The 115,343-nt window shown below is 44.2% G+C and carries 85 protein-coding genes and 1 rRNA gene (1 of these 86 running past the window's edge); 37 read left to right on the forward strand and 49 right to left on the reverse strand.

The features are described from left to right. Both rrf and trhA read left to right on the forward strand, forming a co-directional pair. A 5S ribosomal RNA gene (gene rrf / locus E7Z59_RS06555) occupies positions 1–90 on the forward strand; the annotation flags it as partial. An 807-nt stretch (positions 91–897) separates the two neighbouring features. Further along, complete coding sequence (gene trhA / locus E7Z59_RS06560) at positions 898–1,524, forward strand: PAQR family membrane homeostasis protein TrhA (RefSeq protein ID WP_136335528.1); 627 nt, start codon at positions 898–900, stop codon at positions 1,522–1,524. Positions 1,525–1,788: 264 nt separating this feature from the next. On the opposite strand, the gene E7Z59_RS06565 is transcribed toward trhA, so the two are convergent. Both E7Z59_RS06565 and rpsO read right to left on the reverse strand, forming a co-directional pair. Then, positions 1,789–4,047, reverse strand: a complete 2,259-nt coding sequence (locus tag E7Z59_RS06565; RefSeq protein WP_136336293.1) for a polyribonucleotide nucleotidyltransferase — start codon at positions 4,045–4,047, stop codon at positions 1,789–1,791. Between the two features lie 229 nt (positions 4,048–4,276). Further along, positions 4,277–4,546: a 30S ribosomal protein S15 gene (rpsO, locus tag E7Z59_RS06570; RefSeq protein WP_136335529.1), complete on the reverse strand. Its 270-nt coding sequence runs from the start codon at positions 4,544–4,546 to the stop codon at positions 4,277–4,279. A 147-nt stretch (positions 4,547–4,693) separates the two neighbouring features. On the opposite strand from rpsO, the gene E7Z59_RS06575 reads away from it, so the two are divergent. After that, positions 4,694–5,542 carry a hypothetical protein gene (locus E7Z59_RS06575; protein ID WP_136335530.1) on the forward strand — a complete coding sequence of 283 codons (849 nt, stop codon included), beginning with the start codon at positions 4,694–4,696 and terminating at the stop codon, positions 5,540–5,542. A 71-nt stretch (positions 5,543–5,613) separates the two neighbouring features. On the opposite strand, the gene accD is transcribed toward E7Z59_RS06575, so the two are convergent. From accD to tamL, 3 genes are all read right to left on the reverse strand, one after another. Next, positions 5,614–6,471 (reverse strand): acetyl-CoA carboxylase, carboxyltransferase subunit beta, encoded by an 858-nt coding sequence (gene accD / locus E7Z59_RS06580; protein ID WP_136335531.1) that lies wholly within the window; start codon positions 6,469–6,471, stop codon positions 5,614–5,616. Between the two features lie 42 nt (positions 6,472–6,513). Further along, a complete protein-coding gene (gene fbaA, locus E7Z59_RS06585) occupies positions 6,514–7,587 on the reverse strand; it encodes a class II fructose-bisphosphate aldolase (protein WP_136335532.1) in 1,074 nt (357 codons plus the stop codon). Positions 7,588–7,650: 63 nt separating this feature from the next. Continuing rightward, positions 7,651–10,188, reverse strand: a complete 2,538-nt coding sequence (tamL, locus tag E7Z59_RS06590) for a translocation and assembly module lipoprotein TamL (RefSeq protein ID WP_136335533.1) — start codon at positions 10,186–10,188, stop codon at positions 7,651–7,653. Between the two features lie 45 nt (positions 10,189–10,233). Between tamL and E7Z59_RS06595 the strand changes: the two genes are divergently transcribed. Then, positions 10,234–10,968, forward strand: coding sequence for a TrmH family RNA methyltransferase (locus tag E7Z59_RS06595; protein ID WP_136335534.1), 735 nt, complete (start codon positions 10,234–10,236; stop codon positions 10,966–10,968). Between the two features lie 2 nt (positions 10,969–10,970). Here E7Z59_RS06595 and porT read toward each other — a convergent pair whose 3' ends face one another. Both porT and ubiE read right to left on the reverse strand, forming a co-directional pair. Continuing rightward, positions 10,971–11,669, reverse strand: a complete 699-nt coding sequence (porT, locus tag E7Z59_RS06600) for a type IX secretion/gliding motility protein PorT/SprT (RefSeq protein ID WP_242015662.1) — start codon at positions 11,667–11,669, stop codon at positions 10,971–10,973. A gap of 71 nt (positions 11,670–11,740) precedes the next feature. Next, positions 11,741–12,475, reverse strand: coding sequence for a bifunctional demethylmenaquinone methyltransferase/2-methoxy-6-polyprenyl-1,4-benzoquinol methylase UbiE (gene ubiE / locus E7Z59_RS06605; RefSeq protein ID WP_136335535.1), 735 nt, complete (start codon positions 12,473–12,475; stop codon positions 11,741–11,743). Positions 12,476–12,600: 125 nt separating this feature from the next. Here ubiE and trkA point away from each other — a divergent pair, with 125 nt between their 5' ends. Further along, positions 12,601–13,950 (forward strand): Trk system potassium transporter TrkA, encoded by a 1,350-nt coding sequence (trkA, locus tag E7Z59_RS06610; RefSeq protein WP_136335536.1) that lies wholly within the window; start codon positions 12,601–12,603, stop codon positions 13,948–13,950. Positions 13,951–13,991: 41 nt separating this feature from the next. Continuing rightward, positions 13,992–15,449, forward strand: a complete 1,458-nt coding sequence (locus tag E7Z59_RS06615; protein ID WP_136336295.1) for a TrkH family potassium uptake protein — start codon at positions 13,992–13,994, stop codon at positions 15,447–15,449. Positions 15,450–15,510: 61 nt separating this feature from the next. On the opposite strand, the gene E7Z59_RS06620 is transcribed toward E7Z59_RS06615, so the two are convergent. Then, positions 15,511–16,698 (reverse strand): pyridoxal phosphate-dependent aminotransferase, encoded by a 1,188-nt coding sequence (locus tag E7Z59_RS06620; protein WP_136335537.1) that lies wholly within the window; start codon positions 16,696–16,698, stop codon positions 15,511–15,513. Positions 16,699–16,713: 15 nt separating this feature from the next. Further along, positions 16,714–17,838: a fatty acid desaturase family protein gene (locus tag E7Z59_RS06625; protein ID WP_242015663.1), complete on the reverse strand. Its 1,125-nt coding sequence runs from the start codon at positions 17,836–17,838 to the stop codon at positions 16,714–16,716. Positions 17,839–17,970: 132 nt separating this feature from the next. Between E7Z59_RS06625 and rsmG the strand changes: the two genes are divergently transcribed. Then, positions 17,971–18,606, forward strand: a complete 636-nt coding sequence (gene rsmG / locus E7Z59_RS06630) for a 16S rRNA (guanine(527)-N(7))-methyltransferase RsmG (RefSeq protein WP_136335539.1) — start codon at positions 17,971–17,973, stop codon at positions 18,604–18,606. Here the strand turns inward: rsmG and E7Z59_RS06635 are convergent, their stop codons facing one another. The 5 genes from E7Z59_RS06635 to E7Z59_RS06655 form a co-directional block, all read right to left on the reverse strand. Further along, on the reverse strand, positions 18,607–18,882 hold the full coding sequence (locus tag E7Z59_RS06635) for a hypothetical protein (protein WP_136335540.1): 276 nt from the start codon (positions 18,880–18,882) through the stop codon (positions 18,607–18,609). It abuts the gene before it with no gap. 298 nt (positions 18,883–19,180) lie between these two features. Continuing rightward, a complete protein-coding gene (locus E7Z59_RS06640) occupies positions 19,181–19,606 on the reverse strand; it encodes a DUF2141 domain-containing protein (RefSeq protein WP_136335541.1) in 426 nt (141 codons plus the stop codon). 88 nt (positions 19,607–19,694) lie between these two features. Continuing rightward, positions 19,695–21,077, reverse strand: a complete 1,383-nt coding sequence (locus E7Z59_RS06645; RefSeq protein ID WP_136335542.1) for a S41 family peptidase — start codon at positions 21,075–21,077, stop codon at positions 19,695–19,697. 125 nt (positions 21,078–21,202) lie between these two features. Continuing rightward, a complete protein-coding gene (ppgK, locus tag E7Z59_RS06650) occupies positions 21,203–21,952 on the reverse strand; it encodes a polyphosphate--glucose phosphotransferase (RefSeq protein ID WP_136335543.1) in 750 nt (249 codons plus the stop codon). A 96-nt stretch (positions 21,953–22,048) separates the two neighbouring features. Beyond that, on the reverse strand, positions 22,049–22,732 hold the full coding sequence (locus E7Z59_RS06655) for a cell division ATP-binding protein FtsE (protein WP_136335544.1): 684 nt from the start codon (positions 22,730–22,732) through the stop codon (positions 22,049–22,051). A 319-nt stretch (positions 22,733–23,051) separates the two neighbouring features. Between E7Z59_RS06655 and E7Z59_RS06660 the strand changes: the two genes are divergently transcribed. Then, positions 23,052–26,075: a tetratricopeptide repeat protein gene (locus E7Z59_RS06660; RefSeq protein ID WP_136335545.1), complete on the forward strand. Its 3,024-nt coding sequence runs from the start codon at positions 23,052–23,054 to the stop codon at positions 26,073–26,075. Between the two features lie 16 nt (positions 26,076–26,091). Then, a complete protein-coding gene (locus tag E7Z59_RS06665; RefSeq protein WP_136335546.1) occupies positions 26,092–27,840 on the forward strand; it encodes a TonB-dependent receptor in 1,749 nt (582 codons plus the stop codon). A gap of 11 nt (positions 27,841–27,851) precedes the next feature. Here E7Z59_RS06665 and E7Z59_RS06670 read toward each other — a convergent pair whose 3' ends face one another. After that, positions 27,852–30,071 (reverse strand): FUSC family protein, encoded by a 2,220-nt coding sequence (locus E7Z59_RS06670; RefSeq protein ID WP_136335547.1) that lies wholly within the window; start codon positions 30,069–30,071, stop codon positions 27,852–27,854. 118 nt (positions 30,072–30,189) lie between these two features. Between E7Z59_RS06670 and E7Z59_RS06675 the strand changes: the two genes are divergently transcribed. Beyond that, the gene (locus E7Z59_RS06675; protein WP_136335548.1) at positions 30,190–31,812 is read left to right on the forward strand and encodes an amidohydrolase; all 1,623 of its coding nucleotides are present in this window, start codon (positions 30,190–30,192) and stop codon (positions 31,810–31,812) included. A gap of 64 nt (positions 31,813–31,876) precedes the next feature. Here E7Z59_RS06675 and E7Z59_RS06680 read toward each other — a convergent pair whose 3' ends face one another. Then, on the reverse strand, positions 31,877–33,199 hold the full coding sequence (locus tag E7Z59_RS06680; protein WP_136335549.1) for a porin family protein: 1,323 nt from the start codon (positions 33,197–33,199) through the stop codon (positions 31,877–31,879). A 268-nt stretch (positions 33,200–33,467) separates the two neighbouring features. On the opposite strand from E7Z59_RS06680, the gene E7Z59_RS06685 reads away from it, so the two are divergent. Both E7Z59_RS06685 and E7Z59_RS06690 read left to right on the forward strand, forming a co-directional pair. Further along, positions 33,468–34,247 (forward strand): universal stress protein, encoded by a 780-nt coding sequence (locus tag E7Z59_RS06685; RefSeq protein ID WP_136335550.1) that lies wholly within the window; start codon positions 33,468–33,470, stop codon positions 34,245–34,247. A gap of 13 nt (positions 34,248–34,260) precedes the next feature. Beyond that, positions 34,261–36,108 carry an SLC13 family permease gene (locus tag E7Z59_RS06690; protein ID WP_242015664.1) on the forward strand — a complete coding sequence of 616 codons (1,848 nt, stop codon included), beginning with the start codon at positions 34,261–34,263 and terminating at the stop codon, positions 36,106–36,108. Positions 36,109–36,208: 100 nt separating this feature from the next. Here the strand turns inward: E7Z59_RS06690 and E7Z59_RS06695 are convergent, their stop codons facing one another. Both E7Z59_RS06695 and E7Z59_RS06700 read right to left on the reverse strand, forming a co-directional pair. Then, a complete protein-coding gene (locus tag E7Z59_RS06695) occupies positions 36,209–37,576 on the reverse strand; it encodes an amidohydrolase family protein (protein ID WP_136335551.1) in 1,368 nt (455 codons plus the stop codon). Between the two features lie 84 nt (positions 37,577–37,660). Then, positions 37,661–38,875, reverse strand: a complete 1,215-nt coding sequence (locus tag E7Z59_RS06700; protein WP_136335552.1) for an MFS transporter — start codon at positions 38,873–38,875, stop codon at positions 37,661–37,663. 199 nt (positions 38,876–39,074) lie between these two features. Here E7Z59_RS06700 and E7Z59_RS06705 point away from each other — a divergent pair, with 199 nt between their 5' ends. After that, positions 39,075–39,725 (forward strand): DUF1684 domain-containing protein, encoded by a 651-nt coding sequence (locus E7Z59_RS06705; RefSeq protein ID WP_136335553.1) that lies wholly within the window; start codon positions 39,075–39,077, stop codon positions 39,723–39,725. A 51-nt stretch (positions 39,726–39,776) separates the two neighbouring features. Here E7Z59_RS06705 and E7Z59_RS06710 read toward each other — a convergent pair whose 3' ends face one another. From E7Z59_RS06710 to E7Z59_RS06725, 4 genes are all read right to left on the reverse strand, one after another. Continuing rightward, positions 39,777–41,030 (reverse strand): ammonium transporter, encoded by a 1,254-nt coding sequence (locus E7Z59_RS06710; RefSeq protein ID WP_136335554.1) that lies wholly within the window; start codon positions 41,028–41,030, stop codon positions 39,777–39,779. A 13-nt stretch (positions 41,031–41,043) separates the two neighbouring features. Beyond that, positions 41,044–41,382: a P-II family nitrogen regulator gene (locus E7Z59_RS06715; RefSeq protein WP_136335555.1), complete on the reverse strand. Its 339-nt coding sequence runs from the start codon at positions 41,380–41,382 to the stop codon at positions 41,044–41,046. Between the two features lie 151 nt (positions 41,383–41,533). Then, positions 41,534–41,917, reverse strand: coding sequence for a fluoride efflux transporter CrcB (crcB, locus tag E7Z59_RS06720; protein WP_136335556.1), 384 nt, complete (start codon positions 41,915–41,917; stop codon positions 41,534–41,536). A 12-nt stretch (positions 41,918–41,929) separates the two neighbouring features. After that, complete coding sequence (locus tag E7Z59_RS06725) at positions 41,930–42,973, reverse strand: SRPBCC family protein (RefSeq protein WP_136335557.1); 1,044 nt, start codon at positions 42,971–42,973, stop codon at positions 41,930–41,932. A gap of 358 nt (positions 42,974–43,331) precedes the next feature. Here E7Z59_RS06725 and E7Z59_RS06735 point away from each other — a divergent pair, with 358 nt between their 5' ends. Beyond that, positions 43,332–43,748: a pyrophosphohydrolase domain-containing protein gene (locus E7Z59_RS06735; RefSeq protein WP_136335559.1), complete on the forward strand. Its 417-nt coding sequence runs from the start codon at positions 43,332–43,334 to the stop codon at positions 43,746–43,748. Between the two features lie 30 nt (positions 43,749–43,778). Here the strand turns inward: E7Z59_RS06735 and E7Z59_RS06740 are convergent, their stop codons facing one another. Further along, positions 43,779–44,846: a branched-chain amino acid aminotransferase gene (locus tag E7Z59_RS06740; RefSeq protein WP_136335560.1), complete on the reverse strand. Its 1,068-nt coding sequence runs from the start codon at positions 44,844–44,846 to the stop codon at positions 43,779–43,781. A 107-nt stretch (positions 44,847–44,953) separates the two neighbouring features. On the opposite strand from E7Z59_RS06740, the gene E7Z59_RS06745 reads away from it, so the two are divergent. From E7Z59_RS06745 to E7Z59_RS06755, 3 genes are all read left to right on the forward strand, one after another. Beyond that, positions 44,954–45,472: a DUF4920 domain-containing protein gene (locus E7Z59_RS06745; RefSeq protein ID WP_136335561.1), complete on the forward strand. Its 519-nt coding sequence runs from the start codon at positions 44,954–44,956 to the stop codon at positions 45,470–45,472. Next, positions 45,473–46,153 (forward strand): tRNA (5-methylaminomethyl-2-thiouridine)(34)-methyltransferase MnmD, encoded by a 681-nt coding sequence (mnmD, locus tag E7Z59_RS06750; RefSeq protein WP_136335562.1) that lies wholly within the window; start codon positions 45,473–45,475, stop codon positions 46,151–46,153. Between the two features lie 99 nt (positions 46,154–46,252). After that, complete coding sequence (locus E7Z59_RS06755; protein WP_136335563.1) at positions 46,253–47,158, forward strand: TIGR01777 family oxidoreductase; 906 nt, start codon at positions 46,253–46,255, stop codon at positions 47,156–47,158. A gap of 55 nt (positions 47,159–47,213) precedes the next feature. Here E7Z59_RS06755 and E7Z59_RS06760 read toward each other — a convergent pair whose 3' ends face one another. Then, entirely contained in the window at positions 47,214–47,888 is a 675-nt protein-coding gene (locus tag E7Z59_RS06760; protein WP_136335564.1) for a YceI family protein, read from the reverse strand. 160 nt (positions 47,889–48,048) lie between these two features. Here E7Z59_RS06760 and E7Z59_RS06765 point away from each other — a divergent pair, with 160 nt between their 5' ends. From E7Z59_RS06765 to E7Z59_RS06790, 6 genes are all read left to right on the forward strand, one after another. Then, the gene (locus tag E7Z59_RS06765) at positions 48,049–48,600 is read left to right on the forward strand and encodes a nucleotide exchange factor GrpE (protein ID WP_136335565.1); all 552 of its coding nucleotides are present in this window, start codon (positions 48,049–48,051) and stop codon (positions 48,598–48,600) included. An 89-nt stretch (positions 48,601–48,689) separates the two neighbouring features. Next, the gene (gene dnaJ, locus E7Z59_RS06770) at positions 48,690–49,814 is read left to right on the forward strand and encodes a molecular chaperone DnaJ (protein ID WP_136335566.1); all 1,125 of its coding nucleotides are present in this window, start codon (positions 48,690–48,692) and stop codon (positions 49,812–49,814) included. Positions 49,815–50,022: 208 nt separating this feature from the next. After that, positions 50,023–50,973 (forward strand): ABC transporter ATP-binding protein, encoded by a 951-nt coding sequence (locus E7Z59_RS06775; protein ID WP_136335567.1) that lies wholly within the window; start codon positions 50,023–50,025, stop codon positions 50,971–50,973. Beyond that, on the forward strand, positions 50,960–52,300 hold the full coding sequence (locus E7Z59_RS06780) for an ABC transporter permease (protein WP_136335568.1): 1,341 nt from the start codon (positions 50,960–50,962) through the stop codon (positions 52,298–52,300). The genes E7Z59_RS06775 and E7Z59_RS06780 overlap by 14 nt, the downstream gene beginning before the upstream one ends. 5 nt (positions 52,301–52,305) lie before the next feature. Beyond that, the gene (locus E7Z59_RS06785; protein ID WP_136335569.1) at positions 52,306–53,169 is read left to right on the forward strand and encodes a mechanosensitive ion channel family protein; all 864 of its coding nucleotides are present in this window, start codon (positions 52,306–52,308) and stop codon (positions 53,167–53,169) included. 79 nt (positions 53,170–53,248) lie between these two features. Next, positions 53,249–54,412, forward strand: coding sequence for a sigma-54-dependent transcriptional regulator (locus E7Z59_RS06790; protein WP_136335570.1), 1,164 nt, complete (start codon positions 53,249–53,251; stop codon positions 54,410–54,412). 61 nt (positions 54,413–54,473) lie between these two features. Here E7Z59_RS06790 and E7Z59_RS06795 read toward each other — a convergent pair whose 3' ends face one another. Then, positions 54,474–55,295 carry a hypothetical protein gene (locus E7Z59_RS06795; protein WP_136335571.1) on the reverse strand — a complete coding sequence of 274 codons (822 nt, stop codon included), beginning with the start codon at positions 55,293–55,295 and terminating at the stop codon, positions 54,474–54,476. A 138-nt stretch (positions 55,296–55,433) separates the two neighbouring features. On the opposite strand from E7Z59_RS06795, the gene E7Z59_RS06800 reads away from it, so the two are divergent. The 4 genes from E7Z59_RS06800 (at position 55,434) to E7Z59_RS06815 (ending at position 61,041) form a co-directional block, all read left to right on the forward strand. Next, a complete protein-coding gene (locus E7Z59_RS06800; protein ID WP_136335572.1) occupies positions 55,434–56,312 on the forward strand; it encodes a PPK2 family polyphosphate kinase in 879 nt (292 codons plus the stop codon). Between the two features lie 69 nt (positions 56,313–56,381). Then, positions 56,382–57,776, forward strand: a complete 1,395-nt coding sequence (locus E7Z59_RS06805; protein ID WP_136335573.1) for a M20/M25/M40 family metallo-hydrolase — start codon at positions 56,382–56,384, stop codon at positions 57,774–57,776. A gap of 626 nt (positions 57,777–58,402) precedes the next feature. Then, positions 58,403–59,557: a vWA domain-containing protein gene (locus E7Z59_RS06810; protein ID WP_136335574.1), complete on the forward strand. Its 1,155-nt coding sequence runs from the start codon at positions 58,403–58,405 to the stop codon at positions 59,555–59,557. Positions 59,558–59,577: 20 nt separating this feature from the next. Then, positions 59,578–61,041, forward strand: a complete 1,464-nt coding sequence (locus E7Z59_RS06815) for a magnesium chelatase (protein WP_136335575.1) — start codon at positions 59,578–59,580, stop codon at positions 61,039–61,041. 66 nt (positions 61,042–61,107) lie between these two features. Here E7Z59_RS06815 and E7Z59_RS06820 read toward each other — a convergent pair whose 3' ends face one another. Then, positions 61,108–61,713, reverse strand: a complete 606-nt coding sequence (locus tag E7Z59_RS06820) for a hypothetical protein (RefSeq protein WP_136335576.1) — start codon at positions 61,711–61,713, stop codon at positions 61,108–61,110. Positions 61,714–61,846: 133 nt separating this feature from the next. Here E7Z59_RS06820 and E7Z59_RS06825 point away from each other — a divergent pair, with 133 nt between their 5' ends. Genes E7Z59_RS06825 through E7Z59_RS06835 form a run of 3 tightly spaced genes read left to right on the forward strand, consistent with a single transcriptional unit; the run spans position 61,847 to position 65,321 of the window. Further along, on the forward strand, positions 61,847–62,332 hold the full coding sequence (locus tag E7Z59_RS06825; protein ID WP_136335577.1) for an acetyl-CoA carboxylase biotin carboxyl carrier protein subunit: 486 nt from the start codon (positions 61,847–61,849) through the stop codon (positions 62,330–62,332). Between the two features lies 1 nt (position 62,333). Beyond that, positions 62,334–63,776: an acetyl-CoA carboxylase biotin carboxylase subunit gene (locus E7Z59_RS06830; RefSeq protein WP_136335578.1), complete on the forward strand. Its 1,443-nt coding sequence runs from the start codon at positions 62,334–62,336 to the stop codon at positions 63,774–63,776. A gap of 3 nt (positions 63,777–63,779) precedes the next feature. Continuing rightward, complete coding sequence (locus tag E7Z59_RS06835; RefSeq protein ID WP_136335579.1) at positions 63,780–65,321, forward strand: acyl-CoA carboxylase subunit beta; 1,542 nt, start codon at positions 63,780–63,782, stop codon at positions 65,319–65,321. Between the two features lie 54 nt (positions 65,322–65,375). On the opposite strand, the gene E7Z59_RS06840 is transcribed toward E7Z59_RS06835, so the two are convergent. From E7Z59_RS06840 to E7Z59_RS06870, 7 genes are all read right to left on the reverse strand, one after another. Further along, positions 65,376–65,972: a superoxide dismutase family protein gene (locus E7Z59_RS06840; protein ID WP_136335580.1), complete on the reverse strand. Its 597-nt coding sequence runs from the start codon at positions 65,970–65,972 to the stop codon at positions 65,376–65,378. 60 nt (positions 65,973–66,032) lie between these two features. Next, complete coding sequence (locus E7Z59_RS06845) at positions 66,033–67,250, reverse strand: bifunctional alpha/beta hydrolase/OsmC family protein (protein WP_136335581.1); 1,218 nt, start codon at positions 67,248–67,250, stop codon at positions 66,033–66,035. A gap of 8 nt (positions 67,251–67,258) precedes the next feature. Next, a complete protein-coding gene (locus E7Z59_RS06850; protein ID WP_242015665.1) occupies positions 67,259–67,891 on the reverse strand; it encodes a DUF2490 domain-containing protein in 633 nt (210 codons plus the stop codon). A gap of 182 nt (positions 67,892–68,073) precedes the next feature. Continuing rightward, complete coding sequence (locus E7Z59_RS06855; protein WP_242015666.1) at positions 68,074–71,277, reverse strand: WD40/YVTN/BNR-like repeat-containing protein; 3,204 nt, start codon at positions 71,275–71,277, stop codon at positions 68,074–68,076. A gap of 93 nt (positions 71,278–71,370) precedes the next feature. Then, positions 71,371–73,008 (reverse strand): M1 family metallopeptidase, encoded by a 1,638-nt coding sequence (locus E7Z59_RS06860; RefSeq protein WP_136335583.1) that lies wholly within the window; start codon positions 73,006–73,008, stop codon positions 71,371–71,373. Positions 73,009–73,293: 285 nt separating this feature from the next. After that, positions 73,294–74,583 carry a M28 family peptidase gene (locus E7Z59_RS06865; protein WP_394346654.1) on the reverse strand — a complete coding sequence of 430 codons (1,290 nt, stop codon included), beginning with the start codon at positions 74,581–74,583 and terminating at the stop codon, positions 73,294–73,296. Positions 74,584–74,701: 118 nt separating this feature from the next. Further along, positions 74,702–76,912 carry a bifunctional alpha,alpha-trehalose-phosphate synthase (UDP-forming)/trehalose-phosphatase gene (locus tag E7Z59_RS06870; protein WP_136336298.1) on the reverse strand — a complete coding sequence of 737 codons (2,211 nt, stop codon included), beginning with the start codon at positions 76,910–76,912 and terminating at the stop codon, positions 74,702–74,704. Between the two features lie 73 nt (positions 76,913–76,985). Here E7Z59_RS06870 and E7Z59_RS06875 point away from each other — a divergent pair, with 73 nt between their 5' ends. Further along, positions 76,986–78,791 (forward strand): glycoside hydrolase family 15 protein, encoded by a 1,806-nt coding sequence (locus E7Z59_RS06875; protein WP_136335585.1) that lies wholly within the window; start codon positions 76,986–76,988, stop codon positions 78,789–78,791. 65 nt (positions 78,792–78,856) lie between these two features. Here E7Z59_RS06875 and E7Z59_RS06880 read toward each other — a convergent pair whose 3' ends face one another. Further along, a complete protein-coding gene (locus E7Z59_RS06880; RefSeq protein ID WP_136335586.1) occupies positions 78,857–79,465 on the reverse strand; it encodes a hypothetical protein in 609 nt (202 codons plus the stop codon). Positions 79,466–80,019: 554 nt separating this feature from the next. Continuing rightward, positions 80,020–81,918 carry a helix-turn-helix domain-containing protein gene (locus E7Z59_RS06885; protein ID WP_136335587.1) on the reverse strand — a complete coding sequence of 633 codons (1,899 nt, stop codon included), beginning with the start codon at positions 81,916–81,918 and terminating at the stop codon, positions 80,020–80,022. A gap of 251 nt (positions 81,919–82,169) precedes the next feature. Between E7Z59_RS06885 and E7Z59_RS06890 the strand changes: the two genes are divergently transcribed. The 3 genes from E7Z59_RS06890 to E7Z59_RS06900 are packed head-to-tail and all read left to right on the forward strand — an operon-like array spanning position 82,170 to position 90,262. Further along, positions 82,170–84,563, forward strand: coding sequence for a TonB-dependent receptor (locus tag E7Z59_RS06890; RefSeq protein WP_136335588.1), 2,394 nt, complete (start codon positions 82,170–82,172; stop codon positions 84,561–84,563). Between the two features lie 3 nt (positions 84,564–84,566). After that, positions 84,567–89,927: a fibronectin type III domain-containing protein gene (locus tag E7Z59_RS06895; protein WP_136335589.1), complete on the forward strand. Its 5,361-nt coding sequence runs from the start codon at positions 84,567–84,569 to the stop codon at positions 89,925–89,927. Beyond that, positions 89,924–90,262 carry a hypothetical protein gene (locus tag E7Z59_RS06900; RefSeq protein ID WP_136335590.1) on the forward strand — a complete coding sequence of 113 codons (339 nt, stop codon included), beginning with the start codon at positions 89,924–89,926 and terminating at the stop codon, positions 90,260–90,262. The genes E7Z59_RS06895 and E7Z59_RS06900 overlap by 4 nt, the downstream gene beginning before the upstream one ends. Before the next feature lie 98 nt (positions 90,263–90,360). On the opposite strand, the gene E7Z59_RS06905 is transcribed toward E7Z59_RS06900, so the two are convergent. Further along, a complete protein-coding gene (locus E7Z59_RS06905; protein ID WP_136335591.1) occupies positions 90,361–92,577 on the reverse strand; it encodes an APC family permease in 2,217 nt (738 codons plus the stop codon). Between the two features lie 459 nt (positions 92,578–93,036). Between E7Z59_RS06905 and E7Z59_RS06910 the strand changes: the two genes are divergently transcribed. Continuing rightward, positions 93,037–95,232, forward strand: coding sequence for a DUF5916 domain-containing protein (locus E7Z59_RS06910; protein WP_136335592.1), 2,196 nt, complete (start codon positions 93,037–93,039; stop codon positions 95,230–95,232). Between the two features lie 234 nt (positions 95,233–95,466). On the opposite strand, the gene E7Z59_RS06915 is transcribed toward E7Z59_RS06910, so the two are convergent. From E7Z59_RS06915 to E7Z59_RS06945, 7 genes are all read right to left on the reverse strand, one after another. After that, positions 95,467–96,450, reverse strand: coding sequence for a DUF6206 family protein (locus E7Z59_RS06915; protein WP_136335593.1), 984 nt, complete (start codon positions 96,448–96,450; stop codon positions 95,467–95,469). A 10-nt stretch (positions 96,451–96,460) separates the two neighbouring features. Beyond that, a complete protein-coding gene (locus E7Z59_RS06920) occupies positions 96,461–97,747 on the reverse strand; it encodes a class-III pyridoxal-phosphate-dependent aminotransferase (RefSeq protein ID WP_136335594.1) in 1,287 nt (428 codons plus the stop codon). Next, positions 97,747–98,976 (reverse strand): Ntn hydrolase family protein, encoded by a 1,230-nt coding sequence (locus E7Z59_RS06925; protein ID WP_136335595.1) that lies wholly within the window; start codon positions 98,974–98,976, stop codon positions 97,747–97,749. The genes E7Z59_RS06920 and E7Z59_RS06925 overlap by 1 nt, the downstream gene beginning before the upstream one ends. Before the next feature lie 550 nt (positions 98,977–99,526). Beyond that, complete coding sequence (locus tag E7Z59_RS06930; RefSeq protein ID WP_136335596.1) at positions 99,527–100,687, reverse strand: 1-acyl-sn-glycerol-3-phosphate acyltransferase; 1,161 nt, start codon at positions 100,685–100,687, stop codon at positions 99,527–99,529. Between the two features lie 10 nt (positions 100,688–100,697). Further along, on the reverse strand, positions 100,698–101,555 hold the full coding sequence (locus tag E7Z59_RS06935) for a bile acid:sodium symporter family protein (RefSeq protein ID WP_168731251.1): 858 nt from the start codon (positions 101,553–101,555) through the stop codon (positions 100,698–100,700). A gap of 162 nt (positions 101,556–101,717) precedes the next feature. Continuing rightward, positions 101,718–102,521: a DUF6090 family protein gene (locus tag E7Z59_RS06940; protein ID WP_136335598.1), complete on the reverse strand. Its 804-nt coding sequence runs from the start codon at positions 102,519–102,521 to the stop codon at positions 101,718–101,720. 252 nt (positions 102,522–102,773) lie between these two features. After that, positions 102,774–104,510, reverse strand: coding sequence for an alpha-amylase family glycosyl hydrolase (locus tag E7Z59_RS06945; protein WP_136335599.1), 1,737 nt, complete (start codon positions 104,508–104,510; stop codon positions 102,774–102,776). A 205-nt stretch (positions 104,511–104,715) separates the two neighbouring features. Between E7Z59_RS06945 and E7Z59_RS06950 the strand changes: the two genes are divergently transcribed. Beyond that, positions 104,716–106,659: a hypothetical protein gene (locus E7Z59_RS06950; RefSeq protein WP_136335600.1), complete on the forward strand. Its 1,944-nt coding sequence runs from the start codon at positions 104,716–104,718 to the stop codon at positions 106,657–106,659. Positions 106,660–106,757: 98 nt separating this feature from the next. Here E7Z59_RS06950 and E7Z59_RS06955 read toward each other — a convergent pair whose 3' ends face one another. From E7Z59_RS06955 to E7Z59_RS06980, 6 genes are all read right to left on the reverse strand, one after another. Then, positions 106,758–106,991, reverse strand: coding sequence for a hypothetical protein (locus E7Z59_RS06955; RefSeq protein ID WP_136335601.1), 234 nt, complete (start codon positions 106,989–106,991; stop codon positions 106,758–106,760). A 106-nt stretch (positions 106,992–107,097) separates the two neighbouring features. Then, positions 107,098–107,982: a hypothetical protein gene (locus E7Z59_RS06960; protein WP_136335602.1), complete on the reverse strand. Its 885-nt coding sequence runs from the start codon at positions 107,980–107,982 to the stop codon at positions 107,098–107,100. A gap of 182 nt (positions 107,983–108,164) precedes the next feature. After that, the gene (locus tag E7Z59_RS06965; RefSeq protein WP_136335603.1) at positions 108,165–109,274 is read right to left on the reverse strand and encodes a hypothetical protein; all 1,110 of its coding nucleotides are present in this window, start codon (positions 109,272–109,274) and stop codon (positions 108,165–108,167) included. A 127-nt stretch (positions 109,275–109,401) separates the two neighbouring features. After that, positions 109,402–112,404, reverse strand: coding sequence for a WD40/YVTN/BNR-like repeat-containing protein (locus E7Z59_RS06970; RefSeq protein WP_136335604.1), 3,003 nt, complete (start codon positions 112,402–112,404; stop codon positions 109,402–109,404). A 188-nt stretch (positions 112,405–112,592) separates the two neighbouring features. Next, positions 112,593–113,387, reverse strand: coding sequence for a cation transporter (locus E7Z59_RS06975; protein WP_136335605.1), 795 nt, complete (start codon positions 113,385–113,387; stop codon positions 112,593–112,595). Positions 113,388–113,740: 353 nt separating this feature from the next. Then, entirely contained in the window at positions 113,741–113,932 is a 192-nt protein-coding gene (locus E7Z59_RS06980) for a cold-shock protein (RefSeq protein ID WP_136336299.1), read from the reverse strand. Between the two features lie 888 nt (positions 113,933–114,820). Between E7Z59_RS06980 and E7Z59_RS06985 the strand changes: the two genes are divergently transcribed. Continuing rightward, positions 114,821–115,343: the beginning of a TonB-dependent receptor gene (locus tag E7Z59_RS06985; RefSeq protein ID WP_242015667.1), read on the forward strand. The gene runs 845 nt beyond the window's last position; the window shows 523 of its 1,368 coding nt (coding positions 1–523); its start codon is at positions 114,821–114,823; its stop codon lies beyond the right edge, outside the window.

The following is a 115,343-nucleotide window of genomic DNA, read 5'->3' on the forward strand; positions in this document are numbered from 1 at the left end:
GGGGCTCACCTCTTCCCATTCCGAACAGAGCAGTTAAGCCCGACAGCGCCGATGGTACTACGAAAGTGGGAGAGTAGGTCGCCGCCTTCTTTGAAAGCCCTTCACGAAAGTGAGGGGCTTTTTTTATACACTATAGTCAAGGGTGACCATGCCTGCGGCTTGACAGGCAAGTAACAAGTATCGTCTTCGCGAGACCGCTGAAATTGGATTTCTTGTGGAGGATGATGACTGATTGAAAATTAAAACAACAACGGGCTCCTTCCCCTGGTCAGGGGAAGGTGGCGCCGGCTCTAGATAACCATCGAAGAGTCGGGGTCGGAAGGGGTTGTGTGATATTTCAACCTAAATCAACCCGCCCCGTCTCAGGGTTGCACCCTGAGCCACCCCTCCCTGTCCAAGGTGGGGAGCCACATTTTATAAACTATTTCAATAGAGATTTTAAATCCGTCAGTGGTAGTGATCCCGATACTTCGGGAGAGCGTGGCGATCTTCTCATTAAAACATCAGGGCTTAAAAGCACTGGCTCACCCCTCCGGTTTTGCTTCTGAATAGCCCTTTTTGAAGAATCCCCTGATAACCCCAGTACCATAATTGGGAGATCGCCACAGGTCTGCAGGGCAGCCCCTCGCGAAGACGTATAAATCTTTGGAATTTGGGACTTGAAAATTAAGATTTATTCCGCGCGCCAGCTGGCATGGGGAAATTTGGCTACGCCAAATCGGATGAGGGCTCCTTAAACAAGAGTTTATTAAAAACACAATCTCAAATTCTCTAAAAATAAGACCTTATAAACCCGTATTTTTGTAACCCGTAACCCGTAACCCGTAACCCGTAACCCGTAACCCGTAACCCGTAACCCGTAACCCGTAACCCGTAACCCGTAACCCGTAACCCAATATGCGCCCTCAAAGTCTTCAGGAAGAAAAATGGAATACCTACTCTCATGCTCTTGGAGCCGTGCTGGGCTTCGTAGGTTTATTTGTATTGTTTTTTAACGATAGTGGTAAAACTACTTTGAGTAGTTTAAGTATTGTGATCTACGGACTTTCCATGGTGCTTCTATTTTCCTCCTCGGCTATTTATCATTATGTGACCGATAAAGAGAAGAAACTGACCTGGCGAAAAATGGATCATATCAGTATCTATTTCCTTATTGCCGGCACCTATACGCCTATTGCTTTGGTATCGCTTTACAATGGTCCTGGACTAACTATTTTCTGGATCGTTTGGAGTATGGTGCTTGGAGGTACATTACTGAAGATTTTTTTTACCGGACGATTTCAGGTGATTTCAGTACTGCTATACCTGATCATGGGGTGGCTCATTGTGTTTTACTGGGGCAGTGTGAGTGCAGCTCTTTCAGATCAGGCCATATTCCTGATGTTCCTGGGAGGTGCTTTCTATTCTACCGGGGTTATCTTTTACCTTTTAAAGAAACTCCGCTTTCAGCATGTTATCTGGCATATGTTTGTGCTTGGCGGTGCCATGGCCCATTTCTTTATGGTTTTGGAGGTGGTGCAGTAACCCCTTCCGTCAATGCCTTTGGCATTGACACCTTCCCCTTTAAAAAATGGGAAGGGGATGTTACTTCTGAATTGCTTGTTAAGAAGAAGGCTTCTTTAACTAATTTCACCAAGAGTTAGAAATACCCCCGCCTTGGAAAGGAGGGGTGCTTCAAAGGAGCGGGGTGGTTCTTTCTAACCGCTTAACGGTGTAATAGCATATATAAAAGCTCAGAACTAAAAAAGCCCGGCAATTGCCGGGCTTTTCATTTATTTAAGAACAGAATTATCTGTTTCGGTCGTTGCGGTCTCTGTTGCCACCGCCACGGTTATCGCGATCACGTCCGCCTCTGTTTCGGTTGTCGCGACCTCTGTCTCTGTTGTCACGGTTTCCTCCACCTGGTCTTGGAGCGCGCTCCTTATAACCTTCAGGTTTCTCCAATAGGGCCTTTCTTGATACCTTATCTTTTCTGGTCTTAGGGTCGATTCCGAAATACTTAACATCGAATACATCTCCCATATTAACCACATCGGTAACATTGTCGGTGCGATCCCATGCCAGTTCAGAGATATGAAGCAGTACTTCGTTGCCCGGTGCTTCTACATATTCTACAACGGCTCCGAAATCAAGGATCTTGATCACCTGTACCTCGTAAGTTTCACCTACCTGAGGCTTAAAGGTCAATGAATCGATCTTGGCAATAACCTTGTCGATACCCTGCTGATCAGTTCCAAGGATCTCAACGATACCCATTTCGTTTTCTTCATTAATAACGATCTCGGTACCGGTTTCCTTTTGAAGTTCCTGGATAACCTTACCACCAGGTCCGATAAGAGCTCCGATAAATTCACCGGGCATCTTAACAGTAACGATCTTAGGTGCATGAGCTTTAACCGTAGCTCTTGGTGCTTCAATGGTTTCGGTAAGTTTACCCAGAATGTGCAGTCTTCCGTCTCTGGCCTGGTTAAGAGCATTTTCAAGGATCTCATAAGAAAGTCCTTTGATCTTAATGTCCATCTGACAGGCAGTGATTCCGTTCTCTGTACCGGTTACTTTAAAGTCCATATCACCCAGGTGATCTTCATCGCCAAGGATATCAGAAAGCACGGCGTATTTCTCACCATCGGTAATAAGTCCCATGGCAATACCAGAAACGGGGTTCTTAAGTTGTACCCCTGCGTCCATTAGTCCCATAGTTCCGGCACATACCGTAGCCATAGAAGAAGAACCGTTAGATTCAAGTACTTCAGATACTACACGTACGGTGTAAGGACAATCTTCAGGGATCATTCCTTTTAGTGCACGTTGTGCCAGGTTTCCGTGTCCGATCTCTCTTCGGGAAGTACCTCTGATAGGGCGTGCTTCTCCGGTAGAGAATGGAGGGAAGTTATAGTGAAGGTAGAAGTTCTCTTCTCCTTGTTCTGTAGGCAGGTCAATTACGTTGGCCTGCTTAGAGGTTCCAAGGGTTACGGTAGCAAGCGCCTGAGTTTCTCCTCTTGTAAAAATACTTGAACCGTGGGTAGAAGGAAGGTAATCTACTTCACACCAGATAGGTCTGATCTCATCGGTAGCTCTTCCGTCTAAACGAATACCCTCATCAAGGATCAGGCGTCTTACGGCCTCTTTTTGAGTTTTTCCGAAATATTTACCAACCAGGTCTCCGTTCTCTTCAAGTTCTTCTTCAGTGAAAAGAGCTTCACAAGCCTCTTTTACCTCTGCGAACTTTTCACCTCTTTCTTGCTTTGAAGTTCCGGCCTTTGCAATGTCGTAGCACTTTTGGTAAGCGAAATCGAAGATCTTTTTCTCCATTTCTTCGCTTTCTTTCTCACCTTCGTATTCACGAACAGGTTTCTTACCTCCGGCCTTTTCAACAAGGCGTTTTTGAGCCTCGATCTGATCTTTAATGGCCTCGTGAGCAAACTTGATGGCATCTGCCATTTCTTTCTCAGATACCTCCTTCATTTCACCTTCTACCATGGCAACAGAGTCTTCAGAGGCTCCTACCATCATATCAATATCGGCTTCATCAAGCTGAGATTTGCTGGGGTTAACGATAAATTCACCATTAACACGTGCAACGCGCACCTCAGAGATAGGATATTCGAATGGAATGTCAGAAAGTTGGATCACTGCAGAAGCAGCCAACCCTGCAAGGGCATCAGGCATCACCTCGTCGTCATGAGACATCAATTGAATCATAACCTGTGTTTCTGCATGGTAGTCCTTAGGGAAGAGGGGTCTCAATACACGGTCAACCAAACGCATGGTTAAAACCTCCTGGTCACTGGGACGTGCCTCTCTTTTAAAGAATCCTCCGGGAAATCTACCGGCAGCTGCAAATTTCTCGCGATAATCTACAGTAAGGGGTAAGAAGTCGATATCCGGATTAGAGGTTCTGGCAGAAACTACGGTTGCAAGTAACATGGCATCTCCCATGCGAATAACAACAGAACCGTCTGCCTGCTTAGCTAATTTCCCTGTTTCAATAGAAATGGTCCTGCCATCTCCTAAATCAATAATTTCTTTGTGTACTTCAGGAATCATAAAGTTTTTCATTAAAACCCGCTAAAAACGGGTTGTTATTAAATAAGGGTGCTGTACAAAGTACAGTGGGTGTTGTGTTGTTGTGTAGTTGTTGTGGTTACCCAATGAAAAACTATGTAATTTGAGCTTTTTTGTGATAGTTACGGCCTAAAAGCTATAAAACAGTCGTAAGATACGTTTAATTTATCGACAGGGAAAAGAAAAAAGGGGGCAAACTGCCCCCTTTTTCTTATTTTCTCAATCCTAATTCTTTTACGATCGCACGATATCTTTCAATATCTTTCTTCTTCAGGTAATCAAGAAGACTTCTTCTTTTACCTACCAGACGAACAAGTGAACGTTCAGTGTTAAAATCCTTACGGTTCTTTTTAAGGTGACCGGTAAGGTGATTGATTCGATGCGTAAATAACGCGATCTGACCTTCTGCAGATCCGGTGTTGCCTTCGCTACCACCATGCTTTTTGAAGATCTCAGCTTTTACTTCTTTAGTTAAATACATGCCAATATTCTTTAAATGATTTTTATGTATTTGCCAGTAACTTTTACTAACAAGGCTGCAAAGATAAATAATATTTTTATTTCCGTTACGTTTAAACTTATTATATTTACCAATGTCCTAATTCTTAAATAATTAAACTTATTTACTATGAAAACTAAATTTATTATTCCTGCATTGGCTTTTTCAGCCGTGCTATGGACTTCTTGTACTGAAGAAAGTGATACCCTCCTGGAGGATGCCGAAATTCCTGTTCTGGATATAGAGGTGAACGCCCAGGCAGAGGCGCTGTCTGATCAAATTGATGATATTGCTGCTGCCGTGGTTGTTGATGAATTTTCTTCGCCTAAAGGATCGGCCCTTCAACGTGTTGCACTTCCTGAGTGTGTTGCCATTACGGAAGAAATTGTTGGTAATAAGGTGAACAAGACCCTAGACTTTGGCGAAGGATGCCCAATGGCTAACGGGGTAGTGTATTCCGGTCAAATGTTCGTAAGTTATATCTGGGATGCAGAAATGCGTCGTGCAGATATTGTTGTTGAAACTGAAAACCTGGGCGTGAACGATCTTTTGATCGCCGGGCGTAAGGCTATTGTACGAACCTGGCCTGCTGCCGGGTCGGAAGGTTTCCCGATGTCTGAAGTAGATACAGAGCTAACGGTTTCTCATCCAAGTGGCCTTAATGCTGTTGTAACCGGGGTAACCACAAGAGAGTGGATCCAGGGCTTTGGGAGTGAAAGCTGGGGAGATAATGTGGTATTGATAGGGGGAAACAGAAGGGTAACCAGTTTTCTGAATGACACTGAACTGGGAACCTATATGATGGAGATCACAGATAAACTACGACGTGAGTGGGCCTGCCGTTTCATTGTTTCCGGTGAGTTGGCAATTTCCAGAGGAGAGTTTTCGGCCACCATGAACTTTGGTGAGGGTCAATGTGATAATAAGGCCATGTTAACTACATCAGGAGGCCGTTCAAAAGAAATTGAACTTCGCTAAGAACTTCCTGAAAAATGATATAAAAAAATGCCCTCCGATCGGAGGGCATTTTTTGTTATAAAGAAAAACTATTATTCTCTTACCGGTTTGTTCTGGATCAGGTCAAGGTAAAGGTTTACCTTGTTTTTCAGATCTCTTCGGTGAGAAATGAAATCCAGGAATCCGTGTTCCAGAAGAAATTCTGAGGTTTGGAATCCTTCGGGAAGATCTTTCCCTGTTGCCTCCTTAACCACCCTTGGGCCGGCAAAACCGATCAATGCTCCGGGTTCTGCAATATTGATATCTCCCAGCATAGCGTATGATGCAGTAGTACCTCCTGTAGTTGGGTCCGTACAAAGAGAGATATAAGGAATTCCGGCTTCAGCCAGCTGTGCCAGTTTAGCACTGGTCTTGGCCAACTGCATTAGTGAAAGGGCTGCTTCCATCATTCGCGCACCACCCGATTTTGAGATCATCATGAAAGGGATCTTTTTCTTGATAGAATAATCAATAGCCCGGGCGATCTTTTCACCTACAACACTTCCCATAGAACCACCAATGAAAGAAAAGTCCATACAGGCAATCACCAGGTCTTTGCCTTTTGATTTACCTACCGCAGTTCTAACGGCATCTTTCAGGTTGGTTTTGTTCTTTGCGTCTTTTAAACGCTCGGTATATTTTTTTGTGTCTTCGAACTTGAGCGGATCCAGAGATTCCAGGTCTGCATTCAGTTCTTTGTATTTATTGTCATCAAACAGGATCTCAAAATACTCTTTACTGCCAATACGTACGTGGTAATCATCTTCGGGGCTTACGTAATAGTTCTTGGCAAGCTCATCGGCTTCAACGATTTTTCCTGTAGGCGATTTATACCACAACCCTTTTGGAGTGTCTTTCTTCTCGGTGGTTGCGGTTTGAATCCCCTTTTCTTTTCTTTTAAACCAAGCCATTATTGTAGGATTTAAAATTTAGCCGCCCGTAGGGGGCGGAGATTATTTGTTTATTGAATTAATATTATTGAGGTCTTCAAATGCTTTTTCCAGTCGGGTTACAAAGGTTTTTTCTCCTTCTCGTAACCAAACTCTTGGATCGTAGAATTTTTTGTTAGGTACATCTTCTCCCTCCGGATTCCCGATCTGGGAGGCAAGGTAATCTTTTTTACCCAGAACATAATCGCGTACACCCTCCAGGTATGCGTATTGCAGGTCGGTATCAATATTCATTTTAATAACCCCGTAACCAATAGATTCTCTGATCTCTTCAAGGCTGGATCCTGAACCTCCATGGAAAACGAAATTGATGGTGTTATGAGGAACATTGTATTTCTCTGAAATGTATTCCTGTGAATTTTTAAGGATCTTCGGGGTCAGTTTTACGTTACCCGGTTTATACACCCCGTGAACATTACCGAAGGCAGCAGCTACCGTGAAACGAGGGCTCACCTTAAGCAGCTCTTCATAAGCATAGGCCACTTCTTCAGGTTGGGTGTATAGCTTAGAATCATCTACATCGGTATTGTCTACACCGTCTTCTTCCCCTCCTGTAATCCCTAATTCGATCTCGAGGGTCATGCCCATTTTATCCATTCGGGCAAGGTATTCTTTACAAATAGCGATATTCTCCTCGATGGGTTCTTCAGAGAGGTCGATCATATGAGAGCTGAAAAGCGGTTTTCCTGTTTCTTTGAAATGTTCCTCACTAGCATCAAGAAGACCGTCTATCCAGGGTAAAAGTTTTTTAGCGCAGTGGTCGGTATGAAGAATGACTACAACTCCATAAGCCTTGGCTAATTCGTGTACGTGTTTGGCACCGGCTACAGAACCGGCAATAGCTCCTTTTTGATCTTCATTACCAAGACCTTTTCCGGCGATAAATTGTGCACCACCATTGGAAAATTGAATAATTACCGGAGAGTTTAGTTTTGCTGCGGTTTCCATCACCGCATTAATACTATTGCTGCCTATTGTATTCACGGCCGGTAGGGCGTAACCGTGTTTTTTAGCGTGTTCGAAGATCTTTTGTACATCGTCGCCTGTGGCTACCCCTGGTTGAATATCTAGACTCATAGAATTGATTTTACAGTATTAAGTTGATTAATTGACCTTGCAAAAGTAATAAATTTAGAGCGCTTAGAAAGGATAATTAATACCAATGTTGTATACGGCATTCCCGAAATTATAGTCGTTAAACCATCGGTTTTCGGTGTCGTAAGCCGGATTGTAGGTTTTGAAACCGATATCAAATCGAAAAACGAAGTAGCTGAAATCATAGCGAAGACCAAACCCTGTTCCAAGAGCGATCTCAGTAAGTGAGCTCAGGTCTTCAAAAACTGCCTCTTCCTGGGTTACATTGTCAAGTACGTTCCAGATGTTTCCGGCATCGGCAAAAACCGCTCCTTTAAACTGCCCGATCAGACCAAAGCGATACTCGAGGTTTAGCGCTATTTTGAGGTTGGCCTCATTAAAATCATTCAGGTTTTCAACACGTCCGGGGCCCAGGGAATAGGCCTCCCAGGCACGGTTGTCGTTAGATCCTCCTGCAAAATAGGAGCGAAGAAACGGAATACTTTCTGCATTACCATAGGGTATGGCGATGCCCAGGAAACTGCGAAAGGCCAGTACCTGGCTTCCGGAAAGGTTCCAGTATTTGATATAGTCAAAGTCTGTCTTTACGTATTGAGAGTATTGCACCCCGAACACCAGGTTTTTGCCATCTTCATTCTGATTAAAATCCAACACATTAGAAAGAAGGGAAAGTGTGTTCCCGGCCAGTTCCAGTTTTGTTCTGAACGAGTAGAAATTCGTGTCCTGGAAACCATCTCTGTTGTTCTTAGACCAGGTGAAATTCGAAGAAAGTATCAGGTTGTTGGCCGTTAGACGTTTTCTTCGTTCTTCAATTCGGTTTACCTCTGCCAATTCATCGGTAGTTACGGTCAGGTCATTATTTAAAACATCATTTGTAAAGGCGGCGGTACCTTCCGGAATGATCAACGCTCCATCCTCATTGAAATAGCTCTCAGGCAGATCGGTCCGATAACCCCCGGCTATATCATTAAGGTCGTTGTAGCTGTTTCCGTATACTTCGTAGTAGCGCTCTGTATTGAGGTTTCGAATATACTGTATGTTGAAGAGCTCAAAGATATTTTTCCGGTAGTTGTTGGGGGTCCAGTTATACCTGAGAATTCCGTTAAGACTCTGCTTATCGAGCCCGATATTTTTTTGAAGGATACTTCCCACTGACATCCTTGTTTGAGGAATCATATATTTTGGGATCCATTTGGAAGTATTTACGGGGGAAACCACCCGGGGAAAGTTCAGGGCAATATCTCCGGCCAGCTCTGCAATATTGAAAAAGTTATTGTTACTGGTATTACTCAATTCAGAGGAAGAACCTACGGTACCTCTGAGAGCGAATTCGAGTATCTCTGCTCCTCTGAAGATGTTTCTGCTTACCAGGGAGGTCGAAAAAGAGACCCCGATATCCTGAATATTGGAGTGGGTTACCTCCGGATTGAAGCCCAGGGAAAACCGTTTTCGGGGAGAAAGGTAAATATTGCTCTTCAGTAAGGAGTCACTCGATTCCAGGTATTCGTAATTGATGTTCGGATATTTAAAGGTTTGCAGGTTACCCACCTGTCTCGCCGTTAGTGTACGGTCGTCATCACGGTATATGTTTCCCGGGGTGATGGCCATTACATCGGTAAGGGCGCTGGGCTTGTATTTTAACTTATCCCGGAACCAGATCACATAGCCATCATGGTGAATACTGTCTGTCGGGGTTGTGCCAAAGGCGTGATCAGCAAAAATATTTACTTCTTCTATATGGTGAACCTTGTAGGGCCGCACCGTTTGGGTGTCTCCAGACCGGGTAACCATATCGTCTACCGCGATGGTAACCGGCATTCTTTTGTCGTCTGAGGTAGCCAGGGTATCGGCTTCCAGGTCGAATCCTATGCTGGAGAACTGGAACTTATAAATACCTGAATTCAGAAACAGCCGATTGAGTCGTTCTCTTTCTGCGCTGAAATTTGCCAGGTCAAAACGCTCATTAGCCTTGATAAAGGATTTGTCTTTATGAAGTTTGTAGATGGAGTCTACCGGGGCCGAGGGGATATAGGTTTTAATGGTATCAAGAATATACGGGGCTTTTGTTTCGACGTAGTACTTAATGCCTGCCTTTTTTTCTCCGTAGTCGGCCGTGTCTCTTTCAAAGGTCACCTCAGAATTAAAGTAACCCTTATTGTCGTAATATTGTTTCAGGCGTCTTGCACTTCGCTTGGTCAGATCTTCCTGGATGATCACCGGAGGCTCCCCGGTGGTGCGTAACCAATTGTGGAAGCGTTTTTTATAACTGGTGGCCTGGGCTAACTGTTTTGCAGATAACAGGCGTTGTCTGAAATCGGGAACAGCCAGGTCTGCTTTTAACCGGGCATCGTAAATGGAATCTGAGTTAGGCTTTGCCAGGTTGTATACATGAAGCCTGGTAAGCGTGTTCGGTTTTTGCAGGGGAATGCCTTCAACCTCCGGGTCTTTCAGTCGCTCTCCGTTTACAAAGACTGTATTTTTGCGCAGCAGGTATTGGTCGTCATCAACTCTTTTAACAGCATTACAGGAGGCTATCAGGGTTAATAACAGAAATACCGTTATTTTTACAAGGAGGTTCTTCAATCGGGCAATTGGTTTATGAATGCTCAAAAATACTACATTAATTCAATGGTTGGTAAAAGTCAGATAAAACTAATAAAAAGCTTACGTCAAAAAAAGTACCGGGACTTAAATAGCATGTTCGTGGCAGAAGGCCGCAAATGTGTGGGGGAGTTGTTAAAATCGTCACTGGACTGTGTCGGAGTGTATACCGATACACCTGAAGATCATAAAGATGTAAACGCTGCGCTCTCTGTGGTAACTCCCCAGCAAATGAAGCAAATGAGCGGACTGAAGACCCCTGCAGGCCTCCTGGGAGTATTCCGGATTCCGGAGTCATCACTTGCTTCCCGAACCGGCATTACCCTGGCTCTTGATGATGTGCGTGATCCGGGCAACCTGGGTACCATTATACGATTGAGTGATTGGTTTGGGATCGAACAGATCGTATGTTCTGAAAGTACAGTTGATTGTTATAACCAGAAGGTGGTGCAGGCTACCATGGGGTCTTTGACCAGGGTAAACATGATCTATACGGATCTTGAGAATTATTTACGATCTGATACCAGGCCGGTGCTTATTGCCGATATGAATGGTGAGTCTGTTTATAAGAGCCAATGGCCGGAAGAATTGATCCTTGTGATGGGTAATGAAGCCAATGGTATCTCTCCTGAAATACGAGCTCAAGCCTCCGGGGTTATCAGTATCCCACAATTTGGAGTGCAACAGGAAACAGAAAGTCTAAATGTAGCAACAGCCACCGCGATAATTCTAAGTGAGTTCAGAAGAAATCACCCCGGTTGATCTTATTCAAAGGTGAAATTTATAAAAACGGCCCTCGTTTTTAAACTGTTGATGTTCCCTGTCCACGGACTGTTCGGGTCGGCGTCAGGAACCAGTTCATCTGTGAGGGCAAACACCCCTCTGATAGAGGGAGAGAATTTGAAATAATACAGGTAGAAATCAATACCAAACCCGATTTCGCAATAATTAGTATTGGTGGTCATTCTGAAAGTTCCGGTAGAATTATCCTCCCTGCTGTTCTCGTCACTGCTCAGGTTAAAAGAGGTTGATAACCCGCCAACAATGTAGGGTTTAAAATTGCCCAGACGTTTTGTGCTGGCTTTTAGCAGTAAAGGAATGTGGATGTAGGTAGACTTGATCTCTCGTAAAAAATCATTTTCATTACTGAAGTTAGGAAAACCAAGATCCCGCTGCGTATAATAGAGGCCGGGCTCTATACGAAGGTCAAAATAATCGTTCAGTCGCAACTCTCCGATCAGACCTACATTGAATCCGGTTGACTTGCCCTCCTGTATGTAAATGCCGTCATTGGTTTTATAGTCGATCTTGAATCCGTACTGGTTTAATCCGAGGTAGTACCCCCAGTTAAGCAGTTTCTTGTCTTCGTTCTCAAGATTCAGGATGGGTGATTCATTGAATTGGGCCTTAAGACCAAAAGCAATCGTAAAGAAGATCAGGGCTAAAAGATTCGTCTTGTTCACTACGTCGGTATTGTTTACGCTGTTTAAATATAAGCACTATTCATTGTATGCCAACTACCTCCCTATAGAATTTAATTCTTTGAGGCTTTATAAATGGTGGCAACCCCGAAGGTTTGCGGGGAATCACTTACATTAATAAACCCTGTTTTTCGTAAAATATTGTTGAAGGCCTCCCCAAATGGAAATACAGAGGCTGATTCGGAAAGGTAGGCATAGGCCGAACGGTCTTTAGAAAAGATACGACCAATAAGTGGCAGCAGGGTCTTTGCATATAACTTATAGCCCTGTTTATATGGGAATTTTACAGGAACAGAGGTTTCCAATACCATAAAAATACCTCCCGGTTTTAACACCCGGTTGATCTCTGAAAGTCCTTTCTCAAGGTTCTCAAAGTTCCGAACTCCAAAAGCTACGGTAATAGCATCGAAAGTATTGTCGTCAAAAGGAAGGGCTTCACTATCGCCAATAACCATATCTATACGGTTTTCAAGATTTTTGGCGCTCACCTTTTCTTTTCCAACTTCCAGCATACCCGGAGAGATGTCAAGCCCGGTTACTTTTGCTCCCGGTATTTTTTCTGCGATCTGAATGGCCAGGTCTCCTGTTCCGGTAGCGATATCAAGAACCATTTTCGGTGAGGTGCCTGCAACGGTTGCCACTACTTTTTTACGCCATTTTACATCTATCCCGAAAGAGATCACCCGATTGAGTCCATCGTAGTTGCCTGAGATATTGTCGAACATTTTGGTAACCTGTTCCTTCTTGCCCAGTTCCGATTCTTTATATGGGGTGACTTTTTTTGCCATAGCTTAATTTTTGGCAAAGATAATACAATGCAGGTATCTTAAAGACTATAAATGAGAATCGGTTGCCTTTCTTAGTAAGAAATTTTAATTTAACATATATTTGCTTTTGAATAGCACAAACTTCAATGAAAATAATTATTGCTGGTGCTGGTGAAGTAGGGTTTCATTTGGCAAAATTACTCTCCTATGAATCCCAGGACATCACACTTATCGATATCGATAAAGAAAGTCTTAACTACGCAGATACCCATCTTGATATAAAAGTACTTAAAGGGGATGCCACCTCTGTTTCGGTCTTAAAAGAAGCACGTGTAAACACCGCAGACCTTGTTATTGCAGTCACGGCTTCAGAAACAACCAATATTACCCTATGTCTGCTGGCAAAACAATTGGGAAGCAAGCGAACCATAGCAAGGATTTCCAACACAGAGTTTATTTATAACAAAGAAGAGCTTCGATTCTCATCTTTGGGTATTGATGAATTGATCTCACCCGAACAGCTGGCTTCAGAAGAGATTCAGTTGTTATTGGATCAAAGTGCTTTTAACGATAGCTACGAGTTTGAGAACGGAGCCCTCATTATGGTAGGTACCAGTCTTCAGCGTACTGCCCCTTTTGTTGGTAAATCAGTGCAGGAGGCGGCCAATATCTTTCCGGAGTTACATTTCGTGCCTATCGCCATACAGCGCTTTGGAACACAGTACACCTTGATTCCCCGTGGAGATACCGTATTTAAGGAAGGCGACCAGGCTTATTTTGTAACCTCTAAAGAGGGGGTGGATGAGCTGTATAAGCTGACCGGAAAAACCAGGGAAGAGATCAAGAATGTGATGATACTCGGAGGAAGTCAGATCGGTTATAAGACCAGTCGTGATCTATGCAGCAGTAAATTCAGGGTGAAACTCATTGAAAGAGATAAGTCAAAGGCCCTGGATCTGGCAGATATTTTGCCCAATGCTCTTATTATTAATGGTGATGGAAGAAATGTGGAGCTTCTTGAAGAAGAAGACATTGAAGAAATGGATGCATTTATTGCGGTTACCGGGAATTCGGAGACAAATATTATGTCGTGCCTGGTGGCCAAGTCTAAGAATATTAAAAAGACCATTGCCCTGGTGGAGAATATGGATTACTTCCAGTTATCTCAATCCATCGGGATCGACACCCTGATCAATAAAAAACTTCTGGCGGCCAATAATATCTTTCGTCATGTACGAAAGGGGGAGGTCGTAGCGCTTACGCGATTGAATAATTTGAATGCAGAGATGTTGGAGTTCATCGTTAAACCGACTTCTGAAGTGAACGGACAGATCATTAAGGACCTGGATTTTCCTCGTTCTGCCATTATCGGAGGGGTAATTAGAGATGGGGAAGGTATCATAGCGCTCGGAGATTTCAGGATTCAGGCCGGCGACAGGGTCGTTGTATGTTGCCTGCCAAGATCTATTTCAAGGGTAGAAAAATTATTCCTTTGATTTTGATAAAAAAATTAAATACCCGGATCATTATTCACCTTATGGGCCTGCTGCTTTTATTCAACGGCGTCTTTATGCTGTTTGCGGCCCTGGTGAGCGCTTTGTACCAGGATGGTTATACCCAGAACATCAGTTTTGCCGGCCTGACCACCATCATTTTGGGTACGCTTATGATGTACAATACCCGCAATCATAAGAAAGAGATCAAAAAGCGGGAAGGGTATATGATCGTGACCATGGGTTGGCTTTGTATGTCGGGAGTGGGTATGTTGCCCTACCTTTTCACCGGAACCATTCCTTCGGTTACCGATGCCTTTTTTGAAACCATGAGCGGGTTTACCACTACCGGGGCCTCTATTTTGAATGATATTGAATCCTTACCGGAGGGTATTCTATTCTGGCGCAGTATGACGCATTGGATAGGAGGGATGGGGATCATCGTTCTTGCTATAGCAATTCTACCTTTATTAGGTATCGGGGGTATGCAGTTGTTCGCTGCCGAAGCTCCCGGTCCCAGTGCCGACAAACTACACCCAAGAATAACCGATACCGCTAAGCGTTTGTGGTTTATCTATGTGGGGTATACCGTGGCTGAAACCATCCTTCTTAAACTGGCGGGAATGGATTTCTTCGATGCCATGAACCACGCCATGGCTACCCTTTCTACGGGAGGGTTCTCGACTAAGAACGCAAGCCTTGCTTACTGGAATGATAATCCGTTGGTACAGTATATTGTGATCTTATTCATGTTCCTGGCGGGAACCAATTTTGTTTTGAGCTATTATATGTTCAAGGGGAAATTTGCGAAATTATACAAAGATGATGAGTTCCGTTTTTACGGATTGATCACCCTTGCCTTGACCGTAGTGGCAGCTGTGGTGATCTATTTCAGGGCAAACGTACCCGTTGATGACTTTCATCCGATGGTGCTGGGCGCTGCAGAGAGTGCCTTCAGGCATGCTTTATTCCAGGTGATAGCCGTGATAACCACTACAGGATTCGTGACGGCAGATTTTACAGGATGGACACCCTTTCTGACCGTGCTCTTTTTTGGTTTGATGTTCCTGGGGGGGTCTGCCGGTTCCACTTCCGGGGGTGTAAAGGTGGTGCGTCATATGTTGATGATCAAGAACGGACTCCTGGAATTTAAAAGAACCCTGCATCCAAATGCGATCATCCCCGTTCGTTTTAATGGAAAAATGGTTTCCGAGAATATCGTTTTTAATATACTCGGTTTCTTCATCCTTTATATGCTGCTCTTTATAATAGGGGCACTGTTTCTGGGGGTTTTAGGACTCGATTTTGAAACAGCTGTCGGAGGGGCGGCTTCGTCTCTTGGTAATGTTGGTCCGGCCTTTGGCGATCTTTATCCCCTGGCCAATTTCAGCAGTTTGCCGGTACTGGGTAAATGGTGGTGTGCTTTCTTAATGCTTATAGGCCGACTTGAGGTATTTACAGTACTGATCTTGCTTTCACCCATATTCTGGAAAAAAATATAAACTCTGTATAACAAAAAAGGTCTCCAACTGGAGACCTTTTTTGATAGCACTTGGGTTGTGATCAACTCAAAACTTCTTTTATTCTTTTTATGGCTTCTTTTAGTTCTGCCTCAGAAGCAGCATAAGATATACGAATGCAATTAGGACTTCCGAAGGCTTCACCGGTTACGGTGGCTACATGAGCTTCTTCTAAAAGCAGCATCGAAAGGTCTGAAGCATTATTAATGGTCTTGCCTTTAATGGTTTTTCCGAAGAAATCAGAGATATCAGGAAATACATAAAATGCACCTTCAGGCACATTTAATTTAAAACCGGGGATCTCTTGCAATAGTTCAAGTACCAGGTCTCTTCTCTCGTGAAATTTATCGATCATATATCTGATCTCGCTCACGGGCGCTTCTAAGGCCGCAATGGTAGCGCGTTGGGCAATACAGTTTGCCCCGCTGGTTATTTGCCCCTGAACCTTATTACATGCCCTTGCTATTTTTTCAGGTGCCCCGATATATCCGATCCTCCAACCGGTCATGGCATATGCTTTAGAGACTCCGTTTACCGTAACAGTGCGGTCATACATACCTTCACATGAGGCCATGCTGTGGTGCCCCCCTTTAAAATTAATATGCTCGTAGATCTCATCAGAAACCACAATGATCTCGGGGTATTTTCTAAGCACTGCTGCAAGGGCTTCCAGTTCTTCCTTGCTGTATACAGTACCACTTGGGTTGCATGGAGAGCTGTACCAAAGCATTTTGGTTTTAGGTGTAATCGCTGCTTCCAGTTGCTCGGGGGTGATCTTAAAATCGTTTTCAATGGTGGTAGCTACCTCTACAGGTACTCCTTCAGCCAATTTGACTATTTCTGAGTAACTCACCCAATAAGGGGCAGGAAGAATCACCTCGTCACCTGGATTGATAACCGCCATGGCCACGTTGGCCAGTGATTGTTTGGCCCCTGTTGAAACTACGATCTGAGAGGGGGTGTAATCAAGATGATTGTCTCTTTTGAACTTCCCGATAATGGCAGTTTTCAGATCTGCATATCCATCTACGGGAGAGTAGCTGTTATAATTCTGGTCGATGGCCTCTTTAGCGGCATCTTTAATAAAGTCGGGAGTATTGAAGTCAGGTTCGCCAAGGCTTAACCCGATAATATCTTTGCCTTCTGCTTTTAATTCCCGGGCCTTGGCAGCCATAGCCAAGGTGGCCGAAGTACTCATGTTCAGAATCCTTTCGGATAGCAAATTACTCATAGTGGATTGTGAATTTTATTGATATGCTAGTTTTGGTTTTCTACCCAGTGCCTTTAGATGTTTAAAATGAGAAATAATGGCCCTTCTGGTTGACTTATACTCATAATAAGGCAGGTTGTATTCTTTAGCGGTTTCCTTTACAATTTTAGCAATGTTGGAGTAATGGATATGGCTGATATTTGGAAAAATATGATGTTCAACCTGATGGTTGAGCCCCCCTGTAAACCAATTCACGATCTTGTTGTTCGTTGCAAAATTGGAAGTGGTGAATAACTGGTGTATGGCCCAGGTGTTTTTAATGGTACCCGATTCGTCTGGGGCAACGGTCTTAGTGTCTTCAACAATATGTGCAAGCTGAAATACGATACTCAGAATTAATCCGGCAGTATAATGCATCACAAAAAAGCCAATAAGTACTTTCCACCAGGCTACATCAACGAATAATATAGGGAGTGCTATCCAGATGGTCAGGTATATCACCTTGGTGATGATCAGGATGCTCCATTCTTTAGCAGGATTAGGAAACTCACCATAAGAAAGTTTGCGCTTCATATAACTGCGCATTTGTTTAAAATCGGTGGTGATCGCCCAGTTCAGGGTAAGTAAACCGTAAAGGAATACAGAGTAATAATGCTGAAAGCGGTGAAACCTTCTCCACTGCGAATGTTCAGAAAATCTAATGATACGACCCGCATCGAGATCTTCGTCATGTCCGTGAATATTGGTGTAAGTATGATGCAGTACATTGTGTTGTACCTTCCAGTTGTACACGTTCCCGGCCAGGATATAAATACTGGCTCCCATGATCTTGTTGATCCATTTTTTTGAGGAGTATGAACCGTGGTTACCGTCGTGCATCACATTCATTCCCACTCCGGCCATACCGACTCCGATCACAATGGTGAGCAGTAACTGCAGCCATTGATTCATGTCGAGGGTAAGAATTAAAAAATACGGCATCAGAAAAAGAGAGAACATGATGATAGACTTCAGGTGAAGTTTCCAGTTCCCGGTCTTTTTGATCTCGTTCTCCTTAAAGTAGTCGTTAACTCTTGAATTCAGGGTCTTGAAAAACTTAGCGGGGTCTTTTCTTGAAAAGCGAATCGTTGATTGGTTTCCTTCTTTCATAATTGTTTGCATTGATCAATTTAATGCCTTTAAAGGTTTGGGGTTAAATAAAAGCACGGGACAAAAATAAGAATATATAAATGCTGAGTGTCTTTTATATAACTTAAAAGAAACTTAATTATTTATTTTTGCAAAAAAAATACGATGTCTGCAGAATCGGTTATTTCTTATTTCCCCGAATTGAATGAACAACAGGTTAACCAGATCGAACAACTGGAAGGTCTTTACAAGGACTGGAATTCCAGGATCAATGTGATCAGCCGGAAGGATATAGATGAACTCTATACAAGGCACGTATTGCACGCAATGGGTATTGCCAAGGTACAGCCCTTTCTGCCGGGGTCTGATATTCTGGATGTAGGAACGGGAGGTGGTTTCCCGGGCATTCCGTTAGCGATCCTTTTCCCTGAAACAAAGTTTCATCTGGTAGATGCCATTGGTAAAAAGATCAAAGTGGTGGAGGCTGTGGCAGAAGCCCTGGAGCTCAAAAATGTTTCGGCAGCACATCAGCGAGCAGAGAAAGTTAAAGATCAGTACGATTTTATTGTAAGCAGGGCAGTTACCCGGATGCCTGATTTTGTGAAGTGGGTGAAGGGTAAAACAAAAAAAGAATCCCGTCACGAATTGAAGAACGGAATTCTTTATTTGAAAGGAGGCGATCTTACCGAAGAATTATCGGTGTACCAGAATGCCACCCTTTATAATCTTTCAGATTATTTTAAGGAGCCTTTTTTTGAAACCAAAAAAGTGGTGCATCTTCCCTTAAAATACAAGTCCTGATCACAAACGCAATAAGGTGTTATAGCTGTGTTTGTATTTAAATAAGAATGCATTAAACCACTTTTTGATACGGTCAAAAAGGGAAGAAGAGGCTTTGTCTTTCTTATTCCGCAGCCGGTTTTCAAAGGTTTTTATCTTCTCCAGTAAAACGTCTTTCTTTTTGGCTACAAAAAAATGCTCGATCTCCGTTTTTTTGGCAGTGCCCCCGGCATCTTTTCCCGGTTCTGTGATCTCATACTTTACATTGAGGATGCAAAAATTTTGGTCTTTATTCATAATTCCTGGGCTTTGATTCTAGCTTCAAGATACGAAATATTTACAATTATCAAACATAAACTTAACAATTTGGTAACATTGTAAATGTTAAAACGGATGGGGCAAAGAAGCGAAGGAGGGAAGTGGTAAATAGGAAAGTAGGGATGTAGGTATATAGGGAAATTGGCAAAGAAGTAAAGAAGTAGAGAGGTAAAGGAGTGAAGGAGTAAAGGGGCAAAAAGGGTAAATGGGCGAATAGGCGAATAGGTGAAGGAAAGATTTTATCTTGATGTATAATCCATCATCCTTCACCCATCATTCAAAAGACCTTATAAAGCTTGATGGTTTGCACCTGGTATTCTTCATTGAAATCAAGGGCTGCATCACTGAACTTCGGTTTTCCGAAGGGTTTGTAATTGTTGCCAAAGGCGATCGGATCTTTTGGGATTCCCATAAAATTAGTATCCATCTTTTTATTCCCTTTAACATCCTGGTAGATAGAGATGGCATAGCGCCCGTAAGGCACTTCAAACGAGACGATCTCACTATTCTTTTCGGTTTTAATTGAAGTGGTAAGCAAGGGCTTGTCGATCCAGTCAGTAGGATCGTCATACAGGGCAACATAAACGGTACCCCCATACTTCTGAATGTTCGATATTTCAATCTTCAGTTCTTGTGCATTTGAATTCATGACGAAAAAAAAGGCAGTGATTGATAAAATACAGGTGAAGAGTTGGGTTTTCATATACCGTGTTTTCTAATAAAACTAAGGAAAAGATCGGAGATCAGTATGTATCTGTAAAAGTATTTTAAGGCCTACGACGCTCAGTGTACTATTTGACAAGACGCGCTAAGAGTCCGTCTAATACTTCATCCTTTTCATCCAGGAGGTAATCTTTGATCCGGATATCCGGGATCACTCCTTTTTCTGACGTACTTCCGTTAATTCTAATTATTCGTCCTTTAGAAACGTTGACGTGAATACCGGTTTTGGGCAGCTGATAGCCGTAACGAGAGGCGTAAAGTGATGGGTATTCGCCGGTTTCTTCTCCTACAATGGTAGCAAAGCCATAGTCCTGGATCTGAGCTGCGGTAACAGCAGATTGAGAGTGCGATTGCCTGTTCACAAGCAGGTAGACATCACCCTGAAACCTTTTTTCTTTGGGTTGGGGCAGGTACTTATCAAATTCGTATTCGTAAACCTCCCCGTTCTTTCGGTTCAGAGCTTCCTGCCAATACACATCTGTAGTGTCTTTATTTTTTATGATATCTTCTTTGAGAAACTGACTCGTCTTCAATGTGAATTTCGAGGTCCAATTAAAAGGCTTATCGGCAATATAGGAAACGAGGTAGTCGCTGAATGAATCTTCGCCGCCACCGTTGTTTCTGAGGTCAATGATAAGCTTTTTACTGTTCTTACGCTTTATGACTGAAAAAGCGGAATCAATAAATTTTTGATATTCCTCTATTTTTCCTGAAAAGTTTCCGGGGATGAGGTATGGAATATCATTTAAAAACGACAGTTCTCTTTTGCCGTAAAAAATATCAGGGCGTTTCATTTCGTAGCCTTCCAGGGCAGTAATGGCTGCAATTTTATGCTTTTTAAGTTCGCCATTCGATTTAAGGGTGACCTCAAATTCAGGCGCTTCGCCAAATACCTGCCAATAATACCTGGGGAAGGTAAACAGCTCCAACTTGGCTTGTTTGAAGTAAGGTCTTTCCGCGGCAATATGCGGATAGATCTGCTCTAATATTTTATTTACAGGGATGTCATTGATGCTTATAACTTCAGCACCCGGCTCAATGGTTTCGTTGGTTGACCAGTTTCTTCTAACCAGGGTAGTATTGTTTTCAAAGGCTATTTCAAGGGGAAACAGGGTTCCTCCGGCATTTATGTATGCCAGGTATTGTGGTATGGGAAATTCAATGGCGGTATGCCCGTTCTTGATGGCTGAGGTTAACGGCTGGAACCTGTTAATGACCTCCAGAGTGCTTAAAGAATCCTTTGTGATACTTGTCTTGACTTTTTCATAGGCTGATCGGAATTCATTTTCGGAAATATAGGCGTATACATTGTAGTGCGCATCCTGCAGGGAGGTATATAGGTAGTCCAGGTCTGCTAATACTTCAGCTTTAGAGAATGTTGTACGTTCAGATTGGGAAAAGGCGCAACATGCTGTGAAAAAGAAAATAAATGAAAACAAGAATGATCTCATGATGTGTGGTTGATGGTTTTCTGAAAAGTAAAACGCCCCACCAACCTTATTGTTACATCAGTTCATCTGAAATACTTCGGATAAAGCACTATAGATTAGCAGGCAGAAGGTTCTTTATTATGAACTTATTGCTTGCAAAAGGACTCATTTCCGGCCACCGCAGCACCAATAATACCGGCTTCATTAAGAGATCTCGCAGGTATCACCGGAATGCTCAGATCCAGGTGTTGTTCAAACTCATTGAAGTATTTTGAGCCCCCTCCGCCAATGATATAGAGATCGGGAGAAAATATAAGGGAGTAATAGTTCAGGGTTTTATTCAGCCTTTTGCCCCATTTTTTAAAACTTAATTCTTCTCTTTTACGAGCCGAATTGGCGGCGTAATGTTCTACCTTCTCATATCCTCTGAAATGCAATTGGCCCAGCTCAAAATTTGGCAGGAATATCCCATTAAAAAAGGCGCCTGAACCAATTCCTGTTCCCAGGGTGATCACCATGACCAGTCCTTTTTTGTTTTTTCCTGCTCCGTACCTCATTTCTGCAACAGCTGCGGCATCGGCATCATTTATCACGCAAAAGTCAAGTCCGATAGCTTCATTGAAATACTCCTCTACATTAATGCCTACCCACTTTTTGTCAAGGTTGCTTTCTGTTCGGCAGACCCCGTTCTTAATAGAGGTTGGAAAACCGCATCCAACGGGTCCCTTCCATTTAAAATGCTTGATGATCTTTCCGACTACCTGGGTCACCGCAGCCGGGGTAGGGGGCTGTGGCGTTGGTATCCGGTAACGCTCTGTGAGTAGTTTTCCTTTTTCAAGATCAACGATCGCTCCTTTGATCCCTGATCCGCCAATATCGATACCAAGTGCCTGCATATCCCTGTTTTTGAGAAAAAATCCCTTAAAATTAATTGATTCCGATGGATTTACATAACATTTATCCCGGAAAGCTAAGTCCGCTGTTGCTCAGGATTAAACATTTTTTTGTACCACTTCAAATACCTTACTGCCATCACACTTAAGGGTTTTGGAAGGAAACTTCAGGAGTAAGGCGTAGTCGTGAGTGGCCATTAATATAGTGCGGCCATTATCATTGATCTCTTTGAGCACCTTCATGACTTCTACACTGGTTTGAGGGTCCAGATTTCCCGTGGGCTCGTCGGCCAGAATAAGTTCAGGGTCATTTAAAAGCGCACGGGCAATGGCAACGCGCTGTTGTTCTCCTCCCGACAACTGATGTGGAAATTTGAAACCTTTGGTGGCCATACCTACCTTTTTAAGAACTTCCTGGATCTTATTATCAATAAGTTCCTTGTCTTTCCATCCTGTAGCCTTTAATACAAATAAGAGGTTGTCATGAATGGTTCGGTCAGGCAGCAGCTTAAAATCCTGGAATACGATCCCCAGCTTACGTCTCAGAAAAGGAATGTCTTTTTCTTTCAGGGTGCGAAGGTCAAAATCTACGATCTCTCCCGAACCCTGGGTAAGGGGTAGATCGCCGTAAAGGGTTTTCATGAAACTGCTTTTCCCGCTTCCTGTTTTTCCTATGAGGTATACAAACTCTCCTTTGTTAATGCTTAGGTTGATCTCACTGAGTACCAGGTTTTCTTTTTGATATATCGCTACATCGTTGAGTTCAAGGATAACTTCGCTCATGGTGGTAGATTTGTTCCGGGTAAATATAAACACTTAATTTTTTAAGCCATCGCTAATCCGGGTGAAAGTAAACCGCCGGTATCTGATTTTTATCAACAATGCTTTCCCTGTCTTTTGGAAATTTATTGTTAGGGATGTTAAATTTTATCCTAGAAAAAATAAGGTATGGATTACAATTATTTATGTTGTAGGAAGCCGGTTCCAGCTAAAAATAATTTTTACTCCCCAATATCTTAGCTGTAGGTATAATTAAGCGGTATTTGATGCGTTATTAGTATGTTTGCTATTAGTTTCAGATCACTCAACTTAATTTTAGCTTATGCGCCTACTACGTATCGTATATACTTCTGCCTTATTTTTCTCTTTTGCATCGGCCCACGCACAGCAATCACGAATCTACACCTATGAGAATCGGGATTACCAGGAAGCGCTGGAATTGTACAATAGTAAGCAATACCAGGCGGCTCAGGCTATTTTTGAAAAGGTTAAAGACAACAGCGATGATCCTGAGTTAGAGGCTAATGCAGCTTACTACAGTGCGAATGCAGGCATCAGGTTAAATCAGCTTGGGGCCGATAAGATGATGGAAGATTTTATGGAGCGCTATCCTACTTCTGTCAAGCGCAATGCTGCGTTTATGGATGTAGCCGATTACTATTTTACTCACGGTAAATATGCCCAGGCTCTAAAATGGTATGATCGTGCAGAAGATCTCGGATTAAGCAGGTCTAACCGGGAAGAATTTAACTTTAAAAAGGGATATTCTCTTTTTGCCGCTAAAAAATACAGAGATGCCCGAAAGTATCTGGAGCGTGTGTCTGCCACTGCCAAATACGGGGCGCAGGCCAAATATTACATCGGGTATATGGCTTACCAAACCGACGATTATAACCAGGCCAATCAGTATTTTGACCAGGTGGCCTCAGATGGGGAGCTCAATTCTAACCTTTCCTACTACAAGGCCGATATGAACTTCAAGCTGGGTAAATTTGATGAGGCCATCGCCCTGGCCAAAGAGCAACTGCCTACAGCCGACCGTAAAGAGGTGTCGCAACTCAATAAGATCATTGGAGAAAGTTATTTTAACAAAAAAGAATACGAGGCTGCCCTGCCTTATTTAAAGGCCTATAAGGGAAGTCAAGGCCGATGGAGTCTCACAGATTATTACCAATTGGGTTATGTGTATTATCAGCAGGGTATGTACCAGGAAGCCATCGCAGAATTTAACAAGATCACCGATGATTCTAATGGGGTGGCTCAAAATGCCTATTATCATTTGGGTGAATGCTACCTGAGAACCGGTAAGAAACAAGAAGCCCTGAATGCCTTTAGAAATGCAGCTCAAATGGATTTTGACCTTACTATCAGTAAGGATGCCTGGTTAAATTATGCCCGACTGAGCTATGAAATAGGAAATCCTTATGAGAGTGTTCCGAATGTGATGATGGCCTATCTTGATCGTTACCCTGATAGTGAGCATTCAGAGGAAGTAAAATCCTTACTGGTTGATTCTTACCTCACCTCAGGAAATTATGAGGAGGCCATGACGATGTTAAAGAAGAACAGAAATTACGGAGACAAAGCCACCTATCAGCGAGTAGCCTTTTATTACGGACTGGAGCTTTTTAACCGTGAAAATTACCCGGAAGCTTCCCGATATTTTCAGTTGGCCATAGAAGAGCCGCATCACGCCAATATAACCTCGAGGGCTGCCTTCTGGAAAGCCGAGGCCGAATATATTACCGGAGCTTACAACCAAGCTGTGATCGGATATAAGCAATTTAAGCAAATGCCGGGCAGCCGAAGTACTTCAGAATATGCCGATGTAGATTACCACCTGGGGTATGCCTATTTTAATCAAAAGGATTATGCTAATGCTTCAGAGCATTTTAATGCCTATGTGAATAACGGGAAGGGTGATGACCAACAGCAATTCGATGCTTTTCTAAGGTTAGGAGACAGCCGTTTTGCCAACAGAGAATACTGGCCGGCCATGGAGGCCTATAATAAGGTGATAGAAAGAGGTGGTAAGGGTACCGATTATGCCTGGTATCAGAAGGCCATTTCCTATGGGTTTGTAAACAGAACAGATGATAAGATCAAAACCCTTCAAAATTTCGTGACTACCTATCCGCAATCGACCCTGAAGGATGATGCTTTATACGAATTAGGAAATACCTATGTGAATAGTAATAATGAACCTGAAGGAGTCAATGCCTACAGGAGGCTTGCTGAACAATACCCCATGAGTTCTTTGGTGCCCAAGGCTATTCTTAAAGAAGGTTTGGTGTATTACAACGGAGGGAGCAATGCCAAGGCGCTTGAACGATTTAAAAAAGTGGTAAGCAATTATCAGGGGTCTGAAGAAGCGATGCAGGCTGTTGCAACCGCCAAACTGATCTATGTAGATGAGGGTCGTGTTGAAGAATACGCTAATTGGGTAAGGGGGCTTGATTTTGTGGAGGTAACCGATGAAGAGTTGGATAACGCTTCTTTTGAGGCTGCAGAGCGCCACCATGCAGAAAAAGACCACAACAGGGCAGTACGCTCTTTACAAGGTTATCTTGATCAGTTTCCTCGCGGGATACATCATGTAAAAGCTCATTATTACCTCGCAGAATCTTTTTATGAACTTGATAATAAAGCAGGAGCACTTGAGCATTATGAATTTGTTGCCAATGTGGGCGGGTCGGTGTATAATGAGCGTTCTCTGGCAAGAACCGCTGATATCTATCTGGAGCGGAAAGAAAATGCTACCGCCATACCCTACCTGGAACGATTGGAAAACACCGCCGATTATCCTCAAAATCTTATGTTTGCCCGCTCTAATTTAATGAAGGCGTTCTATGAGCTTAAACAGTATGATCGAGCCCTTAACTATGCTGAAAAAGTGCTGAATCAACAAGGTGTTGACGACCGTATCAAAGGAGATGCCTGGATCGTGATCGCCAGGTCGGCTCGTGAAACCGGCAATGAACAACGGGCCAGAACCGCTTACCGGGAGGTGGCAGAAGTTGCTACCGGAGGTCTTGCGGCCGAAGCCTTGTATTACGATGCTTATTTTAAACATAAGGACGGCGATTTTGAAGCCTCAAACCAGGCTGCCCAGCGATTGGCACGCGATTTTGCCGGGTATAAAGAAACCGGGGCCATGGGGCTGGTACTTATGGCAAAGAATTTTAACGCCCTCGATGATGCCTTCCAGGCGACCTATATCCTGGAGAATGTAATTAAAAATTTCACCCAGTATCCTGAGATTACCAGGGAAGCTGAATTAGAATTGGAAAAGATCAAAACGCAAGAAAATCTGAATGAAGATAATCTCGCCCGCGAACAGAAATAAGAAACCTACTATGAGAATGAACGATTATATAAATAATAAGAGTATAGTAAGATCATGCTCCCGGGTACTATTACTGGGGATGATCGGACTGGTTGGAACTTTTACAGCTCAGGCCCAGGAAAAGGAGGGTGTAGGTACCGAAGTGGTTAATGTGGTTAAGGCATTTGACCCCACAGTAAATACCGCTTCCAAGATCAGAAAGATGCCGGTGATCAGTGACTCCCTTACTACCACCCGGAAGAAGATCGATTACACGATCTTCTCTGTACCGGTAGCCTCGACATTTACGCCTGCTAAGGGTAAGGCCACCGGCTTGAAGAAAGCGCCGAGAGAAGAGTTGTTCAATTCATATGTCTCCCTGGCGCTGGGTAATTATACGGCAGCAGACCTTGATGCCTATACCAGTCTGACTATTAACAGAGATCAAAGTTTTGATGTTTCCCTGCATCATAATTCATCGCAGGGCGGATTGGACGAGGTGAATCTGGATGACCGGTATTTTGATACGGGACTGGAGGCGGCCTATCGCATGAAGGATAATTATATGAACTGGAGTGCCGGTGGGGCTATCAAACATCAGATCTATAATTGGTATGGAATTCCCGATATTTTTACAGAAGCTGAAATTGACGGGATCGAAGAAAGACAGGCATATTTTACAGCAGAACTTGAAGGAGAGATCGGGTTTGAACGGTCTTTTCTTAAAGAAGCCACTGTGCTGATCAGAAGATTTCAGGATCGTTTAGAGACCGGAGAAAATCGGGCTAAGATTCATGCAAACATGGAGTTGCCGGTGTCTACCGAAAAATTTACGCTTGGTTTTGGTGTAGATTACCTGAACGGATCTCTGGCGCGTAATTATGCCAATACAGACGACCTGGCTTATGGTAACCTCATTACTGAAGTGAACCCGAGCCTGGAGATCTTACAGGAGGATCTAACCATTAATCTGGGGGCTGCCCTGGTATATAACTTTGATACAGAAAATTCAGATCATGATTTCTTCATTTACCCAAGGGTCAATGCTTCTTACAAGCTTATTGAAGAATATATAATTCCTTACGCAGGGGTTGAAGGTGCTCTTAAGCAAACCAACTTCCACGATCTCGTTCAACAGAACCCTTTTCTCTCTCCTACGCGGGAGATGAACCCTGCAGATATGCAATACAATGCCTTCGTAGGGGTGAAAGGACGCATTTTTTCGAACCTGGGGTATAACCTGAAAGGCTCTTACAACGCATCTAATAATATGCCTTTGTTCAGGTCTAATCCTGAACAGGCCGGTCAGGCTACCCTGGGCTATGAATATGGAAATTCTTTCGGGGTGGTTTACGATGATGTGAAAACTTTGGCTATTGCTGCAGAGATGAACCTGGAGGTGAATCGAAATTTCAGCCTTGGATTAAAAGGAGAAGTATTTGATTATAATACCCAGAATGAAGTGGCCGCATGGAATATACCTACCGTTACAGGAGGGCTGATGATGGACTACACCCTTGGAGAGAAATGGCGTGCCGGAGCCAATATCTTTTTTGTTGGCGAACGGGAAGATCTTATTGATAACAGAACCCTGCTTGACCCTCAGGTAGTAACGGTTGACAGTTACTTTGATATTAATGCCCGTTTATCGTACCAGGTTAGCAAACCCCTCGGAGCATTTTTAAGGCTTAATAACATAAGTAATAATGAGTATGCTCGTTGGAATAATTTTCCTGTACAAGGATTCCAGGTGCTCGCCGGAGCCTCCTACAAGTTTGATTTGTAATGACAAGATGATCAGCCCTGGGCCTTCAGGTAATCCTTCAGATCGTTATTCAGTCTTATGCTCAGCTGGTAGATCCAGTCGAGTTGTCCTGAAATAAGTCGGGCTTCCTTAACCTCTTCCTGGAATTGTGGCTGGGGTTTTGTCGTACCCTTTAATTCCATGCGTTTAAGTTTGTCTTTTAAAACGTAGTAGTGTACTACCAGGGCATCCCTTGCTTCGTCGATCGTTTCTTCAGTCGGTTCCGGTTTGGCAATACCCGGTTCGATGAGGTTCAAAGCGCTTTTCAGGTTGTTTCGAATATAGCTTAAATAGGTGTCAAAGTGTACCGAGGCTTCTGTGGTTTGATGGATCTGAATATAGGTGCCCAGGGCTGCTGAAGCTGAAAGTAAACTTTGTGCAGTACTGAGTAATTCCTGAAGTTTCTTGATACCCTTTTGCTGTGACCGGGGTTCCTGCAGCAGCCGTTGCAAGGCGGCATTTAATTGAGACATGATCAGAAAAACTTCTTTTCGCGCCAGGCGATAGTTGGTGCCTGTTCTGTTTTTTGAAAGGTAGGTTTTCTGAATAACATCGATATATTTGATCTCAGCACTTATAAAACTCTGTAAGATCTCACCCAGGCGTTTGTACTCCCAAAAAGGCAAAATAAAATAATTGGTCAACAGGGCCAGTAAAGCACCTATGAGGGTATCTGCTATTCTATACCCAATAACCTCTACAGCATTAGATGTAAGAAGAACATAGATGAATATGATCGCTACCGTTACAAAGGTGGCAGAGGTCTTATAATTTTGCTGCACATAGGTGAAAGCCAGGGTAAGGGTGATAAACGTAGTTACAATCAAAAAGGTTTGATCCCGGAAAAAATAGATAAGAATCCCTGCGATCACAGCCCCTGCAATGGTTCCTGAAGTACGCTGTTTAGATCTCTGTTTGGTCAGCGCATAAGCCGGCCTCATGATCACGAAAATGGTTAACAGGATCCAGTAGGTTTGCGGCAGACTAAAATAATGCCCGATAAGCATTCCTATGAGAATGGCTACCACCATCCTGACAGCATGCCTGAAGATGGGCGACTTAAAGCTCAGGTGTTCTTTAAAAAGAAAGGGTTCGTAGGTTTGACGGGTAAGAAACTTTTCCTTTTCACTGATCTCATCTTCAGTAATTCCAGGTATTGACCTGTTCATAAAACGTTCAATACAACCGATCTTATTCTGAACTTCTCTGGCGTAATCATACAGATTCTGTAAAAAAAGCAATTCTTCTGTTTGCTTGGAAAGCGGAGCCTCTTCTTTAAGGTTTTCTATGGCTGACAGACTTTGGTGTTGTAATTGTCCGGTATCTGCAGCAGGGGCAGAGGCCGTATGGTGATCTGTTGCCAGCCACATTAGCTGTTGCACACTTTGATCAAGGTATTTGCTAACACAATTCAGAGCAGTGTTGAACGAAGAAGTGCCCTCATGGCGATACGTTTGTTCGGGCATCTGAGATACGATCAGTTCAAAAAGATCAATGAGCTCTGCGGTGACCAAAAGTTGTTTTCTTTGATCTCCGCCAATACCTTGTAAGGTTTCCTTTATAAGGAGCTCATTTCTCAATTCTTCATGCAGATCGGTAAGCAATGTCTGCAGCCTGTTCATTCGCTTTCTTCCTGCATCATTATTGGGGTGGTTGATCAGGTGGATATTTTCGCTTAGCAGGGCAGCCGTCTGTTTCAGTGTGGTTGTTACCAATTCGTTCCTGCGTATGGGTGGGGTAAAAACATCGATGATCAGGGCAAGGGCCATATACCAGAATCCGCCAAGAATGAAGTACCCGGTAAAATCATCGATCAGTTCCGGAGATACAGGCCGCGCAAAACTTACAGCTATACCCAATAAGGATGCGAAAGAAACCAGGGAGGCCCGGAAACCATAAATGGAAATGTAGCTGCTTAGAAAAACACAAAAAGCGGTTACAGGGTAGAGCAGCCATAGATCATTCATACTCAACTGCGTCATGATGTAATTAAAGGCCCCTAAGAACAATGCAATGATCATTCCCCCGATACGCTGACGTTTGAGACCCGTAATATCGCTCATGGCAACGACCAATACCCCAAATGCCATGCCTATACCCACCTCTAATTCAATGAAATAATAAGATAGTAACAGGGCGCTGAAGGCACTTCCGGTAATGAGTAGTCCTTTTAAAAAATGAAAACTTTTAACAAAACGAATGATTTTGCCCATAGCAGCCTTTTAAGGGGTACAAAGGTAAAAACTATATGGTGTGCAATTAGGGTTTAAAGAGTAACCTTTGTAAAAGAATGTTATTTTTGTAACTCACCAAAAACAATAATCTCTTACTATGAAACGCAGAATACTCTTATTAGCTTCTCTGATCAGTCTTATAGGCTGTGCCGAAAAAGAGAGTGCTGATCTCCTCGTGGAAAACGCCAATATATATACTGTAGACAGTTTACAGCCAAAGGCAACGGCCTTTGTTATTGCCGATGGGCGCTTTATTGATGTAGGTGAAACTGAAGCACTGAAAGAGCGTTACCGTGCCGAACAGGTGATCGATGCAGGAGGAAAAACCATTATTCCGGGGCTGATCGATGCTCATTGCCATTTTTATGGCTTAGGTTTAAATCAGCAGCGGGTTAACCTTGTGGGTACCGAAAGTTATGAAGAAGTGCTTCAAAGGGTAGTGGCGTTTCAAAAAGAAAAGAAGGCCCCCTTTATTTTGGGGAGAGGATGGGACCAGAACGACTGGGCTCTGAAAAAATTTCCACACAAGGAGCGTCTGGATCAATTGTTCCCGGAAACACCGGTGATCCTCGAAAGAGTAGACGGGCATGCCTACCTGGTAAACCAAAAGGCGCTTGATATGGCCGGAATTACCTCTGAAACCGTGGTGGAAGGAGGAGCTATCATTAAAGAGAACGGCGAACTGACGGGTGTTCTTGTTGATAACCCGATGGGAATGATAGATGCCATTATTCCTGAATTCGACCTGGAAACTCAGGTAAAGGCTCTTAAGGAAGCCCAGGAGATCTGTTTTGATTACGGACTCACTACCGTGAATGATGCAGGGCTCAACAAAGAAACCATTTACCTGATAGACAGTCTACAAAAGGCCGGAGAACTTGATATGAGAGTCTATGCCATGATAAGTAATATTGAAGAGGACGTAAATCATTTTCTCGAAAGGGGTATTCTGAAAACCGACGGTTTAAATGTACGTTCTGTTAAGGTGTATGGAGATGGAGCCCTTGGATCAAGGGGAGCGGCCATGAAAGAACCTTATAGTGATCACGAGGGCCATTTTGGAGCAATGGTAACGCCGGTTGACCAGATCGAAGGCCTGGCTATGAAATTAAGTGAAACAAAATTTCAGATGAATACCCATGCCATTGGTGATTCTGCCAATGTTGCTGTTTTAAGAGCTTATGAGAAAGCCCTGGATGGAAAGGCTGACCGACGTTGGAAAATAGAACATGCACAGATCGTAGATCTTGATGATATGCATTATTTCTCAGAGAATATCCTTCCTTCGGTACAGCCAACACATGCTACCAGCGATATGTATTGGGCAGAAGACCGTGTAGGGGCCGAAAGAATGCGAGGGGCTTATGCTTACAAAAAGCTCCTTGAAGAATCGGGTATGGTGGCACTTGGTACTGACTTTCCGGTAGAGCAGGTAAGTCCTTTTTATACTTTTTATGCTGCTACCGCCAGAAAAGATCTGAAAGGATATCCCGAAGGCGGATTTCAAATGCAGGATGCTCTTACCAGGGAAGAAACCCTGAAAGGGATGACGCTGTGGGCGGCCTGGTCAAACTTTGAGGAGGATGAGAAAGGGAGTATTGAACCCGGGAAGTTTGCCGATTTTATCGTGTTGGATAAGGATATTATGGAAGTACCCCTGGAAGAGGTTCCGGGAATACAGGTAGAAGAAACCTGGTTAGGAGGTAAGAAGGTGAAATAAGTTAAGACATATGGAACAAAGAAAAGGGGCCGGAGCCCCTTTTTTCATTTTGATGAACCAATTTTTAAAGTTGATATTGGTATTGCAGCACGATCATATTCCTTCTGTTAGACGTAGCTCCCGTTTGAGCACTGTAAAGAGGTCTGTTTTGGAGATCGAGACTTACCTTGGTGCGTTGATTGTCCAGGTACCAGTTTAAACCCGCATTGAAAGATATGGTGGTATCTGCGAGGGCATCAAAATTGCTGAATTGCCCCCCGGTGTAGAATTGTAAGGCACCCCACTGGTCGCGCTTTCCGAGGTTGTTAAAAAGATACCCTAATTGCAAAAGGGTGCTGTGACCGCTGCCAAGAACAGGGAAAGAGTTGCCTTTCCCGTTCAGGATGTTCATGGTGTTCTCCCAGCCGTAAGCAGGATTATTAACCCCTACAGACCTCAGGTAATCAGGCCCCATGTCATAGTTGTAGTAGGCCGCATAGGCGGTAATTGCCTGTTGCGTATACTTTAACAAAGGAGATTCAAAAAAAATGTCAACCGCCCATAGATTCATATCATGATATTGTAAACCGCTGTCTGCTTGGGAGGCAAAGGTGTTTTGACGATATTTTGCCCCCCATCCCAAAGATAGGATCTGCTTTTTACCTAAATAGGTACCGGCAAAGGAGGGTTTTTTCAAAAGTTCTTTTTCCAGGAAATCATATTTTAAATACCCCGTAAATTCAGGATAAGAAAAATGATTGGAGAACTGGGAAGTACCATCGTCAGGAATGACCAGGTTAAGACCCATGTCTTCAAAATCATAGGGCTTTTTTATGACCAGACGATAATTCCAGTTACTGATATTACCATACAGAAATACACTCAGGTTTCTAATTGTATCGTCTGTAATATTCAAGGTGGGCTGGGCGATCAAAGGGAGGTCGGTAAACAGCATGGTCGACGTAGAGGGTGTGGTATACCTCGATAGCCCATCCCAGGGTGAGCGACCCGCACCAAGAGTCAGGAAGTCAGCGAAGCTGTAAGTAGTGTATAAATCGAGGATCTTGGGAGAAGGCTGTGGGTTTCCTGTGTTGTTTAAGTTATTAAATCCTGCACTTACAAAAAGATTCCAACGTTGTTTATAGGTCATGGTCACAGCAACACGCATTCGCCTGATCGATACATTGTAACTTTCTTCCAAAACCTTTTCCTCCTTGTTCAAACTTCCGGGATTGAGCTGAGCATAACTCAACCATGGCTGAATGAATCCTCCTGCCTTAAAACGAATTGCGTGCTCCGAGGTACCACTTATTGAGCTGATCTCTTTATTGAGTTGCTTCTCTGAGAGCTCGTTTTGTGCCATAACGGCCTCCTGTTTTGTTATGAACAAAACAAATAATAAGCTCATCTTGAATTTTAAAACAACACTAAAGAGTTTCGAAAACGTTTGCGAAAAATTATTTCCAAAAAAGACGGAATTCACGGGCATAATTTCAGAAATTTAGACTTTATTCTTTTCAATGAAAATAGTACTGTTTATAAGGGTTTAGCGAGCATAAGTATACGATGATCGCTACGGTACAAAGTTTTGTTGAAAACGCTTTAAATAACTATGAGATAAGTCATGAAATACCATGGAGATGCATCGTAACATTGGTATATAAAATGAAAGTGTCATGAAGGACAAATTCAAAATATTGGTTCCGTTCGATTTCTCAAGAACTTCAGAAAACGCATTAGACTATGTTTGCAGCTTTGTAAAGTGCAATGAGGCGGCAGAGGTAGTGCTGGGGTACGTACAACCCTCTCCTGATATCAAGGTCAAGCAGGAAATGCTGACGGAGGTATTGAATGGGTTTCACAAAAAAAGCAGAAATCAGATTTCCTGGTCTTTTGCTGCCGGAAAGGTGAAAGAAGGGATGGAGGAGATCATCAGGACTGTAGAACCCGACCTGATCTTTATGGGGACTTCGTCACTCACTGAAGGTCGCACGGAAACCAGGGCAGCAGTTCTTGCTCTGGAGGCCCGGTGCCCTGTATTTATCATACCCAAGGATTTCAGAAGTTTCAAACTGGATCGTATAGCACTCATGGTAGGAACCGACCCTATTCATGATCGCACCCTCCTTGACGGAGTTCTTATGGTAGCCAGAAGCTTTAAAGCCACCGTGGAGGTCGTTACCGTTAAAAACGGATCCGGACAATTTGGCTACAGTCAAACGGATGAGGCGAATGAGTCTATGATCTCTTATTACCTGGAGAATTTTTATTCTCATCACACTTTTGTTGAGGGTAAAGATCTGGGGAATACCCTTTTTTCCTATGTGAAAAGAAATAAGATAGACCTGATGGCGATCTTACCAAGAAATCATGCGCCTGAAGAGGTCAGGTCAGAAGGGGCCTTAACCCGATTTTTAGCTGAACACACCGAAACACCTTTACTGGTTATAGACTGATAAAAACAATTAAATGATCACCCTACTTTTTGCTATCATTTTGGTTACTGTGTTACTTTTTATTTGGGGTAAGTATCCCCCGGATATGGTAGCTCTTGGCTCATTATTGGCCCTTTATTTAACCGGGATTCTCACCGTGCCTGAGGCTTTAAGTGGCTTCAGTAATGCAACGGTGGTCATGATCGCAGCCCTCTTTATAATTGGAGAAGGTTTGTCAAGGACCGGATGGACAGCTGTAATAGGCAGGAAATTTGTCAAAATGGCTAAAAATAAAATCTCCAGGCTCATTGTTCTGGTGACCTCCGGATCGGGCACGCTGTCGGGTTTTGTAAGCAATACCGGTACCGTTGCGGCCCTGCTTCCGGTAACCATTGCCGCAGCATGGGGGGCAGGAACACTGCCTTCAAAATTACTATTACCTGTGGCTTTCGGTTCTAATGCCGGTGGGTTGCTCACCCTGACAGGTTCACCCACTAATATTATTGTAAGCGATTATCTGAGCGACCAGCATCAGGTGGGATTTTCCTTTTTTGAGTTTAGTCTCATCGGTGTTCCTGTTTTATTGTTAGCGGTACTTTATATGCGGGTATTTGCAGTACGACTATTACCCGACGTAAAAACTAATAACAGGCCGGTAAATCTTGACGAGGAGGTTCATAAATGGATTTCTGACTTTAGTATTGGAGAAAACCTGTATCGTCTTCGGGTGCGCTCCATGTCACCCATGCTTAATACGCCACTGAACCAGTGGAATCTGGAAAAGGAATACGGAGTTTCGGTGGTCAGACTTCGCAGGAGACACCCCAAACCTTTACAAGGCGTAGAGGCTTATGTGGAATTCCCGGAAGGTGAAACCGTAATGTTCTATCACGATATACTCACCGTGAAGGGTGCATCCAAAGATATAGAAAGATTGACCAGGGAGTTCAAATTGGGCTTGATTCCCCAGGAATTTCAAAAAGAAGAATTAAAAAAGGAATTTATCAACCAGGAAGTGGGGTTGGTGGAGGTTATTATTACTCCTAAATCGTATTTCGTTGGGCGAAGCTTTCCCTTAGGGCAATATCTTTCCGGGTTCGGGATACAGTTACTGGGTATAAACCGAAACGGAAAACCCCTGCAAGATGTCAATGTTACCCTGAAGGAGGGTGATTCGCTCATTATTCGAGGAAGCTGGGAAAACATCGATAAGTTAAAATCGATCTATGAGAATCTCGTGATCTGTGGAAGCCCAGAGAGCATGTCTAAAGATGTGGATGTTCTGAATGCCCGTTCATATATGGCCCTGGGTATCCTGGTGCTAATGATCGTTTTGCTTGCCTTTAAACTTGTTCCCGGAGTTATTGGGGTGATGATTTGTGCAGCTTTGATGCTACTAACCGGATGCGTTCCGCTGGGAAAGGTGTACAAGAGTATTGGTTGGGAGAGCGTCATTATGATCGGGGCGATGATTCCCCTGGGAGTAGCCCTGCAAAAAACGGGAGCTGCAGAACTCATCTCAGAAACTATGGTAAGTGCTATGGGGAATTCGAATCCATTATTTCTCATGGCGGGATTGTTTCTGCTTACAACAATGCTTAGTCAAACCATCAACAATTCTGCTACCGCGGTGTTAATGGCACCTATTGCTTTTATGGCTGCAACCGGGATAGGAGTATCACCACGACCGTTTATGATGGCTGTGGCTGTTAGTGCCTCTACCGCCTATATTACTCCCATGGGTACCACTACTAATGCCATGGTTATGGGTGCCGGAGGGTACAAGTTTACTGATTACGTAAAGGTGGGAACTCCCTTGCTGTTACTGACTTTTATCCTGACTATGGTTTTAATACCGATCATATGGCCTTTTGATACCTGATCATATTTGTTCAAGAATTCGATCTTTACGGGCGGCATGACAGCCCGATAAGTGTTAGTTCCGAAAACCCGAAGATGTCACCTTCGGGTTTTTTATCTGATCAAGGCGTGTAGATTTGATCACCTTTTATGACTAACTGTATGCCCCGAATGGCTGCGATATTCTTTAGGGGGTCCTCGGCAAGAAGTATCATATGGGCCATTTTGTTCTTAGAGATCTTTCCGTAACTTTTTTCCAGTCCGAAGAACTTAGGACCATGAATTACCGAGGTTATCAAGGCGTCTGCAGGACTCAGTCCGGCCTCGGTTAATGCAATAAGTTCTTCCTGCAATGAAATACCGGGATAAACATAAGAGTTAAAAGCACCACAATCAGAGCCGGCCAGGATAATGGCTCCTGCTTCATGCAGGGGTTGAACCATTTCCTTAAAAATGGTTCTTCGCTTTTCGGTATAGGCCTGTGCTGTTTCATCTCTGCCTTTCGCTGCCATCTCTCTCCTGGTGTATGTTTTTATGATTCCATCTCCTATTTGAGAAAGGAAGTTATCATCGCGGTGGTCTTCATATTTAAGATCGGTTAATACGTCAGTGATATGCAGGGTAGGAGTCACGTAGAATTCTCCTTTAATGAGTTGTTGAAATACCTTCGAAGTCTTTTGAGCGTCATAGGTATCTAATAAGAGGGGCAGGCTTCGGTAGCCTTGTTGTAGGGCTCTGATACTATCTCCAGCAGAAGAAGTGCTTGCCAGAAGGTAATAGAGGTGTTCAATGCCGTCAAGTCCTGCCGAAATAGCCTTATTAAGATCGGCATCCATAGGCATGTGCCCGGTAACTTTTAGACCTCTTTTTTCAGCACCTTTTATGATCTCATAATACATGGTGTCTGAAAGAGAGCCATCGTAGATCTTCACGTAATCTGCCCCAACTTTTTCCAGGGAATCAAGGGCGCTGTTGAGCGATGCTGTTGAGGTGACTTGAAGAGATCCGGGCCAGGCCGGTTTTTCCCCGTCAAGCTTTGGGCCTGAAGTAAAAATGTCAGGGCCTGCTAAGGTCTTGTTCATGATCTCGTTACGCCATTGAAGAAGGGAAGGAGTCATATCTCCTCCGGCATCCCTGACCGTAGTGACCCCGTGATCAAGAAACATTTTCAGGAACTCTTTATTTTCTTCAATCAGGGTATCTCCGCCCCTGAAGTGTACATGCATATCCCATAAACCGGGCATCAGATAATTTCCGTTTGCATTGATCACTGTATCTGCCTCCACTGAGTTCCTCTCACTCATAGGGAGCACAGTTCTAATGCTGTCACCGGTAACACCGACCAACATACGATCTGAGATCGTTCCTGATTCCACATCAACGATACGGGTATTCTCCAGTAAAAGGTGATAATGCTCCTTTTTGTCGCAGGAAGTAAAGATTACTGTGGCCAATAAGAGAGGCAGGCTGAACCTAAGGTGGTTTTTCATGAGTTTAAGGGTCTTGAATTACCGTTAAAGCTACATATTTATTTTAGTTTGTAACCAAAGCCATTTTACCGTATAGGGTATGCATTAACAGGAGATCCTTTCTTTACGGAGGATCGGACGTAGAAGAAACAGCATAAGCATACTGATACCGCCTGTGAGGATCATGATCCACCAGGTGAAAGCATATCCTTTCCAGCTGGCCAGCTGCATACCCGAATTATGCCCGAATAAATGTCCGAAAGAAAAGGCAATGGTGTATAGGGCCATATAGGCACCCTGTTTTCCTTTTTGAGCCATTTTTAATGCCAGGGCGTTAGAAAAAGGAAAGGCCACCATCTCTCCAAGGGTCATAAGCAGCATGCCTATGATAAGCAGCCCGCTCCAGCTGCCTAAATTCAGAACCAAAAAACTGAGCATGGTAAGCAGGATGCCGAAAAGGATATACCCCATGGTTGATACCGATCTGTTTTCCAGGTATTTTATCAAGGGCATTTCAAGCAGGAAGATCAAAAAACCATTCATAGCCAAAATAAGCCCGATAGCACCCTCGCTCAATCCGTGAATATCTTTATAGAACAGAGGTACTGTTGAGAAGTATTGGAGAAATACCAAACCAAACAGAAAGGTGGCTGCTATAAAGAGTAAATACGATCGGTCGCGGTACGGACTTATATTTTCAGTATTGATCACTGAGGGTGTTTCGGTTTTAACTCGTTTGGGATCCAGTAAAACCAGCATTAATACCCCTGCAGCCATACAGGTAATACCATCTACCCAGAACAATCCGGCATAATCAAGATGGGTTATGATCAGTCCGCCCAAAGCGGGGCCTGCAGAAAAACCCAGGTTGATAGCCAGCCTGATAAGGCTTACAGATCGTGTTCTGTTCTCTTCCTTGCTGTAGGCTGTTAAGGCTACAAATACTGCAGGTCTGAAGGCATCGGCCACCAGCATGATCACGAAAATACCCAGGCATAACGAGGAGAAGGTCTGTAAATATTGTAAGATGATAAATCCTACTCCTGAAAGCAAAAGGCTGGTATACATGACCTTGTAGTACCCCAGGCGATCTGTGAGTTTACCTCCTAACCAAGACCCGATAAGAGAACCCAGTCCGAAAGCGCTCATTACCCACCCTATAGACTCGAGATCAAATGAAAGACTTTCTGAAAGGTATAAGGACAGGAAAGGGATAACCATGGTGCCTGCCCGGTTGATCAGGGTAACCAGGGAAAGCCACCACACCTCGGGTGATAAACCTTCAAAAGACCGTATGTATTGTCGGGCTATAGATCTCATTTTTAAAAGTTGAACCATAAAAAAACCCGGCCTTCGGGCCGGGTTTTTTCAGGGTATATTAATTAAAACACATTACTGAATTCGGCATTTGTGGCTATTCATGCTTCGAACGGCATATGTTTTATAGTTGTTCATGATCTGTTTTTTTCAAAGCTATGAAAAAGATCGATATATAGTATTTTTGAAAAAAATAAAATTCATGATCACAAGGCTGCTCCTTATTTTTTTACTGTTTTTGATTTCCTGTAAATCAGATAAACGTTATCACGATGCCGGCGAGGTAAAAGAACAAGACCGATCGGAGGTAGTCGCAGATTTCAATGAAACCATCACGACCCTCAGAGAAGAAAAAGATGCTGTTTTTCGCAATGCTGATCGCTCTCCATTGCCTGATGAAGAACGGGCAAACTTTGAAGGACTTGTATATTTTAGTCCTGATTCAACCTATAGGGTGGCGGCCAGGTTGGAGCGTGCTGTCTTGCCGAAGATGATTCGCATGGAAACAACCACCAATGAGGTCATGATACAGCAGGAGTATGGCGAACTGACCTTTGAACTTCACGGTAAGACCCACCGGTTGAAAGTGTACCGCGACCTGGAACTACAACGGGATCCTCAATATGAAAACTATCTTTTTTTACCATTTACCGATCTCACAAATGGAGCGGAGACTTATGGGGGTGGACGATACCTGGATCTGACCATTCCGGAAGCAGATACACTGATGCTAGATTTTAATAAAGCCTATAATCCTTATTGCGCTTATAACAGCAAGTATTCATGTCCGCTGGTTCCGCCGGAAAATCACCTGGAAGCTGCTATAAGAAGCGGAGAACAACGTTACCCATAAAAAAAGCAGTCCGGATGGACTGCTTTTACGATCAGAATATGCCTTTATGGTCTACCTGGAATGTTCTACACTGAGATCGGCATAAGACTCCAGACCTTCTTCGTAGGCGTCCATTCCATGCTCATGGGTGTCAAGTCCGTCGATCTCCTCCCGTGCGCTTACCCTGATGCCCACCGTTGCTTTTAATCCATAAATGATCAGGAAAGCAGAGGTTGAACAAAATACTGCGTAAACGGCGATCCCGGATACCTGGGCAATAAATTGGCTCCAACCAGCCAGGTCTCCGAAAATACCCACGGCAAGGGTGCCCCACATACCACAGATCAGGTGAACGGCAATAGCTCCAACGGGGTCGTCAAGCTTTAATTTATCAATAAGTGCAACGCCAAGCACTACAATAGTACCTGCAATGGCACCGATGGCAATGGCATCCATAGGGCTCATAACATCGGCCCCGGCAGTGATACCTACCAACCCACCCAGGATTCCGTTGAGAAACATGGTAAGGTCCATGTTCTTATAGAGCAGGGTAGAGAGAATGCTGGCAAATACTCCTCCTGCAGCGGCTGCAAGACAGGTGGTAACCAGTACGAGCGAGGTTAGTCCGGGATCGGCAGAAAGTACCGAACCTCCATTGAAACCAAACCATCCGAGCCATAAAATAATCACTCCGGCCATGGCTAAAGGTATATTATGTCCGGGGATGGCTCCGGGAGTACCATCGGGTTTGAACTTTCCGATTCTTGAGCCTAAAAGCGCTACGGCGATAATAGCAGCCCAACCTCCCACAGAGTGAACCAGGGTAGAACCTGCGAAGTCATAAAATCCGAAGTCATCTAGAAAACCGCCTCCCCATTTCCAGGAGCCCGCAATGGGGTATACCAGCCCTACATAGAGAATGGTAAAGATCATGAATGGTAATAATTTCATTCGTTCTGCAACCGCCCCCGAAACAATGGTGGCTGCCGTGGCTGCAAACATGCCCTGGAACAGAAAATCGGTCCAATAGGTATACCCCTGGTTATAACTCAGGTCAAGAGCACCACCTTGAAGGGGGGCATCAAGACCAAAGCCCGAGAACCCCAGAAATCCGTTGAATTCTCCCGGGTACATCAAATTAAAACCAACCAGCGCATACAGTAAGAGTCCGCAGGTGATGATGAATACATTTTTAAAGAGAATGTTGATGGCATTCTTTTTTCGGGTAAGCCCTATCTCTAAAAAAGCAAATCCAAGATGCATGAAAAATACCAAACCGGTACAGATCATCATCCAAACATTGTTGGTGGTTAATATATTGTCCATTGATCTTCTGTTTTTAGTTTAATGATGAGCCTCCCTTTTCATGGGTTCTTATCCGGTAGGCCTCCTCTATAGGTGAGACAAATATTTTTCCATCGCCAACCTTCCCGCTTCCGGCCGATTTTAAAATGGCGTCAATGGTGGGTTCGACAAAGTCGTCGTTAACAACGATAGAGAGATATCGTCGCTGAATATCGGCAGTACTGTAACTTACCCCCCGATATACATGCCCCTTTTTTTCATTCCCAACTCCGGTAACGTCCCAGTAGCTGAAAAAATTAACCCCTACATCATGCAGGGCATCGCGAACATCTTCGAATTTGGATTTGCGAATAATGGCTTCGATTTTTTTCATGAACTCATATGATTAGACGAGATAAATCTAATTTATTTCTAATCGAACCACAAAAAAATAGGGGGTGTATTCTGAATTTTTACATATTTTGTAATTACACCCTATCAAAATAAGGGGTGAATTGATAAATACTTAATATTTAAAAAGGAATCTAGAAAATGCTTTTACCAAGCCATAATCCGCTCAGAACGGCAGCGATCCCGGTGAGAAGACTGATCACTGTGTATACCAGGAAATGGTTGAGCTCACCACTACGTATCAGGTTGAGGTTTTCTAATGAGAAGGTGGAAAAGGTGGTAAAGCCTCCACAAAATCCGGTAATTACCAGGAGACCCAGATATTGATCCAGGTATTGACTGCGAAGCGCAAGGCCGGAAACAAATCCTATAACAAGGCAGCCCAGTATATTGGCGCTAAAAGTACCCAGGAAAAAGGTGCCGGATATGGGGTTGAGCCATTTAGAAAGAAGAAATCGGCATACACTCCCAAATCCGCCTCCTAAGAACACAACCAGTATGGCCTTAAATACTTGCATAAATTGGGAGGATTAATTCGAGGGGTCTTTTTTTGCAAAAGGAATATAAACTTCGGTGACCCATTCTGCGGGATTTTCGGATTCCTTGGGGCCTTTTACGAACACTTCGAAACCTGAACGCTCTTCGGGAACCATATAGTCAAGCTTTTCCAGGTTAAAATAGGCTTTTTCGTATACCTCTTTCAGGTTCTTATGATCTCCGGTGAGCACCGCTTTGTAATATTCTCCCGGAGGGGTATACCCACTAAAGATGGTAGAGCCTGAAGGCATGGTGAGCTGATCTCTTACCGGAATGTGCAGGGCGATCAGGGCAGCGTCATTTTCGAGGTCCCATTTTTCGATCACGGCAAAGGGAGGTCCTGCAGCCCCAATATTTTCACGTTCCAAATAGGAGCTTACCTCTTCGGTCATTTTAGCGATCTGATCGTCTGCCTCAGATATTCTGAAAGCGGTTGTTTGGTAAACACTGTATCCACCGCCATATTGGGTTATCCCGGGAAATTCAATATTGTACTTTGCCATTTCTTCATGCAGATAATGGTCAAGATTGAGTAATCCGCGCTCATAATCAGGAGCTATGATCGCTTCCATACTGTTGCCCTGAAAAACCAGGAAAGCTTTTTCCATAAAGCCAAGGTTGCCTTCCATGCCCCAGCTTACCTGTATCCCTGTCTTGGTTTTTTCAAGGTTCCAGAATACATCGGCTTCTGATTCGTATGGCTTTATGAAATTGATCTTTTGAAGGATGGAGTCCCTGGCACTGTATATGGTGGTCATGCTGCCCTCTCCCAATTCATCACCCTTCCAGCTATAGGTAGCTTCTTCTCCGAATGATGGGTCGCTGAAATTCAATGTTGCGTCTTCCTCTTTTTCCATCCATGGCGACCAGTGAGTCCACTTACTGTAATCGTTTATATGATCGTAAACCATAGATAGAGGAGCGTTGATCAGCCTGCTTCTTTCCACCCGGTATTCATCAGGTTGGGTGGTTACATAAACTGAAAAACCAATGATGGCGATCAAAAACAGAAAGAGGAGGTATTTTAAGATTTTCATTCGGTCAGGATTTCAGTTCTCTAAAATACAAAAAACCCCTTACAAGCCCCCGATTTGTTACAAGGTCTGAAAACGAATCTCTTATTGGGTAATCAGAAACTTAATCGTGAGAAGGATAGCCATAAAAACTATAAAGCCGATTAAAACCCAGATCGTACCCCGGTATTGTTTTAAATGTATGCTTTTGTCTTTTCGGTAACTGAAGACCATGATAATAATGAAGGCCACGACAAAAAGCACGGCAAAGATCTTTTGACCCGGAGTAAACATAATTCTTATTTTAGGCGAAATTAATCAAAATAAACCATAGGAAAAGGGGTGTTTAATACCCTTTTTCCTGAAGAATACCCTATCTGATATGAAAGAACAACTTAAGGGAGTGGCACAATTTCACAAAGCCTTCGGTCTGGGCAAGGCACCTGCACCTACAACTTCACTGTCTGAAGAAGTGATCGCTTTAAGGTATCGGCTGATGGCTGAAGAAAATGAAGAATATCTCCAGGCTGCCCGGGATAATGATCTCGTTGAAGTAGCCGATGCGTTGGGAGATATGCTGTATATTCTTTGCGGCACTATCCTGGAACACGGTATGCAGGATGTTATAGAAGAAGTATTTCAGAAGATACAGGAAAGTAATATGAGTAAACTGGGTCAGGATGGCACCCCCATATATCGGGAAGATGGGAAGGTAATGAAGGGACCTGACTATTTTACACCTGATATTGCTGCTGTGCTGAGGTCATTTGAAGCAGCAGCCATGGGAGAGAATCAATAAAAAAACGGGGCTCAGGGCCCCGTTCCTTCATTATAATTTATAACGCCAGCCGAATTTGTCTTCAGCCTTGTTGTATTGAATTTCCATGATCTTATTCTTGATCTGTGAAGCATAAGGGCTGTCAAGCTTAGGCAGCTCCCACTTATCTCCCTTGTATCCAAAACCAAGGATGGGGGTGATCACCGCTGCGGTACCACTACCAAAGATCTCTTTTAACGAGTCGTTCTCTGCAGCCTCGATGACTTCCTTTACTTTTATCGGGCGTACCTCTACTTCGATCCCCATGTCTTTGGCCATGTCAATTACACTTTTTCGGGTTACCCCGTCAAGGATGCAATCACTGATAGGGCAGGTCACTAACTTGTCATTGATCCTGAAGAAGATATTCATGGTTCCTGCTTCTTCCAGGTATTCATGGGTGTTGGCATCGGTCCAGATCACCTGTTGAAAACCTTCTTCCTTAGCCAGATTGGTTGGGTAGAACTGTCCGGCATAATTACCCGCGGCCTTTGCATATCCGAACCCTCCGCTTGCGGCCCGGCTGTAATGATCGGCGATCTTTACGCGAACCTCTCCTCCGTAGTAGGATTGAGCGGGAGAGCAAATAATGATGAATTTATAGGCATTGGCAGGCGAGGCCATGACCCCCGATTGCGTTGCTATAACGAATGGGCGTATATACAGAGAATTTCCGAATCCTTTCTTGATCCAGTCCTTATCAAGGTCTAATAGGGTTTTGAGTCCGTCAAAAAAATAGGATTCAGGGAATTCCGGCATAGCCAGACGTGCGCAAGACTTGTTGATTCGGTTGAAGTTTTCATCCGGACGAAACAACCAGGTCTCATCGTTATCATCTCTGTAGGCTTTCATACCTTCAAAGACGGCCTGACCGTAATGAAATACCCTGGCAGAAGGGTCAAGGGTAAGAGGTTGGTAAGGCTTTACCGTGGGGTTTTTCCATTCGCCATCTTTAAAATCACATTCGAACATGTGGTCAGTGAACACAGAACCAAAGGTCAGGTTGTTAAAGTCAACCTCATTGATGCGTGTTGATGCCGCTTTTTCCACATGGATGTCTTGTATAGTTTCTTTTGTCATTTTTAGTGGTTTTGGCAAAATTAGCAAATAAATAACTGAACAATTGGGGCTGTTGGGGCTTTTTTCATTTATTTAGCATTCCATAGATTTATTAAATTCAGGTAACTATGAAACACCTTTGGATAGTATTGGCCGGGGTTTTAACGGCAACAGGATGTAAACCGGATGGTAAGACCGATAAAGCTGTTGCAGAAGAAACTACATCAGAAGTAGAGGTAGTAACCAATGCTCTCGAATTCGGAGCAGGGGTAAAGGCTGAGATGGTATTATCGGCAGCCGATATGGCTGAAGCATACAAAAGCATGGGTGTAGACGACACCTTGAGTACCGGGTTCGAAGCTGAGGTGCTTGAAGTGTGCCAGGTTAAAGGTTGCTGGATGAAGCTCAGCCTGGGTGACGATCGCACTGCCATGGTAAAATTTAAGGATTATGCTTTTTTCATGCCTAAAGACCTGGCCGGAAAGAAAGTCATTGTAGAAGGGAAGGCCTTTGTAGATCTGATGAGTGTAGAAGATCAGAAACATTTTGCTGAAGACGCCGGAAGTTCACAGGAAGAGATCGAGGCTATTACCGATCCTAAAAAAACACTTTCTTTTGAGGCCTCCGGGGTGAGAATAATGGAATAAATGCAACGAAAGATCATCAAGACTGCCGATGGTTCAACCACCATCTACCTGGAAGACTGGGATGAACACTATCATTCCAGGCATGGGGCCATACAGGAAGCTTTTCATGTGTTCATACGCATGGGTTTAGAGCCGGCCATTGAAAAGTTTAATGGGAATATGCGCATTATGGAGATCGGTTTTGGCACCGGTCTGAATGCCTATATTACCCTTTTGGAGGCTTTAATGTTAGGACTTAAGATCTCCTATACGGGGGTAGAAGCCTATCCTGTTGAAGCAGAAGAGTGGACAAAGCTCAATTACGGTGAAGAACTACAGGTAGCCCCCGAATTTGCCGGGTTATTCGAAAAACTGCATCTCACCCCCTGGGAAACTCCGGAAGAACTGGCTCCTGAATTTTCGCTTTTAAAGCGTAAACAATTCTTCCAGGATATCGATGAGAAAGCTACCACCGACCTGATCTATTTCGATGCGTTTGGAGCGCGGGTCCAGCCTGAACTTTGGGAACAGAATATTTTTCAAAGAATGTATGATGCATTGGTGCCCGGAGGTATTCTGGTTACCTATGCTGCCAAAGGCAGCGTAAGACGAGCTATGAAGGCTGTAGGGTTTAATGTGGAAAAACTGCCCGGCCCTCCCGGGAAGCGCGAAATGATGAGGGCTGTTAAACCTGCTGAATGAAAATAGTTAAATGAAACACTCCTTTTACTGTTAAATCTTCATTAAACCGCTGAAACACCCTGTGTTAATTGCGTATTTTTAAAATAAAACTATCAATCAATGCGCTTATTGATAACAGGTGCTACAGGTCTTGTCGGTCGAGCTATCGTTAAAAAATGCCTGAAGCAGGGAATTTCAGTAAACTATCTAACCACCAGTAAAAATAAGCTTGATGCCATAGAAGGCTGTAAGGGTTTCTACTGGAACCCATCTAAAAATATTATAGATACCTCTTGCTTTCAGGGGGTAGATGCTATGATAAACCTTGCCGGCAGCAGCATTGCGAAACGCTGGACTACTTCTTACAGGAAAAAGGTGCTTGAAAGCCGGGTAGATTCTCTGAATACGCTCAGAAGCGGACTTCAGGATGCTGCTGCAAAACCGAATTTTCTCATCAGTGCTTCTGCTATTGGGGTGTACCCTTCTTCTTTGACCCATTATTACGAAGAGGATTGCCCTGAAGTGGCAGACACCTTTCTCGGGAAGGTGGTAAACGCCTGGGAAGAGGCTGCCGATCAATTTGAGTCTTTAGGGGTTGGGGTAGCTAAGATTCGTATCGGATTGGTGCTAAGTGATGAAGAAGGTGCCCTGCCAAAAATGGCTGCACCGGTCAGGAATTATGCCGGGGCTGCTTTTGGAAGTGGAGAACAATGGCAAAGCTGGATCCATATTAAAGATCTGGCCGATATTTTCTTGTTTGTTTTACAGCATGAACTCACCGGAGTTTACAATGGTGTTGCCCCGAACCCGGTAACGCAAAATAAACTTATCCAGGTCATCGCCCAAACCCTGAATAAACCACTATGGTTGCCTAATATTCCGGAATTTGTGATAACGGCCCTGTTAGGAGAAATGAGCTCTATTTTACTGGAAAGTCAGCGGGTGAGCGCGAAGAAACTGGAAGCGGGTGGATTTAGTTTTAAGTATCCGAACCTGATGCCGGCCCTGACAAATCTGCTTATATAAAAAAAGGCCGGTATTTTGAAATACCGACCTTGTATAAAAAAGTTCTTGCTCGTGATTAAGCCTTGTTGGCTGCAACCTTAATGCTCAACTCGATCTCATCATTGATGAACTTATCTCCCAGATCATCAAAAATTGATTTAGATCCGTAGTTTACATTCCACTGCGTACGGTCAATATTAAAGGCTTCACTGCTTACTTCGATCATGTCGCCGTTGTTCTGCATTTGAACAGGGAAACTAATATTCTTGGTGATTCCTTTAATGGTCAGGTTTCCTTCCATCATAGTTTTTTCACCTTCAGTTTTAACCCCTGTTACCTCAAAAGTAGCTGTCGGGAATTCTTCTACGTTAAAGAAATGGTCTTGCTTTTCTTCAACAGTTCCTTTCAGGTGTGCTTCCAGGTCTTCTTTACCATCTCCGGCTTCCAGGTCGGTTACGGTAATGGTATTCATGTCAATGGTAAACTCACCACCAACGATCTCATCTCCGCTCATCTGGAAGTTTCCTTCTGAAATAGATAAGGTTCCGGTATGTGTACCTGTTGGTTTGAACCCTTTCCATTCAATGACACTGTTGGCAGGGTCTGCGCTGTATGTTACAGCAGCTGCATCGGCTACCTCCTCAATGGCTACAGCCTCTTCAGCGGCAGCTTGATTTTTAGGTTCCGATTTACAAGATGCCAAAACGGCAACAGCAGCAATGGCTGTAATTTTTACGAAATTCTTTTTCATGATTGAAATTGTGTTTTTTGTTAGTGCATCAAAAATAGAAAGATTGGCGGTGGATGAGTATTAATAATTTATTAAATAATTAAGATGACATTTTGACATTTTAGAGGAAATGGCAGTACTTTTGCCGTTTGAAATTGAGGTAAAATTTTCATCATTGAATATGGCAAATAAAGAAAAGGATACAAAAGAGATGGAAGCTCAACAGAGCGAGAACCAGGTTCAGGAAGAAGCGCAGCAGGAAGAACAAAAGGAAGAGCGTTCAGAACAGGAACTGCTTGCTGAAGAACTGGGGAAGGAAAAAGACAAATTTCTGCGCTTATTCGCAGAGTTTGAAAATTATAAAAGAAGAACTTCTAAAGAGCGTGTAGAGCTGTTTAAAACTGCAGGGCAGGATATTATGGTGGCCATGCTTCCTATTTTGGATGATTTTGACCGCGCCATGGCTGAACTGGTAAAGAGCAGTGATGAAGGCGTTCTTAAAGGGGTAGAGCTTATCCACAATAAGTTCAGAGACACCTTGAACGGAAAAGGACTATCCCAGATCGAAGTAAACCAGGGAGATGCGTTTGATGCTGAGGTACATGAGGCTATAACCCAGATCCCGGCACCTTCTGAGGACCTGAAAGGCAAGATCATTGATGTGGTTGAAAAAGGTTATAAGCTAGGTGACCGGATCATTCGCCACCCAAAGGTAGTTGTAGGACAGGCCTGATCTGTACTGTAACGGGGTAATATCCCGGCTATGGTAAATTATCTTATGAATACATCCGGCAGTGGCCGGGTCCCAAATTCCAGAGTTTGATGAAACAGGATTATTACGAAATATTAGGAGTTGATAAAGGTGCCAGTACGGCGGAGATAAAAAAGGCTTATCGTAAAATGGCCATTAAGTATCATCCGGATAAGAACCCCGGGGATACGGAAGCCGAAAATATGTTCAAAAAAGCGGCAGAGGCTTATGAGGTATTGAGCAACGCGGATAAGCGAGCCAAATATGATCAGTTTGGCCATTCAGCCTTTGACGGCTCCGGAGGCTTCGGTGGTGGCAACATGAACATGGATGATATCTTCAGCCAGTTCGGCGATATTTTCGGCAGTGCATTCGGCGGTGGCGGATTTGGCGGCGGATTCGGTGGCGGATTCGGCGGAGGTCGTGGCCGTGTAAAAGGAGGTAACCTGAGAATTCGTGTGAAGCTAACGCTGGAAGAAGTAGCCCTGGGCGTTGAAAAAAAGGTGAAAGTACGTCGTAAGATACAGGCAGATGGGGTTACTTATAAGACCTGTTCTACATGTAACGGTACCGGGCAGGTAACACGAATTACCAATACCATTCTGGGACGTATGCAAACAGCATCTACCTGTAATACCTGTTCAGGAGCAGGACAGATGATCGATAAAAAACCCGGAAATGCTGACCCTCAGGGAATGGTGATCAAAGAAGAAACGGTAGCCATCAAAATACCTGCCGGGGTTGTTGACGGCATGCAGCTGAAAGTTTCAGGAAAGGGAAATGAAGCCCCAGGAAACGGAATTCCCGGAGACCTGATCGTGGCTATCGAAGAGAAAGAACATGAAAGCCTGAAGCGTGAGGGCGATAACCTTCATTTTGACCTCTATATTAATATCGCCGAGGCGGTGCTGGGAACTTCCAAAGAGATCGACACCGTGAACGGTAAAGTGCGTATAAAACTTGAGGAGGGTATTCAGTCAGGGAAGATCCTTAGATTAAGAGGTAAAGGGGTGCCAAGCATTAACGGTTATGGCAGCGGAGACCTGCTGGTACATGTGAATGTATGGACGCCAAAAACCTTGAATAAAGAGCAAAAAGAATTTTTTGAAAAGATGGTTGATGATGAAAATTTCATTCCAAAACCTGAGAAAAGTGAGAAATCCTTCTTCGAGAAAGTGAAGGATATGTTCTCCTAATTTAACTTTTTAGTGTTTTAAAAAAAACTATCTTTGTAATAATGCTAGGTCTAACTAGCGTTAATTTTTTCTTTTTCATAGCAATTTTTTCCCATCCTTGATCCATATTAAGGGTGGGTTTTTCTTTTTAATCCCCGGGTTATTATTCTTCATTCTTCCCGAATCGTGAGCCTTGCTTTTTATATCTTTGAGAAAAAGCACATTTATCATGACCGATTTGCTGGTAGCGGAGAACCTCTGTAAATGGTATGGAGATTATCTCGCCCTTGACCAGGTTAGCCTGACTATTCCCAAAGGCAGTATTTTTGGGTTACTCGGACCCAACGGTGCCGGAAAAACCACTTTGATACGTATTATCAATCAGATCACCCACCCCGATGAGGGCAGGGTTCTTTTTAATGGTACCCCTCTTAACAGGAATCATATAAAGAACATTGGTTACCTGCCGGAGGAACGAGGGTTGTATAAATCGATGAAGGTAGGAGAACAGGCCCTGTACCTTTCTCAGCTAAAAGGATTAAGCCACCAGGATGCCAAAGTAAGACTTCAATACTGGTTCGATAAGTTTGGTATCAGCGAATGGTGGGGAAAAAAAGTACAGGAACTCTCTAAGGGAATGGCACAAAAGGTTCAGTTTATCGTCACCGTTTTGCATGAACCCGAACTTTTGATATTTGACGAACCCTTTAGCGGATTTGATCCTATCAACGCCAATATTATTAAAGATGAGATATTAAAACTCCGGGATAAGGGGGCAACAGTAATATTCTCAACCCATAGAATGGAATCGGTAGAGGAGATGTGTGATCATATTGCATTGCTTCACAATTCCAAAAAGATACTGGATGGTAAATTAAGTGCCATCAAACAAGCCTATAAAAGCAATACCTATGAAATAGGACTAAAGCATCAGCAACCTGAAGGGTTGAAAACAGAGTTAGCAGGCTTGCTCACCTCTGAAGCAGTAAGCTTTCAGGTTTTTGAAGAGGAGTTAAAGCTCAGGGTAGCCCTGAAGAATGGCTTAGGCAGCAGGGAGCTTCTTGCAGCGCTTAACGAGCGTGCAGAATTGGTTTATTTCAAGGAGGTAATACCCAGCGCCAACGATATTTTTATTCAAAAAGTGAATGAGCAAAGAAAGGAGGAGCATGGACAAGCTTAAACTGATCATAAAGAGAGAGTACCTTGCCAAGGTCAGGAACAAGTCGTTCATTGTTATGACCGTTCTGAGTCCGCTGCTTATCGTAGGAATGATCGCCGTGGTGGTTTTTCTGACGCGTATGAACAGCGACCAGAAAAGGGTGATCGCCATCCTTGATGAAAGCCCGTATTTTGGCAATCAGTTCATCACAGGGCCTGAACTGTCTTTTCTTGATCTGGTTGATCTCGACCTGGAAACGGCAAAAGACTCGGTGGCTTCGATGGGATATTACGGGTTGCTTCATATTCCGGATGGAAAAGATATTACTGATATTACCGAAAAGATCCGGTTTTACTCCAAGAGCTCACCCTCAATGACGGTTACAGGAATGCTTGAGTCGCGGATAGGCAAGCGAATCCGGGAAGAAAAACTTGAAGCATTAGGGGTGTCTCAGCAAAAGGTGCAGGAATTGGCCTCTAATTTCGAAATGCGAACAGCGACCTTCAGCGGAGAGCGAAGTGTTAAAGGAGTTAATGAGCTTAAGGCCGCTATAGGCGGGGCTTTTGGCTACCTTATTATGATGTTCATCATAATATACGGGGCTTTTGTAATGCGCAGTGTCATCGAAGAAAAAACCAGTCGTATTATCGAGGTGATCATCTCTTCAGTGAAACCTTTTCAATTAATGCTGGGTAAGATCATCGGAACCTCCCTGGCCGGTATTACGCAATTCGTGATCTGGATCTTCTCTGCTTCCCTGCTCGGAGTGGTGGTTTTCTCATTAATGGGTATTCAATGGAATGAGTTGAACTCGAGAACCAATCTGCCTCCGGAAACGATGGATACTATTAACCAAGCCGCAGCATCTAACGAGATCGTTCAGATCTACATGACCGAACTGTTTAAAATACCCTGGTTCACGCTTTTTATTTCTTTTATTATCTACTTCGTGCTGGGCTATCTCATTTACAGTTCTATTTATGCGGCTATAGGCGCAGCCGTTGATAATGAAACCGATACCCAGCAATTCATGCTGCCGGTGATCATGCCGCTCATGCTGGCCATCTATGTAGGATTCTTTTCTGTATTTGACAATCCCCATGGCCCTATTGCGGTCGGGTTTTCGCTGTTTCCGTTAACCAGCCCCATCGTTATGTTGATGCGTCTTCCCGCAGGGGTAGGAGCAGATGGAGTGCCCTGGTGGCAGTTAATAACTTCCATCTTTTTATTAATGCTTACTTTTATAGGCATCGTTTGGTTCGCTGCTAAGATCTACCGCGTGGGTATTCTTATGTACGGAAAAAAACCTACTTACAAAGAGCTCTATAAATGGCTTAAATACAATTAATTGCTATGGAAATTATCAAATCGATCTTTGTCAGTTTCAGAGATTTTCTTGAACTTTCAATTTACAAGGATGTAACCATTGGAACGATTCTGATGATGATCGTTGGGTTTGTGCTTGCCTATTACCTGATGAGGGCCATTCGTTTCTGGGTAACACGAAATATGGAATCTGAAGATCAGTTGAAGTTTAAAGGCATCTTCAATTTTGTGAACTACCTGGTTTATATTCTGGTGATCATCAGCGTGCTGAACTCTTCAGGAATTGATCTCACCGTTCTGCTTACTGCCTCCGCCGCACTTTTTGTAGGATTGGGGTTTGCCTTGCAACACTTGTTTCAGGATATCATTTCAGGTATTCTTATCCTGTTAGATCAATCCTTACATGCAGGAGATATTATAGAGATCGAAGGCCGGGTGGCCAGGGTTATTGATATTAAATTGAGAACCACACGCGCTCTGACCAGAGATGATAAGGTGATCATCATACCCAACCATAAATTTTTGAGTGACAGTATCATCAATTACACCCAGAACAGGCGTATTACAAGGGAAGCAGTAACCGTGGGAGTTGCCTATGGAAGCGATACCCAATTGGTGAAAAAGCTTTTACTGCAGGCGGCTGCAGAACAACCGGGAGTACTGAAGGAACCCCGCCCCTCTGTGATCTTTGATGATTTTGGCGATTCGGCCCTTATTTTTATTCTTCACATTTTTGTGAGAGACAGCTTCGGAGACCCGGGTATAAAGAGTGATATCAGGTACAAGATCGACCATAAATTCAGGGAGCATAAGATCACTATTCCATTCCCGCAGCGGGATGTGCATTTCTATCCTGCCACTGCAGCCCAATCCAAAGAAGGAATAAAGTGAAGGACACTTTAGTGGGGTATTGAAAGAATTTTCGGTATAGTTATTGGAAGTCAATCAAAAACAAAAAGCAACATAACGTATGTCTAAAATATTGATCATAGAAGATGAAGCCGCTATTAGAAGGGTTTTAGTAAAAATATTGAGTGAAGAAAATTCCGATTATCAGGTGTCAGAGGCGGTTGATGGCCTTTCCGGACTGGAGATGATCAAGAAGGAAGATTTTGACCTGGTACTATGTGATATAAAGATGCCAAAGATGGATGGGGTAGAGGTCCTGGAAGCCGCCATGAAGATAAAACCCGAAACACCCTTTGTCATGATCTCCGGGCATGGTGATCTTGATACGGCAGTAAACACCATGCGTTTAGGGGCCTATGATTATATTTCAAAGCCACCGGATCTGAACCGGTTGTTGAATACCGTTAGAAATGCCCTGGATAAAAAAGAGCTGGTAACAGAGAATAAACGCCTGAAGAAAAAGGTGGGTAAAAACTTTGATATGGTGGGCAGCAGCGAAGGTATTACCAAGATCAAGGATATGATCGAAAAAGTAGCTCCTACCGACGCCCGTGTCATGATTACCGGGCCCAATGGTACCGGTAAGGAATTAGTGGCCCACTGGATCCATCAGAAAAGTGATCGTTCTTCAGGGCCCATGGTAGAAGTTAACTGTGCTGCTATTCCTTCTGAACTTATAGAAAGTGAATTGTTCGGGCATGTTAAAGGAGCATTTACCTCGGCGGTTAAAGACAGGGCAGGAAAGTTCGAGGCAGCCAATAAGGGTACGATCTTTCTAGATGAGGTGGGTGATATGAGTCTGTCGGCCCAGGCCAAGGTGTTAAGAGCCCTGCAGGAGAATAAGGTTTCCAGGGTGGGCAGTGACAAGGATATCAAGGTGGATGTGAGAGTGATCGCCGCCACCAATAAGAACCTGGAAGAAGAGATCAAAAAAGGAAATTTCAGGGAAGACCTTTATCACCGTCTAGCTGTGATCCTGATCAAGGTTCCCGCCTTGAACGACCGCAGGGAGGATATTCCCATGCTGATCGATCATTTTAGTACCAAGATCGCAGGGGAGCAGGGAAGTGTGAAAAAGAAATTCTCTGAAAAGGCAGTGAAATTATTGCAGGAATACAATTGGACAGGGAATATCAGAGAACTTCGAAACGTAGTGGAGCGATTGCTGATCCTTGGAGGTGATGAGATCACTGAAGAAGATGTGCGATTGTTTGCCACCAAATAGTTTTAAAAAAAAGCCCTGAAGGAAATCAGGGCTTTTTTTTATGGTATATTAAGAAATGGATCTATGGTTTCTTGCAGCTTTCCAGTGCGGCAGCCACATCTCTTTGCATTCTTATAGTTTGCTGAATGTAATAGTTTCTGGTTTCCTTCAGATTCTCATTATTCAGCACATCATCACTTCGCATATAGCTCCCGTTAAGCAGGGCCATTGCTTTTTGGCAGCCCAGGCTTTCAGCCAGGTCTTTTAAACTTTCTTCCATGGCGGCCAGGTGTACCTCGGCCGCTCTTTTTATAACCAATTGCTCTTCCAGTTCCTGCTCACGGGCCATTTTAGCCCTTTCAGCCATGGCTCTCTGCTGCGCGATCTTTTCTTCCAGCAAACGCTGCTGCTCTTCCAGACGACGCTTTTCTGCTTCCAGGCGGGCCTGTTCGTCACTAAGGTCAGTATTATTAACCGCGAGGTATTCGGTGGTGGTGTCTGCAGAGGCTGTGAGATCGGAGGTGGTTTCAATCTCAGGTGCTCCGGTAGTACATCGATCAAGGGCTCCCATGACCAATTGCATATGTTCTAAAGCGATCTGTGTGTAAAACCGGCCTGCCTTCCAATCTTCAGGATCAGTGGCTTTTGAAAGATTATCAAGTCCATTCACAATTTCGTTCAGCGCAGGCTGACAACCACAATCTTCGATCAATACTTTGGCCTTTTCCATAGCCGCCACCCCGCGATCGGCGTAGAGCATCTGGTGGTCAAAGTTGTCGGCATTAAGAGCTCTTTTGGTATGCGCCAGGGCATAAGAAGCCGAAGAATAGGCTGAGGTGCATTGCGCAAAACCTGCGTAAAAGGCCAGCAGCAACAGCAGAAGTGATAAAGTAAATTTTCTCATACTTGGAGTAGGTTAATTAAAGTTCATTAAGAATTTGGTTTAACAATATTACAATTAATAACTCATTAATAAAAAAACTTTAATTTAATGCTTTGTAAAACAGCTGATTGAGATTTTATTAAATGCAAAAACACACAGATGGATAAGATAAAAAGTGAAGACTTCCGGGTAGACAGGCCGGTTCATTTAAGCGAATTGAACACCTATAATGACCTGAATTCCAACGATGATGAGCTTAAGAAAAGACTGGCAGAAACAAGAAGAAAGCTCGGTAAACTTCAGGATGTTATGTATGCCCATGGCAAATATGCGGTATTGATCTGTTTTCAGGGGATGGATACTTCCGGAAAAGACAGCCTGATCAGGGAGGTCTTCAAAGATTTTAATATGCGGGGCGTGGTGGTACACAGCTTTAAAACCCCTACCTACCTGGAGAAAAAACAAGATTATTTGTGGCGGCATTATATACGATTGCCTGCCCGCGGAAAGTTCGGGGTATTTAACCGTACCCACTATGAGAATGTATTAGTTACCCGGGTGCATCCCGAATACATCCTGTCTGAACATATTCCCGGAATAGAAACGGTGGAAGATGTGAAGGAGTCATTTTGGCATAACCGTTTTGAACAGATCAAAAAGTTCGAGAAACACCTGGTAGAGAACGGCACCCTGGTTTTTAAATTTTTTCTTCACCTGTCTAAGGAAGAGCAAAAGAACCGTCTGCTCAGACGCCTTGACCGCCCGGAGAAAAATTGGAAATTCTCTCCAGACGATCTGGAAGAACGAAAATTCTGGGACGACTATCAGCGCTGTTACGAGGAGGCCATCAATATTACCTCTGCTCCCGATGCCCCCTGGTACGTAATTCCTTCAGACAATAAAAAAGCCAGCAGAACCATCGTGGCCGATATTATTTACGATGAGCTGAAAAAGTACAAGGATATTGATGAGCCTGTGCTCTCTGAAGAGATTCTAAAGAATGTGGATCTGTACCGGAAGCAACTGGAAAATGATTGAGATTTATTGAAAATTTAACATGAAATTTGAAGGGGATTACTCATTTTAGAACTCCAAAACCAGAATGCCATGAAAAAGCTTTTTTACCTGTTTATTGTGTTTCCTTTCCTGTTGAATGCCCAGCAAGAAGATGTGTCTCAACTTAAAGACATATATGAACAATCATTGACCAATGGAAAAAGCTACGAATGGCTTGATTATCTAAGTAACCAGATCGGAGGGCGTTTATCAGGTTCCCTGAATGCAGAACGTGCCGTAGAGTATACGAAGAAAGAATTGGAGGCGCTGGGACTGGACCGCGTATGGCTTCAGCCGGTCATGGTACCCAAATGGACCAGAGGGGTTAAGGAGTATGCCTATATAGAATCGGCTCCGGGTAAAACCACCCCGGTTAATATATGTGCGCTGGGCGGCAGTGTGGCCACTCCTGAAGGCGGCCTTCGCGGTAATATTGTAGAGGTGAATGGCGTAGAGGAACTGCAAGTGCTGGGAAAAGAAAAACTTGAAGGCAATATTGTATTTTTTAACAAACCCATGCAGGCCAATCTTATCAATACCTTTGAAGCCTATGGAGGTTGTGTGAATCAGCGTTACCAGGGAGCGCAGGAGGCCGTAAAATACGGAGCCAGGGGTGTTATCGTACGGTCTTTGAATTTACGTCTGGATGACCTTCCGCATACGGGTAGTATGAGTTATGGAGACCTGCCTGCATCAGAGCGTATCCCGGCAGCTGCCATTAGTACCAAAGACGCTGAGTTGTTAAGCACCATGCTGAAGCTCGATCCCGATATTTACTTTTTCTTTAGTCAGAAATGCAGGGTTTTTCCTGATGTCAAATCGTATAATGTTATCGGAGAAATCACAGGATCTGAATACCCTGAAGAGATCATCACCGTTGGCGGCCATCTTGACTCCTGGGATCTTGGCGATGGAGCCCATGATGACGGCGCCGGGTGTGTTCAAAGCATGGAAGTGCTGCGACTTTTAAAAGAAACCGGATACAGGCCTAAGCGAACCATCAGGGTGGTATTGTTTATGAATGAAGAAAATGGTCTTAGAGGGGCCAGGAAATATGCAGAAGTTGCGGCTGAAAAGGGGGAAGAACACCTGTTCGCCCTTGAGAGTGACTCGGGTGGATTTACCCCAAGGGGCTTTTCTTTTGATTGTCGCCCGGACCAGTTTGAGAAGATAGAAGCGTGGAAACCGCTATTTGAACCTTACCTGATCCATTATTTTGAACGTGGAGGCAGTGGAGCCGATATTGGTCCTTTAAAAAACGGAGAAACAGTACTTGCCGGATTGAGACCTGATTCACAGCGCTATTTTGACCATCATCACGCTGCGAACGATACCTTTGAACATGTAAACAAACGGGAACTTGAATTAGGGGCCGCTACCATGACCTCGCTGATCTATCTTATAGATAAATACGGTTTTTCCAACCAGCCTAAGATCAAAGGGTAATTCCGAAGGATTAAATTCAATCCTTAGTTTTTTAAGTTAAAGAAATACCGTATTGTCAGTTCGAGCTTGCCTGTCGGCAAACAGACCTGCCTTCGGCAGGTAGGCAGGTGTCACGCTAAAGGCGTGGTATCGAGAACAATTCAGGGTCAGCAAACTCTCGGCACGATTCCGCTACGTAGAATCACCATACCTTTGGTAGGTATGCTCGAGGATCTGCACGGACCTAGGAAGACGATTAACCACCCCGGCCTTTCTCCCAATACGCCGGCTGGCCCCATCACTAAAAAGGTCTACAAGACCTTTTTTTACGCTCGGTCCTCCTTTGAAAGGAGGTGATAATTTTCGTTTTCAATAAGGACTTACTATTTGCTTCTTCGCCCCTTCACCACTTTACTTCTTTGCAACTTTATTCCTAAGCTCCTTAGCTACTTAGCTCCTTAGCTCCTTTGCTTCTTAGTTCCTTTGCTTCTTAGCTCCTTTGCTTCTTTACCACTATTGGTCTCACCCTCCAAAACAAATCCATAGTTCAAAGGCCCTGGCTTGATTGACGACTTAACAAAACTTTAGGTCATACCCCGGGCCATCTTTCACGCTCAACCTCAAAATTTTAGTATTTTTATGAGGCTATGAAAGATATAACCAGAAAAGGATTCGTATTTGATTCATACGAGGCTCCGGACCAGTCGCCTTTTGATAAACTCTTTGAGATCTTTAAGGAGCTCATAACTCATACCTCCGGAGATTTCGATGAGGCTATTGACTGGCTGCGCGAGTTGGATAAGGAGTATGAACTCACCACCGATGATTATACCATAGATGATTTTATTGAAGACCTGAAGAACAAGGGCTACATCCGGGAAGAGATCGATCCGGATGGCAGTGGTGATGGTGAAGGGGAGGGCACTGCCGGTGATCCTAAATACAATATTACTGCCAAAACCGAACAGATGATCAGAAAGCATGCTCTCAATCAGATCTTCGGGAAACTCAAACGAAGTGGCAGCGGAAATCATCGTACCCCTTTTACCGGAAGAGGCGATGAACATACCGGAGACTTTCGCGAATACCGGTTCGGAGATCCCCTTGAAAGGATCTCTATGACCGAAAGCATGAGAAATGCCCAGGTTAATCATGGCATTGGGTCTTTTATGCTGAATGAAGATGACCTGGTGGTTGAAGAAACCCACCTGAAAGCTCAGATGAGCACCGTGCTAATGATCGATATCAGTCATAGTATGATCCTCTATGGGGAAGATCGGATTACCCCGGCAAAAAAGGTAGCCATGGCCCTGGCAGAACTTATAACGACACGGTACCCCAAAGATACCCTCGATATTCTTGTATTTGGTAACGATGCCTGGCCGATAGCCATTAAAGACCTGCCCTACCTCAAAGTGGGGCCTTACCACACCAATACCGTTGCCGGACTGCAGTTGGCCATGGACATGTTAAGAAGAAAAAAGAATACCAATAAACAGATCTTCATGATCACCGATGGTAAGCCCAGTTGTCTGCGCGAACCCAACGGCGAATATTATATGAACAGTATGGGGCTAGACCCTTATATCGTTGATAAGTGTTATCAGATGGCGCGTCAGGCCAGGAAGCTGCACATACCCATAACGACCTTTATGATAGCCAGAGACCCCTACCTGATGCAATTTATCAGGCATTTTACAGAAGCTAACCGGGGAAAAGCCTTCTTTACCGGGTTGGAGGGTCTGGGGGAAATGATCTTTGAAGATTATGAGAATAACCGCAAAAGACGAATAAGAGGTTGAATTAAAACAGCATTTTGCTTATGAATATAGAAAAGATAAAAACACTGGGAGCACTGCGTGCATCGGAGTACCGTTCCCGGTCGATCAAAGAAGAGTTACGGGAAAACCTGGTAAGTTATATACGCAAGGGAGAATCGCCTTTTACCGGAATTCACGGATATGAAAATACCGTGCTTCCCGAACTGGAACGGGCCATACTCTCAAGGCATAACATCAATCTGCTGGGATTGCGGGGTCAGGCAAAAACCAGGCTGGCTCGCCTTATGGTAGGCCTCTTAGATGAGTGGATGCCGGTGGTGGAGGGGTCAGAGATCAATGATGATCCGTTTAACCCGATCTCGCGATATGCCAGAGAACTTATAGCAGAAAAAGGAGATGACACTCCTGTGAGCTGGGTACATCGCGATGACCGCTTTTATGAAAAGCTGGCAACACCCGATGTTACCGTGGCCGACCTGATAGGAGATGTTGACCCTATTAAGGCGGCTAATCTTCGCCTGTCTTATGCAGACGACCGGGTTATTCATTTCGGAATGATACCCAGGGCCAACAGAAGTATTTTTGTGATCAATGAGTTACCCGATCTTCAGGCCCGAATCCAGGTAGCCCTGTTCAATATCTTACAGGAAGGTGATATTCAGATTCGCGGATTTAAGCTGCGTTTACCCCTGGATATTCAGTTCGTATTTACAGCAAACCCTGAAGACTATACCAACCGGGGAAGTATTGTAACTCCGCTAAAAGACAGGATCGGATCACAGATACTGACGCACTATCCGGAGTCGGTTGACATTGCCCGAATCATTACCGGGCAGGAAGCCAAATTAGACCCCGAACAAAAGGAGCGCATTTATGTTCCTGAACTCGCATCGCTGCTTATAGAGCAGATCGCTTTTGAAGCCAGGGAAAGTGAATTTATAGATCATAAAAGTGGCGTGAGCGCCAGGATGAGTATTACCGTTTTTGAAAACCTGGTGAGTACTGCAGAAAGACGGATGCTGCTGAATAATGAAGATAAAGGAGTCATACGTCTGAGCGATTTTACCGGGGTGATACCTGCCATAACAGGAAAGGTGGAATTGGTGTATGAGGGCGAACAGGAAGGTGCCGATTATGTGGCAAACTCCCTGATCACCAATGCGGTAAAAACCCTGTTCTCCGATTATTTCCCCAAGATCGAGAAACTTGAAAAGCCGGGGGAGGCCACCCCTTATGATGAGGTGATACAATGGTTCTTTGAAGGCAGTGGTTTTGAATTGGAAGACGACCTGCCTGAACCGGAATACAAAACCCTTCTGGATACGGTCAGACCCCTTGAGCGATTACTGAATACCCACCAGCCTGAGCTCGACGAGAAAGACCGGTTCTTTATGAAGGAATTCTTGTTATGGGGGCTTGCGGCCCATAAGAAGTTGTCGAAGAACCGTTTTGTAACCGGTCTTCAATTCAAGGATCTCTACGGAAACTATATTAGTAAACTATAAGTTATTAGCCATAAATAAGGGGGATGCATGTCCCCCTTTCATAATAGCTGCTTTAAAGAACTTTCTTTAATATTCCACGACCTTATCGATCACAAGAGCAGGCATAGCCTCGCCGGCTACCATTTTATATTGTATCTGCCTGGTATTGCCGTTTGCAAGGATGAAACGCTGTACAAGGGTGTTCTCAACCACCGCAAATTCATCACCTCCCACATAACCTTCAGAAGCTTCAGCATTTTCCAGAAGGGGAGGAAAGCTGACCATTCCCATAGATTTACCATTAAAAACACTAAAGGCATAAACGTTGGCCTGTTTTGTTTCATCAGGGCTTTGGGTATACACAAAAAGTTCAGGCCATCCGTCTGCATTGAGATCCTCAACCTCTGCACCTGTTACATTTCCTTCTATAGGCCATTCCATAGGTTCATTGCTTGTTTCAAGGCCCGAAGGAGTTACGGTAAGTTTTCCGCTGGCCGCGGCAACTGCAAAACTTATTCCCTGCAATTCAAGGGTGTTGCTATATACTGTAGATGCAGATTCGGTAACTTCTTCTGAAGCCTCGGTACTTATCTCAGGTGCAGGGTTGCTTTCGTTATCCTTATCTTGTTTTGGTTCCGATTTACAGGAGATTATAAGAACAAGAAAGCATAAAATAGAGATTTTCCAATTCATAAGAGATGTGTTTTAATTGTACAGCATAAAGATAAGTTATTAAGCTTTGTAAGTCAGCTTTTTAAATGGTTGTTGGTACGGGCGGAATTCTTACAGTTTAAAAGAATACTTATATTTAAGAAAAAATATTCCTATGCCTGAAAGATACCGTGCCCGTGTGAACGATAAACACGAATTCAGCCTCTCTGAAGATGATCTTAAAGGATTAGATATCGTTAAAACTGACGATGATACCTACCACATTATTTATAACAATCAGTCTGTTTTTCTTCGCGTGATAAAGTCTGACAGTTCCTCCGGGGTCTATCAAATGGAAATGGATGGAGCCTTGTTCGACATTACGCTTGAAAAACCTTTGGATCTCTTTATCAAGGAGATGGGATTTTCTGTTGGAAAAGGTGCCCTTGTAGATCGTGTAACAGCACCGATGCCGGGACTGTTGCTGGATGTTTATGTAGAAGAAGGGCAGGAGGTAGAGAAGGATGAGCCGCTTTTAGTGCTGGAGGCCATGAAGATGGAAAATGTGATCCTTTCTCCCCGTAAAGGCGTTATTAGCGGAATTATGCAGGAGAAGGGGCAGACTGTAGATAAAGGAACCGAACTTATTTCATTTGAATAGTATGAAGAAAGTATTAGTGGCAAATCGTGGAGAGATCGCTGTAAGGGTGATGCAGAGTGCTCACAAGTTAGGTTTGAGCACGGTTGCTGTTTTTTCTGAAGCAGACCGTGATGCACCTCATGTGTTGTTGGCCGATGAGGCCTTTAATATCGGTGGGCCGGAGTCTTCTTCATCCTACCTCGATATGGATAAGATCATTGGGGTGGCCAAAACTTCGGGAGCAGATGCCATACATCCGGGTTATGGATTTTTAAGTGAGAATGCTGAATTCGCAAAAAGAGTTACTGATCAAGGGTTGACCTTTGTGGGGCCTTCTCCTCATGCCATCAGGGTCATGGGAAGTAAACTTGAGGCTAAAGCCACGGTTGCAGCTTATGATATACCTATGGTGCCCGGCACCGATGAGGCTATCACAGATGTGAACAAGGCTCTTGATATAGCGGCATCTATCGGTTATCCGATCCTGATCAAGGCTTCTGCCGGAGGAGGGGGAAAGGGGATGCGCATCGTAGAAGAAGAATCGGCCCTCCAGGCACAAATGGAAAGGGCTATCAGTGAGGCCAAAGCCGCCTTTGGCGACGGGGCTGTTTTTATAGAAAAATATGTTGCCTCACCCCGGCATATCGAAGTGCAGGTACTGGCCGATACACAGGGCAATGTTGTACATTTATTCGAACGGGAGTGCAGTATTCAAAGACGTCATCAAAAGGTGGTTGAAGAGGCTCCCTCCAGTGTATTATCTCCCGAATTACGGGAAAAGATGGGGCAGGCGGCCATTCATGTGGCCAAGTCCTGTAATTACGTCGGGGCCGGAACCGTAGAATTCCTGCTGGATGAAAACCACAACTTTTACTTTTTGGAAATGAATACCAGGCTGCAGGTAGAGCATCCGGTAACCGAATTGGTCACGGGAAAAGACCTGGTACGCCTTCAACTGGAGATCGCCATGGGAAAACCGATTCCCTTCACCCAGGAAGATCTGCAACTTAAAGGGCATGCGGTAGAACTCAGAGTATATGCAGAAGACCCATTGAATGATTTTCTGCCCAGCACCGGAACCCTTGAGCGCTATGAGCTTCCTGAAGGTCCCGGCATACGGATAGATAATGGCTTTACCCAGGGCATGAAGGTGCCCATTTACTACGATCCCATGCTTTCAAAGCTCATTACCTACGGGCAGGATCGCAGGGAAGCCATCAGCCTGATGTATGAGGCCATTATGGCCTACAAGATTGAGGGGGTATCTACCACCTTGCCTTTCGGTGCTTTTGTCATGCAACACGATGCCTTTATCAGTGGTGATTTTGATACTCATTTCGTTAAGAAATATTACCGGCCGGAGAATCTGGAAACTGAAGCCCGTGCCAAAGCAGAACTCGCTGCCATCATGGCCTTGTATGAATATGTGAATAACCGCAATAAAATACGCTTACCTAATCCGTAACCTATGAAGGAAAAAATTGAGGACCTGAAACGTAAACTTGAACAGGCAAAACTGGGAGGGGGAGAGAAACGCATCGAACGCCAGCACAGTAAAAAGAAGCTTACCGCCCGGGAGAGGATCTCTTATTTATTAGATGAAGGTTCCTTTGAAGAAATGGGCGCTTTGGTAACCCACCGGGCAACTGATTTCGGCATGCAGGACGAGATGTATTATGGCGATGGGGTGGTAACCGGTTACGGAACCATAAATGGCAGGCCGGTTTGCATCTTTGCCCAGGACTTTACGGTCTTCGGTGGAGCCCTCTCTGAGACCCATGCCGAAAAGATCTGTAAGGTGATGGATATGGCGGTTCGAACCGGAACGCCTATGATAGGACTCAACGACAGTGGCGGTGCCCGTATTCAGGAGGGTGTTAGCTCTCTTGGTGGATATGCAGATATTTTTCACCGTAATGTAAGTGCGTCAGGGGTCATCCCACAAATATCGGCGATCATGGGCCCCTGTGCAGGCGGAGCAGTATATTCTCCCGCTATGACCGACTTTACCATGATGGTGGAAGATTCCAGCTATATGTTCGTTACGGGGCCTAACGTGGTTAAAACAGTTACCAATGAGAGTGTAACTGCAGAAGAATTAGGTGGGGCAAAAACCCATGCTTCAAAATCAGGAGTGGCCCATTTTACCGCTCTGAACGACGTTGATTGCCTGGAACAACTGAAAACGCTGCTGTCTTACCTTCCTCAGAACAATACCGCTCCGCCCGAAAAACTTCCTTTCCAACCGGGGACAGAATACAGGGAAGAACTCATGGAAATTATCCCGGAACACCCTAACCAGCCTTATGATATGCATCAGGTGATCAATGGGGTTATAGACAAGGACAGCTTCTTTGAGGTTCATAAAGATTTTGCTCCTAACATTATTGTAGGCTTTGCCAGGCTTGGCGGACGGAGTATTGGCATCGTGGCCAATCAACCCATGCATCTTGCGGGAGTACTTGATGTGAACAGTTCACTGAAAGCGGCACGTTTTACCAGGTTCTGTGATTGTTTTAATATTCCATTACTTGTCTTGGTGGATGTACCCGGCTTTTTGCCCGGAACTGACCAGGAGTGGAATGGTATCATTGTTCATGGAGCAAAACTCTTATACGCCCTTAGTGAAGCTACAGTGCCTAAGGTAACAGTGATCACCCGTAAGGCCTATGGTGGTGCCTATGACGTGATGAATTCTAAACATATCGGTGCAGATCTCAATTTTGCCTGGCCATCTGCAGAAATAGCAGTGATGGGAGCTAAGGGAGCCAGTGAGATCATCTTTAAAAAGGAGATCAAAGCTGCAGAGGATGCCGAAGCTAAATTGGCCGAGAAAGAAAAAGAATATGCCGAAAAGTTTGCCAACCCATACAAGGCCGCCCGAAGAGGGTTCATTGATGAAGTGATCGAACCCCGCGAAACCAGAAGAAAACTGTTGAAGGGATTCAGCATGCTGGAGGCCAAAAAAGTGGTCTTACCTCAACGAAAACACGGGAACATACCCCTCTAAAATAAAAAAGGTCCGGTAGTTTCCGGACCTTTTTTATTTTATGGTTTTTAATCATTATTCGATCACGCCCCCGCAACTTACACGGGCTCCTGCAGCACCACTGGGCTGAGAGGTGAAATCATCAGTACCCTGGTGAACGATCACGGCCTTACCAAGAATATCTTTCTTCTCATCGCCGCATCCGATACACCACTGGTCTGTACTAAAGGTTATGGCTCCCTTCCCGCTATCATCGGCAGTAAAGTTACCAATATCTCCCAGGTGATACCCATCGGCATCGCCCCATTGTCCGTGTTTGGTAAATGTCGGATTCCAGTGCCCTCCCGTTGAGGTAGCATCGTCTGCAGAGCAATCGGCTTCCTCGTGAAGGTGGATCGCATGTTCTCCCGCCTCAAGGCCATCAAAAACTGCGGTCATGGTTACAGTGCCGTTCTCTTCCTTAAAAACGACCTCTCCCTTTACTTCACTACCACTTTTCGAGGCCATGGTTACCGTTACTTCCTTTGCTGCCGCTACTTCAGGCTCGGCCTTCATTTCTGTAGCCGGGGCAGCTTCTTCAGCTGCTTCCTTTTTTTCATTACCCTTACAGGCTGTTGCCAGGGTAAAAGCAGCCAGTGCAATTATTCCTAAACCTTTTTTAATGTTGGTCATGTTAACATTGATTTTATGAGTGAAGATCTAAGATAATAAGATAAGAACTCCCGTACAAGATTATAGTTTATGGATATCGGTTTTGATCCGGTTTTCAGACAAAAGTGTTTTATGAACCGGACATTTGTCTGCAATCTCGAGAAGTTTTTTCTCTTGGGTTTCGTCTATGTTTCCTGAAATATGAATCTCGCGTTCAAACAGATCAATCCTTGCTTTAGGGTCTTGAGGGGTTTCACAATCTTCCTTATGTACCCTGCTATGGGTTACATAAACATTGATAAGATGTACCGGCCAGTCTTTTCTTCCAAGGTACATATTCAGGGTCATGGCTGTGCAACTTGCCAAAGAAGCGGCCAGAAGATCATAAGGGGTAGGCCCCAGATTTGCTCCTCCGTATGATTCGGGCTCATCGGCGATCAGATAAGAAGGGCCAACGATCATTTGAGTGGTAAACTTATCGGAGGTATCAATGCTTGCCATGACCTGGTGTGGTCCTGAATTTTCAGGCTTTGATTGATGGGGTATATAGCGTTTTGCCCAGCTTCCTATCAGGTCACCGGCGTATAGGGAGTCTTGTGTATCAGAGAGCAGGTGATCAGCCCCATCCAGGGAGACAAAACTTTTAGGGTGGTGTGCGGCCTCATATAGTTTTCGTGCATTGGCGATCTCAACGATCCGATCCTGGGGAGAATGCATGATGAGTAGCGGACGTCTGAAGCCTTTACTTGCTTCCTTGTCGGATACCTGTTCAAGGTCTTCCAGAAACTGATCTCTGATGATGAAATCTCTTCCACCTATATTGATCTGTGCACTGCCTTTTTCTTTGATCCTGTCGATTCCCTCCTTCAAAAGATGGGTTACGTGGCTTGGATGAGAAGGTGCTCCGATGGTCACCACCGCCTTCACCGAATCTAATGCCCGTGCCGCGAGCAGCACTGCAGCACCACCAAGAGAATGACCTATAAGCAGGGTAGGCGACTTGAACCTTTGCTCCAGCATGGCTGCAGCATCGAGGAGGTCGTTGATATTTCCTGAGAAATTGGTGTTAGAGAAATCTCCTTCACTGTTTCCCAATCCGGTAAAATCAAACCGCAGTACAGCGAAGCCCCTGGAGGTTAAACCCCGACTGATATTTTTGACTGCCGGGAAATTCTTGCTGCAGGTAAAGCAGTGAGCAAAGAGTGCGTATCCATGGGGTTTGCCGTTCAGGGGAATATCGATGCGGCCGGAGAGCTCATGGCCTTCACGGTTTTTAAAGCGAATTGTATCTGTATTCATACTTTCATTTATTGAACAGATCTCTTTGAAAGATCCGGATTATAAAAGATGGCCAACTGCAGGCGGTCGTAGTTGCTGCCTGTAAAATGATTCTTCAGGTATCCTGCCTGAAAACTGAGTTCGGAATTTAACTTATAACCAAGGGCGCCGTACAAGCGATTCTGACCAAAAAGGGGTTCCTGTAAGTTAATGAATATTTCATCGTAAACATTCAGGAACCATTGCCCGGGTAAGGGGTAGGTTACCTGTAATCTATATCGGGCCCGGTGTTGGGTGTCTTGAGTCTCATAGTGCTGAAGAAATCGTTGCTCCAGGCGATAGCGGTGTTCGAAAGCAAATTTCCCAACATTATTTTTCAGGATAAACTGTTGAAAGACACGGTGCTCATTGGCTTTCTTTTCGCCTGTAAACTCTTCAAACTCTGTGTCGGTATCAATATAGGCGTAGCCCAGGGTTGCCATGGCATTTTCTGCAATATGATAATTCACTCCGGTTCGAAGCAACATCTGGTTAAAATTTCCGGTCGTTTGGTAGTAACGAAATTGGGCCTCCGTATGCAGGCTCCATTGTTCTGAAAGCTTGTTTGTTCCAAAATACATATACCAGGCGCCGAGTTCATTTTCGCCTGTGTTCTGTGCCATTACGGGTATACTATTCCATGCGCAAAATATGGTGAAGAGTAAGTAAAAGAATCGGTTCGTCATATGTAGTGAAGTTAGGAATAAAAAAATCCTGCCTGTATTGAAGGCAATGCAGGCAGGATTAAAATTATAACAGTTTAAGGAGACCGTGATAGGATTACAGAGTCTCTTAATGACTGATCTTACTTATCGATAGAAAAACTTTTGGTTTCCTCAAAACGTTCGATCTCCAGGGCCTCCATTTGCTCGCGGTAACCGGGCCAATCGTTCTTATAGAAGGCGTTGGTTTTCTCAACGACCCCATTAAGGGCTTCTTTGGCCTGTTCCATCAATCGGGTCTCAGTTGCTGTAATACCCGATTTTCTGCTGGCTACATATCCATAGGCAGACGAAAGTCGTGAACTTACTGTTGGATCAGAGCTGCGGGTAATTCCCTGACGCTCGTCTTCTTCACCAAACATTTCATCCAGGATGCTGTCGATTTTCTTGATAATGGCTTCAGATGCTTCGATCTCTTCTTTATAGGTCTTTTTATCTTTCTTCTTGAGTTCCTTTTTGAAATCATCGGCTGTTTTACGACTCTCCAGCAACTGCTTACTCACATCGGCAGCCAGCTGATTCCATTGCTGAATTTCTTTTCCGGTATTGTAAACCTCTTCCAGGTCTTCCATGCGGTAATCAAGACGCGGATCTGTTTTTACCTCTATACTACTTTCAGTAGTCTGATCGCCATAGGTGAGTTTAAGGCCATAGGTTCCCGGCAGCACCTCCATTCCTCCCGGTTCTCTTTTCGATTCACGAAGCCTTCTGGACGGACGTTCGGCTCCTTTTTCTTCAAGCCCCCAATACATACGGTGAATACCTTTCTCTTTGGGCGCTTTCATTTTCAGGGTTCTGATCAGCTTTTCTCCTTTAAAGATCTCCAGCTTCAGGCTATCCCACTTCACTTCTTTTTCTGAACCATTTTCAGAGGCTTCTTCCTTTTCGTTTTCTTTCTCCTCTTTCATTTTCTCAATAGGGTCAATGAAATAAGAGATCATAGCTCCACTTCGTTTGTTTTCTCCGGCAAACATTGCATCGGCCCCGAAACGGCTTCCTGTAGGCTGCTGGTAGGCTGCATTGTAGGCTGCTGCCGGTTCAAAGATCTTGATCTTTTCAGAGAGCACGTTTTTGTTGGCTGCAATGGCACGCAGGGGTCTGATATCATCAAGTACCCAGGCAGCTCTACCAAAAGTACCGATCACCAGGTCGCCTTCGCGTTCCTGAATAGCCAGGTCTTTTGTAGATACCGTAGGGAATCCTTCAGTCCACTTTTGCCATTTCTCACCGGCATCAAGAGACAGGTAAAGTCCGTCATCGGTACCCAGGAACATCAGTCTGGGTTCAACAGGATCTTCAATGATAGATAAGGCGTAGCTTTTCACGTCGTTCTCATCTACGATACGCTCCCATTTCTTTCCGTAATTGGTGGTGCGGTAGGCGTAAGGAGTATAATTAAACCTGCGGTAATCATTTGCTACCAATAAGGCTTCTCCCTTGTTCTTTTTTGAAGCTTTGATCTGAACGATCCAGCTTCCCTCAGGCAGTCCTTTGATGTTTTTGGTAACATCGGTCCAGTCCTGTCCACCATTAGTGGTGTAATGCACTTTTCCGTCATCGGTTCCTACCCAAAGCATATCTTTCTCAACCGGCGAAGGCTCGATAACCAGGATGGTGGTGTAATTTTCTGCTCCTGTTGCATCCAGGGTAAGTCCGCCGCTTTCATCCTGTTTTTGTTTTTCAGGATCATTGGTGGTCAGGTCGGGAGAGATCACTTCCCAGGTGAGTCCCTTATCGGTACTCTTGTGAACAAACTGGCTTCCGAAATATACGGTCGACTCATCAAAAGGATCTTGCCCGATGGCAGAGTTCCAGTTAAAGCGCAGCTTTACTTCCGGATCCGGATGGGTAGGACGAACACTGTAGTTATTCCCGGTTTCTGCATCATATCTTGATACATATCCCTGCTGGCTCATGGCATATCCGAACCGCGGATCTTTCTGATCAGGAACTACATCAAAACCATCTCCAAAGGCGATCTCCTGCCAGTAGGAGCTTCTGATACCCTGGGCACGCCATACATAGGCAGGGCCTTTCCAGGAACCATTGTCCTGCATTCCTCCGTAAACATTGTAAGGATAGTCGTTATCCGTACTGATATGATAAAACTGTGCCACCGGAATGTTCCCGATAAATCTCCAGGTTTTACCTCCGTCGCGGGTAATATTTAAACCTCCGTCATTTCCATCCATCATAAAACTTCCGTCTTCAGGATGTATCCACCATGCGTGGTGATCGGGGTGTACCCCATGATCAGAACCATAGGCATCCATCAGCTGATCGAAGTTCTTACCTCCGTCTTCAGAAACATTAACATAGGTGAAAATAGAATATACCCTGTTTTCATTTTCAGGGTCTACTGCAAGGTCAGAATAATAGAACGGACGGTTTCCGATATCTGATTTGTCGTTGATCTTTTTCCAGTTAAATCCGCCGTCTGTACTCTTGTAGAGGGCGTTCTTTTTTGACTCCACAAGGGCATAAACGATATTAGGCTTGTTCCTGGCAATAGCCAACCCGATTCGCCCGAGGTTTCCTTTAGGCAAACCGTCTTCATGGGTGATCTCTTTCCAGGTGTTACCGCCATCGTGGGTCATATAAAGGCCGCTGCCTTCACCTCCTGATTTAAAGAACCAGGGGTCACGCTTATGCTCCCACATAGCCGCGATCAGTTTGTTAGGATTGGAAGGATCCATGACCAGGTCTGCTGCTCCTGTTTTGTTGTTTACAAAAAGGACCTTTTCCCAGGACTTTCCTCCATCGGTGGTTTTGAAGATCCCTCTTTCAGGGTGTTCCCCCCATGGAGATCCGATCGCTGCCACGTATACGGTGTTTGGGTTCTCCGGATCAATGACAACCCGGTGAATATGACGGGTTTGTTCAAGTCCCATATTGGTCCAGCTTTTTCCTCCGTCAAGCGATTTGTAAATTCCGTACCCTCCGTTAAGACTGTTTCTGGGGTTTCCTTCTCCGGTACCTACCCAGATCACCGATGGATTGGATTGCTGAATGGCTACAGCACCCACAGATGCGGTAACCTCTTTGTCGAATACGGGCTCCCATTTGATACCTCCGGAGGTTGATTTCCACAACCCTCCGGAAGCGGTTCCGACATACATGACATCAGGGTCATCAGTTACCACATCAATAGCAGTAACCCGACCACTCATTCCTCCCGGACCGATATTTCTGGGAGTCATGTCCTGAACAAGATCCATGCTGAAATCCTGTGCGAAAGACAGGAATGACACCAAAACGGCCATCCCGGTAGTAAAGATTTTTCTCATATAGTTAGCTTCGTTAGTTTATACGAAGCGCTAAAATAAAGGAAAACCCCTGCAGGAAATCTTAAAGAGCTGTTAAGTAATAGCCGCTGTTCGTTATAATGCCCGGGGTATTACCAGGTAGTCGCGGTCAACGCTAAATGAAGCGATGCGCTCAGGCATGGGCATCTCTTTCCATTTGGAGTTTGGGTAGATCCAGTCGCTCTCTCCATTGATAGTCACCTCAATGGGCATATCAAAATCAGGGATCACATCGGTGTATCGGTAACGTATGATATTTTCCTTGATCTCGTATTCAAAAACGGGAGTGCGATGATCGCGCAGGTACTGATCAAAAAAGGCAGAGAGGTCTTTTCCGGTCTTTTCAGAGAGGTAGTTTTCCACTTGCTGAGTGTTTACGGTCTGGTGCCGGAAATCGCGGTTTAATCCACGAAGGATCTCTCTCCATAGTGCATCATCTTCTACCAGCTGTCTCAGGGTGTGCAGCATATTGGCACCCTTGAAATACATATCACCTGACCCTTCGTTGTTCACATCGTATACCCCAATGATGGGCTCGTCATTCGAAATGACACGACGGGTACCGGTCATGTAATCAGCTCCAGCTTCTTTGCCGTGATGATACTCTACGAAAAGGCATTCAGAATAGGTGGTAAAGCTTTCATGTATCCACATATCGGCGATATCGATATTGGTAATATTATTGGCAAACCACTCGTGCCCTGTTTCGTGTACGATAATGTAATCGAATTTTAAGCCCCAGCCTGACCCTGACCAGTCAGAACCGCGATATCCGTTTTCAAATCCATTTCCATAGGTTACCGAACTCTGATGTTCCATACCCAGGTAAGGCACTTCAACCAGCTTATAACCATCTTCGTAAAACGGGTAGGGGCCGAACCAGTGTTCAAAAGCCTCTATGGTTTTGGTGGCTTGTTTGAATTGTTCTTTGGCCTTCTCTACATTATAGGCCAGCACAAAATACTTCATATCAAGTGGGCCGTCTTCACCCTCATAAACTTCCCCGAAACCTTCGTAATTCCCAATGTTGATATTCACCCCGTAATTGTTGATGGGGTTCTTAACCTCCCAGTGAAAGGTTCTTTTTTTATTGACCTTATCGTGTTCTATGCCGGTTAGTTTCCCATTAGAGATATCCACCAGGTGTTCAGGAATGGTCACACTGATCTTCATACTGTCTACTTCATCATACATATGGTCTTTATTGGGCCACCAGACACTGGCCCCTAATCCCTGGCAGGAAGTAGCTATAAAATGGTTGCCCTCCTTATCTTTTTTCCAGGAAACCCCTCCATCCCACGGGGCATTAACTGCTTCTCTGGGATTGCCGGAATAATACACCCTGATCGAATCTTTGGCACCCTTTTGCAATTGCCTCCCGAGTTCAACGAAGTGAGCATTTCCATTAGAACGTACTGCTACTTCACGGCCCTTCCAGGTAACCTTGTCGATACGTAAGGGCACCTGCAGGTCTACCTGTAAAACGCTTCCCGGCTTTAAGGCGGTAAAGGCGATCAGATTACTGCCGCTTATAAATTTTTGGTCAGGAACCACTTCAATATCGAGATGGTAGTAGTTAAGGTCCCACCATTCACGCTCGGGGGTGATGCTGCCCCTGAGGGTGTCTTGTTCTGTAAATACTTTGGTTTCACCAAAGACCTGGGCTCCTCCGAGAGCGGGTATAAGTAAAAGCAGTACTAAAAGAGTTCGCATGGGATCTAGTTTTATAGGGTAAAAATATCATAATCTTTTAAAACAGAATCCATACTGTTATGTAGAGCATATTTTACGGGTATAAACAGGTTGTATCGGTGGGGAATTACCATCCTTGAAATTGTTGACACTACTCGTATTCCAAAGAGACTTTTTTCTGAAGATAATCCGGTTGCTGTTGGTGCAGGGAGGTTAGGTTTGAGTAACCGGGTATAAATAAAAAAGCTCCCGTAAACTTCATTTGTTAGCTTACGGGAGCTGATATAAAATATTGTATGGAGTGGGTTAATTCCTTATAACTCCCGAGGGGAAGGTAACCACACTTTCGTTGCCTTCTTCATCTACTGCAGCCACTCCGAAGAAAAAGTTGTCGATCACAATACCTTTAAGGGTATATTCAGTTACATCACCCACATAACGACTGTGATCCCAGGTAGGGCTGGTGGTTTCTCTCCAATAGATCTTATAGCCTGCTGCTCCATCAACCTTGTCCCAGGTAAATCTCGCAGAGGGTTCAACCATTCCACCGATCTTCACATTTTCCGGGGCCGGGGGTGCCCAGGCCATGGAGGCCAGATTAATGGCGTTTACCGCGGTTAGTTTGGCGGCATAATCAAAATTGACATGTTTAACCACATCCCCGTATTCGATGCCGTCTTCCGTTCTCAGGTCCTGATGCTGTTGGGTGTAATTCTCATGAGCTTCCATGATCCTGATCCCGGCATACCCAAGGTCGTTAAACGGACGGTGGTGTCCGCCTCTGGCAAAACGATCCAGGCGGTACACCATGATGGGGTTCATTTCAGGCATATAAGTACTGGTGGTGTTATGAACGTACCTGGCCAATTGCCTGCTGATTCCGTCAACCTCTCCGCCATAAAAACGTCGTGCTCTGCGTTGACGCTCAGTTTCAGTGGGAGGGGTGGGCTCTGAAAAGATTCGGAAATCACGGTTGCTGATCACCCCGTCAACCCCTTTGATATTCCCGATCATATCGTTGTTAAGGATCCCGATAATATTCCAGTTGTTCTCTTTGGCATGAGCTGCAAGGCCTTTTCCTCCCCATAGCCCCTGTTCTTCTCCTGAAAGTCCGACAAAAATAATACTGTGTTCAAAGTCGTAGTCTTTCAGCACCCGAGCCGCTTCAAGAGTACCCGCCATTCCGCTTGCATTGTCGTTGGCGCCCGGAGCGTCGGAGGTATTGTCATTGGGGTCTGAAACTCTGGAGTCAATATCACCGCTCATGATGATGTAACTATTGGGGTATTTGGTTCCTCTTTTTACAGCTACAACATTCACTACCCAGACATCTTCAAAGATCCGGTCGCCGGCACCTTTCTCAACAAAATTTTTCTGGTAAGAAACCTCGAGACAATTGTCGCAGCTCTCGGATATTCTTTCAAATTCAGCCTTGATCCATCGTCTTGCAGCGCCGATTCCCCTGGTTTCAGAAACCGTATCACTCAGGGTATGGCGGGTACCGAAATTAGCCAGGATACGTACATCGTGTTCAATGCGCTCTGACGACACGTTGTCGATGATCTCATAGATCTTAGGATTGGTCTGTGCAAACATGCAGAAGGAAAACAGACCGGTAAATGCTAGTAGTATGTAAGTTTTCATGGTAAAATTTTTCCTAAAAATAGGAATTACCCCAGAAATAACCTCAAAACAAATAGCTGTTAACCCCTTTTTAAGATTCCAGGAATTGTGCCAAAAGCGGACGAACCCGTTCGGGGGTGTGCACAAAGAACCGGGCCTTGGTTTTTTTGTAACCTACTTTTACCGTGAAAGCCTCTGAAGGCATTTCTTCAAACATATATTCATCGGTCCAGTCATCACCCACTGCAAACAAAAAGTCGTATTCTTTTTCGTTTAATAGCCTTGACAGGGCTCTTCCTTTATTGACATTACTGCTTTTGATCTCTATGACCTTGTTTCCTTTTAAAACACTGAGTTCATTATTAGAGATCAGGCTGGTCAATACAGTATTGAGTTCCATGACTCGTATCTGTGCCAATTCAGGGTCTGCTTTTCGGTAATGCCAGGCCAGGGAGTATTTTTTTTCCTCGATAAAGGTTCCCGGGGTGCGGTCAACAAAGGTTTCCAGGATGGGACGTATATTTTCCATCCAATTAACGCGTAGTCGTTCTAAAGAGACCCATCCATCTTCTTTGGTGTGCAGCCATACCCCGTGGTCGGTGATCATTTTAAACTCGTATTTCCCGAACCACTTTTCGAGGGTTTCCCGATCACGGCCGCTGATAATGACCATATCATTGCCGGGAATCTCATTGAGTTGCTTCAGTAAACCAATTAGTGCTTCATCAGGCCTGGCATCTTCCGGATTGTCTCTGAATCCGGTAAGGGTGCCATCGTAATCAAGCATCATCAGCGAACTTTTTGCCTTTTTAAACTTGTTCATCATGTTTTCACGGATATCCTGGTTCATGTGGGAAGCTACAATAACCTGTCCCAGGTTTTGGGTAGCCTTAAGTGCCTTGAAAAATTCGGCCGCCCATTTGTCAATACTGTAACGCCTGAGCCTTTTCTGTAACATTGTGTTACGCTTTTTTTGCTCTTTTACAGGCATCTCCAGGGCTTGTTTCAGCGTATCGGCCATGGCCTCAAAGTTGTTCGGATTAATAAGCAGGGCTTCATTCATTTCCTTTGCGGCTCCGGCCATCTCGCTGAGTATAAGCACCCCGTCTTTTTTAACACGGGTGGCAATATATTCTTTGGCAACAAGGTTCATCCCATCTCGTACCGGGGTGATCAGTGCTACATCGGCAGAGGTGTACAGGTCAATAAGATTGTCAAAGGGCAGGGAACGGTAAAAATACCAGATAGGGGTCCAGCTTACCGTGGCAAACTGACCGTTAATACGCCCTACCAGTTCATCAGTTTCTTTTTTCAACAACTGGTACTGGGGTACGTTCGACCTGGATGGTACCGCCAACATGACCAGGCGCACTTTTTGTTTGAATTCCGGGTACTTATTTAAGAAATATTCGAAGGCACGAATACGATTAGGGATCCCCTTGGTATAATCCATTCGATCTATAGACAGGATGAGTTTCGCCTCCTTGTCTTTCATAAAGTGATCGTCAATGCGCTGTTGCAGATCGGAACGTTCAGCAGGTAACCTGTCCATATTTTCTTTAGCTGCCTTATGGAATTTGTTGTAGTCGATTCCCATGGGAAAAGAGTCTACCTTAACGACACGATCTTTGTAAATGATCTCATTAAAATTCACGTCGAGACGTAAGATCCTTTTGATAGAACTTAGAAAATGACGTTCATAGTCATAGGTATGGAACCCTAAGAGGTCGGCCCCTAACATACCGGTTAACACTTCTTCACGCCAGGGGAAGGTTCTGAAGATCTCATAGGAAGGGAAGGGGATATGAAGAAAGAATCCAATCGAAATATCAGGCATGGATTCGCGAATGAGTCCGGGCAATAGCAGTAACTGATAATCGTGAACCCAGATGGTATCGCCTTTTTCAGCGTGTTTGAGTACGACCTCTGCAAATTTCTTATTCACCGTGACATAAGAATCCCAATAATCCTTTTCGAATTCTGTGTACTCCATAAAATAATGGAATAGCGGCCACAGGGTTCGGTTACTGAAGCCAAAGTAGTAATGTTCAAGGTCTTCCTGGGTGAGGGGTACGGTGGCACATTTCTCCTTTTTTACTTCTTGCTCAACCTTTTTTTTGAGGGATTCATCGAGTTCTTCCTCGGTAAGTCCGGACCACCCGATCCAGATCCCGTCGCCTTCAGAATGCACAGATTTCATCCCTGTGGCCAGCCCGCCTACACTGGGGGTGATTTCCAGGTTGTCATTTTCGATCTTTACTTGTAAGGGAAGCCGGTTGGAAACGATGATGGTTTTACTCATAATATGATATAAACTACCTTTTTTTCGTAATTTAATCATTTATTGATGTTTACAGGAAATTTAATAAGAATTAATGGACAATCTCGACTACGGAATTATAGGGAATTGCAGAAGCGCAGCATTGGTATACCGTGATGGATCTATTCATTGGGCCTGTCTGCCGGAGTTTGATTCACCCTCGGTATTTGCAAAAATACTGGATAAGGATATTGGTGGTTCTTTCGGATTTAAAGTCTCAGATAGCTATAAGATCACCCAGGAATATATCAGAAATACGAATATTTTGGTCACCCGTTTCTTTAACGGAAAAGACAGCTTTGAGGTGCGTGATTTTATGCCCCGCTATAAAAACGAAAAGGGAGGGCATCATTCTCCTCCTGATATTATCAGGTACATAAAGCACCTGAGCGGAAAGCCTAAGTTCAGGGTTCAATACGATCCGCGACTTGAATACGCCATGGGAACCACTTCTACCTATGTCAAGAATGAATTTATTGTGAGCCTGACTGATAAGGAGAAGTATGATACCCTGTTTCTATATACCAATTTTGATAAGCAGAAGGTGGTGAACGGGGAGGAGATCATCCTGCATTCAGATGGATATTTTACCATTGGATACAATGAGAAGATCTTTACGCAATCTACGGAAAAAGCGCATCTGGAGCTTTCCAGAACCATGGTGTACTGGCTCAACTGGTCTGAACGTACCCCTAATTATGACAAATACAACGACTACATTTCCAGAAGTGCACTCACCCTGAAAATGCTCAGTTACGATAAGTCAGGCGCGGTGCTGGCCGCAGCCACGACCTCCCTGCCGGAAACCATTGGAGAGGTCAGAAACTGGGATTATCGTTTCTGCTGGATACGCGATGCCTCTATGGTGATCAAGGTAGTATCTGAGCTCGGTCATAAAAATGTAGCCCGGCGATACCTGCAATTCATCATCGACCTGATCCCTGAAAAGGATGAAAAGTTACAGATCATGTACGGGATCAATAAAGAAAAAATACTTACCGAAGAAACCCTGGATCATCTCCAGGGCTACGAAGGTTCATCCCCGGTGAGGATCGGTAATGCCGCTTATGAACAACGGCAGAATGATATCTACGGAATTCTGATGGATGTGATCTATGAACAGGTGATAAAATTCAAGAACGATATTGAAAATGCTGAGGAGCTATGGTCTATTACCAAGGGTATTGTATGGGTGGTTAACAAACACTGGCGGGAGCCCGACAAGGGTATCTGGGAGTTTCGGACAGAAGAACGCCACTTTACCTTTTCAAAGGTCCTGTGCTGGGTTGCGGTTGATAAGGCTCTGAAGGTGGCCGATATGGCCGGAAAATACAGAAGAAGAGGGCGCTGGCTGCAATTGGCAGAAACTATAAAAAAGGATATCCTTGATAATGCCTGGAATGAAAAGATTGGGGCATTTACCCAAAGTTACGGGTCTGAAGACCTGGATGCCTCTGTGTTACTTATGGAGCCCTATGGGTTTATTGATGCCCGGGACCCTAAATACGTGAGTACCGTTCATGCTATTGAAAAGGAATTGAGTAACGACGGACTCTTATATCGCTATAAGAATAAGGATGATTTCGGACTGCCTTCTTCCTCGTTTACGATCTGTACATTCTGGTTCATCAATGCCCTGAATAAGATCGGAGAGACAGAACGCGCTGTAGAATATTTTGAAAGGCTGCTTTCTTACAGCAATCATTTGGGGCTGTTCAGTGAAGATATCGATTTTAAAACCAAACGCCTGTTGGGTAATTTTCCACAGGCCTATTCTCACCTGGCCCTGATAGAGACGGCTGTAAACCTGAACAATTCTATTACCCAGCAAGAGAAGATGATGGAAAAAATGAATCCGTAAAGCAAGGAAAGGAAGCTGCTTTAAAAAGCAGACTTCCCTTCCATATTAACCAACCACGATCAATTTTATAGTCCTGTAAGACGCCCGGAAAAAGCAAAGGCGGCATTCTGTGCTCCAACATTAAGCCCTTGTCGCAGCTGGGTGCTGAATTCTCCCTGGGCATTGCTGTAAGATCCGGTACCATGGGTTACTTCGAGTACCAGAAGATCTGCATCATGGATCGAATTGCCATCAGCATCAGTGATGTCGTTAGGAGACTGGTTTACCCCGTTTACTACCGGTTCAGGTATGAAACTGTCTGCTGCCTGTGATAATGTGATCTGATCGCCGTTGCTGTCCTGTATGACCACTTCCAGGTCATAGGCATTAAATGAATTTGGTTGGCCGCAGTAGGTCAGGGTAATCGAATAATCACCAAAAGTACCGTTGGAACCTTCACCACTGTGCTGGTAAAAGTAGTTCCCATCTCCGCAAGTCGAGGAGTCTGTATAAGTATCCAGAGATACGGCAAAATTAAGACTCACCGAAGTGACTTCTGATGTGGGGGTGGCTACCCTTGGATTCGGAGTTTGAGGATCATCTGCTACAATAGCATCGTCGTCGTTACTACAGGACAAAACCAGTCCTGTACAAAGTAATACCGTAAACAGGTATTTTACATTAATTGTTTTCATGATTGAGTGTTTTTTGATTAATGAATGTTTTTGATCGTTTTCTTGATCATATCGAAGGTCCTAAAAACCATGATGCACTTCATAGTAATTATGTGAGAAAATCATGCAAAAAAAGGTTGCACCTATGTTGCAGCCTGTACTTATGTTGTATGAAGGCTGGCGGAGGATATTTTTAACTATGCAAAGGAAGATTGCCAGGCTTTGCAAAAGCAAACCTACCGCTGACGGATTTTAATTTTGGACCCAAGGTAGCCCGTGCTGTCAGTTCGAGTGCCACGCCGTAAGCGTGGTGTATCGAGAACAATTCGGCCCTAAAAGCCTCTCGATACGATCCCGCTCTGCGGTATCACTCGAGGTGACGCCTGCGATTCAATCCGTCATCATCCTCCACAAGAAATAAAATTTCAGTGGTCTCGCGAAGACGAATCATTTATTATTTGTATTGGATACCTTTTAAATTTTTTTACTCCTTAGCTCCTTAGCTCCCTTGCTTCTTTGCCACATATCATTATAGTAATCCACTAGAAATACCAATCTTGAAAATTGTGCGATGATCATAATGAAGCAGAACCAGGTAGCTTCATTTCAGAGAAGATCTCTGTGAAAACCGGTTCCCTGTGGTAAGGAAGAAAGTGATAGTTAGCCGTGATCTCCGGGTCAAGTAAGCCGCGATCAAGTCCATTTTTCAGAAGTTCCAGGGCCTCGTTCTTTTGTGAGAGCATGGCATAACACTCCGCCTTTTCCACCAGGTTTTTTGAGCGAGCTATCTTTAATTGTAACAGCCCTTTTATTCCGGCGGTATTGTAAGCGCTGTCGGCCTTTACAGGATGATACTCTCCACTGAGCGCTCCAAAGGATTTAAAGGCTTCTAGAGCCTCCGGATCACGGTCTTTCAGGGCGTGGATCTTGAATTTTAACCATGCGCTCCAGCCATGTTCAGGGAGGATCTCCTGGCATCGGATGCATTCCTCCAGCGCACGTTCAAAATTACCGCTCTCAAAAAACAGCGCTGCACTGGTGAAGCGTACAATATAGGATAACGGGTCCAGGTCAAGGGCTTTATTCATAAGCCTGCGTGCCTCTAGAGTATCTCCCAGGGTTCGCTTTAGATTGGCGTGGTACATATACGTCTGTGGCAGGTTGGGGTTGAGTGAAATACTTTCATGAAAGGTGCTGTCTGCCCTTTGCCAATGGTGGTCCATAAAGCCATAAATGGTGGCCAGAAGGGTTTTCGCATCGGCTAACTCAGGGTCTGATAACAAGGCTTTTTCGGCCAGTGATAAGGCCAGGTTGCGTCCTGTTTCCCGATCGATCTCTCCGTTCATGGCCATCAGGAAATAGGTTTCAGACAACCCCGCATAAGCCTTGCCGTAGCCCGGGTCTTCTTCTATGGCTTTTTCAAAATAATGCAGCGCCCTGATGTAACCCGCTCCTGTGCGCTTCTTTAATTCAAAAGCTCCTAAAGAATACATTTCAAAGGCTTTGATGTTTTCGGTTTGCTGACTTTGAAGCGATGCTGTTTCACCTTCCGATAATACCTGGTGCACCTCCGAAGCAATATTAAGGGCAATTTCACTTTGTATGGTAAACAGATCAAGTATGCGGCGGTCGTAATTCCGGCTCCAGATTGGTTCATCAATGGAGGCGTCAATGAGCTTAATATGCACCCTTATTTGATTGTCGTAACGTTGTACGCTGCCTTCTACAATATAGCGCACCCCGAGCTCTTCAGCGATCTGGCCTATGGTAATTTGAGATCTGTCCCTATAAACCTCTGATGAGGTTCTGGAGATCACCCTGAAATCTTTCACCTTTGATAAACGATGTAAAAGATCTTCCATCATACCGTCTGCAAAAAAACGGGTTTCGTCATCGGTGCTTAGATTTGAAAATGGAAGTACTGCAACCCCTGTTTTTTGCATAGTGGCAGGAGAGAAGTACTTGTTGATACCGATGGCCACCAGCACAAATAAAAGAAGTACACTGCCCCAAGCCAAGGGTTTGCCGATGTTCTGAAATGATCTTGTCCGGTTGCGGTTGACAGAGACTTTCAAATGAAGGTCTTCTTTGCAATTGTTTGGAGAAAAGGAAAAATCGGGATCCTGCAGTAAACGTTCTTTATAATCGCCGGGGGTAATACCGTAACGCTTTTGAAAACAACGGTGAAAATATGAAGGACTGTGAAAGCCTACGCTATAGGCTATCTCGGAGGTGGTTATCTCATTCTTTTGCAGCATTTCAAGGGCTGCGTCCAGGCGAATTCTACGAATGAAAACACTCGCAGAATGCCCCAAAACAGTTTTGAGTTTCCGATGTAATTGCGATCGGCTGTATCCGGCTTTGGCGGCAAGCTCGTTAACACCAAAGTCTTCATCTTCCAGATGGTCTCGCACGAGTTGCTCGAGCTTCCGGATAAACTGCTCGTCTTTACGTTCCCTGATAACCGTGCTCATGCTACGGAGGGTTTGTTGGTTAATTGATTGATGATTCTTAAAACTAGTGAATTAATTCAATCCAGTGTGTTAACAACTTCTTATTGTTATGATATAAAGTCCATGCTGCCGACTTTTCACTGAAAATTCATGGCTATACCTGGAACACTGCTTTTACGTCTTGAAAATCAATTTTTTAGCTACATTAATTGACTTAATATAGAAAATATTCTATATTTAGAATTATGTTCCATACCCCGGAACATCGAATTATGAAGTCTATTTTTTTGATCATCCTCTTCACAGTGGGGTTTTCATGGGTTTTACGGTCGCAGGCTTTTCAATTAGACAAGCTGGGTAAAGAAAAATGGTTGAAGTATCGTGGCAGTTTCCATGCCGGAGGAATGTGGTACGAGGGGCCGGGAGATCGGGATCCTTTCGGATACCTGATACAGGGCAATCTGCAAATTACTGTTGCCGGGATGTTTCACATTCCCTTTTCTTTTACCTATACCGATCAGGAATTTCGGGTGCCATCACCTTTACGATTGAATCGCTTCAGTCTGAGTCCGTCTTACAAGAACATCAGATTTTACCTGGGCGACGCTGCCATGAGTTTTATGCCTTTTACTTTAAACGGGCATCAGTTTACCGGAGGCGGTTTGGAGTGGCAGGGAAATAAGGGGTGGTTGTTTTCTGCCATGTACGGACGCCTGCTGAAAGCGGTACCTTGGGAGCCGGAAAACCCTTCTCTTAAACCTGTTGCAGCGCGATTTGGTTACGGAGTTATGACGGGTTATGCCCGTGGCAAATGGCACCTTAAAGGCTCTCTATTTACTGCTAAAGACAAACTGCCTGATGAAAGTGTTGATATGCATAATTATCCTTTACCTGAACAAAACCTGGCGTTGGGTTTTCAGGGCAGGTTTACATTTTTCAAGAATGGAACGTTTCTTTTTGACCTGGGAAGGTCAGAAATTTTTTATGAGGAGTCGGGGTTAGTGCGATTAGATTTTCTTAAGGTTGCAGACAGCCTTCAGTACCGGCAAACATATAAGGCCTTAAAACTTCAATTAAATTACCCGGCCCTTCGCGGTGGATTTGGGGTGGTTTATGAGCGTACAGATCCCGGCTACCGAACTTTCGGGGCTTATTTTTTTAATGCAGATTTTGAAAACGTCCATCTTACGGTCAACCAATCCTTGTTTAAAGGCAGGGTGCAGTTGGGACTCCGGGCCGGGGTACAGCGCGATAACCTTGATGGGGCTAAGAACACTACGTTCAGGCGCCTGGCAAATGCTGTGAACCTTAATTATAAGGTGTCTGACAACCTCAATGGTCAACTGAGTTATTCCGGGTTTAAAAGTATTACCAATACCAGAAATCAATTTGATGTGATTAACGGGACTACCGGTTTGGAATCCCTGGACACGCTTAATTACCGGCAGATCTCTCAACAAGCCGGGCTGATGCTTCATTACGATCTACCCTCTTCTTCCGGGCCAAAAAGGTCGTTTATGGTTTCTGCAAACTATCAGGGCAACCAACAGGGGGAACCGGCAGCAAAAGGGAACCACCACTTTTACCAGGGAAGTTTGTCGTACCGTTACAATAACCCTGAGAAAAAACTGCATTTCAGTTCATCACTGCAAGCTTCAATAAATCAAAATATTTCTTCGGCCTATATCATCATGGGGCCGGGGACAGAGGTGGGGAAGTATTTTTTAGAACAACGGCTCAGAGCAAGATTCGGGATCTCATATAATTTCAGTCATCAGGATACGGGCCTTATGGGAAACGTGCTCAATATGAGAGCGCATGCAGCCTATCGTATGGGTCGTGGCCATTCGGTGAATCTTTCAGGAAATTACCAATACCGGCATACTGATAGGCATACCCGCAATGATATGACTATCAGATTGCAGTACGGGTATACCTTTGATAATTTTCGCATTGACCTTTCTCCTGATACCCATACCGGTATTTCAAAGGCCAATACCATTACCACCTTAAAATTTAAATACCGCTACGTACTTTATTCGGGCACCATTCCTGAGATCAATCAGCAAATAGCTCTTGTGAGCAGAGAACCTGTGTTTTTGAGGTTGCCGCCCTTTGTAAAAGCAGACCTGGAATTGCTGAAGAGCAGGTATATAACATTACAAAAGAAAGGACCCTATAAATTTCACGCCCTGAATTACCTTACTGCTCTATATACCAACGGAGATCTTCTGGAGGCCTATTATAACCTGGTAGACAGGGTGATCAGAAAGCTAATTCACGATATGAAGAAAACCGACCTCGAACTGGAGCGCAGATATGTGATCGGGCTTCGAGAAATGCAGGAGTTTGAAAGAAACGGAGGAGATGAAAAGATTCCAGCCATTTTTAAGGAATGCCGGGATCGGTTAAGAGGACATCGGTGGCTGGAAGAACAGCTTCGAACCTATGACGGGATCCGGCCGGGGAAAAAACTACCAGCCCTTTTAAAAACCTATATCGATGCCCAACTCAATGTGAATTTCCGAAATCTTAGTTCGGGGGTACCTCCCGCCGATCTGGAGGGAGCGGCAGAAGTTGCCCTGATCGATCACTGTTATACCTGGTCCTTACAACATACAAAAAACAGGAAGGTAGCCTTGCGCTATCACCAATTGAAACCTTAAACAATGATAAACAAAGCATTTTGTATCCTGGTCTTATTCATTTTTAGTTATGCACATAGCCAAATATATCCTGTTACGGCTACCTGGCAGATCGATCCTTCCTCTATTTCCGGGTTTGCTAACCTTGCGGGGTATGCAAATTATCAATACCCTCTTGAACTGGAATTGATCCTTAATGATCTGAGCATATCAGAAAGAAGGGTGGTTTTAAAGGTAAGTATGCAGCGTTCAGGGTTGGATCTGCTAAATAGAAATGAAGCAGGGAGTGCTGAAGTGGTTTTAGAAAGTGGAGTACCCAAATGGATCTCAGGGGAGGTGCTATCTCATTTCTTTCAACCCCATCAAATTTCAGCTGCTTACGACGCAACATTTACCGCTCCGTTTCCGGAAGGCCACTATACGATTTGTGTAGAGGTGATCGATAAGCTAAGTGGCAAAACCCTCTCTAACAGATCATGTGTTAGTTTTTATGCGTCCCGCCAGGAACCACCGGTATTACTGATACCTGAAAAAAACAGTAAGCTCATGGTGAGTACGCCCCAGGGTATTCTTTTTCAGTGGATGCCCCGGCATGCTGTGAACCCAAACCTTCGGTACCGGTTCAGGCTCACAGAGATCTGGGATCATACACAGGATCCTCAGGCAGCTTTTCTATCAACCCGACCCATCTTTGAAACGGTAACTCCCCATAACAGTTTCTTATACGACTTTAATGCTGTTCCCTTATTGGAAAACAAGCGTTATGCCTGGCAGGTTACCGTTGTGAGTGGGCAGGAAGAACTTCCCGTGACCAATTTTTCAAACAGAGGTGAAAGTGAGATATGGTGGTTTGAACACGTAGCTCCCTGCCGGGGTGTTACCGATGTGGCTCACCTGGTGAAAGGTAGACATCAGGTTAATATCTCATGGACAGATACGGGCAGTGATTGGGCCACCTACATGGTAAGATACCGCAAAAAAGGCAGCAACCATGAGTGGTTTCATGCTTCAACCTCCTTTAGTGCCATCACCCTGTGGGGCCTGGAAGGAGAAACGGCCTATGAGTACCAGGTATTCAAACAATGTGAATTGTCAACTTCAGAATACAGTTCCTTAAAGGAGTTTGTTACCGGGCAGGTAAATACTGAAGAAGACCTTTATGATTGCGGTATTGCCCCGGCATTGAATGTAAAGGCAGAGGTGCCCCTGCAACGATTGCAGCCCAATGAAACCTTTACAGCCGGCACGTTTTCGGTTACTGTGTTGGAGGTTCAAGGAGGTGAAGGACGGTTTTCCGGCAGGGGAGTGGTTACCATACCCTACCTGGCTAATTTACGGGTGGCGGTAACGTTTACTAATATCTATATTAACCATGACCGTCAACTGGCAGCCGGAGTGGTACAAACCATCTACGATAAAGGGATGACCAATATTCTGGATGTCGATGAGGTGATCGATGTGGGGGAAGATCTTGTTGACGAAATAACAGGGCATGATCATCACATGATAGGACCTCTTGCAACAGACATCAATGATGAGGATATCAGGGTGGAAGACGGAAAGATCATAATTGTAACTGCCGATGGCAGTGAGGTTGTATTTGATCATGATGAGGGCGATGTTACCCTGGTGACCGACGCCAGCGGAGATCAATGGGAGGTGAACGGGAACGGAGAGATTACCCGTGTAGGTATGGGAGCGTCCGGTGGACCGGTAACGGCTGTAAATACCGAAGGCGTGGTATATGACGAGGAGGGAAGACCAAAAATCACAGCTGTACAACCGGCCATGGGGGCAATGAAATTCTTTGAGGGGGAAGAAAGTCGGTTTGCCCTGGACCAGGCTGACAATGAATGGAAAAAAGCCCGCTACCCAAAGCTTAAAGCTCCCAATCAAAATGATCACTATCCGATTCATAAGGCGGTGGTAGCCGGAAAGGAAGAGGTGTTTTATGCCGCGACCACCCCGGCATTTGATGAAAACATCGAAAACCTGCTGATCAAAACCATGGAAGGAAGGGCCATCCCTTTGGAAGTTGTGAATGATACCCTGTTTAAAATCACCTTGAGCGGACTGCAGGGTTACCTTGAAGAACAGGCCCTGATTTGTGTAAAGGAACCGGAGGCTGATAAATACCGGGTGCTCTCAACCTTTTATATTCATCACCTAAAGGATCAGGGAACCATTCCATTAACCCTCGTTGAAGGCAGGCCGGGAGCCATCACTTCTGATTTTCCTGAAGTTTTAGAAGAGGTGTTCGGAAAGGTAGGGGCTGAGTTTAGCATTAACTATTCAGGGGTGTTTCTCCCTGAAGCTTCTCTCTGGGATATTGAAAATGAAAATGGCTTGCTGGATTACCATGGAAGCGGCTTACTGGCCGATTATCCCAAGGAGTTCCAGGCATTTCATCGGCAATTTATTCGCTCTTCCTTTTTCTCAGAACCGGATGATTACCACCTGTTCTTTTTGAACGGTGCTTTGAATAATACAGGTGGGGTAGCCGGATTTATGCCTCCGGGAAGGCAATGGGGATATGTGTTTTCAGATGGGAGTCCGCAGGAAAAACAAAGTGCTGCCGCTATTGCGGTCCATGAGATCGGGCATGGGGTATTCGGGTTAGAACATCCGGAGGAGGCAGACCGTTCCGGTTTGTTAATGTCTCAGGCAACAGGTATAGACCTGAGTTACCTGGACTGGCAGCGTATGAATGAGAACCGGCCCGTAACGGCATGGTTTGATCCGGATGAGGAGAAAGAGATCGGGGGAAAGATCTGGTTTACTCCCGACTGGACACCCTTCAGGGTCCCGGAGACCAGGGTGATCAGTTCAACTCCAATGGCAGAAGTTCAGGAGGGCACTATTCCCGGGTTCAGAGTCAATGACATCTATTATCATGCCCGGATGGGCGAAGCGGGTTTCTCAGGTTATAGTGATGATCATGGGAATATATACGAGATCACCCCTGTTAAGAACCTGGCGCCGGAAGACACGGTTTATTTATTTCAGTATAAGGGCGGATGCGGGCATAACCGATATTACAAGGCTGCATATGGAAGCGTGCAACAGGATCTGCCTGCCCCTGACCTTTCCGATCAAACCCGCTACAGCTATGTAGCCACCATTCCGTGTGAAACTTCTTCTACCGGAAAAGATCTCTTTTCTGAAATGATATGTGAGGCTGCTGATGAGGTAGCGGTGGATGCTGACCTGGTTACTTCACTTGCCCGAGACCTTGAAACAGCCCACCAGAACCGGGAGTCTTTGGGCAGTGCGTCTATGAGTGCTAAGGGTACTTTTTATCATTTACTCAATTTTGATCAGGAGCACAGTACGGTTGATCAGCAAATACTGGAAGACCAATTGTTTCTGCTGAAAGCCCGGACAGGAATTAATTTTTACATCTATCGTTACGATACGACAGGACAAGGGCATCTTGCTTTTCCGGGAGCGGTCGCACAAGAGCTCTTAGAAGCCATCCCTTCCCTTAAGCAGGGATCGTCAATCCTGATCCTGGCCGGAACCAACACCCTTACCGCCTCAGATGGAATGCGGGAATGTATTCGTGTAGGGCTGGGTGCTTCAGATGACTCCTTGCTCCCTGCGAGTCTGCAGCTATTCTCCGCCGGACGGGACCTGAAAACATTGGTGTCGGCAATTTTCACCTCCCTTAAAAAACCATATAAAATACACCGCTATTACCTGAAGGCCAGTGGTGAAGTGATGCATACCGTACAGGCTTCAGGGGAAGGGCAGGAGGTGAGTGGCCTACCATTTATCAATGCGGTTAACTTTTACACCTCTCCGTTCCTTGATGAAATAGAGAAGCAGCAATGGGTCATTGGCGAGGCTGAGGCCCGGGAGAAGGAATTAGAGGGGACTCCCGAAAACCTGGAAAGGTTTCGTGCACTGAGAACTGAATGGACAGATGATCTTAACCGATTGCAGCTTCGGGCCATGGAAGAGGATGAGCGTGCTCTGATCTCCGACGGATCAGATTATTGGGTAGCGCACCATTCTTCCCTGGGTGTATTAAGGCAAGGGTTGCTGGATAATGATACCCTGGTAAATGCCTATTATGCTTCTTCAAGAGGAGTGGAGGCAAGGTTGGCACGATGGAAAATGCTTTTTGGTACGGCAACGCTTGAACCGGATCAGTTTTACGACTATGATCCCGCCGCCATTGTTGATGATGCCGTTTACACCACCCTCGATCTGATGTCTGTGATCCCCCATCCCTATGCTGAGGTAGGGGCAGAACTAACGGGGTTGATCTATGCCGGGATGCGGGGCGACCTCACCTCGGCGGTCATGTATAGTACTTCCTTATTGGTGCCTTACAGCGGAGTGGTTAAAACTGCACTTTCTTCCGGAGAATCCGGTGTAAAAGGTTATGCGGTATTTGCCCGGATGGAAGGGGAGGAGATTGTTTTTCAAACCAAAGGAGTACAGGAAGCCCTGGAGAATGAAGTACAGGTTACCTCCATACTTACAGGGCACCGGGAGGTGGCCGAGAAGATCGAAAAGAACGGCTTTGAGGAACTGGCCGATATTTCCGGGATTCGGAAACTGTTGGAGGGACTTGATGCGGTAGTAAGTGCCCGGAATTTAAAAGACATCGAATGGACCTTGATGCCAGACTGTTTTCAGTGTAAGCGCTCTCCCCTGGAGTTTTGGGATGATACTTCGGTGAACAGGGTGCATTATCTGCAGGATAAGTATTATATTAAGCATGATCTCTCGACCGGGGAGCTCCTGGTGGCCGATATGGATTCCCGGGAAGTTATTGCATTTTATGAAGGGTTAGAAAATAATGCCGTGGTAGCTAATGCTTCTTATGCGGAGGTGATCAGGGTTTCCAAAAGGTATATGGGCAGGGGAGAGCTGCCGGTAAATATTACGATTAATACCAGCAACAAGGCAGAGATCGTAAGTACTCCCGGGCGGTGTACGACCATCATTGGCAATTACGCGGTATATCCGCATGGTGCCGGAGACATGAAGGGTCTCAGTGCAGAATTGCTGTTGAAGCTTACTCACCTGATGTTTGATGGCCCCTGTAATAATGGCTTCAATATTTTAAATGTGGCCAGGGCCGTTTTTGAGGGGGCAGCAGATTTCTGGGAGGAGTTCAATAAACCCTGGCTGCTGAAAGCCATAGAACGGGGAGATGTGATCTATGCCGCTACCGACCCGATGGATCTGGGGAAGGTTGTTAAAATTGAACCACAATACGAAATAGAATCGATTCAAGATTTAAAAAAGTATTTAATCAATTTAGATGACTTTTTAGTTCCTAACAATCTAACCGGGTTTGGAAAAGAATTGAAGTTGCTATTTGAAAAAGGATATATCTTCGATGTAGAGACAAAAACATTCTTGAAATGAAAATTCTAAATGGGTATTTTGAATCTGAGCACATTAATGAATCGGAACTTCATGCTGGAGGCGAGGTCATAAATCAAAGGTATAATTACTTATTTCTAAATGAAGATGGTAGGTTTTGGGCTAAATCATCTATTAAAAAATTAGCACCTGTATCAGGTGATTGTCAGCGCGAATTGACTGGAAATAGAATTTTTAAAATAGATGGTAATAAATTGCTTTTAAAATTTGATGCCGAGAAAAAGTATCAAACTATTTTGAAATTTAAAATCTTATCGCCTACTAAATTAATTGATCACCTCGGGTATAAATATCATTTTCACTCCTGGAATGAATAGATGTTAACAGTTTGCTTCCGGGGAAATTAGAATTATCATTTAAAGTCAGAAGTTTAAGAAAAGAATCCGGCGTAGTGGTAGGTTAGTAATTGAGTCGTTTATTCAATAAGCTTATGCTTATAAGAATTCACAAACAGAATATTACCAAGATCTTCGTATCCCTCAAAGGCCTCGACTCCCAATAACCTCAGACTATCTTCATGGAACCCCATAATGGTGAGGCCGGCATTGACAGAATGGGCGTTGATGATCGATTTATAGGATGTCCCTTCTTCTTCAACAAGGATCTTGATGTTTTGAGGGGTAATGGGAAGTCGACCCTTCTCGATCAGGTCGTTCATCTGCTTGTTCACCTCAGCAACCTCTTCCGGTTTGCAGATATCAAAAATTCGGATATCAGAATTTCTCCAGTTGGGGTGCCCCAGAAGTATAAAGCTCAATATGATCATCAGGTTGGCATTTTCGGCATCGGTCGTTTTGATCCAGATATGAATACCATTCTTAAAGATGATGGGTTTACGGCTGGAAGCCAGGATGCAGACGTCAAAATTACCCGAGTTGATCAACTTAAAATTATCAATGATATCTGCCAGTTCTTCAGGCTCCTCTTTGTCGTACTCCAGGATGAGCATATTGTTTTCCATTCCGGAAATACTCGGTATCTGTATGGCATGGGCAATGGCTGAGGTGTAGGAGGGAGAAATGATGGTGTCTATATACACATGGCCGTCATCTCCGTAATTATGGATCAAACGGGTTAGTTCTTCATTTGATCGTTCGAAGGTCGATTTTGAACAATACTCTTCTATGCGATGTAAATAGGTGCCGAACCCGTATTTATAAGAGATCCAGTTGGTCAATCTAAAAGCATTATCACGGTCAAAGGAGTTCTTGGATAAGCAGATCACACTGGGGCGCCAGTCGGTAGCCGAACGTACTACCTTTCTTTTTTGAAGGTATAATTGCAGGTTCCGGTTGACCTGGAAGATGGTGTTCGTAAAAATAGAAGAAATACCTTTTCGGTGGCGGTGAATATTATTGATGTAAAAGTAAAGTAAGATCATGACCGCAAAGGCGAAGAGGCCGTAGACCACACTTATTTTGAACATGACCCAAACCGAGGTAATGGCCCCTATCAGGGAGATATACCATTTGGATTTGAATGATGGCCGGTAGGAGGGGGAGGAACCAAAATGATTGAGAAAGGAGATCAGACAAAGCGATCCGTAGGTGATCATAAAGAACATGGAAATGATCTGAGCCACGATATCCACATTACCTAAGATCACAAAGACCATCGCGATCATGCAGGTCACCAGGGAGGCATTAAAAGGTTCAGCGTCCTTGTCTCTTGATCGGCTTAGCCAGCCGTTAAATTGTTTAATTGGAAAGGATTGATCGTTGGCGAGGGCCTGTAAGGTACGGGGAGCAACCATGACCGAACCCAGGGCCGAGGAAATGGTAGAGGCGGCGAGCCCCAGAGGGATGCATAACCAACCCCACAGGGCGATCTCGCTCATGACGAATTGATTCCCGGTCAAGGCTTCAGGGGAGGCCGAATTGGCAAGCTTTAATGAGATGAACAGGTAGATGATCATTCCTAATATGGTAGCGGTTACCGTTCCGAAAGGGATCGACCTCGATGGGTTTTTCAGATCGCCCGAAAGTCCAACCCCGGCGGTCATCCCGGTAAATGCCGGGAAAATGATCGCAAAAACCAGGTAGAATTGTTCGATATTTCTAAATTGAGCATTGGCCAGGTCGAAGTCCACCTCGTTCCCTGACGACGGGTCCCCAAGGAAGAACAGGACGATGGAAGTAGCAAGGATGGCTACCACAAAATAAATGGCTTTTACCCCAAGGTTGGCTCCCTTCTTCAGGATCAATACCGACAAGAGCAGCATGACCGGAACACTAATGGCCTGACGGGGAAGGATAAACCCGTGGTGCTGCTCCAGGTAGTCGAAAAAGAATTGAAAGGTTTCAGTAAAGGCGATCACGTAAAAGGCTACGCTTATAGCCTGAGACAGGTAAAGCGCTATGCCAATGGTAGCCCCGATATTTAAGCCGAAAGAGCGGGAAATGATAAAATACTCGCCCCCGCCTTCTACCCGCTTATTAGTGGCAAGCTCAGAAATGGCAAGGGAAGTGGGTATGGTAACCATATGACCAAGGATCAAAATAAAAATGACCCCAATAAAGCCGACAGTACCCACGGCATAACCAAAACGAAGGAAGAGGATAGCTCCTAAAATGGTCGACATTGCCGTGAAAAACACCGGTGCAGTGCCAAATTTTTTTACCGTCTCAGCCATGGTAAGCTTATTTGAAAGTTTATTTAATAAAACGGTGATCGATCACTTCATCTTTGTGAAAAATGATGATGTTAGCCGTTTTTAGTACCACTCCTGTAGGATGCTGATGTAAGACAGCACTGCATGTAGCACTCATTAATGGGTAAGCCGGGAACTGTATACCTACAATGTAGCTAAAAACCGACAATTAATTGGTATAGAGCAGATAAAGAGCCTGTTTTTCTTCATGGTTGTCAATAATGCAGGCTCATCCGCAAGCCTTTTGCCAACCGAGGCCTGGTAAGGGGCGGCTAACTCACATTGCCTCTCGATACACCAAGCCCAAGGCGTGGCACTCGAGGTGACGCATTCTCACTCTCACACTCGTCCCTCAAACTCGTTCCCGTTCCCCTAATTTTAGCATTTATTTAACGGGATTATCCAGTAAATTTAGGCCTCCCTAACAAACGCATGCTATTAATGAGATCTCTACTATCCCTTTTTCTACTCTTTCCGTTATTTTGGGTTTACGGTCAGCAAAATGACAAAGTATTTACGGTGAAGTATACCCAAACTCCCTTTAAGATCGACGGGATATTAGATGAGGAGGCCTGGAAGGAGGCAGAGAGTGCTCATGATTTTATGCAATACTTTCCTACTGACAGTGTATTGGCCAAGCGGCAAACCGATATTAAGATGATGTACGATGCCAATACCCTCTACCTGGGACTTCGATTGGAGACGGCCGGAGATGAATATGTGATCCCTTCTTTACAGCGTGACTTCAGAGCCGGAGGAAATGATAATATCAGTTTGATCTTTGATACTTTTAACGATGGTACCAACGCCTTTTTATTCGGTATCAATCCTCTGGGAGTACGCCGGGAAGCGCTGATCTCGAATGGGGGGTCAGATCTTGACGGGTTTACCACCTCCTGGGATGTAAAGTGGAGAGGGGAGACGCGTATCTATGAAGATCATTACACGGCGGAGATCGCCATCCCACTGAGCTCATTAAAGTTTAAGAACGGGGAGACCCGCTGGCGATTTAACAGCTATCGTTTCGATATGCAGGATAATGAGCGCAGTACCTGGTACCGGATTCCACAGAACCAGCTTATTTTTAACCTGGCTTTTATGGGTGAGATGCACTTCGAAAAACCCTTACAAAGGTCCCGTACCCCTATAGCCCTTATTCCTTATTTGAATACCAGGCTGAGCAAAGACTTTGAAACCGGCAATTCCTTTGAAGATTTTAAATTCGGAGGTGATGCAAAAATACCGATCGGAGGCGGATTAAACCTCGACCTTACCCTGAATCCGGATTTTTCTAATGTAGAAGTAGATAATGTGGTGGTAAACCTCACCCGTTTTGAGATCTCCCTGCCGGAAAGAAGACAGTTCTTTATAGATAACAGTGACCTTTTCGGCACCTTTGGTGACAGCCGTGATATGAATCCTTTCTTTTCGAGACGTATCGGGATCGCGACCAATGCCGATGGGGAAACCATTGAAAACCGAATTATAGCAGGGGCCCGGCTCAGTGGAAAGATCGATGAAGACTGGCGAATAGGTCTGATGAACGTGCAGACCGAAGAGGATACAGAAAATGAGATCCCCTCGGTGAACAATACCGTGGTGGCATTGCAGAAAAAAATGTTCTCCCGCTCCAATCTAAGCTTTCTCTTAGTAAATAAGGAGAGCTTTAAGGATTACGAATTTTTAGATCCGGAAGATCGTTACAATCGCGTGGTAGGACTGGATTATAACCTGGCCTCCTCTGATAATTCATGGGTGGGTAAATTCTTTGCCCACAAATCATTTGCCCATAATATTGGCGATGAGAGTTATTCCGGAGGAATTAATCTAAGGCACAATGCTACCAATTTCTCCTATGGAGTAAGAGGGAATTATGTAGGGAACGATTTTCGCTCAGACCTTGGGTTTATACGTCGTACCGATATTGTATCAGCCAGACCATTTGCTGAATATACCATCTGGAGGAGAGGAGAGAAGGTAAACAATTACCGTTTCAGGGTGAGTCCGAATGCGATCTGGAGACCCGGGCTTGATTATCAGAATACTGATTATGCGGTTTTTAGTTCGCTCAATGCTGAGTTTACCAACCAATCTGAATTTTCGGCCAGAGTGATCAACCGTTTTACCTATCTCACCGACCCCTTTGACCCTACCGGAGATGATGATGCCTTGCCGCTACCGGGTGATGTGGGATACTATTACAACAGTTTTGAGATGGAATACCGTTCTGACCGCCGTAAGGTACTTTCCTATAACCTCCAGCCGAACTATGGCGGATTTTATAACGGGGAACGATTTTCTTTTGAAGGCGGACTCAATTTGCGTTTACAGCCTAAAATGCTCTTTTCGCTTAATGTGAATTATGATCGTATTGACTTGCCTGAACCTTACGGAGATGCCGACATATGGCTTATTGTACCCCGAATGAACTTCACCTTTAGCAAGTCAGTCTTCTGGTCTACCATTATTCAATACAGCAATCAATTAGATAACCTGGGTATTAACTCACGCCTGCAATGGCGTTTCGCGCCTCTTTCTGATCTCTTTTTGGTGTATAATGACAACTACTTCGTGAATACCATCATGCCTAAGAACAGATCGCTCAACCTGAAGGTAACGTATTGGTTGAATATTTAGGTAGGCAGGGAAGCAGGTAGACGGGTAGGCGGAGGGCCGAACAGTTATTAGGAGCGAACGGCTGTAAAAGGTCTGGTAGACCTTTTACAGTGTGCTGCCAGCTGGAGCGATGGGTCTGAACCTTTAATAGTGAGGAGCCGGGTGGTGCGCTGGCAGGTGAACCTGAAGTTTCAATATTCAAATCCCAAATTCCAAAGCGTATTAGCTAATTTCTGCAAACTGCAAACTGCAAAATCACCTCTTGATCTTTCCGGGCAATGTAAACTCATACCTTCGGCCTAATACTCTGGAATTAATAAACCGATCGGCACGACGAAGTGCTAAAAACAGTTTCCAGATCAACTTATCATTTTTATAATATTGCTTCACCTCCTTTTCGGTTATTCTTTTTCCTTCAAGAAATTCCTTGCCTTTGGTGTTTACGATATTCATTAAGCCGGGAATCAGGTCGGGACGTTGTTCTTTGTAGAGATTGGCCAGCAAGTCAACAGCTACCAGGCGAAAGTCATAATATCTATCCATGACCTCCTGCAGGAAAAACAGTTTAAGGATCCACCGCAAGGGCTTAGGGGCACTTTGTAAGAAAAGCAAGGGGTTCATTTGTTCCTCCGATCGTATTCTCAACATAGGAGTACTTGTGTCTATGAAATAAAGCCCGGGTTGTTCATATAAAGGTTTTTCAGGATCAAAATCCCGTATGGCCCAGTTCGAGATCTGGCTGTCAAGTCCCAGTAGCTGTTCAGGATACTTCCTGTTATGATCCCAAAGCTTAACCATACTTTGCACGACCTGCTTAAAAAGCAATTGTATTTCTTTATCCGTACGACTGTGCAGCAGATTATTACCAATGGATCGTTCATCAAGGCGTTCCTGCGCCAGGTAAGCAACAAATAATCCATTATGCCCCTTAACATACCAGGCATCACTTTCAGGAGTTTCAATACCCAGTAATGAAAGTTGTTGGTTGTATTCCCGGTAAAGACCACAATAGTGTCTTGCTTCCTTTTCAGAGAAGAACAATGGTAACCGCTTAAAGGCATAGGTTTTAAATCCAGGCACGTTGAAACTAATGACCGTACTTATTTCACCACAGCCAAGAACGATGACCGGGATGTCTGAATTCTCCGGATGTACAGGATCAAAATTATCTTCGAATTTCTGTAGAAAAAGGGGGATATCCTGGTTAATGGTCAATAATTGAGAGTCTTGTTTTGCCATGGTCAAGCATCTATTTTCTGAAAATATTACTCATGGATTCTTTTACCCGGTAAGCCGCGCTGTAAAATTTCAGCTTACCAATGGCCTTATCGATCTTATCAATGATCTCATCAACCTGTTCTTTGGTAATGATAAGGGGAGGTAATAGCTGACATACCCTTTTGTCGTTATTGGCATAAAGGGCAAACATGCCGCAGTCATAGGCGGCCTTTGTGAATAATGGGCCGTGTTTCTCTTCGTGAAAAACGATGCCGCTCATTAAACCCAGCTGACGAAATCCGGCGATGTATTTTTTATGTTTCTTTTGAAGGCGTTCATATCCCTGCCCCAGGTATTCTGAGATCTGGTTAACATGGTGGAGAAACTCTGGCGCCGCACTTTTTTCCAACACTTTCAGAGCTACCTCGCAACCAATTTCTGAACCTCCGAAAGTGCTTACGTGGATAAAAGGATTCTTATGAAAGAACGTTTCAATAGGCTCTCTTAATACGGTGGCTGTTATGGGGTATATGCCCCCGGACAACCCTTTGCCGAGTACCACCATATCAGGGATGATATCAAAATGCTCAAAGGCCCAGAGCTTTCCGGTTCTTCCCAGTCCGCATTGAACTTCATCAATAATGAAAAGCGTACCTGTTTCAGCGCAGTGTTTGCGCAATTCCTGGAGATATTTTTTTTCAGGGATAGCAATACCCAGGGTAGCAGGAATGGTTTCCATGATAAAAGCAGCTGTTTCCGGGGTAATTGCTTTTCGGGCAGCATCTAAATCTCCGAATGCCACCTGCTTATAGGCTGATGAATTTTCTCCGAAGGGTGTGCGGTATTGTGCATCTCCTGTGGCCATGGCAAGTCCGGTATGACCGTGGTAGCCTCCTTTCAGACTGACGATATTATTGCGTTTGGTGTACCCCTTAGCGAGCTTCAGCGCAAGATCTACGGCTTCTCCGCCACTCACACCAAAAACACTATAATTAAGGTCGCCCGGCATGAGCTCAGCGAGCTTTTTACCAAGGGCGGCGCGCTGACTGCTGATCAAATGATGATTTCCGATATCAAAATTTTCTGTTGCTTTGATCATAGCATCTATGACCTCCGGATTTCGGTGCCCAAGATTAAAAACGCCTCCGTTGCTGTGGCAATTTATCAAGGTTTTCTTCCCGGAGATATCAGTGATGTATGCACCCCGGCGTTCACCTATAATAAACTCCATGCCATATTCTTTAAAAGTGGCAGCCTTGCCGTAAGAAACGTGGTTTTTGAAGTCGTTAATGATCTGGTTTTTTTCGGCTTTTCCCATTATGGTGTAACTATTGATTGTCCGGTTAATGTATGGATTTGCTGTAGATAGGTCTGCTCCATTTCAAAACAACGGCTGCAATCGGCAACCAATTGTTCCGTAGTTTTATTTTCGAGATCAGAATATATGATATCCAGGAATTGCGCCTGCAGTTCATCACGTAAGGATTTTACCTCCTTGTTAAAAATGACCTTGTTCCTGACTAAGAATTCAGCAACGCTCCTGTTGGTTTTAAAGTAAGCTAAAGCTCTTTCCGGACTTCTGAATTGATGAAAGGCGTTGTTGTTTGAAAGTACTAACGGTTTAAACAGAGAAACACAGGGGTTGGGAGAAGAGGTTACCCAGGTGATGATCTTATCTTTATAATAATGCACAATCATGCTTGAAGTGGTTTCCGATTTTACGATGATTCCCGGGTGCACACAGATCGATCTCATACCTCTTTTCATTTTGTTATCGGCGCTTATATGTGAACGCAGGATACCAAAAACTTCATTTACTCCTTTATCCAGATATTTGATCTGTTGGTGCGTATAGTCTTGGCGAAAATCACCTTTGGAGAAAAAGGTATAAAAGGAGTTTTCCAGATCCTTCTTTAGGTCGGTTCCTCTAAAGGCATGACTTGCCAGGTTGTAATCTTTACGAAGGGTATAACTATTGCTTATGGAGGCACACTCCTTAACTTCTTTTCTGACCCAGTTTTTTCCTGAGCTTTCAATCACATAAGCCCTATGGAAGTCTTTAATAAGAAAACTGTTGTGATATTTTAAAGAGCCCGAGTAGCTTCCGTTACCTCCTTGTCCGCAGGATTCTAAAACACTCGTAATGATCTCAGCAGCTTCGGTAGCTGTAGCTCCATTGTGAAGGGCCAGCCGCAGGATATCCATACCCAGTATACCATCGGGAATCAAGGGTTCTTTAGAAAACACTGCCTCATTTCCAATACATACTCCTTTTTCATTGACCCCCATTTCGGCACCCCAGATCCATGTGGGGCGCGAGAGAATGGCTTTATAGGGATGATCGTATTTTGGGATCAATCTCTTCAGAGCCTCCAGTTGGGGGGTGTATTTGGGCAGGCTTTCCGTGAAAAATGTATTGTCAAAATGGGGCTTAACCTCATCTGTAATTTCAATGATCTGTGGTTCACCGGGATCCCGATCCGAATTTTTGGCAAAAAAAGATTCATCTTTTTCGATCTTACTAAAAAAGGTAAAGGTATCACACATAATAGAGCGCTCTTAGTTCAAGGCTGGGGTAAAATATACCCAAGGATTTATTGATCATCCTAAGATAGAAATATAATCTAAACAGTTGTGAAGTGGAATGGATAGGTAAGCGGTTAAGCCGGGAGTTATAATGTTCAAATTCCAAATTCCAAATTCCAAATTTGTTGAACAAACTTCTGCCTACTGCAAACCTAAATCCAAACTCGACACTTAAACCATCTTTATTGCAGGTAGGTGGGTAGGCGGAGGGCCGAACAGTTATTAAAGGTTCAGTGAACCTTAATAGTGAGGAGCCAGGTGGTGTGCTGGCAGGTGAACCTGAAGTTTCAATACTCAAATTCCAATTCCCAAAATTGATTAGCTTATTTCTGCAAACTGCAAACTGCAAACTGCAAACTGGAAACCGCAAACCCCAAACTCGTCCCTGAAACTCATCCCTGAAACTCGCCTGCCAAGCCGGAGGCATGGTCCCTTAAACTCGTCTGCCAAGCCGGAGGCATGGTCCCTTAAACTCGTCTGCCAAGCCGGAGGCATGGTCCCTGAAACTCCCTCAGTCTTCCGGCAGAAAATCTCCTGCCTCGTCTTTCACCAGCACTAAGCCCGGGGTTTTAAGAACACGGGTTTGATACTCATGGGCCAGTAATCCGAACAATGGTATTAACACCACAAAAGGCCAGAACCACCCGGTAACTGTACTGAGCAGGGCAGCAGTGACCATGGTAAAAACCGGAACCCCTGCCATGACACAGAGAAACTTGATCGATTGCACAAAATGAGGGTCTTTAACAACGTACTTAAGTATGAGTTTAACCGTAAGGATCCATCCGAGATTCAGCACCACTCCGGTGAGCCACATTGGGAATCCAAGGATAATCAATGGTATTTGCCACAGGCTATTGCTTTTGATTTCCGGCTTAGGCTGAAGGGGTTGGTCATTTTCTGATAGTGCTTCAATGATCTCTTTATCATTTTCGAAACGGGCCTTTAAAGAAGGGAGTACGGTTCTTTGCTGTTGCCAGGCCAATTCCAATGCATCGTATTGCTCTTTAGGTCTGATGTCGATCATCAGATCCTGTATCTTTTCTGCCAAATGCTTTCTTAAGGTTAACAGCCCTCGTGTTTCGTGATTGTCGGCTTCCTTAAGCAGATCTTTTACCGAGATGGGTTCTCCGAAATTAAGCAGGAGATCGGTTCGCATGCCTGTAGGATGTTCATAATTAATTCCTACCGGTACGATGACCACATCGCGATCGGGGTCGGTTTGCATTTCATTGACAGCCCTTAGGGCAATGCGTCCGATACCTTTTTTTAAAGGCGTTCGCAACCGTTTCTGCATCCCGTGATTCCCCTCCGGAAAGATCATGATAGACTCCCCGTTGGTCAGTACCTCCTGGCAAAAGTCAAAGGTGCTGTTATTAGCGGTTTTCAGATCTACCAGGTCGCGCGGACGGTAGACCGGGATCATATGCAGCATTTTTAAAAGCTTGTTCACCATGCCTCCGGTGAACACACTGGCCCGGGTCAGGAACCACGGACTTCGTTTCGTATTGATGGCAATGACAATGGGGTCCAGAAAAGCACTTTGGTGGTTTGGGGCAAAGATGACCGAAGTTCCCTCAGGAATCTCTCCTTTTCGGGTGATGGTAACCTTTCTGAAAAAAAAGAAAGAGGTGATGGTTGCCCAAATTTTTATAAACCTGTAGAGGATCATTGACCAGTAATTAAGCGTTGATGGTTTTGAATGCACGAAGTTTAAGTACCTGGGCAGCGATCAAACCGGCCAGGATATTCCAGATACCCCACCAGGCTACCAGAAGCACCAGTCCGCCCCTGGGCTCAAAAAAGGTGAATACGAGGGCAAGCGCCAGTCCGGCATTCTGAACCCCGGTTTCTATGGTGATCGTTTTTCTGTCTTCACTGTTTCTGGCGGTGAAGGTTGCCAGGTAATACCCACTGAGTAAGGCAACAAGGTTCTGAGCAAATACGAGAAACACAAAGTGCTTCCAGTATTGTGTAAAAATAGACCCGTTACCATAGAAAGCCACGGCAATAAATGAGATCAGAATCAGAATACTCAGATACTGGAGTGGAGTTGATATTTTCTTGTTGAATCGGGGGAATTTGTAGGCAAACCAAATACCCAGGATCAAAGGCATTACTAAAATTTGAAGTACGGTAAAACCTATGTCGGTATAGCTTAACGAAATGGTGCTGAAAACGGGTTCGAGATAGTCAAGTCGGGTGGCCCAGAATTCAAAGTTTAGGGGGGTCATTATTGGCGCCAGAATGGTGGCTAAGATGGTGAGGCCCACACTAAGTGCAACGTTGCCTCCACTTTGCATAGAAAAGAAATTAGAGATGTTACCTCCCGGACAGGCCGCAATAAGCAGCATCCCTAAGGCAAATCCCGCTTCGGGCTGTAAGATCCAAACCAGCAAAAAGCTCATGGCCGGTAAAACCAGGTACTGTGACATAAGCCCGGTAAGCACCGAGGCCGGATTCTGTACAACGATCTTCAGATCACTGAGCTTTACATTTAAGGCTACACTGAACATAATGATTGAGATACAAATGTTCATCAGCCAGATATTGCTCTCACTAAAGGAGATGCTCACTTCTTGCAGGTTCGATGGAGGGGTGTAAAACATGGGGGCAAAGTAAGAAAAAATCGGTAACCTGCAGAAATTGTTGAAAAACAGCTGGTATTTAGATACGAAAGGCTGTCGTAGCAGCGCTGTTAACTAGTTATTTTCCCGGATACTATTAATCAGGTTTAAAGCTTTTTCCTTTGCTTCCAAAGCCCATATACAATGGTAATTTATTTCCAGGGCCAGGTAGCGTAAATGATACTCGGCCTCTTTACTGTTTTTTAAGCGATCAACAGGATCTTCTAAATCAGAAACATCGAGTGTAAAGATGCCGTGCTGATCTCGCAGATACCGGGTAGTCTCATTAGCCCATTCTTCATGTTCCTCAATAGCATAACCATCTAATCGCTGTTCCAGAAAACTGTAGTAATTACTGATTCCTGTTTTCAGCTCTCTGCTTTGAATGGAGGAGAAAGAGCCGGTGGAGTACAACTCATTAATAACCGATTTATTTAAGGAAATACCACCGAAACCGCGGCCTATGGTAGAAAAGGCCAGGTGGGTAAATGCGGCATTCAGGGTGTCGGGAAAAGGGCCTTTCCAAAGGGTATTGGAAGAATGGTTTTCAGAAACATCGATCCACTCCATTTCCGTAAAGGTTTGGGTATTTAGCCCTGCATGCTCAAGAATGTAGAAAATACCCTTTAAGCGGGTTTTATTAAAAAGAATATTCCTGTCTATGGAAGAAATATCATCATTGAGGTTCTCAATAAGACTACTGAGATAGTTTCTGGTTTCTTCTTCGTTTTTCTTCCTTTCATTCCAGTTGTTAATAGACAGAGCGATGAGGATGCCGATCACCACAAGAACTATTTCTCCGATGGCATATTTGAGATACTTTACAGCCTTGCCTTCAACAACTAAACTTTGCCTGATCTCTTTTAAGTATTTGATCATTATTTTCACGAAATCTATAGTCGCCGGTGGAAAGGAAAAAGTTAGCGATAATCAGATGTTTAAATAATGATCACAGACAGGTTTTAGCCAAATGTGAGAAAGTTTGTATACTTTCTTTTGATGTTAAATTCATAAAGACCGTATCCAGGAGCAAATCACGGTAAACAAATGGGTATTTGACCGGAGTTACCAATATTAACCCGGAAGAAGTTCTTCTTCATTAAGGATATGTAATTATTAGGTTTGTTATCGTTACTTCAAGATAATCCCTGAGAATGGCGGTAAGACAATGTTTTGGTCGTTAACAGATCCTTTGTGAGCAAAAAGTACCCTTTTTAATTCACCCTGATTTTCCAAAGTCTGTGTCTTTTTACCAAAATTGATAAGCACCCAGACCTTCTGTCCGTTGTATTCCCTTTCCAGGCCATACACATTTTTCGGGATGGCGGAATCTTCTAGTATCCTGGCACTCCCGTATTTCAGGACTTCGTTTTCGGCTCTTAGGTGAAGGAGGTCACGGTAGGTATGCAATAATGAATTTTTATTGTAAACTGCCCTGCTGGCATTCACGGTTTTGTATTCAGGGTTTACCGGTAACCAGGTCGTGTCGGCTTCCGTAAAACCTCCTTGAGGGTCGGAAGACCATTGCATAGGCGTCCTGCATTCGTCCCGGTTAATGAGAAAGGGGAGGCGGTCCAATACGAATTGTGGCAGGTTAATATAGTCAACCAAAGGGTCGAGTGCCTCCTTTTTATGGATCCTCAGGTCGGAACTACCGAATTCTTCCCCCTGGTAGACTACCGGAATACCCCTGGCAGTAAGCTGAAATAGGGCGAGGAGCTTTGCTTTTTCATGGTCATTATCCACACGGCCAATGCTTCTTCTCACATCGTGGTTACTGAACACGTATACAGGCACCAAGGGTTCGGGATAATGATTTTCGAACTCCTTTATTATTTCTTTAAAGAATTTGGCCGAAAAATCGAAGTAGATAAGATCGAACAGAAAAATGCTGTGTAATCCTTTGCCTTGGCTTAAAAACCCTTTGATCTTTTGGTGTTCTCCCATAACCTCTCCAATGAGAAACCGATCTTCGTATTCGTCTAAAACCTTTCTTAATTCTTTGGCGACCTGATAGTTTTCCGGGTGGTTCAAATTGTGTTCCAGGTTTTGAAATCCCCCGGCAGGGTTTTCCGGGCGGGGGAGAGGGTTTAAGCCCTTTGGATTGTCACGAAATTCAGCATCTTCGAGGATCACATTGAAGATATCCAGGCGAAAACCATCCACCCCCCGATCCAACCAATAGCGAACCATATTGAACATGGCTTCCACGACTTCAGGGTTTCTCCAGTTCAGGTCGGCCTGGAAGGGTAAAAAGGAGGTGTAGTACCATTGATCTTTTTCTTCAGCATATTGCCAACCTTTGATACCAATGATATTTTTCCAATTGTTAGGGGCTTTTTTCCCTTTGCCTTTTTGCCAGACATACCAATCGGCTTTCTGGGAAGTACTGTCAAGCGACTCCTGAAACCAGGGATGTTCTATAGAGGTGTGGTTAAGTACCAGGTCGAAGATCACTTTCATATCCCGCTTATGAACCTCGTCGATCAGACGCTCCAGGTCGCCTTCTTTGCCATATTCAGGATCGACCTTTTTGTAGTCACTGATATCATATCCAATATCCTGTTGCGGACTCTTAAAAAAAGGAGAGAACCAAATAGCTTCAAACCCCAGGTTTTTGATGTAATCCAGTTTTGAAATGATACCATCTATATCTCCGATCCCATCGTTATCAGAGTCCATGAACGAACGGGGATATACCTGGTAAATACTGGCACTTTTCCACCAGGGAAGGCTTTCATTTGTCTGAGCCAACAGCGGGTTGCCACCTGTAAAGACGGGAAATGCGAAAAGGATAAGCCTTAAAAGTGCTCGTAAAGTGAAGGCTTTATATGGATAAAAGTATTTGTAGGTATTCAGGGTCATCATTTAATGGTAGCGCTTTTTATAGGTCCTTAGCTCATTAGTGTATATTGTTACAAATTAAGGATATATTCTAAAAAGTTTGATTCAATATTTTTTTGTGGTTGATCTTATACATCATCTTGTGAACATGCATAGATTTAATGTTGTCTGAATGGCAGGGTGCAAACACCTTTTAATTGTGTTATATTTCTGATTTAAAGGAGGTTATATGAAGTATATGCTTATATTTAATACAGCACTATTTCATTCTACTATTATGTTTCGCTGGCTTCCATCTATTTGGCTATTGATATTCTTTTTGCCTGTAAAGGGGTCCGATCGTGTTCCTGAATCCAGTGCCGTATGGGTATATCCGGAACACAGGGAGATCGCTGTTTTGGCTATCCGGCAGTTATCTGCCGAACAGCATAAGCTCCTGGAAGATATATGGACACAGGTTCGCATCGGGCATGAAGACCGGCTTTCTGCTTCTATCATTGATCCGGGGCATAGCTTAAATTCTCAATTCATTGATCTGGCTTCCTGGCCAGCCATTGCCGGAGACCACAGTTGTTCTCCACAGGAAATGACAGATATTATTTTGTACACCGACTGGATAATAAAGGTAGACCACATAGCCGATCGGTTGCGTACTGATCTGAATGAAGCCAAACGAAGGGATCAGACCATCAATGCGATCAGGAATTCAGATATACGCCTGCAACGGGCAGACCTGGATTATGCTACCCGGGCCGGATCCAATAATGTGCACTTTCTTCTTGAACGAGACAGGGTAGATGAAACCATGGAGGAGTATTTTATCCGCTGTCTTCGTGAGGGAGCGCCTCTTAATGCCCTGGCGGCTTATTCATACTATCATACGAAAGCCATGGAAAGAGCAGCACAGTCTAAATTGCCTGCTCTGGATCAGGAACAACGATCGGCCATTCTTCTTGCTGCCCTGGCTAATGAAGCATTTGCATTGCACTTTATTGAGGATGTGTATGCTGCCGGTCATGTGGCCGGTACATGGGGGGATGCCGCCCAGCGCAAAGGCACACACGATCATTACAATGAATCCGGATTAGAGGTGGAAACCTGGGATAACGAACCCCTGGTACTTACCGGAGATGCCTATATGCGACCTGAAGATGCCTTGGTGGCCGCCCGGGCCGTCAGGAAAAGCCTTGAGCAGTTCCTGACGGTTATGGAGGATTCCAGTGAGGTGGTAATGCTGGCAACTGAAGAGGAAATTACTCCGGACCCGTTCAATGTTTGTTCTAATAATAATGTACCGGGTATCGATTTTAAATATGAAATGCTCAGGGAGGTGTTGATGGGCACACCTAAGCCCAGGTTATCGGAAGGGCTCGGACAATTAGATCGCTTTCGTGCTGAGCTTGGGCCCTTCCTGGGAGTATCTTCTTCCGTGGGCTCCGGTACACTCGATGGAGGTTTCGGACAGCAGCAGAATGAGGTTGCGGTGATTGGAAGTATCGAGGCCAACCTGATTCTCGGACTCGGTCTGGATGGGGTGATGAACAAAGCCGGAGACGGTTTAGCCTTTATCCAGGTTGGATTGCGGCAGGACTCACCCACCACCAGCCAGTTTCTTGGCCCCAGCACTTCTTTTGAGGGTAGTTCTGTTACTTCTACCATTCCCGGGAGGACTGCCTATAACCTAAGGGTTCGATTGCCGTTCTGGCTCATTCCCGGAGACCTGATCATACTCGCTCCCATTCTCTCCTGGTCTTCACCTAAAACCTTTCAACGCATGGCGGTAACCGCCGGTAACGGCGGACTTATTCCCTGGCAGTTGGGGGTGTCAACTCCTGTGGGACGTTTTCAGTTCGTATTGGGCAGAGAGGTTGGCGTGTCTTTTTACGGCGTAAACCGGGTTCAGGAATCGCTCATTATTCCGAGAAATGAATCCAATGAATCCTACCTGGTCGCCTACCGGTCTACCAAGTGGGATTTCCCGTTTTTGGAGTATCAACCTACCCGTATATTCTCTAACACCCAAAGCGCTATTTTAAAACTCCAGTTTTCCTTTGGGGTGGATGTGCCGTGGAGAAACCAGACCCTGGCTCCTGAATTGGCTGAACAGGTGGAGCTTAAAGATGTCTGGTATGTGGGAGCAAGAATTGTATTCGATTGGAGGCTGTACCTTTAATTAACACCATCTCATTCTTTAAGCAATACCGGAGGGAGTCATTAAAAATTCTTCCTTTGACAAGTAATAAGAACTACTAACTGCAGTAGGGAATCCTGTTATACTGAAGTCTTATTTTTATCATCTAATCCTGATGTCAGTTCCTTAATGACTTCATTCTTTTCCTGTACCTGAATTTGATAATACCGCATAGAAGTAAATAAATAAGTGAGAACCAGGAGTAACCTGATATCACTGTTAAAAAGGTTTAGGTTGGTGGTCTTATGGAGTATCCATGCAATACCAAACAGGAGTATTGAGGTGATGGAGGTTATTTTAAATGCTTTTTTCATAGGTCACTTTTTACTTGATTACCAGACTTTCAGTGCTCATTCGCCCAATAAATAAAGGAGTTGACATTTTCAACCCACCAAAGTTTGAGATTTCAATTTTGAATTATTAATGTATTGTATAGAATTCATAAGTTCTGGACCATTCCGTTGTTTTACCCGGCTTCAGTACTATTTTAATGAATAACTCCGGACTGATCACATGCGTCCAACCCCAAAGGTTCACTTTATCAGTTTTAAAGTTGCCGGTTTCACTTATCCCGATCTTACTTTGAAGGTTTACGAGTTCCCATGATGCCTTTGCCAGTTCGTTTCCGGTGAGATTGCTGAAAAAGAATGGCTCCTTGGGTGTGCTGTTAAAGCTGATCTTATTTTGGCCTATAGTTACTTTGCCTTCAGGATTGACGGTTTCTTCAAATAACTCGGGTTTTATCTGAAACGGAAATTTTAAAATGTATTTGTTTCCTATAGGCTCTTGATCAATTGCAATAAAATTGTGGGTATACTCATCTGTGATAATGTCTTTTTTACCTGTGTTCTCCAAGTAATAGTTAATGGTAAAGCTGTTGTCATTAAGTTCAATAGATTTATTTAACAGATAGGAATACCCATTTACTGTTTTTGACCTGCAGCTGATCAATACTCTGTGGGCTTCTGCATTCACTGCAAAATCGGCCGGATCGATCTCATAATCCCGGTCAAAACGATATTCGGAATTATTCTTTTTTAATAATCCTACCCCAATTTTGTGAAACCAACCTCCCATTTCGGTTTCCTCAAAGCCTAAGGCCCTATCAATGCCAAACTCATTGTAAAGTCCCTTTCCAACATGGGGAGCATTTTGACCATCAGCTCTTTCAAAACTTTCCAGAGGAGTGTTATGAAACCTTAGGGTTGAAATTTTTCCTGTCCAGTCAAAACGGGCGTGCCGGTAATTTTCTGATGGAAGATCAAGATGTATTTCCAGGGTGTTATTTTTAAGTATATGTGGCATAATGAAAAAGGATCAGATATAGATAGACGATATAATTACGCTCTAATGTGAAAAAGGTACATATTACGATTGTCGTATCCGGTAATATTTTAAAAATAGCTTGTAGCTATTTTCTTTTTTTAAGGCTGTATCCCTGCTATGACATAAGTTAACAAGGGTTACCGCGCCCCTCAGCTATTACTCTATAACGTATTCATGTAGTCTTCTAAATATTGATGCAACCCTTTTTCCGGATGATAAAGCAGCTCTGATTTGTATTCTACTTTTAATGCATCCAACAAACGCATGATATTAAATCCTATCGTGTAGTGATAATCTGAAGGAGCCGCATAGGTGAGGTAACTAAAGGCAGGATCGTTCAGATCGATTTCCTGAAATTCTGCATAGGATTTAAACAGAGAGTCATTCACGATCACAGGTGGAGTTTCTTTGCCCGCGTAGTCAGACAGTATAAACATGCTTTTATACTCCATATACCTGGCCGAGCCTTCCTGAATAACATAGTAATTTTCGACCTTCTCCAGGAGGGGGAATTCTTTACTATATTCCGAAATACGACTTTGCCGTTGCTGAAGATAGGTGGTAATTAAGGAATCACGAACAACTATATCATCCTCTGAAATAGCTTGCATCAGGTAATCGTTCTCTTGTTGGATCATCGCTGAGAATGCTTCGTCTTCGCTTGCCAAGGAGACCAGATCCCTGATACTAAAAGGCAAACTGCCGATCTCAGTTTCGGCGTATTCCCGGTAATTTTCATTGTTGTACTGGTAGTGGTGAAACATTTCATGAAGCACCATGGTTGCCCACATTTCAGTGCTCTCTACTGATGGAATGTACTTGCCTATTTCTTCTACAGAAGAATATAGCTCTACAGGATTTTTGTAGAAAAATCGGGAAGCATCTTCCTCATCAAAACTTATCATTACTTCCATATGATAAGGAATGCTGTCTGCTCTTGTGGTTACATAATAATCATCGCTGTATTGCTCATAGTTCTCCAGGGCTTTAAAGACTTTCGGGGTAGGAAAGAAAACTTCAGCCCGATCCCCATGAAAGTATACCAAGGTGCCTTCAGTGATATTTTTGCCGAAATCGCTCCAACTGCTTTCTGCCACAGATTGCTTGAGGTCCAGAACAAAATAAATTCTTCGGGTTGATAAACTATCAGGCAGATCATAGTGATTTTCTGAGCTGATGTTTACTGTGGTTTTCCGGGTATCGTTTTTTTGATCCCGGCATGCTGTGGTAAGCATGCAAACTCCGGCTAATAGAAGTAGTCTTAAATTCATGAGCGTTTCTTTTTCGCAATGCTTAATGTCATCCACCCTCCTTACTGGAGCATGTTTTCTAAGGGTAATATAATTAAAATCACCTACCTATTGCATGAAATCTTCAGAGGAAGCAGCCTTTATAAACTTAATCCAAGGCTTCCTTTATTTGCTTCATCTCAATCTCCAGCTCTTTATACCTGTCATAGGCATCCTTGCCGGGAATTTGATCGGCCCTGTTGATCATACTGTACAAATAGGATATTTGATCGGTAAGCCTGGGTTGCATATAGATCCCTTCAGCAGTTTGGAGTTTATTCAACGCGTCCTGTAATTGTTTTGTTTTGGCTTCATCGTTGGTCTTGCTTATTTCTTTTTCCAGGGAGTCTTCCAATTTCCTGGATGTTTCCAGTAATGCCATAACGTCTTGCTGTAAGGCGGCTTGCTTTTTAATATCTTCTACGGTTACCCCGGCTTCCTGGATTCTGGGGTCTATCAAAAGTTCGAATTCCGTACTGCCTTTCCAGCCTCCAACAGTGAGGGTGGCAGTATAGGTTCCGGGAGGTACGATGGGCCCGTTCTGGTAACGCCTTCCGGCCTGCTTATGCCAGGGTCCGGTACTTCTGAAGTTCCATTCGAACCGGTTCAAGCCTTGGTTGGTCGATAAATTTTTATTGGTTACCCACCTGATATCTTCCGTAGCCATATCCCGTATTACCTTATCTTTTTGCTTGAGCTTTGCAGTATCGCTCACAATGTGGTACACTTTTCCTGTTTCATCTTTGATCTCAAGGGCAATAGGTTGTCCGGGTTTCTCAGACAGGTAATAGTCAATTTTAATGGAGGGATTCGGATATTCAGGGGTGGTACTGTTATAAGCCCCGGCAGGGGTGCGATAGCGAACCGTATTTTTTGGTTGGAATAACCTGTGTTCCTCTGTACTCCCAGTAGTATACTGTCTTAGGGTAGAAATATCATCCATGATCCAAAAGCCTCTACCCATGGTACTCATTACCAGATCAGCTCGATGAATCTTGATATCGGTGATCGGTGTTACGGGCAGGTTTTGTTGAAAGGATTGCCAATGCTTACCGTCATCAAAGGAAATGAACATCCCGTATTCTGTACCAGCAAATAACAAGCCTTCCCGCTTAGGGTCTTCGCGTACAACCCTGGTGGGGTAGTCCATAGGAATACCGTTTTCTTTACCACTAAGCAGCTCCCATGATTTACCGTAGTCTGAGGTTTTATAAATATAGGGCTTGGCATCTCCCAACTGGTTTCTTAATACACTGATGTAGGCCTTTGCGGGGTTATGAGGCGAAGGTTCCACGGCATCAACCCTTCCGCCTGAAGGGAGTTTTTTCGGGGTAACATTGGTCCATGTTTTACCTCCATCCTGAGTAACATGAACCGGGCCATCATTTGCGCCTACCCAGATGATACCTTGTTTTACAGGCGATTCACGAATGGCATAGATGGTACTGTAGAATTCCTCTCCTGTTACATCACGGGTGATGGGTGCTCCGGAGATGACCTGTTTGTCGTCTTCGAAGGCAGTAAGATCAGGGGAGATGATCTCCCAGGTCTGGCCTTCATCGGTTGTTTTGTGAACGAACTGGCTGCAGTGATACACTACTGAAGGGTCATGAGGTGATACATGAATGGGCGAAACCCTTTGAAACCTGTACTTAAGATCTTTCGGATTATGACCGTACATGTTTGATGCTCCTACATAAAACTGCATCTCGGTACCGGTTTCTTTGTTATATACCCCAAATCGTCCCTTGCAATTGGAATAAACAATATTGTGGTTGCCCGGTTTTGGTACTGCAGGTCCGGTTTCACACCCTCCGGTATTGATAATATACCCCGTGCCGGGTTGTTGTAAACCATAAGGAGCCTGTGATGGCACGGCGATGGTACTGTAGTTATCCTGCTGCCCCCCATATACCCAATACGGATATTGATCGTCTACCTCTACCTGGTAGATCTCGGCAGTGGGCTGGTTATACTGTGTTGACCACGATTTTCCTCCATTCAAAGTGATGTTGGCACCGCCATCATTAGCCTGAATAAATATGTCCGGATTGTCGGGGTTCATCCACATATCATGGTTATCTCCGTGAGGTGATGAAACCCGCTTCCAGGTTTTTCCTCCGTCTTCCGACTTATAATACCCCGTTGCCAGAGAGTAGAGCACATTAGGGTCTTTCGGGTTCACCCTCAGGTTGGTGTAATAAAACGGACGGGTACGAATACCCTCGTGACTGGAAACCTGCTTGAATGAGCGTCCCTGATCAACAGATCTATAAACACCGCCTTCATCTCCGGGAGCTTCAACCAGGGCATAGACCAGCTTTGAATCGGCCTGGGATACAGCCAGGTCGATCTTCCCGATCAGTTTTTGGGGCAGGCCTTGATCTATTTTCTCCCAGCTCTTTCCGCCATCAACCGATTTGTAAATGCCACCTTCTGAAGGGCTGCCTCCACTGATAATGGTCCAGGGTTTCCGTTCGGCCTTCCAGGCTGTAGCAAACAGGATCTCAGGGTTAGAGGTTAAGAACTCGATATCGTAAATGCCCGTCTCGTCAGAAATGGATAATACCTTCTCCCATGATTTACCTCCGTTCATTGTTTTATAAACGCCCCGTTCAGGGTTGGATTCAAAGGCCTTTCCAATAGCCGCTACATAAACAATATTGTGGTTGTCAGGGTGAATTCTTACTGCTCCGATTTGTCCGACATTCTCCAAACCGATAAAACTCCAATTTTTGCCTCCATCTATCGATTTGTACATACCACGGCCTTCAATGACGTTGCTTCTCAAGCCGTCGCTGCCCGTTCCCACATAAACAATGTTAGGATCGTTTTGTACCACGGCAATGGCCCCGATGGAAGGGGTTGAAAAGAAGCCGTCAGAAATGTTCTTCCAATGGATTCCATAATCATCGGTTTTCCAGACCCCGCCTCCGGTGGCTCCCAGGTAAAAGGTAGACGGCGCTGCCTGCACCCCGGCAACAGCGGTAACCCTGCCTCCCCGGTAGGGGCCTAAGTTTCGGTATTGCAAGGCGTCAAAGTCCTGAGCGATAGTTGAACTTATAATGAGGAAAAAAACAATATGGGATAGAAAGCGTGATAGGGTATTCATTTTGGGCGGTATTATTTTTCAGGTTCTAATTGATATACAACGTTTAATCAATGCGCTCATTTTGCTCTGAGCCAGACATCGAGGCTATTGCCTTGATCTTATTTCGGAGTTGAAGATAAAGAAAATAGAACAATTCTTACAAAAAGCCAGCGCCGAGGTAAAGTCTTGTTGTTACAGTCAACGTACTTTTATTTCCCCAATTTTAAGATCCTGAAGGCGCCTTGAATAACCAAGATAAACACAATGGTCCCGATGATTAAGTCTGGTTTGTTAGAGTTTAACCAATGTACTAAAAACCCTGCTGTAATTACTCCTGCGTTTATGATAACATCATTCGAAGTAAAAATCATACTGGCCTTCATATGTGCTTCGGTGTTGCTTTTTGATCTTTGGAGGAGGTAAAGGCATATCCCGTTTGCGATCAAAGCAAGAATGGAGATGTAGATCATTGTTGTAAAATCAGGAAGCTTTTCGGCTCCAAAAAATCTGCGTAACACCTCGGCAAACCCAATGATGGCTAATATTATTTGAAAATAACCGGCAAGCCTGGCAATTCGCTTTTTTCTGATCAAGGACCCGCCAACGGCAAAGAGACTAATACCATATACGAATGAATCGGCAAGCATATCGAGACTATCGGCCACCAGACCCATAGATCCGGAAAGTAATCCTGTAGCCATTTCAACAATAAAGAAGGTGAAATTAATGGCAAGAACAGACCATAATAATTTTTTTTGGTGCTGATCCTTTTTAAATTCGTGAAGTACTGCCTCTTCAGTTGAAACCTTTTGACCACCTAATTTTAATGCCAGAATTGAATGTTCAATTTCTTGAAGTTGTCCTTCATGATAAACGGTAAGTTTTCTGTTGGGAATATCAAAATCGAGGTGTTTAACAGCTGAAAAACCATCTAATTTCATTCGTATTAGATTCTCTTCAGAAGGGCAGTTCATTTTGAGGATCTCAAAAGTTGTTTTTTTCATTCAGAGTACTGTTTTTAAGCTTTGCTGCAGCAGTCGGGGTTATATGCCGTACCGGTTGACTTGGCAGGGCCATTTTATGGCCTTCCTGCAATCACAGTTAGGTAGGAAATTCTACCGGCCGGCAGGGGAGGAGACCTGGACAGCGGGCACAGAGCATTAGCCTGTTCTTACTTTTAAGGTAAGAAATATATACGAAAATTGCAGAAAGATAATGCTGCTAACTGCCAGAAATGGGGTAGTACCGGGATGTTAGGATGTAAGGTACTTCAGTTGAAATAGCTGAAAACAAAAAAAGATTGCCTATGAAGACAATCTTTTCCTTAAAAAATGAAATATTTTATTGTTTACAACAACTAAATAACTTCTACATCAACTGCATTTATTCCCTTTTTACCTTGTTCAGTTCTAAACTGAACTTTATCATCTTCTCTGATGTTGTCGATCAATCCTGTTGAATGAACAAAAATGTCTTCTCCTGATTCTTTTGAGGTAATAAAACCGAATCCTTTTGATTCGTTAAAAAATTTTACGGTGCCTTCTTGCATCTTACTAAATATTAAATTATAAATGAATTTTGCCCAAGGAAAGTAATTAAGTGAAGCTGGCATGTGGCTTATTGTAAAATTCAAACCAGAGAAAGCGTTCTTAAGTGCTTAAAAAAAATAAAGTAAAGATGAAATAAAAAAGGAAAGAAGAGTAAAAAACTCTTTAACTAATTACTAAATAATACCTTACAATTAAAAAGGTGTTCTTTCTTGAACGGGGCAAATATATGCTTTTTATTATTTGAAAGTGGTGAAAAAGGAATCTTTTTAAAATTAATTTAAAACAGTCAGGTTTTCTAAACCTTCCAACTCTCTTCATCATGAGTCTCTGAATACCATGGTGTTGTCTTTTCTTTACGAACCGGCGCAGCCTGTAAGGATATAGATAACCGGTTAAGTCTTATGGAGTAAAACGAAAGGGAGTTACCGGAGTTGACAACTGATCATTTATTAGATTTTTTTAATCCCTGTATATAATATTAGTTAATAATTATTCTATGCTCAGAAGCGTCCTTTGGCTTCGGGAGGCTGGCTAGAGTGGACCTTTGGCTCCAGAAACTGTCCTGATTTTTAAATATGTTTGAAAGAGGTTAGCAACATGATCTACTTTATTTCGTATTTGCTTTTGGCGTTTTCATTTTATACTAAAAAAAGTATTCTTTGTGGGAATAATCTGAACCATTAATTTTCACCTCTATTCACTTACCGAATAGGAATCACTTTTCTTACATTTGTTGTCGGCAAAAAATCGATAATCTTTTTATTGCCTTTTCTTGTAAAAGGTTCATTTATTTTCAAGCCATAACGGTAGAACATAATTTTATCGTTGTCATCTTGCTGCTAATCCAGCTCTGAAGAGTCCTATCAACCTGAATTAACCCTGATCGAATGAGATTAATACCGCTTTTATTGATTCTGACATTTTTTTCCTCTATTACTCCTGCAATCAGTCAAACATCAATTGATCATTACAACTCTCCCGATAAACTCCGGGTGTTCATTGATGGCTGTGAACGGAGAGATGGAGGCTGTGATCTGGATTTTATCAGGACGGAAATTACGGCAGTTGACTTCTATAGGGATAATCAAAAGGCTGATGTCTTTCTATTGATCAACACGAACAGATCCGGTGGTGGTGGAAGACAGTATCAACTGATTTTTAGTGGCCAGCAAAACATTCATAAGGGAAGAGCAGACACGCTTTATGTAAATAATAAACAGACTGACACCGACTTTGAAGTGCGGGAAAAGCTAACCCGGTTTATCAAATTAGGTTTGGCTCCGTTCGTTGCGAAAACCATAGCCGGAGAGGAGGTCGAAATCAATATGAAGACTGACTCCGATATGCTGGAAGATACCTTACAAGAAAGCGTTGACCCTTGGAATTATTGGGTTTTTAATATGGGTAGTG

This window comes from Robertkochia marina, from assembly GCF_004799345.1.
Lineage (GTDB): Bacteria > Bacteroidota > Bacteroidia > Flavobacteriales > Flavobacteriaceae > Robertkochia > Robertkochia marina.

Excerpts from the sequence above, each read along its gene's own strand:
- trhA (WP_136335528.1), top strand. The coding sequence starts at position 898 with ATGCGCCCTCAAAGTCTTCAGGAAGAAAAATGGAATACCTACTCTCAT.
- E7Z59_RS06565 (WP_136336293.1), bottom strand. The coding sequence starts at position 4,047 with ATGATTCCTGAAGTACACAAAGAAATTATTGATTTAGGAGATGGCAGG.
- rpsO (WP_136335529.1), bottom strand. The coding sequence starts at position 4,546 with ATGTATTTAACTAAAGAAGTAAAAGCTGAGATCTTCAAAAAGCATGGT.
- E7Z59_RS06575 (WP_136335530.1), top strand. The coding sequence starts at position 4,694 with ATGAAAACTAAATTTATTATTCCTGCATTGGCTTTTTCAGCCGTGCTA.
- accD (WP_136335531.1), bottom strand. The coding sequence starts at position 6,471 with ATGGCTTGGTTTAAAAGAAAAGAAAAGGGGATTCAAACCGCAACCACC.
- fbaA (WP_136335532.1), bottom strand. The coding sequence starts at position 7,587 with ATGAGTCTAGATATTCAACCAGGGGTAGCCACAGGCGACGATGTACAA.
- E7Z59_RS06595 (WP_136335534.1), top strand. The coding sequence starts at position 10,234 with ATGGTTGGTAAAAGTCAGATAAAACTAATAAAAAGCTTACGTCAAAAA.
- ubiE (WP_136335535.1), bottom strand. The coding sequence starts at position 12,475 with ATGGCAAAAAAAGTCACCCCATATAAAGAATCGGAACTGGGCAAGAAG.
- trkA (WP_136335536.1), top strand. The coding sequence starts at position 12,601 with ATGAAAATAATTATTGCTGGTGCTGGTGAAGTAGGGTTTCATTTGGCA.
- E7Z59_RS06615 (WP_136336295.1), top strand. The coding sequence starts at position 13,992 with ATGGGCCTGCTGCTTTTATTCAACGGCGTCTTTATGCTGTTTGCGGCC.
- E7Z59_RS06620 (WP_136335537.1), bottom strand. The coding sequence starts at position 16,698 with ATGAGTAATTTGCTATCCGAAAGGATTCTGAACATGAGTACTTCGGCC.
- E7Z59_RS06625 (WP_242015663.1), bottom strand. The coding sequence starts at position 17,838 with ATGCAAACAATTATGAAAGAAGGAAACCAATCAACGATTCGCTTTTCA.
- rsmG (WP_136335539.1), top strand. The coding sequence starts at position 17,971 with ATGTCTGCAGAATCGGTTATTTCTTATTTCCCCGAATTGAATGAACAA.
- E7Z59_RS06635 (WP_136335540.1), bottom strand. The coding sequence starts at position 18,882 with ATGAATAAAGACCAAAATTTTTGCATCCTCAATGTAAAGTATGAGATC.
- E7Z59_RS06640 (WP_136335541.1), bottom strand. The coding sequence starts at position 19,606 with ATGAAAACCCAACTCTTCACCTGTATTTTATCAATCACTGCCTTTTTT.
- E7Z59_RS06645 (WP_136335542.1), bottom strand. The coding sequence starts at position 21,077 with ATGAGATCATTCTTGTTTTCATTTATTTTCTTTTTCACAGCATGTTGC.
- ppgK (WP_136335543.1), bottom strand. The coding sequence starts at position 21,952 with ATGCAGGCACTTGGTATCGATATTGGCGGATCAGGGATCAAAGGAGCG.
- E7Z59_RS06655 (WP_136335544.1), bottom strand. The coding sequence starts at position 22,732 with ATGAGCGAAGTTATCCTTGAACTCAACGATGTAGCGATATATCAAAAA.
- E7Z59_RS06660 (WP_136335545.1), top strand. The coding sequence starts at position 23,052 with ATGCGCCTACTACGTATCGTATATACTTCTGCCTTATTTTTCTCTTTT.
- E7Z59_RS06665 (WP_136335546.1), top strand. The coding sequence starts at position 26,092 with ATGAACGATTATATAAATAATAAGAGTATAGTAAGATCATGCTCCCGG.
- E7Z59_RS06670 (WP_136335547.1), bottom strand. The coding sequence starts at position 30,071 with ATGGGCAAAATCATTCGTTTTGTTAAAAGTTTTCATTTTTTAAAAGGA.
- E7Z59_RS06675 (WP_136335548.1), top strand. The coding sequence starts at position 30,190 with ATGAAACGCAGAATACTCTTATTAGCTTCTCTGATCAGTCTTATAGGC.
- E7Z59_RS06680 (WP_136335549.1), bottom strand. The coding sequence starts at position 33,199 with ATGAGCTTATTATTTGTTTTGTTCATAACAAAACAGGAGGCCGTTATG.
- E7Z59_RS06685 (WP_136335550.1), top strand. The coding sequence starts at position 33,468 with ATGAAGGACAAATTCAAAATATTGGTTCCGTTCGATTTCTCAAGAACT.
- E7Z59_RS06690 (WP_242015664.1), top strand. The coding sequence starts at position 34,261 with ATGATCACCCTACTTTTTGCTATCATTTTGGTTACTGTGTTACTTTTT.
- E7Z59_RS06695 (WP_136335551.1), bottom strand. The coding sequence starts at position 37,576 with ATGAAAAACCACCTTAGGTTCAGCCTGCCTCTCTTATTGGCCACAGTA.
- E7Z59_RS06700 (WP_136335552.1), bottom strand. The coding sequence starts at position 38,875 with ATGAGATCTATAGCCCGACAATACATACGGTCTTTTGAAGGTTTATCA.
- E7Z59_RS06705 (WP_136335553.1), top strand. The coding sequence starts at position 39,075 with ATGATCACAAGGCTGCTCCTTATTTTTTTACTGTTTTTGATTTCCTGT.
- E7Z59_RS06710 (WP_136335554.1), bottom strand. The coding sequence starts at position 41,030 with ATGGACAATATATTAACCACCAACAATGTTTGGATGATGATCTGTACC.
- E7Z59_RS06715 (WP_136335555.1), bottom strand. The coding sequence starts at position 41,382 with ATGAAAAAAATCGAAGCCATTATTCGCAAATCCAAATTCGAAGATGTT.
- crcB (WP_136335556.1), bottom strand. The coding sequence starts at position 41,917 with ATGCAAGTATTTAAGGCCATACTGGTTGTGTTCTTAGGAGGCGGATTT.
- E7Z59_RS06725 (WP_136335557.1), bottom strand. The coding sequence starts at position 42,973 with ATGAAAATCTTAAAATACCTCCTCTTTCTGTTTTTGATCGCCATCATT.
- E7Z59_RS06735 (WP_136335559.1), top strand. The coding sequence starts at position 43,332 with ATGAAAGAACAACTTAAGGGAGTGGCACAATTTCACAAAGCCTTCGGT.
- E7Z59_RS06740 (WP_136335560.1), bottom strand. The coding sequence starts at position 44,846 with ATGACAAAAGAAACTATACAAGACATCCATGTGGAAAAAGCGGCATCA.
- E7Z59_RS06745 (WP_136335561.1), top strand. The coding sequence starts at position 44,954 with ATGAAACACCTTTGGATAGTATTGGCCGGGGTTTTAACGGCAACAGGA.
- mnmD (WP_136335562.1), top strand. The coding sequence starts at position 45,473 with ATGCAACGAAAGATCATCAAGACTGCCGATGGTTCAACCACCATCTAC.
- E7Z59_RS06755 (WP_136335563.1), top strand. The coding sequence starts at position 46,253 with ATGCGCTTATTGATAACAGGTGCTACAGGTCTTGTCGGTCGAGCTATC.
- E7Z59_RS06760 (WP_136335564.1), bottom strand. The coding sequence starts at position 47,888 with ATGAAAAAGAATTTCGTAAAAATTACAGCCATTGCTGCTGTTGCCGTT.
- E7Z59_RS06765 (WP_136335565.1), top strand. The coding sequence starts at position 48,049 with ATGGCAAATAAAGAAAAGGATACAAAAGAGATGGAAGCTCAACAGAGC.
- dnaJ (WP_136335566.1), top strand. The coding sequence starts at position 48,690 with ATGAAACAGGATTATTACGAAATATTAGGAGTTGATAAAGGTGCCAGT.
- E7Z59_RS06775 (WP_136335567.1), top strand. The coding sequence starts at position 50,023 with ATGACCGATTTGCTGGTAGCGGAGAACCTCTGTAAATGGTATGGAGAT.
- E7Z59_RS06780 (WP_136335568.1), top strand. The coding sequence starts at position 50,960 with ATGGACAAGCTTAAACTGATCATAAAGAGAGAGTACCTTGCCAAGGTC.
- E7Z59_RS06785 (WP_136335569.1), top strand. The coding sequence starts at position 52,306 with ATGGAAATTATCAAATCGATCTTTGTCAGTTTCAGAGATTTTCTTGAA.
- E7Z59_RS06790 (WP_136335570.1), top strand. The coding sequence starts at position 53,249 with ATGTCTAAAATATTGATCATAGAAGATGAAGCCGCTATTAGAAGGGTT.
- E7Z59_RS06795 (WP_136335571.1), bottom strand. The coding sequence starts at position 55,295 with ATGAGAAAATTTACTTTATCACTTCTGCTGTTGCTGCTGGCCTTTTAC.
- E7Z59_RS06800 (WP_136335572.1), top strand. The coding sequence starts at position 55,434 with ATGGATAAGATAAAAAGTGAAGACTTCCGGGTAGACAGGCCGGTTCAT.
- E7Z59_RS06805 (WP_136335573.1), top strand. The coding sequence starts at position 56,382 with ATGAAAAAGCTTTTTTACCTGTTTATTGTGTTTCCTTTCCTGTTGAAT.
- E7Z59_RS06810 (WP_136335574.1), top strand. The coding sequence starts at position 58,403 with ATGAAAGATATAACCAGAAAAGGATTCGTATTTGATTCATACGAGGCT.
- E7Z59_RS06815 (WP_136335575.1), top strand. The coding sequence starts at position 59,578 with ATGAATATAGAAAAGATAAAAACACTGGGAGCACTGCGTGCATCGGAG.
- E7Z59_RS06820 (WP_136335576.1), bottom strand. The coding sequence starts at position 61,713 with ATGAATTGGAAAATCTCTATTTTATGCTTTCTTGTTCTTATAATCTCC.
- E7Z59_RS06825 (WP_136335577.1), top strand. The coding sequence starts at position 61,847 with ATGCCTGAAAGATACCGTGCCCGTGTGAACGATAAACACGAATTCAGC.
- E7Z59_RS06830 (WP_136335578.1), top strand. The coding sequence starts at position 62,334 with ATGAAGAAAGTATTAGTGGCAAATCGTGGAGAGATCGCTGTAAGGGTG.
- E7Z59_RS06835 (WP_136335579.1), top strand. The coding sequence starts at position 63,780 with ATGAAGGAAAAAATTGAGGACCTGAAACGTAAACTTGAACAGGCAAAA.
- E7Z59_RS06840 (WP_136335580.1), bottom strand. The coding sequence starts at position 65,972 with ATGACCAACATTAAAAAAGGTTTAGGAATAATTGCACTGGCTGCTTTT.
- E7Z59_RS06845 (WP_136335581.1), bottom strand. The coding sequence starts at position 67,250 with ATGAATACAGATACAATTCGCTTTAAAAACCGTGAAGGCCATGAGCTC.
- E7Z59_RS06850 (WP_242015665.1), bottom strand. The coding sequence starts at position 67,891 with ATGGCACAGAACACAGGCGAAAATGAACTCGGCGCCTGGTATATGTAT.
- E7Z59_RS06855 (WP_242015666.1), bottom strand. The coding sequence starts at position 71,277 with ATGAGAAAAATCTTTACTACCGGGATGGCCGTTTTGGTGTCATTCCTG.
- E7Z59_RS06860 (WP_136335583.1), bottom strand. The coding sequence starts at position 73,008 with ATGCGAACTCTTTTAGTACTGCTTTTACTTATACCCGCTCTCGGAGGA.
- E7Z59_RS06865 (WP_394346654.1), bottom strand. The coding sequence starts at position 74,583 with ATGTTTGCACAGACCAATCCTAAGATCTATGAGATCATCGACAACGTG.
- E7Z59_RS06870 (WP_136336298.1), bottom strand. The coding sequence starts at position 76,912 with ATGAGTAAAACCATCATCGTTTCCAACCGGCTTCCCTTACAAGTAAAG.
- E7Z59_RS06875 (WP_136335585.1), top strand. The coding sequence starts at position 76,986 with ATGGACAATCTCGACTACGGAATTATAGGGAATTGCAGAAGCGCAGCA.
- E7Z59_RS06880 (WP_136335586.1), bottom strand. The coding sequence starts at position 79,465 with ATGAAAACAATTAATGTAAAATACCTGTTTACGGTATTACTTTGTACA.
- E7Z59_RS06885 (WP_136335587.1), bottom strand. The coding sequence starts at position 81,918 with ATGAGCACGGTTATCAGGGAACGTAAAGACGAGCAGTTTATCCGGAAG.
- E7Z59_RS06890 (WP_136335588.1), top strand. The coding sequence starts at position 82,170 with ATGAAGTCTATTTTTTTGATCATCCTCTTCACAGTGGGGTTTTCATGG.
- E7Z59_RS06895 (WP_136335589.1), top strand. The coding sequence starts at position 84,567 with ATGATAAACAAAGCATTTTGTATCCTGGTCTTATTCATTTTTAGTTAT.
- E7Z59_RS06900 (WP_136335590.1), top strand. The coding sequence starts at position 89,924 with ATGAAAATTCTAAATGGGTATTTTGAATCTGAGCACATTAATGAATCG.
- E7Z59_RS06905 (WP_136335591.1), bottom strand. The coding sequence starts at position 92,577 with ATGGCTGAGACGGTAAAAAAATTTGGCACTGCACCGGTGTTTTTCACG.
- E7Z59_RS06910 (WP_136335592.1), top strand. The coding sequence starts at position 93,037 with ATGAGATCTCTACTATCCCTTTTTCTACTCTTTCCGTTATTTTGGGTT.
- E7Z59_RS06915 (WP_136335593.1), bottom strand. The coding sequence starts at position 96,450 with ATGGCAAAACAAGACTCTCAATTATTGACCATTAACCAGGATATCCCC.
- E7Z59_RS06920 (WP_136335594.1), bottom strand. The coding sequence starts at position 97,747 with ATGGGAAAAGCCGAAAAAAACCAGATCATTAACGACTTCAAAAACCAC.
- E7Z59_RS06925 (WP_136335595.1), bottom strand. The coding sequence starts at position 98,976 with ATGTGTGATACCTTTACCTTTTTTAGTAAGATCGAAAAAGATGAATCT.
- E7Z59_RS06930 (WP_136335596.1), bottom strand. The coding sequence starts at position 100,687 with ATGATCCTCTACAGGTTTATAAAAATTTGGGCAACCATCACCTCTTTC.
- E7Z59_RS06935 (WP_168731251.1), bottom strand. The coding sequence starts at position 101,555 with ATGAACATTTGTATCTCAATCATTATGTTCAGTGTAGCCTTAAATGTA.
- E7Z59_RS06940 (WP_136335598.1), bottom strand. The coding sequence starts at position 102,521 with ATGATCAAATACTTAAAAGAGATCAGGCAAAGTTTAGTTGTTGAAGGC.
- E7Z59_RS06945 (WP_136335599.1), bottom strand. The coding sequence starts at position 104,510 with ATGATGACCCTGAATACCTACAAATACTTTTATCCATATAAAGCCTTC.
- E7Z59_RS06950 (WP_136335600.1), top strand. The coding sequence starts at position 104,716 with ATGAAGTATATGCTTATATTTAATACAGCACTATTTCATTCTACTATT.
- E7Z59_RS06955 (WP_136335601.1), bottom strand. The coding sequence starts at position 106,991 with ATGAAAAAAGCATTTAAAATAACCTCCATCACCTCAATACTCCTGTTT.
- E7Z59_RS06960 (WP_136335602.1), bottom strand. The coding sequence starts at position 107,982 with ATGCCACATATACTTAAAAATAACACCCTGGAAATACATCTTGATCTT.
- E7Z59_RS06965 (WP_136335603.1), bottom strand. The coding sequence starts at position 109,274 with ATGAATTTAAGACTACTTCTATTAGCCGGAGTTTGCATGCTTACCACA.
- E7Z59_RS06970 (WP_136335604.1), bottom strand. The coding sequence starts at position 112,404 with ATGAATACCCTATCACGCTTTCTATCCCATATTGTTTTTTTCCTCATT.
- E7Z59_RS06975 (WP_136335605.1), bottom strand. The coding sequence starts at position 113,387 with ATGAAAAAAACAACTTTTGAGATCCTCAAAATGAACTGCCCTTCTGAA.
- E7Z59_RS06980 (WP_136336299.1), bottom strand. The coding sequence starts at position 113,932 with ATGCAAGAAGGCACCGTAAAATTTTTTAACGAATCAAAAGGATTCGGT.